Origin of the sequence: Paenibacillus phocaeensis (genome assembly GCF_900021165.1) — a bacterium.
Classification (GTDB): domain Bacteria; phylum Bacillota; class Bacilli; order Paenibacillales; family Paenibacillaceae; genus Fontibacillus; species Fontibacillus phocaensis.
Window position 1 is genome coordinate 1 of sequence record NZ_FCOQ01000031.1, and the last position, 115,343, is coordinate 115,343.

The 115,343-nt window shown below is 54.9% G+C and carries 114 protein-coding genes, 1 tRNA gene and 1 other RNA gene (1 of these 116 running past the window's edge); 40 read left to right on the top strand and 76 right to left on the bottom strand.

Annotation, left to right across the window (positions count from 1 at the left end; all coding sequences use genetic code 11):
* From BN3795_RS19520 to BN3795_RS19530, 3 genes are all read right to left on the bottom strand, one after another.
* A partial coding sequence (locus BN3795_RS19520; protein WP_269800222.1) for a tetratricopeptide repeat protein occupies positions 1-367 on the bottom strand: 367 nt, incomplete at its 3' end.
* A gap of 297 nt (positions 368-664) precedes the next feature.
* Positions 665-907 (bottom strand): ferredoxin, encoded by a 243-nt coding sequence (locus BN3795_RS19525; protein ID WP_068786375.1) that lies wholly within the window; start codon positions 905-907, stop codon positions 665-667.
* Positions 908-1,029: 122 nt separating this feature from the next.
* On the bottom strand, positions 1,030-2,367 hold the full coding sequence (locus tag BN3795_RS19530; RefSeq protein WP_408635054.1) for a DNA polymerase IV: 1,338 nt from the start codon (positions 2,365-2,367) through the stop codon (positions 1,030-1,032).
* Between the two features lie 176 nt (positions 2,368-2,543).
* Between BN3795_RS19530 and cimA the strand changes: the two genes are divergently transcribed.
* Positions 2,544-4,163 carry a citramalate synthase gene (gene cimA, locus BN3795_RS19535; protein WP_068786376.1) on the top strand — a complete coding sequence of 540 codons (1,620 nt, stop codon included), beginning with the start codon at positions 2,544-2,546 and terminating at the stop codon, positions 4,161-4,163.
* A gap of 60 nt (positions 4,164-4,223) precedes the next feature.
* Here the strand turns inward: cimA and BN3795_RS19540 are convergent, their stop codons facing one another.
* A complete protein-coding gene (locus tag BN3795_RS19540) occupies positions 4,224-4,802 on the bottom strand; it encodes a TlpA family protein disulfide reductase (RefSeq protein WP_068786377.1) in 579 nt (192 codons plus the stop codon).
* Positions 4,803-4,932: 130 nt separating this feature from the next.
* On the opposite strand from BN3795_RS19540, the gene BN3795_RS19545 reads away from it, so the two are divergent.
* Positions 4,933-5,403, top strand: coding sequence for a M67 family metallopeptidase (locus tag BN3795_RS19545; RefSeq protein WP_068786378.1), 471 nt, complete (start codon positions 4,933-4,935; stop codon positions 5,401-5,403).
* A gap of 17 nt (positions 5,404-5,420) precedes the next feature.
* On the opposite strand, the gene BN3795_RS19550 is transcribed toward BN3795_RS19545, so the two are convergent.
* The 3 genes from BN3795_RS19550 to BN3795_RS19560 are packed head-to-tail and all read right to left on the bottom strand — an operon-like array spanning position 5,421 to position 8,678.
* Entirely contained in the window at positions 5,421-6,158 is a 738-nt protein-coding gene (locus tag BN3795_RS19550; protein WP_068786379.1) for an exonuclease domain-containing protein, read from the bottom strand.
* Positions 6,155-7,246 carry a DUF294 nucleotidyltransferase-like domain-containing protein gene (locus BN3795_RS19555; protein WP_068786380.1) on the bottom strand — a complete coding sequence of 364 codons (1,092 nt, stop codon included), beginning with the start codon at positions 7,244-7,246 and terminating at the stop codon, positions 6,155-6,157. Before BN3795_RS19555 ends, BN3795_RS19550 begins: the two co-directional genes overlap by 4 nt.
* A 31-nt stretch (positions 7,247-7,277) precedes the next feature.
* Entirely contained in the window at positions 7,278-8,678 is a 1,401-nt protein-coding gene (locus BN3795_RS19560) for an ammonium transporter (protein WP_068786381.1), read from the bottom strand.
* Positions 8,679-8,953: 275 nt separating this feature from the next.
* Here BN3795_RS19560 and BN3795_RS19565 point away from each other — a divergent pair, with 275 nt between their 5' ends.
* Both BN3795_RS19565 and BN3795_RS19570 read left to right on the top strand, forming a co-directional pair.
* Positions 8,954-9,394 carry a MerR family transcriptional regulator gene (locus BN3795_RS19565; RefSeq protein WP_068786382.1) on the top strand — a complete coding sequence of 147 codons (441 nt, stop codon included), beginning with the start codon at positions 8,954-8,956 and terminating at the stop codon, positions 9,392-9,394.
* A gap of 63 nt (positions 9,395-9,457) precedes the next feature.
* On the top strand, positions 9,458-10,138 hold the full coding sequence (locus tag BN3795_RS19570; RefSeq protein WP_068786383.1) for a zinc metallopeptidase: 681 nt from the start codon (positions 9,458-9,460) through the stop codon (positions 10,136-10,138).
* Between the two features lie 107 nt (positions 10,139-10,245).
* On the opposite strand, the gene BN3795_RS19575 is transcribed toward BN3795_RS19570, so the two are convergent.
* Together BN3795_RS19575 and BN3795_RS19580 are read right to left on the bottom strand one after the other, a co-directional pair.
* Complete coding sequence (locus BN3795_RS19575; protein WP_068786384.1) at positions 10,246-11,157, bottom strand: LysR family transcriptional regulator; 912 nt, start codon at positions 11,155-11,157, stop codon at positions 10,246-10,248.
* A 100-nt stretch (positions 11,158-11,257) separates the two neighbouring features.
* Positions 11,258-11,872 carry a rhomboid family intramembrane serine protease gene (locus tag BN3795_RS19580; protein WP_068786385.1) on the bottom strand — a complete coding sequence of 205 codons (615 nt, stop codon included), beginning with the start codon at positions 11,870-11,872 and terminating at the stop codon, positions 11,258-11,260.
* Positions 11,873-11,978: 106 nt separating this feature from the next.
* On the opposite strand from BN3795_RS19580, the gene tpx reads away from it, so the two are divergent.
* A complete protein-coding gene (gene tpx / locus BN3795_RS19585) occupies positions 11,979-12,500 on the top strand; it encodes a thiol peroxidase (protein WP_068786386.1) in 522 nt (173 codons plus the stop codon).
* Positions 12,501-12,573: 73 nt separating this feature from the next.
* Here the strand turns inward: tpx and BN3795_RS19590 are convergent, their stop codons facing one another.
* From BN3795_RS19590 to BN3795_RS19600, 3 genes are all read right to left on the bottom strand, one after another.
* Positions 12,574-12,972 carry a DUF1499 domain-containing protein gene (locus BN3795_RS19590; protein ID WP_068786561.1) on the bottom strand — a complete coding sequence of 133 codons (399 nt, stop codon included), beginning with the start codon at positions 12,970-12,972 and terminating at the stop codon, positions 12,574-12,576.
* 177 nt (positions 12,973-13,149) lie between these two features.
* Positions 13,150-13,339: non-coding RNA, 6S RNA (gene ssrS, locus BN3795_RS19595), on the bottom strand.
* 72 nt (positions 13,340-13,411) lie between these two features.
* Positions 13,412-14,215 (bottom strand): YesL family protein, encoded by an 804-nt coding sequence (locus tag BN3795_RS19600; protein WP_068786387.1) that lies wholly within the window; start codon positions 14,213-14,215, stop codon positions 13,412-13,414.
* Between the two features lie 187 nt (positions 14,216-14,402).
* Here BN3795_RS19600 and BN3795_RS25160 point away from each other — a divergent pair, with 187 nt between their 5' ends.
* Positions 14,403-14,504, top strand: a complete 102-nt coding sequence (locus BN3795_RS25160) for a sporulation protein YjcZ (protein ID WP_082691542.1) — start codon at positions 14,403-14,405, stop codon at positions 14,502-14,504.
* A 73-nt stretch (positions 14,505-14,577) separates the two neighbouring features.
* On the opposite strand, the gene BN3795_RS19605 is transcribed toward BN3795_RS25160, so the two are convergent.
* Positions 14,578-16,149 (bottom strand): DEAD/DEAH box helicase, encoded by a 1,572-nt coding sequence (locus BN3795_RS19605; protein WP_068786388.1) that lies wholly within the window; start codon positions 16,147-16,149, stop codon positions 14,578-14,580.
* A gap of 279 nt (positions 16,150-16,428) precedes the next feature.
* Here BN3795_RS19605 and BN3795_RS19610 point away from each other — a divergent pair, with 279 nt between their 5' ends.
* The 4 genes from BN3795_RS19610 (at position 16,429) to BN3795_RS19625 (ending at position 20,478) form a co-directional block, all read left to right on the top strand.
* On the top strand, positions 16,429-17,256 hold the full coding sequence (locus BN3795_RS19610) for a YitT family protein (protein ID WP_068786562.1): 828 nt from the start codon (positions 16,429-16,431) through the stop codon (positions 17,254-17,256).
* 183 nt (positions 17,257-17,439) lie between these two features.
* The gene (locus BN3795_RS19615) at positions 17,440-17,634 is read left to right on the top strand and encodes a hypothetical protein (RefSeq protein ID WP_068786563.1); all 195 of its coding nucleotides are present in this window, start codon (positions 17,440-17,442) and stop codon (positions 17,632-17,634) included.
* Positions 17,635-17,821: 187 nt separating this feature from the next.
* Positions 17,822-19,009 (top strand): putative glycoside hydrolase, encoded by a 1,188-nt coding sequence (locus BN3795_RS19620; RefSeq protein ID WP_068786389.1) that lies wholly within the window; start codon positions 17,822-17,824, stop codon positions 19,007-19,009.
* A gap of 95 nt (positions 19,010-19,104) precedes the next feature.
* Positions 19,105-20,478 (top strand): MATE family efflux transporter, encoded by a 1,374-nt coding sequence (locus BN3795_RS19625; protein ID WP_068786390.1) that lies wholly within the window; start codon positions 19,105-19,107, stop codon positions 20,476-20,478.
* Between the two features lie 47 nt (positions 20,479-20,525).
* Here the strand turns inward: BN3795_RS19625 and BN3795_RS19630 are convergent, their stop codons facing one another.
* From BN3795_RS19630 to BN3795_RS19645, 4 genes are all read right to left on the bottom strand, one after another.
* The gene (locus BN3795_RS19630; RefSeq protein ID WP_068786391.1) at positions 20,526-20,741 is read right to left on the bottom strand and encodes a DUF3906 family protein; all 216 of its coding nucleotides are present in this window, start codon (positions 20,739-20,741) and stop codon (positions 20,526-20,528) included.
* Between the two features lie 395 nt (positions 20,742-21,136).
* On the bottom strand, positions 21,137-22,108 hold the full coding sequence (gene pfkA, locus BN3795_RS19635; protein WP_068786392.1) for a 6-phosphofructokinase: 972 nt from the start codon (positions 22,106-22,108) through the stop codon (positions 21,137-21,139).
* 49 nt (positions 22,109-22,157) lie between these two features.
* Positions 22,158-23,237, bottom strand: coding sequence for a tetraprenyl-beta-curcumene synthase family protein (locus BN3795_RS19640; RefSeq protein ID WP_068786393.1), 1,080 nt, complete (start codon positions 23,235-23,237; stop codon positions 22,158-22,160).
* 91 nt (positions 23,238-23,328) lie between these two features.
* Complete coding sequence (locus BN3795_RS19645) at positions 23,329-23,646, bottom strand: hypothetical protein (RefSeq protein WP_068786394.1); 318 nt, start codon at positions 23,644-23,646, stop codon at positions 23,329-23,331.
* Positions 23,647-23,798: 152 nt separating this feature from the next.
* Between BN3795_RS19645 and BN3795_RS19650 the strand changes: the two genes are divergently transcribed.
* Positions 23,799-24,980, top strand: coding sequence for an MFS transporter (locus BN3795_RS19650; protein WP_068786395.1), 1,182 nt, complete (start codon positions 23,799-23,801; stop codon positions 24,978-24,980).
* Positions 24,981-25,130: 150 nt separating this feature from the next.
* Positions 25,131-25,778, top strand: a complete 648-nt coding sequence (locus BN3795_RS19655; RefSeq protein ID WP_068786396.1) for a nitroreductase family protein — start codon at positions 25,131-25,133, stop codon at positions 25,776-25,778.
* A gap of 57 nt (positions 25,779-25,835) precedes the next feature.
* On the opposite strand, the gene BN3795_RS19660 is transcribed toward BN3795_RS19655, so the two are convergent.
* The 3 genes from BN3795_RS19660 to BN3795_RS19670 form a co-directional block, all read right to left on the bottom strand.
* Positions 25,836-26,171: a prenyltransferase/squalene oxidase repeat-containing protein gene (locus BN3795_RS19660; protein WP_068786397.1), complete on the bottom strand. Its 336-nt coding sequence runs from the start codon at positions 26,169-26,171 to the stop codon at positions 25,836-25,838.
* Between the two features lie 21 nt (positions 26,172-26,192).
* Positions 26,193-26,615 (bottom strand): VOC family protein, encoded by a 423-nt coding sequence (locus BN3795_RS19665; protein WP_068786398.1) that lies wholly within the window; start codon positions 26,613-26,615, stop codon positions 26,193-26,195.
* A gap of 128 nt (positions 26,616-26,743) precedes the next feature.
* Positions 26,744-26,941 (bottom strand): cold shock domain-containing protein, encoded by a 198-nt coding sequence (locus tag BN3795_RS19670; RefSeq protein WP_009222768.1) that lies wholly within the window; start codon positions 26,939-26,941, stop codon positions 26,744-26,746.
* Between the two features lie 239 nt (positions 26,942-27,180).
* On the opposite strand from BN3795_RS19670, the gene BN3795_RS19675 reads away from it, so the two are divergent.
* The 6 genes from BN3795_RS19675 (at position 27,181) to BN3795_RS19695 (ending at position 31,972) form a co-directional block, all read left to right on the top strand.
* Positions 27,181-27,414, top strand: a complete 234-nt coding sequence (locus BN3795_RS19675) for a hypothetical protein (RefSeq protein ID WP_068786399.1) — start codon at positions 27,181-27,183, stop codon at positions 27,412-27,414.
* A 42-nt stretch (positions 27,415-27,456) separates the two neighbouring features.
* On the top strand, positions 27,457-27,630 hold the full coding sequence (locus tag BN3795_RS25655) for a hypothetical protein (RefSeq protein WP_198524785.1): 174 nt from the start codon (positions 27,457-27,459) through the stop codon (positions 27,628-27,630).
* 251 nt (positions 27,631-27,881) lie between these two features.
* Positions 27,882-29,672: an oligoendopeptidase F gene (gene pepF, locus BN3795_RS19680; RefSeq protein WP_068786400.1), complete on the top strand. Its 1,791-nt coding sequence runs from the start codon at positions 27,882-27,884 to the stop codon at positions 29,670-29,672.
* Positions 29,673-29,758: 86 nt separating this feature from the next.
* Complete coding sequence (locus BN3795_RS19685; protein WP_068786401.1) at positions 29,759-30,133, top strand: LapA family protein; 375 nt, start codon at positions 29,759-29,761, stop codon at positions 30,131-30,133.
* Between the two features lie 41 nt (positions 30,134-30,174).
* Positions 30,175-31,212, top strand: a complete 1,038-nt coding sequence (locus BN3795_RS19690; protein ID WP_068786402.1) for a M42 family metallopeptidase — start codon at positions 30,175-30,177, stop codon at positions 31,210-31,212.
* Between the two features lie 22 nt (positions 31,213-31,234).
* Positions 31,235-31,972, top strand: a complete 738-nt coding sequence (locus BN3795_RS19695) for a hypothetical protein (protein WP_232729988.1) — start codon at positions 31,235-31,237, stop codon at positions 31,970-31,972.
* 372 nt (positions 31,973-32,344) lie between these two features.
* Here the strand turns inward: BN3795_RS19695 and BN3795_RS19700 are convergent, their stop codons facing one another.
* The 8 genes from BN3795_RS19700 to BN3795_RS19735 form a co-directional block, all read right to left on the bottom strand.
* Positions 32,345-33,712 carry a helix-turn-helix domain-containing protein gene (locus BN3795_RS19700; RefSeq protein WP_068786404.1) on the bottom strand — a complete coding sequence of 456 codons (1,368 nt, stop codon included), beginning with the start codon at positions 33,710-33,712 and terminating at the stop codon, positions 32,345-32,347.
* Between the two features lie 418 nt (positions 33,713-34,130).
* The gene (locus BN3795_RS19705) at positions 34,131-34,841 is read right to left on the bottom strand and encodes a hypothetical protein (protein ID WP_068786405.1); all 711 of its coding nucleotides are present in this window, start codon (positions 34,839-34,841) and stop codon (positions 34,131-34,133) included.
* A gap of 152 nt (positions 34,842-34,993) precedes the next feature.
* Complete coding sequence (erm, locus tag BN3795_RS19710) at positions 34,994-35,842, bottom strand: 23S ribosomal RNA methyltransferase Erm (protein ID WP_068786406.1); 849 nt, start codon at positions 35,840-35,842, stop codon at positions 34,994-34,996.
* 605 nt (positions 35,843-36,447) lie between these two features.
* Complete coding sequence (locus BN3795_RS19715) at positions 36,448-37,197, bottom strand: ABC transporter permease (protein ID WP_068786407.1); 750 nt, start codon at positions 37,195-37,197, stop codon at positions 36,448-36,450.
* Complete coding sequence (locus tag BN3795_RS19720; RefSeq protein ID WP_068786408.1) at positions 37,198-37,959, bottom strand: ABC transporter ATP-binding protein; 762 nt, start codon at positions 37,957-37,959, stop codon at positions 37,198-37,200.
* Between the two features lie 163 nt (positions 37,960-38,122).
* Positions 38,123-38,443, bottom strand: coding sequence for a PadR family transcriptional regulator (locus BN3795_RS19725; RefSeq protein ID WP_068786409.1), 321 nt, complete (start codon positions 38,441-38,443; stop codon positions 38,123-38,125).
* Between the two features lie 12 nt (positions 38,444-38,455).
* Complete coding sequence (locus BN3795_RS19730) at positions 38,456-38,806, bottom strand: DUF1048 domain-containing protein (RefSeq protein WP_068786410.1); 351 nt, start codon at positions 38,804-38,806, stop codon at positions 38,456-38,458.
* Between the two features lies 1 nt (position 38,807).
* Entirely contained in the window at positions 38,808-39,164 is a 357-nt protein-coding gene (locus tag BN3795_RS19735) for a DUF1048 domain-containing protein (protein ID WP_068786411.1), read from the bottom strand.
* A gap of 312 nt (positions 39,165-39,476) precedes the next feature.
* Here BN3795_RS19735 and BN3795_RS19740 point away from each other — a divergent pair, with 312 nt between their 5' ends.
* Both BN3795_RS19740 and BN3795_RS19745 read left to right on the top strand, forming a co-directional pair.
* Positions 39,477-39,977: a MarR family winged helix-turn-helix transcriptional regulator gene (locus BN3795_RS19740; protein ID WP_068786412.1), complete on the top strand. Its 501-nt coding sequence runs from the start codon at positions 39,477-39,479 to the stop codon at positions 39,975-39,977.
* A complete protein-coding gene (locus BN3795_RS19745) occupies positions 39,955-44,166 on the top strand; it encodes a 2-hydroxyacyl-CoA dehydratase (RefSeq protein ID WP_068786413.1) in 4,212 nt (1,403 codons plus the stop codon). The genes BN3795_RS19740 and BN3795_RS19745 overlap by 23 nt, the downstream gene beginning before the upstream one ends.
* A 59-nt stretch (positions 44,167-44,225) precedes the next feature.
* Here the strand turns inward: BN3795_RS19745 and BN3795_RS19750 are convergent, their stop codons facing one another.
* The 10 genes from BN3795_RS19750 to hemE all read right to left on the bottom strand — a co-directional run bounded on the left by BN3795_RS19750 (position 44,226) and on the right by hemE (position 55,615).
* On the bottom strand, positions 44,226-45,404 hold the full coding sequence (locus BN3795_RS19750; RefSeq protein ID WP_068786414.1) for a DUF4179 domain-containing protein: 1,179 nt from the start codon (positions 45,402-45,404) through the stop codon (positions 44,226-44,228).
* A complete protein-coding gene (locus BN3795_RS19755; RefSeq protein ID WP_068786415.1) occupies positions 45,370-45,963 on the bottom strand; it encodes an RNA polymerase sigma factor in 594 nt (197 codons plus the stop codon). Before BN3795_RS19755 ends, BN3795_RS19750 begins: the two co-directional genes overlap by 35 nt.
* Before the next feature lie 195 nt (positions 45,964-46,158).
* Positions 46,159-48,132: an ABC-F family ATP-binding cassette domain-containing protein gene (locus BN3795_RS19760; RefSeq protein WP_068786416.1), complete on the bottom strand. Its 1,974-nt coding sequence runs from the start codon at positions 48,130-48,132 to the stop codon at positions 46,159-46,161.
* Between the two features lie 15 nt (positions 48,133-48,147).
* The gene (locus BN3795_RS19765; RefSeq protein WP_068786417.1) at positions 48,148-48,981 is read right to left on the bottom strand and encodes a DUF92 domain-containing protein; all 834 of its coding nucleotides are present in this window, start codon (positions 48,979-48,981) and stop codon (positions 48,148-48,150) included.
* Between the two features lies 1 nt (position 48,982).
* On the bottom strand, positions 48,983-49,624 hold the full coding sequence (locus tag BN3795_RS19770; RefSeq protein WP_068786418.1) for a fumarylacetoacetate hydrolase family protein: 642 nt from the start codon (positions 49,622-49,624) through the stop codon (positions 48,983-48,985).
* 41 nt (positions 49,625-49,665) lie between these two features.
* Positions 49,666-50,406 carry a glycerophosphodiester phosphodiesterase gene (locus tag BN3795_RS19775; RefSeq protein ID WP_068786419.1) on the bottom strand — a complete coding sequence of 247 codons (741 nt, stop codon included), beginning with the start codon at positions 50,404-50,406 and terminating at the stop codon, positions 49,666-49,668.
* A gap of 39 nt (positions 50,407-50,445) precedes the next feature.
* The gene (locus tag BN3795_RS19780) at positions 50,446-51,870 is read right to left on the bottom strand and encodes a CapA family protein (protein ID WP_068786420.1); all 1,425 of its coding nucleotides are present in this window, start codon (positions 51,868-51,870) and stop codon (positions 50,446-50,448) included.
* 254 nt (positions 51,871-52,124) lie between these two features.
* Positions 52,125-53,549 carry a protoporphyrinogen oxidase gene (gene hemG / locus BN3795_RS19785; RefSeq protein ID WP_068786421.1) on the bottom strand — a complete coding sequence of 475 codons (1,425 nt, stop codon included), beginning with the start codon at positions 53,547-53,549 and terminating at the stop codon, positions 52,125-52,127.
* Between the two features lie 6 nt (positions 53,550-53,555).
* Positions 53,556-54,497, bottom strand: a complete 942-nt coding sequence (hemH, locus tag BN3795_RS19790) for a ferrochelatase (RefSeq protein ID WP_068786422.1) — start codon at positions 54,495-54,497, stop codon at positions 53,556-53,558.
* Positions 54,498-54,553: 56 nt separating this feature from the next.
* Complete coding sequence (gene hemE / locus BN3795_RS19795) at positions 54,554-55,615, bottom strand: uroporphyrinogen decarboxylase (RefSeq protein ID WP_068786423.1); 1,062 nt, start codon at positions 55,613-55,615, stop codon at positions 54,554-54,556.
* Between the two features lie 259 nt (positions 55,616-55,874).
* Here hemE and BN3795_RS19800 point away from each other — a divergent pair, with 259 nt between their 5' ends.
* Positions 55,875-57,092 carry an MFS transporter gene (locus BN3795_RS19800; RefSeq protein WP_068786424.1) on the top strand — a complete coding sequence of 406 codons (1,218 nt, stop codon included), beginning with the start codon at positions 55,875-55,877 and terminating at the stop codon, positions 57,090-57,092.
* Positions 57,093-57,197: 105 nt separating this feature from the next.
* On the opposite strand, the gene BN3795_RS19805 is transcribed toward BN3795_RS19800, so the two are convergent.
* Positions 57,198-57,962, bottom strand: a complete 765-nt coding sequence (locus BN3795_RS19805) for a class I SAM-dependent methyltransferase (protein ID WP_068786425.1) — start codon at positions 57,960-57,962, stop codon at positions 57,198-57,200.
* A gap of 130 nt (positions 57,963-58,092) precedes the next feature.
* Here BN3795_RS19805 and BN3795_RS19810 point away from each other — a divergent pair, with 130 nt between their 5' ends.
* Positions 58,093-58,983, top strand: a complete 891-nt coding sequence (locus BN3795_RS19810; protein WP_068786426.1) for a LysR family transcriptional regulator — start codon at positions 58,093-58,095, stop codon at positions 58,981-58,983.
* Between the two features lie 15 nt (positions 58,984-58,998).
* Here BN3795_RS19810 and BN3795_RS19815 read toward each other — a convergent pair whose 3' ends face one another.
* Positions 58,999-60,165: an alanyl-tRNA editing protein gene (locus BN3795_RS19815; RefSeq protein ID WP_068786427.1), complete on the bottom strand. Its 1,167-nt coding sequence runs from the start codon at positions 60,163-60,165 to the stop codon at positions 58,999-59,001.
* Between the two features lie 175 nt (positions 60,166-60,340).
* Here BN3795_RS19815 and BN3795_RS19820 point away from each other — a divergent pair, with 175 nt between their 5' ends.
* Both BN3795_RS19820 and shc read left to right on the top strand, forming a co-directional pair.
* Positions 60,341-60,964, top strand: a complete 624-nt coding sequence (locus tag BN3795_RS19820; protein ID WP_068786428.1) for a flavin reductase family protein — start codon at positions 60,341-60,343, stop codon at positions 60,962-60,964.
* A gap of 73 nt (positions 60,965-61,037) precedes the next feature.
* A complete protein-coding gene (shc, locus tag BN3795_RS19825; protein ID WP_068786429.1) occupies positions 61,038-62,966 on the top strand; it encodes a squalene--hopene cyclase in 1,929 nt (642 codons plus the stop codon).
* 59 nt (positions 62,967-63,025) lie between these two features.
* Here the strand turns inward: shc and BN3795_RS26095 are convergent, their stop codons facing one another.
* The gene (locus BN3795_RS26095) at positions 63,026-63,151 is read right to left on the bottom strand and encodes a hypothetical protein (RefSeq protein ID WP_269800223.1); all 126 of its coding nucleotides are present in this window, start codon (positions 63,149-63,151) and stop codon (positions 63,026-63,028) included.
* A 171-nt stretch (positions 63,152-63,322) separates the two neighbouring features.
* Here BN3795_RS26095 and BN3795_RS19830 point away from each other — a divergent pair, with 171 nt between their 5' ends.
* Positions 63,323-63,991 (top strand): DUF559 domain-containing protein, encoded by a 669-nt coding sequence (locus tag BN3795_RS19830; protein ID WP_068786564.1) that lies wholly within the window; start codon positions 63,323-63,325, stop codon positions 63,989-63,991.
* Between the two features lie 307 nt (positions 63,992-64,298).
* Here the strand turns inward: BN3795_RS19830 and BN3795_RS19835 are convergent, their stop codons facing one another.
* Entirely contained in the window at positions 64,299-64,520 is a 222-nt protein-coding gene (locus tag BN3795_RS19835) for a DUF2905 domain-containing protein (RefSeq protein WP_068786430.1), read from the bottom strand.
* Positions 64,521-64,699: 179 nt separating this feature from the next.
* On the opposite strand from BN3795_RS19835, the gene BN3795_RS19840 reads away from it, so the two are divergent.
* The 3 genes from BN3795_RS19840 (at position 64,700) to BN3795_RS19850 (ending at position 66,523) form a co-directional block, all read left to right on the top strand.
* Complete coding sequence (locus BN3795_RS19840) at positions 64,700-65,413, top strand: cupin domain-containing protein (RefSeq protein WP_068786431.1); 714 nt, start codon at positions 64,700-64,702, stop codon at positions 65,411-65,413.
* Positions 65,414-65,629: 216 nt separating this feature from the next.
* Complete coding sequence (locus BN3795_RS19845) at positions 65,630-66,067, top strand: LytTR family DNA-binding domain-containing protein (RefSeq protein ID WP_068786432.1); 438 nt, start codon at positions 65,630-65,632, stop codon at positions 66,065-66,067.
* Positions 66,068-66,079: 12 nt separating this feature from the next.
* Entirely contained in the window at positions 66,080-66,523 is a 444-nt protein-coding gene (locus tag BN3795_RS19850; protein WP_068786433.1) for a hypothetical protein, read from the top strand.
* A 63-nt stretch (positions 66,524-66,586) separates the two neighbouring features.
* Here BN3795_RS19850 and pfkB read toward each other — a convergent pair whose 3' ends face one another.
* From pfkB to BN3795_RS19865, 3 genes are all read right to left on the bottom strand, one after another.
* Positions 66,587-67,507 carry a 1-phosphofructokinase gene (gene pfkB, locus BN3795_RS19855; RefSeq protein ID WP_068786434.1) on the bottom strand — a complete coding sequence of 307 codons (921 nt, stop codon included), beginning with the start codon at positions 67,505-67,507 and terminating at the stop codon, positions 66,587-66,589.
* A gap of 4 nt (positions 67,508-67,511) precedes the next feature.
* Positions 67,512-68,261, bottom strand: coding sequence for a DeoR/GlpR family DNA-binding transcription regulator (locus BN3795_RS19860; protein ID WP_068786435.1), 750 nt, complete (start codon positions 68,259-68,261; stop codon positions 67,512-67,514).
* Between the two features lie 154 nt (positions 68,262-68,415).
* On the bottom strand, positions 68,416-69,012 hold the full coding sequence (locus BN3795_RS19865; protein ID WP_068786436.1) for a TetR/AcrR family transcriptional regulator: 597 nt from the start codon (positions 69,010-69,012) through the stop codon (positions 68,416-68,418).
* A 322-nt stretch (positions 69,013-69,334) separates the two neighbouring features.
* Here BN3795_RS19865 and BN3795_RS19870 point away from each other — a divergent pair, with 322 nt between their 5' ends.
* Complete coding sequence (locus BN3795_RS19870) at positions 69,335-70,216, top strand: ABC transporter ATP-binding protein (protein ID WP_068786437.1); 882 nt, start codon at positions 69,335-69,337, stop codon at positions 70,214-70,216.
* A gap of 22 nt (positions 70,217-70,238) precedes the next feature.
* Complete coding sequence (locus BN3795_RS19875) at positions 70,239-71,852, top strand: ABC transporter permease (RefSeq protein ID WP_068786438.1); 1,614 nt, start codon at positions 70,239-70,241, stop codon at positions 71,850-71,852.
* Positions 71,853-71,964: 112 nt separating this feature from the next.
* Here BN3795_RS19875 and BN3795_RS19880 read toward each other — a convergent pair whose 3' ends face one another.
* Both BN3795_RS19880 and BN3795_RS19885 read right to left on the bottom strand, forming a co-directional pair.
* Entirely contained in the window at positions 71,965-73,023 is a 1,059-nt protein-coding gene (locus BN3795_RS19880; RefSeq protein ID WP_068786439.1) for a lytic polysaccharide monooxygenase, read from the bottom strand.
* A gap of 158 nt (positions 73,024-73,181) precedes the next feature.
* On the bottom strand, positions 73,182-73,811 hold the full coding sequence (locus tag BN3795_RS19885) for an O-methyltransferase (protein WP_198524778.1): 630 nt from the start codon (positions 73,809-73,811) through the stop codon (positions 73,182-73,184).
* Positions 73,812-73,945: 134 nt separating this feature from the next.
* Here BN3795_RS19885 and BN3795_RS19890 point away from each other — a divergent pair, with 134 nt between their 5' ends.
* Together BN3795_RS19890 and BN3795_RS19895 are read left to right on the top strand one after the other, a co-directional pair.
* Positions 73,946-75,091: a THUMP domain-containing class I SAM-dependent RNA methyltransferase gene (locus BN3795_RS19890; protein ID WP_068786440.1), complete on the top strand. Its 1,146-nt coding sequence runs from the start codon at positions 73,946-73,948 to the stop codon at positions 75,089-75,091.
* Between the two features lie 60 nt (positions 75,092-75,151).
* Complete coding sequence (locus BN3795_RS19895; RefSeq protein ID WP_068786441.1) at positions 75,152-77,203, top strand: LTA synthase family protein; 2,052 nt, start codon at positions 75,152-75,154, stop codon at positions 77,201-77,203.
* A gap of 213 nt (positions 77,204-77,416) precedes the next feature.
* Here the strand turns inward: BN3795_RS19895 and BN3795_RS19900 are convergent, their stop codons facing one another.
* From BN3795_RS19900 to BN3795_RS19980, 17 genes are all read right to left on the bottom strand, one after another.
* Positions 77,417-78,835, bottom strand: coding sequence for a LacI family DNA-binding transcriptional regulator (locus BN3795_RS19900; protein ID WP_110945270.1), 1,419 nt, complete (start codon positions 78,833-78,835; stop codon positions 77,417-77,419).
* Positions 78,816-79,925, bottom strand: a complete 1,110-nt coding sequence (locus tag BN3795_RS19905) for a glycoside hydrolase family 172 protein (RefSeq protein ID WP_068786443.1) — start codon at positions 79,923-79,925, stop codon at positions 78,816-78,818. Before BN3795_RS19905 ends, BN3795_RS19900 begins: the two co-directional genes overlap by 20 nt.
* Positions 79,926-79,968: 43 nt before the next feature.
* A complete protein-coding gene (gene rbsK, locus BN3795_RS19910; protein WP_068786444.1) occupies positions 79,969-80,898 on the bottom strand; it encodes a ribokinase in 930 nt (309 codons plus the stop codon).
* Between the two features lie 13 nt (positions 80,899-80,911).
* Positions 80,912-81,523 carry a KpsF/GutQ family sugar-phosphate isomerase gene (locus BN3795_RS19915; RefSeq protein WP_068786445.1) on the bottom strand — a complete coding sequence of 204 codons (612 nt, stop codon included), beginning with the start codon at positions 81,521-81,523 and terminating at the stop codon, positions 80,912-80,914.
* Between the two features lie 309 nt (positions 81,524-81,832).
* Positions 81,833-82,645: a carbohydrate ABC transporter permease gene (locus tag BN3795_RS19920; RefSeq protein WP_198524779.1), complete on the bottom strand. Its 813-nt coding sequence runs from the start codon at positions 82,643-82,645 to the stop codon at positions 81,833-81,835.
* A gap of 14 nt (positions 82,646-82,659) precedes the next feature.
* Positions 82,660-83,547, bottom strand: a complete 888-nt coding sequence (locus BN3795_RS19925) for a carbohydrate ABC transporter permease (RefSeq protein ID WP_198524780.1) — start codon at positions 83,545-83,547, stop codon at positions 82,660-82,662.
* A gap of 91 nt (positions 83,548-83,638) precedes the next feature.
* Positions 83,639-84,955 carry an ABC transporter substrate-binding protein gene (locus BN3795_RS19930; protein ID WP_068786447.1) on the bottom strand — a complete coding sequence of 439 codons (1,317 nt, stop codon included), beginning with the start codon at positions 84,953-84,955 and terminating at the stop codon, positions 83,639-83,641.
* 89 nt (positions 84,956-85,044) lie between these two features.
* Positions 85,045-86,373 (bottom strand): ABC transporter substrate-binding protein, encoded by a 1,329-nt coding sequence (locus BN3795_RS19935; protein ID WP_068786448.1) that lies wholly within the window; start codon positions 86,371-86,373, stop codon positions 85,045-85,047.
* A complete protein-coding gene (locus BN3795_RS19940) occupies positions 86,363-87,949 on the bottom strand; it encodes a response regulator (RefSeq protein ID WP_068786449.1) in 1,587 nt (528 codons plus the stop codon). The genes BN3795_RS19935 and BN3795_RS19940 overlap by 11 nt, the downstream gene beginning before the upstream one ends.
* 56 nt (positions 87,950-88,005) lie before the next feature.
* Positions 88,006-89,778, bottom strand: coding sequence for a cache domain-containing sensor histidine kinase (locus tag BN3795_RS19945; protein ID WP_068786450.1), 1,773 nt, complete (start codon positions 89,776-89,778; stop codon positions 88,006-88,008).
* Between the two features lie 163 nt (positions 89,779-89,941).
* The gene (locus BN3795_RS19950) at positions 89,942-91,948 is read right to left on the bottom strand and encodes a hypothetical protein (protein ID WP_068786451.1); all 2,007 of its coding nucleotides are present in this window, start codon (positions 91,946-91,948) and stop codon (positions 89,942-89,944) included.
* 22 nt (positions 91,949-91,970) lie between these two features.
* Entirely contained in the window at positions 91,971-93,053 is a 1,083-nt protein-coding gene (locus BN3795_RS19955; protein WP_068786452.1) for a glycoside hydrolase family 172 protein, read from the bottom strand.
* Positions 93,054-93,726: 673 nt separating this feature from the next.
* Entirely contained in the window at positions 93,727-95,997 is a 2,271-nt protein-coding gene (locus BN3795_RS19960; RefSeq protein ID WP_068786453.1) for a DUF6259 domain-containing protein, read from the bottom strand.
* A 25-nt stretch (positions 95,998-96,022) separates the two neighbouring features.
* Positions 96,023-96,847, bottom strand: coding sequence for a carbohydrate ABC transporter permease (locus tag BN3795_RS19965; protein ID WP_068786454.1), 825 nt, complete (start codon positions 96,845-96,847; stop codon positions 96,023-96,025).
* A 29-nt stretch (positions 96,848-96,876) separates the two neighbouring features.
* Positions 96,877-97,770, bottom strand: coding sequence for a carbohydrate ABC transporter permease (locus BN3795_RS19970; RefSeq protein ID WP_068786455.1), 894 nt, complete (start codon positions 97,768-97,770; stop codon positions 96,877-96,879).
* Positions 97,771-97,772: 2 nt separating this feature from the next.
* Positions 97,773-99,197 (bottom strand): ABC transporter substrate-binding protein, encoded by a 1,425-nt coding sequence (locus BN3795_RS19975; RefSeq protein WP_068786456.1) that lies wholly within the window; start codon positions 99,195-99,197, stop codon positions 97,773-97,775.
* Positions 99,198-99,283: 86 nt separating this feature from the next.
* Positions 99,284-100,417, bottom strand: coding sequence for a DUF4185 domain-containing protein (locus tag BN3795_RS19980; protein ID WP_232729989.1), 1,134 nt, complete (start codon positions 100,415-100,417; stop codon positions 99,284-99,286).
* A 313-nt stretch (positions 100,418-100,730) separates the two neighbouring features.
* Between BN3795_RS19980 and BN3795_RS19990 the strand changes: the two genes are divergently transcribed.
* Positions 100,731-101,630, top strand: a complete 900-nt coding sequence (locus BN3795_RS19990) for an AraC family transcriptional regulator (protein ID WP_068786459.1) — start codon at positions 100,731-100,733, stop codon at positions 101,628-101,630.
* Between the two features lie 81 nt (positions 101,631-101,711).
* On the opposite strand, the gene BN3795_RS19995 is transcribed toward BN3795_RS19990, so the two are convergent.
* Complete coding sequence (locus tag BN3795_RS19995) at positions 101,712-102,677, bottom strand: acetylxylan esterase (RefSeq protein WP_068786460.1); 966 nt, start codon at positions 102,675-102,677, stop codon at positions 101,712-101,714.
* Between the two features lie 165 nt (positions 102,678-102,842).
* Between BN3795_RS19995 and BN3795_RS20000 the strand changes: the two genes are divergently transcribed.
* Together BN3795_RS20000 and BN3795_RS20005 are read left to right on the top strand one after the other, a co-directional pair.
* Entirely contained in the window at positions 102,843-103,175 is a 333-nt protein-coding gene (locus BN3795_RS20000) for a PadR family transcriptional regulator (protein ID WP_068786461.1), read from the top strand.
* On the top strand, positions 103,172-104,473 hold the full coding sequence (locus BN3795_RS20005; RefSeq protein WP_068786462.1) for an FtsW/RodA/SpoVE family cell cycle protein: 1,302 nt from the start codon (positions 103,172-103,174) through the stop codon (positions 104,471-104,473). The genes BN3795_RS20000 and BN3795_RS20005 overlap by 4 nt, the downstream gene beginning before the upstream one ends.
* Positions 104,474-104,788: 315 nt before the next feature.
* Here BN3795_RS20005 and BN3795_RS20010 read toward each other — a convergent pair whose 3' ends face one another.
* From BN3795_RS20010 to BN3795_RS20025, 4 genes are all read right to left on the bottom strand, one after another.
* Complete coding sequence (locus BN3795_RS20010) at positions 104,789-105,022, bottom strand: DUF1450 domain-containing protein (protein ID WP_068786463.1); 234 nt, start codon at positions 105,020-105,022, stop codon at positions 104,789-104,791.
* 31 nt (positions 105,023-105,053) lie between these two features.
* Complete coding sequence (locus BN3795_RS20015; RefSeq protein WP_068786464.1) at positions 105,054-105,356, bottom strand: heme biosynthesis protein HemY; 303 nt, start codon at positions 105,354-105,356, stop codon at positions 105,054-105,056.
* Between the two features lie 81 nt (positions 105,357-105,437).
* Positions 105,438-105,677, bottom strand: coding sequence for a hypothetical protein (locus tag BN3795_RS20020; RefSeq protein ID WP_068786465.1), 240 nt, complete (start codon positions 105,675-105,677; stop codon positions 105,438-105,440).
* 285 nt (positions 105,678-105,962) lie between these two features.
* Positions 105,963-106,586 carry a TraX family protein gene (locus BN3795_RS20025; RefSeq protein WP_068786466.1) on the bottom strand — a complete coding sequence of 208 codons (624 nt, stop codon included), beginning with the start codon at positions 106,584-106,586 and terminating at the stop codon, positions 105,963-105,965.
* Positions 106,587-106,706: 120 nt separating this feature from the next.
* On the opposite strand from BN3795_RS20025, the gene BN3795_RS20030 reads away from it, so the two are divergent.
* Entirely contained in the window at positions 106,707-107,618 is a 912-nt protein-coding gene (locus BN3795_RS20030) for a diacylglycerol/lipid kinase family protein (protein WP_068786467.1), read from the top strand.
* Between the two features lie 69 nt (positions 107,619-107,687).
* Here BN3795_RS20030 and racE read toward each other — a convergent pair whose 3' ends face one another.
* The 4 genes from racE to BN3795_RS20050 all read right to left on the bottom strand — a co-directional run bounded on the left by racE (position 107,688) and on the right by BN3795_RS20050 (position 109,979).
* On the bottom strand, positions 107,688-108,506 hold the full coding sequence (gene racE, locus BN3795_RS20035; protein ID WP_198524781.1) for a glutamate racemase: 819 nt from the start codon (positions 108,504-108,506) through the stop codon (positions 107,688-107,690).
* A gap of 182 nt (positions 108,507-108,688) precedes the next feature.
* Positions 108,689-109,126 carry a YtxH domain-containing protein gene (locus BN3795_RS20040; RefSeq protein ID WP_068786468.1) on the bottom strand — a complete coding sequence of 146 codons (438 nt, stop codon included), beginning with the start codon at positions 109,124-109,126 and terminating at the stop codon, positions 108,689-108,691.
* A 121-nt stretch (positions 109,127-109,247) separates the two neighbouring features.
* A complete protein-coding gene (locus BN3795_RS20045; RefSeq protein WP_068786469.1) occupies positions 109,248-109,667 on the bottom strand; it encodes a DUF86 domain-containing protein in 420 nt (139 codons plus the stop codon).
* 24 nt (positions 109,668-109,691) lie between these two features.
* Positions 109,692-109,979: a Dabb family protein gene (locus BN3795_RS20050; RefSeq protein WP_068786470.1), complete on the bottom strand. Its 288-nt coding sequence runs from the start codon at positions 109,977-109,979 to the stop codon at positions 109,692-109,694.
* A gap of 165 nt (positions 109,980-110,144) precedes the next feature.
* Between BN3795_RS20050 and BN3795_RS20055 the strand changes: the two genes are divergently transcribed.
* From BN3795_RS20055 to BN3795_RS20070, 4 genes are all read left to right on the top strand, one after another.
* Positions 110,145-110,453 (top strand): hypothetical protein, encoded by a 309-nt coding sequence (locus BN3795_RS20055; protein ID WP_068786471.1) that lies wholly within the window; start codon positions 110,145-110,147, stop codon positions 110,451-110,453.
* A gap of 123 nt (positions 110,454-110,576) precedes the next feature.
* Positions 110,577-110,649 (top strand) — tRNA-Ala (locus BN3795_RS20060).
* A gap of 139 nt (positions 110,650-110,788) precedes the next feature.
* Entirely contained in the window at positions 110,789-111,190 is a 402-nt protein-coding gene (locus tag BN3795_RS20065) for a helix-turn-helix transcriptional regulator (protein WP_068786472.1), read from the top strand.
* 2 nt (positions 111,191-111,192) lie between these two features.
* Complete coding sequence (locus BN3795_RS20070) at positions 111,193-112,308, top strand: RNA polymerase subunit sigma-24 (RefSeq protein WP_068786473.1); 1,116 nt, start codon at positions 111,193-111,195, stop codon at positions 112,306-112,308.
* 88 nt (positions 112,309-112,396) lie between these two features.
* Here BN3795_RS20070 and BN3795_RS20075 read toward each other — a convergent pair whose 3' ends face one another.
* From BN3795_RS20075 to BN3795_RS20085, 3 genes are all read right to left on the bottom strand, one after another.
* Complete coding sequence (locus tag BN3795_RS20075) at positions 112,397-113,305, bottom strand: VOC family protein (protein WP_408635055.1); 909 nt, start codon at positions 113,303-113,305, stop codon at positions 112,397-112,399.
* Positions 113,306-114,333: 1,028 nt separating this feature from the next.
* Entirely contained in the window at positions 114,334-115,008 is a 675-nt protein-coding gene (locus BN3795_RS20080; protein ID WP_068786475.1) for a transcriptional regulator, read from the bottom strand.
* Positions 115,009-115,255: 247 nt separating this feature from the next.
* Positions 115,256-115,343 carry the end of a TetR/AcrR family transcriptional regulator gene (locus BN3795_RS20085; RefSeq protein ID WP_068786476.1) on the bottom strand. The gene runs 491 nt beyond the window's last position, so only the last 88 of its 579 coding nucleotides appear in the window; the start codon falls outside the window, past its right edge; the stop codon is at positions 115,256-115,258.

Below are 115,343 nucleotides of genomic sequence, written 5' to 3' on the forward strand. Positions count from 1 at the left end.
CTCCGAGATCGGCGCCGGCCGAATCCGGCACCATCGCCGGTCGATCTCCCGGCGCATGGGCCGAAGGAATCCAGATCAGCAGCGCGATTAACAACGCCAGGCTGAGCTTGCGCAGGAACCGGCCTCGCTTCTCTCGCCGGTGCGTCTCCTTCATCAGCCCTTCTTTGTAGCCGGACAACACCTCTTCCGGAAGCGGGATTTTGCTGGATTCAAACGCTTCGTACACGTTGCCCGCCTGAATATAGCAATAATGCGCTTTCCCCGCTTGTCCGGCGGCTTCATATTCTTTGCCTAGCAAATACCAGGCCATTTTATTGTTTGGGTGGTTTTCCACGTATTTTTTAAGATAAGCCGAGTTCCCCATCATTTCCTCCATGCCAGAGTAGTCGCGAAATCACCAATATTTACTTATATCGGCAGAGCGAACGACGATGCTAACCCAATATTCGCCAATCCCGCATTTTTGCGACTTAGTACCTACCCAGCAGGCCCGGTAGCCCTCGCCCCCCCTCTTTGCAGAATAATCCCTTTCGATCAGGAGAGACCCGCTCTAGTTCCCCGGGAACTAGAATGTAGAGTATCCAATCCACCCGTACTCGCATAAAAAAGAGCGCCCCCCGCCATAACGGCGTTGGGGCGCTCCTTGAACCCATTATTCCAAGGTTTAGCCTTCTTTATTGAATGGCTCATCCGCAATTTTGATCGAATCCGTCGGGCAGCCGTCGCAAGCGTCCTGGAGATCGTCGTACAGATCTTCCGGAATCTCCGTAACCCCGCGATTGCCGTCTTCGCCGTAGATGACTTCGGCCAAACCCTCATCGTCATAATCGTAGATATCCGGTGCTGTCGCGCCGCAAGCGCCACAAGCGATGCAAGTGTCTTTCTCAACCCAAGTATATTTCGCCATCTCTTATCTGCCTCCTGAATAAACGGTACGAGTCCGGTGTTTTTATATCACCATGACCAATATAATATAAATAGTTTGCAATTTCAATGCGTTTTCCGTATTATTCCAATTCCAATACGTGATCATTCCTTGGCCGAACGAGGACCATCCGATTCATCGCTTCGGTTCTCACGAAGAAAATCGGTCTGCAGGGAAGTCCCGCGAATCCGATGATTCCGGATCAAAGCCGACGGATCGTCGGTAAGCATTCCTGCTGTCAGCACGGCATCTTCGCCGAACTTGTCCCTTAGCATATCCATCGTACGCGTTAACGACTCCTTCTTAGGCTGCTGTTCATAATCGAACAGATCCAGCTGCAGTGCGGATTCCTCCTTGGGAACCAAATTTTGCAGCGTGATGCCAAGGAGTCGAACCGGCTTGTCTTCGCTCCAATGGCGGCGGTACAGCTCGCAGGCCTCGCGGTAAATGTCCTCCGCTTGTTCGGTTACCGTATCGAGGCTTTGCGATCGGGTGATCGTCTTCATGTCCGGGGTGCGGATCGTAATCTGAATCGTCTGTGCCATCAGGTTTTGCCGCCGCAGCCGCCGAGCCACTTGATCCGCCACGTTCAACAGCACGCGTTGCACTTCCTCCATCCGGCTGATATCGCGCGGCAGCGTGGTGGTGTGGCCGATCGATTTGTTCTTCTCGCGTTCGTCGCTCACCGGTGAATCGTCCAGGCCGTTGGCTGCCCGCTTCATCCATGAACCGGACACCCCAAAGCGCTCGATCAGCTTCCGTTCATCGGCAGCCGCAAGCTGCCCGATGGTGTAGATGCGCATCGTCTTCAGCTTCTCCGCCGTCTTGCGGCCGATCCCAAATAAATCGCTGCACGGCTTATCCCATAGCAGCTTCGGCACGTCTCTGATGCGCAGTACGGTAACGCCGTTCGGCTTCTTCATATCCGATGCCATCTTGGCCAGCAGCTTATTGGGAGCGATCCCAATTGAACAAGGAAGCCCCAGCTCCTGGCGGATCCGCTGCTGGATTTCATGGGCAATCTCCAGCGGGGTGCCAAATTGCTTGGAACCGGTGATATCCAGGTAACATTCGTCGATGGAGACGGCCTGCAGGAGGGGGGTATATTCATAGGCGATGTCCATAAACGCTCGGGAATACTTGCGGTACAGGTGGAAATCCGGCTGAATGACGATAAGCTCGGGACATTTCTTCAGCCCCTGGCTGACGGTCATCCCGGTCGATACCCCCATTTTGCGCGCAGTATACGAGCAGGTGACGATCACCCCTTTGCGCAGCTCCACACTTCCGGCGACAGCCGTAGGGCGGTTCCGATATCGGTCGGGTTCTTCCGCCTCATGAACCGAACAATAGAAAGCGTTCATATCGACATGCAAAATGACTCTTCCCCGGGCAGGGTAATAATCAGCGGTATCTCTCACTTTCGTCCCCTCGTTTATCATACGTTACTCCTAACTTCAGCATACCCGTCTGCGGATAGCCGGTCAACCTGGACCGATGCCAATCTTAAAAAAGCGTGTTACATTTAAAATGTTGGTGTTATAATTATTAATTAAAAACTAAACATGCGGTGAGAGCTAACCACCCTCATACCTTGCCAAAGGGGGATACTTCGATCATGTCAAAGCCAATATCCATCTTCGACACAACCTTGCGCGACGGTACTCAAGGCGAGGGAATCAGCCTGTCGGCGGACGACAAGCTGAAGATCGCCAGAAAGCTGGACCAGCTTGGGGTCCATTATATTGAAGGTGGAATTCCGGGCAGCAATGGGAAAGATATCGAATTCTTCAAGCGGGTCAAGGAGCTGCAATTGCAGGCTAAGATCACCGCTTTTGGCAGCACGCGCCGCAAAGACAGCCTGGCTGAACATGACGCCAACCTCAACCGAATGGTGGAAGCCGGCGTTCAGGCCGCGACACTGGTCGGGAAATCGTGGGATTTCCATGTGCATACCGCCTTGCAGACCACCCTGGAAGAAAACCTCGCCATGATCTTCGATTCGATCGCTTATCTGAAGCGGCAGGGTCTTGAAGTTATTTTTGACGCGGAACATTTCTTTGACGGGTATAAGAACAACCCCGACTACGCGCTGTCCGTCATGCGCAAAGCAGGGGAGGCCGGCGCCGACTGGCTGGTCATGTGCGACACGAACGGCGGCACGATGCCGCATGAGGTATACGATATCGTCAGCGCATTGTCCGGAGCGATCCCCGGCGCGAAGCTGGGCATCCATACCCACAACGATTGTGAGCTGGCCGTTGCCAACTCGCTCAGCGCCGTACGTGCCGGAGCGACGCAGATCCAAGGCACCATGAACGGCTACGGCGAGCGCTGCGGCAATGCCAACCTCTGCTCGATCATCCCGAATCTGCAGTTGAAACTGGGGTACGAGGTACTCGAGGCTGATCGTCTGAAGCAGTTGACCATGACCGCCCGGTACATCAGCGAAATCGCCAACGTGCATATGCCGGTGAACCAACCGTACGTCGGGAACGCCGCGTTCGCCCATAAAGGAGGCATCCATGTCTCCGCGATTCTCCGCGACTCGCGGACGTACGAGCACATCGCTCCCGAGCTGGTCGGCAACCGTCAACGCGTGCTTGTGTCTGAGCTGGCCGGACAAAGCAACATCCTGTCCAAAGCGCAGGAGATGGGAATCGATTTCGATCCCGAGAACGAGAACACCAAGCAAGTCATCGCCAAAATCAAAGATTTGGAGCATCAGGGATATCAATTCGAAGGAGCGGACGCATCGCTCGAACTACTGCTGCGTCAAGCGAACGGCGATTTGAAGGAACTGTTTGTCTTCGAATCGTTTAAGATGCTGGTGGAGAAAACCGCGGACCGGCCCGTCGTCTCCGAAGCCTTCGTCAAGCTGAAGATTGACGGGGCAAGCGTCTACACCGCGGCCGAAGGCAACGGTCCGGTCAACGCGCTGGACAATGCGCTCCGCAAAGCCTTAATCACTTACTATCCGGGCTTGAAAGAGATGCATCTGTCCGATTATAAGGTGCGCGTACTCGACGATAAGGACGCCACCGCTTCGAAAGTGCGCGTGCTGATCGAATCTCAGAATTTCCATAACTCCTGGAACACCGTCGGCGTCTCCAGCAACGTCATCGAAGCGAGCTGGGAAGCGCTCGTCGACAGTATTCGTTACGCCCTGCTGGGGCAGACGAAGCGGGAGGACTACGAAGAGATCCCTTCCGCCGGATGGGGACTGGTCAACCACTAAACATCATACAGCACGAAAGGCCCGACACCCCGTGCTCATACGGGGGTCGGGCCTTTCTCGTTAAATCAAGTTCTTGATCTTGGCTTCCAGCTCCTCGGGGGGGATAACCCCTACGATGACCTCGCGGATAACCCCTTGTTCGTCAATCAGCACGTTCGTCGGAAAAGCAATCCCGTTAAATTTCCGGTAAAGCTCCTCCTTCTCGTCCAGAAGAACCGGGAAGGTGTAGCCATATTCCTTGACGAAGGCTTTGGCCTCGTCCAGCTTATCGTATAACGTGACATTGACGGCATAAATGTCCAGGGAATCCTTGTATTTCTCAGCCAACGCCTTCAGCTCGGGCGCCTCCTCCTTGCACGGGTCGCACCACGAAGCCCAGAAGTTCAGCAGCAGGACCTTATCCCGCTTGCCTCCTACCTCGTACGTCTTCCCGTCCAATCCCGGCAAAGAGAAAGCCGGCGCAGCCGTTCCCGGCTTCGGCGCTCCTTCTGCCGCCATCGCGCTCAGAGAAGGTTCTTTACCGCTCTCCTTGGAGCCGCTGTTGAAGCCCGCAAACCAACCCTCCTGGCCTCCCCGGTCCAGCAAGGCGATCGCTAGCAGCACCAACAACGCCGCTATGACCCATCGATTACGTTTCATTTTGTGTCCGTCCTTTGTATGCCGTTATCTATTAGATAGGTTTACCGTACATATTGTACCCTTTTTTAACGATTTGTTACAATGGATCGAGAAAAAGATCAAGCTGATTTACTGAACGGAGGCTCGCAAAATGGATCCGCTGTGGATCGTACCGCTGGACATTCAAGACGAAATACTGCTAGACGGGCAACGCCGATACCCGGAGGAAGCCTGCGGCCTGCTGTTCGGAACGTTCGACGGCCGCAGGGGAACAATCGAACGTTATTTATCCGTTTCGAATCACGCCGAGGCCCCGCAACACGCTTTTGAGCTGGATCCAGCCGTCTGGGTCCGGAGCTGCTTCGATCCGCAATTGCTCGGCGTCTATCATACCCATCCCGGCACGCCGCCGCTGCCTTCACCGGAGGATCTGCGCCAGTTGCCGAATTTTGCGGCCCGCGTTAAATTGTACCTGATTGGAGGGCGGCCGGCCCCGACAAAGAAGCCGCCCGGCAAACCGGACGGCTTGATACTTCAGGCTTATGGCATTGATGCGCAAGACGGCGGTTATGTTCTAAGGCCAATCAAGATTCGGGAGAGCCCGACGGCAGATGAACCCTAATCCATCCGGAAGGGAGGTTATGTCCTGCTTAAAAAAGTGTACAGGTCACCTAATGTCAAGACATTTTGCTCCTTCAGCTTCTCGATCAGCGCCGTCCATAAACGAGCCGTCATCTTGGAATCCTCAAGCGCATGATGACGCTGGGTTACCGGAATCCCGTACACCTCCAGCCATTCATCCAAGCCGCCGGAGATTCGCCGTTCCGGCTCCAGCTTCCGGGCGATCATCATCGTGTCAAGCACCCGGTGTCCGAGATGGGCTTTGGTTGTTTTCCATAACGCCACGTCCAGAAAGGCTTTATCATGTGCACTGCCGTGAGCCACGAGCACCCGGTCATCGACGAACGCCATGAACTCGCGCAGCGCCTCGAGCAAAGTTGGAGCCGACTGGGCCATCTCCGGAGTGATTCCGGTTAACTCGATGATCCGCTCGGGAATTTGGCACGCCGGTTTGGCGAGCGAGTAATACACTTCATCGCTGATCCGCTCCCCCTCCACCTTGACGGCTCCGAAGGACAGGATTTCATCCCCGTAATGGTAGTGAAATCCCGTTGTTTCCAAATCGAAGACCGCTGTTTTCAGTTCACTTAACGGAACGTGAAGCGTCTCCGGACGGCGCTGCCCTTTGGTTAATGAACGAACGAACGCGATTTGCTGCGCGCTGGGGGCGCCAAGCATCGAGGCGATCCTTGGCGACACTCCGCCGCCCTTAAAAGCATCCCAAAAACCACCATTCCCCTTCATCGGTTCTTTCATAACCATTTCCTTTCCGCATACCGGTGCTGCCTTTGGAGTGTGCGGTACATGACCTTGACCGTACTGAGCGATTCCCGCAGCTCGCGCCGGAGCTCCTTCTGCTTTAACATGTCTTGAGGCAAATAGTGGGTGCCTGTCAGCAAGCCGTCCTCGATCTCAGGCGGGACAAGAGATCGAAGCTTCACCGCCGTGTCGAACGCACGACTGCAAGATTCCAGCCACCGGGTCGGCACCGCCTCAAGCTGAACCAACTGGGATATTCGTTCCCAGGTAGACGAGGCTTCGATCCCGTATTGCAAAGCCAAATAACGCACGGCATTTACGATCGGGATGTAAAGCCCGTATTTGACATCGAAGTCCCCGGCATGTTCGCCGCTTTGCTCGGTGATGACTTGCCCCAAAATATTCAGCGCCGCCTTATGTCGGACCGTATTTCGCAGGATAGCCGTCACGACATCGCGATCGCTGCCCTGCTCCGCCTCCACGATCCTCTTCATCGTCCGGCGCAAGTCAGCTGTCAGCACCGCATCCCCGCAGATATGACGCATATCGGCGGCAATCATCATATACCTTACCTGCTCCCATGCCAGAACCTCCCGCCATTCCTGCAGTTGCCTCTCCCACGAAGCAAGATTGCCGCGCCACAACGGATTGGATACCATCACGCGGCCAGGACAAGGGGGATAGCCGACCTGTTCGAGAATCTCCGACAGCTTGTGACCAAAGCGTTCAAAGTAAGCTGCCAGCTGCTCTTCGTCGCCTTCTCCGTAAATCAAGCCGTTATCCTGATCGCTCCACAACGTGGGTTCCGCCCGGCCCGCACTCCCAAAAGCAATAAATGCATAATGCGAAGGAGGAGGGCCGAAGCCCTCCCGGATCAATTCTTCTTCGCAGCATCGACAAGCTTGGGTCATGACGGCATCATGCAGGTCCGAGACCTCGCGGTTCCACGTTTGGACCGGCATCGATGTCAGCTGGCTATACAAGCGATTCTGCTCATCGATTCTGGCCGCCCTCAGCAAACCGGGAGTTGCGGCAGACCGGATCGCGCTTAAGCTTGAGTTGTTCATGGCCGTGTCATGACTCATAACCCCAACTTCCTTTCCTCTATCCTAAAAGTTATTCGGCAGGGATGCCGGACGAAGTGGTTTTGTTCAGCAGGTTCATTTGCTCCGGATAACCGTAGGTGCCATGCTCGCTGATATCGAGACCCATGGTTTCTTCTTCTTCAGTAACGCGAAGGCCCATCGTCCATTTCATGATCCCCAGGATCAGGAAGGACAGCACCAGTACGAAGGCAAACGTTCCGATCACCCCGAGCACTTGAACGCCCAATTGCCCGAAGCCTCCGCCATAGAACAAGCCCGCTTTGCCTACACCCGTTGTTTCCGCCAGCTCAGGCGTTGCGAACAGACCCGTGGAGACCGCTCCCCACACCCCGGCGATCCCGTGTACGGAGAAAGCGTAGATCGGATCGTCCAATCCTGCACGTTCAAACCATCTTGCTGTAAAGAAGGTCAGGATACCAGCAACCGCCCCGATAACGACCGCTGCCCAAGCATCAACGAAAGCGCAGGAGCCCGTGATTGCTACCAGTGCAGCCAAAACGCCGTTCAGCATGCTCGGAATGTCCGATTTCCCCATGACCGCCCAGGAGATCAGCAGGGCAGCCACCGCGCCGGCAGCAGCAGCCAGGTTGGTCGTCATCAGGACATAGCCGAAGAATCCGTCGCCCAATGGAGTTAAAGCACTCCCCGGGTTGAAACCAAACCAGCCAATCCACAGGATAATGACCCCGAGTACGGTCAACACTTGGTTATGGCCGGGAATATTGTTGGGTTTGCCATCTTTATTGTATTTGCCAAGGCGCGGTTTAAGCAGAATGGTTGCCGCAAGCGCCGCTGTAGCACCGGTCAAGTGAACAACCGTCGATCCCGCGTAGTCTTGCATTCCCAGATTGCCAAGCCAGCCGCCGCCCCACACCCAGTGAGCTACGATCGGATAGATCAGCACGATAAAGATGGTACCGAAGATGATATATACGCTAAGCTTGGCGCGTTCCGCCATCCCGCCGCATGCGATTGCCAGCGATACGGCCGCAAACGCCATTTGGAACAGGAACATCAGATTTAAAGGTACGCCGATTTCAGAGAATACGCTAAAGGAACCAATATCTCCTTCGCCCCCAAACAGAAAGCCGGTTGTCCCCAGGAAGCTGTTGCCGTCACCGAAGGCGAAACCGAAGCCAATCAGCCACCAAGCAAGAACGGATATTCCTAAAGTAAGGACCGTCTTGCCGGCGACATGCCCCGCATTCTTCATTCGAACCGTACCTGCTTCCAGCAAAGCGAAGCCAGCTTGCATAAAGAACACCAGCATAGCTGCGACGAATACGAACAGCGAATTCAGGCCCAGCTCCAGCACTGGAGCCGTCACCTCTCCCTCCGCGGCAAATGCCGAAACCGGAAAAGCAAATGATGCGAGAAAAATGAGTACACCGTAAAGCCACTTCTTCTTCATCTTTAACACTCCCCTAATGTTAAGTTTCCTTACACAAAATGAATTGTTAAAGTGATTATAAGACGAAAGAAGCAGATATGACAATAGTTTTTTTCAAAAAAAGCGATATCCCGCATTTAATCTATCATAATATGTTAGGTTTATTTGTAGTGTCTTTATAGTTACTGATAAAAATAAAGCATAACGTTTGACTGTATGCTTGTTGTTAAGTATCATGAGGATAAATAGAATAGATATAGAAGCAATTTTTTGGATCTCTCGGAAGAGGTGATGGAATTGGAGTAAATAAACTATACCGGATCGGAGAATTGGCCAAAGCAGCCGATGTCAGCGAGCGAACGATTGATTATTACACGAAGCTCGGATTGATCTCTCCGGAGAAGCGCACCCAGACCAACTATCGTTTATACAGTGCTGAAACCTTGACCAGGCTGGAACGTATTAATCAAATGAAACAGGAGAAATATACGTTGGAAGAGATTCGCGAGAAGCTGGACCAATGGAATCGCGTGACCCCCGAAGAACAAGTCACGGTGAAGCTGAGTTCGTTGGAGCTTCACATGCAGCAGCTGGAACGCGAGGTCAAAGAGTTGGAGCCGCTTATTTCCAGCTTGCAGCCCAACCAGGCCAAACGCGCTTTCGCCAATTTATTGCCGCAAAGTCTGGCCTGCATGGAAGCGATCCGGCTGTTAATGAACCACGGACCTTTTTCCTAACCTATATTTCTACTCAACCTCTGTTTGCATCCTTGACAACTAATTCATTTGGAGGAATGATTCATGTATTCAGACGTGATGCTCATCCCGATTCTGTTGGCATTCGGGCTCTCCCTGTGGGCGCAGTTTCGGGTCAAAGGTACTTTTAACAAATGGGCGAAGGTGTCGAACCTTTACGGCTTAACCGGACATGACGCCGCCAGACGCATGCTGGATGCCAACGGCCTCTATGATGTTCCGATCGAGCCGGTACGCGGTGCCCTGACAGACCACTATGACCCGATTCACCGTGTGGTCCGTCTGTCCGAGCCGGTGTACTACGAGAGTTCGATATCCGCCGTTGCGGTTGCCTGTCACGAAGTCGGACACGCAATTCAGCACAAGCAGAAGTACCCGATGCTGGTGCTTCGCCATCGGATGTTCCCGCTGGTGAACTTCGCATCCGGCGTCGCCCCCTTCTTGCTGTTAGCCGGCTTTCTCTTTGGCGCGCTGAACTTGATCGGACTCGGGATTATCTTCTTCTCCGCCGCCGTCTTGTTCCAGATCGTCACGCTGCCGGTCGAATTTAACGCCAGCAGCCGAGCCCGCAAGGTGATGCTTGAACAGGGCTTTATCTCCCCGAATGAGTCGCGCGGGGTTGGCAAAGTATTAAACGCTGCCGCTTTAACTTACGTGGCCGCTGCTTTGATCTCGATTCTGGAGCTGCTTCGCTACATTTTGATCTTCACCAGCAACCGCGATTAATCAGCAGATCAGACAAAAGGCTGCACGATCCCGAGCCCATTGGCTCGGATGCGTGCAGCCTTATTTTTTCGTTCTTCATTTCAGGAAACGTTTACATAACTAATCAATCACTGACTCGGCGGCGTATCGATCTGAAGCCCAAAGTATTCCAGCAGGAAGACGCGGAACGACTGCGCTACAAGCGGCAGCTTCTCGTCCGCCCGGTGGATCAGCCCAATCGTGCGCGTGACCTTCGGCTCGGAGATGCGCACGCGAATCGGCTGGAGCGTGAAGCTCTGAAACAGCGCCATCTCCGGCAGCAGGCTTACGCCCATTCCGGCCGCAACCAGCCCCCGGATCGTATCGGTCTCTTCGCCCTCGAAAGCGATTTTTGGCGTGAATCCCGCTTCCAGACAGGCATGCCAAACAATCGGCCGAAGCGAATACCCCTTGCTGAACAAGATGAATTTCTCATCTTTGAGCTGGCTGAGCTTGATGCTTTGCTCGCCTGCCAAAGGATGACCCGGCGGAAGGATCGCCACGAGGTCCTCGGTCAACACCACATTCCCGGTCACCTGATCATGATTTTCCGGAAACGGAGAGATAAAAGCCAAGTCCACTTCGCCGGACACGACATCACGGATTAATGTTGGATAAGTCCCTTGTCTGAAACGAAACTTCACGTTAGGATATAGCTTGCGGAATTCCGCCACCACGCTGGGAATCATATGGATGCCCAGACTGTTCGGGAAACCCAGACGGATTTCCCCCTGCTCCGGATCAAGAAATTCGTGCACCTCGCTCACAGCCCGGTCGAGATCCTTCAGAATCATCTCCACCCGGCTGCAGAACAGCTGCCCCACTGCAGTAAGATGGAGATTCCTGCCCTTCTGCATAAACAAATTAACGCCAAGCTCCTGCTCGAGTTGGTGAATTTGCCGGCTTACCGCCGATTGGGCGACGTGCAGCTCCTCGGCAGCCTGAGTCACGTGCTCTTTCCTCGCCACTTTTACAAAATATTGCAGTTGTCTTAATTCCACGAATCTGATCGCTCCATTTCGCATGTGCTCCGAACATTGAACCTTAAATCCAAGTAGCTAGAATAGTCTAAATTTAATGTACCATTTACACTCCTTTGGTTCAACGCCGTTTTAACAACCGGATGATCAATCCGTAGATAAAGAACCCGCCGACGAGCCCACCAAGATGAGCCGCTAGGTTGATTTGCGGTACCAATACCGAATAGATCACCCCGATAATTAGAAGGCTGTACAGCGTCTTACGCGAACTTTCATCCATCAGCTGCCGCTGCAGCAGGGCAATGTAAAGAAATGCGCCATAGACGCCATAGACGGCTCCTGACGCCCCAACGGCGATATAGGCTTCCGTACCAACCGGGTGAAGCCCCATGCTGATCAGATTCCCGACAAGCCCGCTGCTCAGATAGAGCAATCCGTACCGCCACCAGCCCAGCAGCCGCTCCAGAGGCGGGGCGAACACCAGAATGGCGAAGGAATTCGAGAACAGATGGTCGAACCCCCGGTGGAGGAACATGGAGGAGAGCAATCGCCAGTGCTCGCCGGCTAACTGCGGGTGATTGTTCAGCGCCCCAAACTTGAGCAGCGTATAGGGATTAGTTGAACCTCCATTCACCGCCAGCACGATAAACATGATGATATTGGCGGCCAGGAGCAAACACGTCACGGGATAATACCGCAGGTAACTTCTCCAGTTTTCGTATCTTATGAAAATCATCGGAACCCTCCTTGCGTTTGTTTTTCCTAATGTTGGACATTTTCTTTTCAAAACGATTATAATTAAATTTGATTGAATAAATCCATCTGTCTAGGAGGAAATGAACATGGCCCAAGAACGCGCAAATGTAGCTACTTTTAAAGGCAACCCGATCACATTGATCGGTCCGGAACTCAAAGTCGGCGATACCGCTCCGGATTTCCGCTTGAATAAAAACCTGCTGGAAGAAGCAACTCTGCAGGACTATGCCGGCAAAATCAAGCTGATCAGCGTGGTCCCTTCGCTCGATACGGGCGTCTGCGACGCGCAAACGCGCCGCTTTAATCAGGAAGCCGCAGGTCTTGGAGAAGACGTAGTCGTGCTGACCGTCAGTGCGGACCTTCCTTTTGCGCAAGCCCGCTGGTGCGGCGCCGCCGGCGTCGACCGGGTAATTACCTTGTCGGATTATAAAGACAATTCCTTTGGCCAAGCCTACGGCGTCCTTATCAAAGAGTTCGCGCTCGACATGCGTGCCGTGTTTGTCCTGGATAAGGACAACAAGATTCAATACGTGGAAGTCTTGAAGGAAATGACCGAGCATCCGGATTACGAAAAACCGGTGGCCGCTGTTAAAGCGCTGCTCTCTTAATTCCAGAGCCCAAAACGAAAAGCGAGTAGGAGAGGATTCTCCTGCTCGCTTTTTTTGCATTGCCCAACGGATTTTACGAGTTCGAAGATACCTTATGCGCCGCCAGCTTCTTGTCCAGTACGGCAAAGAGCTGGAGAATATTGCGGTAATTCGCCCCCAGGTCGCCCATGGATCCGCGGGTCGCCGAGTAAATATCGATGGCGCTTCGCACCGGACCGGTGGAGACGATCGAAACGGTGATATCCATCACGCGCCCCAGGCTGGTCCGTTTCTCCAACGTAATCTCGCCAACAGAGGGTACTTCGTGAAGTACTTTATAACCGGGGATTTTCTTCAGGGTCGAGGAGACTTCCTCCCAGCATTTCTCTTTGGACAATGAATAATACCTTGTTTTGAGTTCCGGCACCTTCGCGCGGTCGCTGGTTCCTTCCTGACTGCGAAAAATGCCGGTAAGCGTTCTCTTGAATGACAACTGTGCTTCCTCCTTCACGATCCTGGCCCCCCTTTACATGGGGATGCGTCTTCTTTCTTCTAGTTTAACATTCTTGGCAGACAAACAAAAGCGAGCATGCGCATTTCGGCGCAAACAAAAAAGCACCTTGTCCCTTTCCGCTAAGAAAAGAGTACAAGGTGCCGTTCACATGCGAATCATAGACCCGCCTATGCCGTCCGATTACATTATCTCGAACCTGCACCCGCAGGTGGGTGACCGCAGCGACGAGTTTGAAGTCCCCTCATCCGATGGATAGGGCCTTTCAGCGGCGGCGCAATATAGGTCTCCCGAGATAACCGTCATTGGTTCAAAATAACTGAAACCGAAACGCACATCGCAGGACGTAAGCCTATTATACGGCTTCATTAAGCAAATGTAAACTCACCGAACAAGGAAGATGCTGGGAAATGCTTGGCGTTTAATCCTTCTCTTTCTCTTCGCTTGTGGGCAGATCAAGAGCCATATCCTCGTCGTCCTGCGCGTTGCTGCTGGTCTGCGTATCATCAGCCTGGCGCATCCGCTCGACCTTCTCCTGGATCTTGTTATAAGCGATGTAGAAGTTGTAGAAGGCGACGAAAGCCGTCAAGCTGCCGAATCCGAAGAAGATCAACCAGCCGAAGCGCAAGGTCAGGAAGCCAAGCACGCCTGCGCAAATCAGCGTGGACAAGGTCCGGAATGGCCGAAGAATGGTAAACAGGATGGCGTTCTTAATCAACTGAATCGCACCCAAATGGTAATGCGCTACCAGTGAAAAGAAATTGAACAACGACAGGAACAGGATCAGCAGGAAGAACAGCATCACCATGCCGATCATCTGCAAATTGTTCATTTGATTCATGTACACTTCGTAATCCACATACATAATCGCGAACAAGAGCGTATAGAAAATACCGCCGATCATGCTTTGCTTGTAGTTTTCCTTGTACCCTTTGAAGTACACTTTAATTATGCTCAGGTCACTTTCCCCCATCACCCATTTCCGGGTCACCGAAAATAAAGCGGCCGTTGCCGGGAATAGTGTAAACGGTGCCAAAATGCCCATAACCCAAATCGTAAGCGTCTCCGGCTGAGGAGTTGGTGTCTGCAGCAGCAGCAGCAGCTTCATCGCCAGCACGATCATAAACGGCGATGAGCACAACAACCACAACAGATTGCTGCCGGCAATTCGCATAATCCATTCGGTAATTTTATAGAATCCACCCATTAACCCTTTGTATTCCAAGTAAAGTTCCCCTCTCAAGCATTGTATAGTGCAATCGCTTTGCCTATCTTAACTATACATGATTCGTCCAGCTCGTTCCAGCGCCTAATTTGCACCGCCATAGGTAAGCGTCTAATCTCCGCGGGCCCTTGTGCCATAGAATATACCGTAACTTCAAAACATCAACATCATCAAAGGAGGTTATCACATGTCCGGTGTAGGATATGGCGGAGGTTTCTGGACTTCCACGGGTACGATTCTGGTATTGTTCATTCTGCTCGTGATCGTGAGCCGTACGATCCTTCTGTAATCAGCCCAAAAAACGAAGAAGACGGAGAGGCCTCCGTCTTCTTTTGGTTGCGTATGTTTATGACAATCCCGGCTTAATTGTCGAACGAGGGGTTGTCATTGTATTTGGAGGGTCTGCGTTCCCCGCCGCTCGAGCTGGTACGCGGCTTGCGGTCGGAAGAACGATAGGAATCGCGTCCGCCGTCGCGGTTATATCCGCCGCCTTTGCTGTAGCCCCCGCGGCCGCCTTGGGAATCGCGGCGGTAACCTCCGCCGCCGCTGCGGTTGCCGTAACCCGACGGCTTCCGGCCGCTGGAACGGATGTCCGGATTGCGGCGTTTCACGCGGATCGGTTCTTCCGGCGTCAACTCGACGTTGGTCTTCTCGTTCTTGTCGCCCGTGATCAACTTGAATGCAGCCGCCAGCAGGTTCACCGAATCGTATTGCTCCAGCAACTGGATGGCGATGCCTTTGTTTTCGTTCAGCTCGCCGTTCTCCACCAGCTCGATCAAACGTTCCGCAATGATGCGCTGTTTGCCTTCGATCGCTTCGGCAATGCTTGGCAGCGGCTTGCGGGAAATTTTGTGGCGCGTAATCCGCTCGATAAAGCGCAGATGATCGATCTCGCGCGGGGTGACGAAGGACCAGGCCGCCCCTTCTTTCCCGGCACGGCCGGTACGGCCGATCCGGTGCACATAACTCTCCGGATCCTGCGGCAGGTCGAAGTTCACGACGTGGGTCACTCCGGAGACGTCCAGACCGCGGGCCGCCACATCGGTGGCAACCAGCACATCGATGCTGCCGTCGCGGAACTTGCGCATCACGTTGTCGCGTTGATTCTGCGACAAGTCCCCATGCAGGCCGTCAGCGGAGTAGCCTTGCTTCTGCAGAGCTTCCGACAATTCGTCGACACGGCGCTTCGTCCGGCCGAACACGATCGCCAGCTCCGGCGACTCCATATCCAGCAAACGGGTCAAAGCGTCGAATTTCTGACGTTCATGAACTTCAATATAGGCTTGATCGATAAGCGGCGCGCTAACCTGCTTGGGAATCACGGAGACATGCTCGGGATTTTTCAGGAATTGCTGCGCCAACTTCTGGATATTGGCCGGCATCGTTGCGGAGAACAGCATCGTTTGGCGCTCTTCGGGAACCAGCTTCAGGATCGATTGAATATCGTCCATGAAGCCCATGTCGAGCATTTCATCAGCTTCGTCCAGGACGACGGTCTGCACATCGTCAAGCTTGATCGTTTTCCGGTTAATGTGGTCAAGCAAACGGCCCGGTGTGCCGATAATAATCTGGGGCTTCTTCTTCAAAGCGCGAATTTGGCGTACGATGTCTTGTCCGCCGTAGATGGGAAGAGAACGCGTGCCTTTAAAGCGCGAGAGCTTGCCGATTTCTTCTGCGACCTGAATGGCCAGCTCGCGGGTTGGCGTCATAATCAACGCAACGATACGGTCTTCTTCTTTGGGGATCTTGTTGATGAGCGGCAGACCGAAAGCTGCGGTCTTCCCCGTCCCTGTCTGGGCTTGTCCGATCATGTCACGCCCGGTCATCGCGATCGGAATCGATTTGGCCTGTATCGGCGTTGCTTCTTCAAATCCGAGTTCCGTAATAGCTTGCAATACTTTAGGCTCTAGGCCGAAATCTGCAAAAGTGTTCAATGTATCATACTCCTTCTATATAGTGGACATTCCACCGGCTTAACGGTATTCTTAAGTAGCGTTTAGTCCGGTTTCGACCCTGCTTAAAACCGGACCTCAGACTCTCGATTCAAACGTTTATAGGCTGTCCAATCTGCCTGTAAATTTTGCATAGGTCTAGCTTGAAAACTGGAAATGAGTACCTACTCAAGAATATCTCAAACATTATAGCACAAAACTTAAATGGAATACCAGCAAGCAGGTTGGGATACTTCCTATATTTTCGTGAGGTGAAAGATGGTGTTGAAGGAAATCAGGAATGCGGTTGTGATTCTGCTCGGGGCATCTATGATCGCCGCGGGTTTCAATCTGTTCCTCGTACCGCTTCATTTGCTCAGCGGCGGCGTATCCGGCTTGGCGATGTTAACCGCCTACTTCTCCCCGCTCAGCATAAGCACAATGTATCTGGCCTACAATGTTCCGCTGTTGATCGCCGGATTATTTCTGCTTGGCAGGCGGTTTATCGGTCTAAGCATCCTGTCGGTTGCCGCCACGACCTGGTTCATCGCCCTGATTCCGACGCCGGACAAGCTGTTGTCGTCGGATACGCTGCTCGCCGCGGTGTTTGGCGGCGTGCTGGTCGGCATCGGCAGCGGCATCTCATTCCGCGTTGGCGGTTCGTCCGGTGGCTTCGACATCATCGGCTCGATCGTGACCCGCTTCCGCGACTTCCCGGTAGGAAACGTCATCGTTGGTCTTAACGGCATTGTCATACTGGCGATGGGCTATCTCGAAGGGAATTGGGACCTGGCTTTAGCTTCGATGGTCTCCATCTATATTTCCGGCAAGGTCGTCGATCTGATCCATATCAGCCATATCAAGGTGACGTTGTTCATCATCACCGACAAAACCGAGGCGATGCTCGAGCGGTTGTTGTCGCTGCCTCGCGGGGTGACGCTGATGAAAACCGAAGGCGCCTTCTCCCATAAAGAAAAAGATATGCTGATGACCGTCACAACCCGCTACGAGCTTGCAGAACTGCGGGAAATCATTAAGCAAACGGATCCCACCGCCTTCGTAAATATCGTGGAAACGGTCGGAGTCATGGGCTCGTTCCGCCGTCGTTAAGCGTTTCTTGAAAGGAGCGGCCGTTTTCAAACGGTCGCTTCTTTGTTATAATAATCACAGCGGTTCCTTTGTCACTTCAAAGGGTTCAGCTTTTACCCCGTATTTCACAGGCTTTTTGCTTTTCCGATTTAGGATTGATTCCGCGGCGAATAATTCTGAAAGGAAAGGGTGATGGATGTGGAAATGGAAATGGAAACGGTAAAACTGGAACAGATCGTCAAGAAGTGGTTCCCGGATATGCTACCTTTTCTGAACCAAAGGGAACTGAATTCGACGATTCTCCTCCGGGATGGCTTGACCATCTTGGAACCGCAGGACGCGCTGGAGATTATTCAATTCAGCATCTGCGAGCATCAAAACCCGGCGTTTCTTCATTAAATATGTAACGCTTACAGCAGGACAAAGTCGTTTCTTTTGCCCCGGCAGAGGAAACGACTTTTTTGCGTTTTTTCGCCTATGAAACTATGAAAACCTGAAACATTTTTCCAATTGTGACATTCCTGTTCCTTCTGAAAGCCCTTCTTCCGATATAATGTGTAGTGAGTGCAAACAAGGGAGAGATATCATGAACATCATCTGGACACTACTACTTCTGGCCTTGAGTACAGGCAGCGGAGCAGCGCCTCAGGAGCAAGTCGCGGGGAACGAGCCGGCGAGCCCCATGATGGCATCTGTAGCCCGCACCGTTTCGGCGAATCTAGCGGAAGGACGCCTGGACAATCCTATCAAACCTTCGGAACTGAAAGGAAATCCGCAGATCGATGCCCCCCTCGTCAAAGGGATTTATGTTACGGCTTATAGCGCCGGGGGATCACGGATGAACCAATTGGTCGATCTCGTGGATCAGACCGAGCTGAACTCGATGGTGATCGACATCAAGGATGATCTGGGCTATATCACGTACAAGACGGATAATCCCGAGCTGATCAAATGGGGGAAACCGCAGCCGTTTATCCGCGATATCGACGCTTTGATGGCCCGATTGCAGAAGCATGATATTTACCCGATCGCCCGGATCGTGGTGTTTAAGGATACGATTCTGGCCAAGAAGCATCCGGAACTCTCCTTCCGACACAAGGATGGATCGGTGTGGAGCAACGGCAAAGGGGACAGCTTCGTCAATCCGTACAGCAAGGAAGTATGGGAGTATAATATCGCCATCGCCAAGGAAGCGGCCAAACTCGGCTTCAAGGAAATTCAATTCGACTACGTTCGGTTCCCCGAGGGTTTTGAGAAACGGGCGGACAGTCTAACTTATACGAAAAATGAGATGAGCCGCGTCGACGCCGTCTCCTCCTTCGTCAAGTACGCCAAGGAGGAACTGGAACCGTTAGGCATCCGGGTCTCCGTAGATATCTTCGGGTACGCGGCATCAGTGCCTGCGGCGGAAGGGATCGGCCAGGACTTCGTGAAGATCTCCGACAACGTGGACGTCATTTGTCCGATGATTTATCCGAGCCACTATACGACCGGCTGGTTTAACGCCAAGGATCCTGACAAAGCCCCTTACCAGACGATTAAAGGCGCGGTGCAGGATACGCAAACGAAGCTCGCCGAACTGGGCGATACGCAGCCGATCATTCGGCCCTGGATTCAGGACTTTACCGCCAGCTGGCTGGGCAGCGGCCATTATATCAAATACGGCAAACATGAAGTGGAAGAACAAATCCGTGCGCTGAAGGAAATGAACGTGGATGAGTTTCTGTTGTGGAATGCCTCCAACCGTTATACTTCCGGCGTTGCTTATGAATAATAAAGCTGCAAAGCCATCAAACCCGGGCCCTCCTGCCCGGGTTTGGTTTGGCTTTGTACTTAAGTACCTTCTGAGGATCGGAGTAATGTTGCCTTATGAATCAAACCTATACGTTAAAGCAAAAATACGCTCAATTTCTGCATATCTTGATCCCGATCCTGGTCACCCAGGTGACGATGTCGCTGATGACCTTCTTCGATACGATGATGTCCGGCCATGCCAGTCCGGCTGACCTGGCGGGCACAGCCATCGGTTCCAGCCTGTGGATTCCGGTACAGACCGGGCTCAGCGGCATTCTGATGGGCATCACGCCCATCGTTTCGCAGCTGGTTGGCGCCGGCGAGAAGAACAAAGTCGGCTATCATGTGATCCAGGCTTTGTGGTTGTCGGCGGCTGTGGGCCTGGTTGTGCTGCTCGCCGGAGGATTCTCGGTCTCTCCGCTGCTGAACACGATGAACCTGGAACCCAAGGTCCATCATGTAGCCTTCTATTTCCTGGCCGCGATTTCTACGGGAATCCTCCCGTTGTTCGGCTATATCGTATTGCGCTCGTTTATCGATGCGCTGGGTCAAACCCGGATCTCGATGTTGATTACACTGATCTCTCTCCCTTTAAACGTGGGAGCCGGGTACTTGCTGATCTTTGGACATGGCGGCTTCCCTCGTCTTGGCGGCATCGGCTCCGGGATCGCTACGGCCTTTACGTACTGGTGCATCTTTCTTATCGCCTTGTGGATCGTACACCGGCAAGAGCCTTTCGCCTCCTACGGCGTGTTCCGCAAGCTGCACCGCATCTCGCTTGCCAAATGGCGCGAGCTGATGAATCTGGGCGTGCCGATCGGCTTTGCCATCTTCTTCGAAACGGCCGTCTTCGCCGCCGTGACGCTATTGATGAGCCGGTTCGACACGGTGACGATCGCCGCCCATCAGGCGGCGAACAACTTCGCCTCGACGCTGTACATGATCCCGCTCAGCATCTGCCTGGCGCTGACGATTCTCGTCGGCTTCGAGACCGGCGCCGTCCGGCTGAAGGACGCGCGGCAATACGCCGCCCTTGGCGTCGGAACCGCCGCAGCGTTGTCGTTAGCCACCGCCGTCCTGTTGATGCTGTTCCGTCAAGGCGTCGCACAGCTCTATTCGAGCGAACCTGAGGTCGTTGCGCTGATCAAGCATTTCCTGGTATACGCGATCTTCTTCCAGATTTCGGACGCGATCGCAACGCCCACCCAAGGCGTCTTGCGCGGTTATAAAGACGTCAGCCCCGGCTTCTGGATCTCCCTGCTGGCCTATTGGATCATCGGGCTGCCGCTTGGCTTCGTCCTGGCCAACTATACCCCGCAGGGGCCATATGGCTATTGGGTTGGCCTCATTACCGGACTGGCGGTAGCTGCAGTCTTGCTGCTGTATCGCCTGGTCGTGATCCAGAGAAGGTTCCGCAACCGCCAGGTTCGTCCGGCGGATGCTCCATAAACGTAGAGAAGCCCGTGACCGCTGATAAAGGTCTCGGGCTTCTTCACTTAGCGCTGTACGTTGCCGGTTGATACTACGTACCCGGCCCCGGGCGCCATCCGTTTCTTCTCCACGAGGGTCAGCTCCGTAACCACAGGTGCGGGTAATACCTGCTGCTGTAAGTGACCTTCAGCCGCACGAAACGCCTGTTCTTCCCCTTCGGCGGCGATGAGAATGACGAACGAACCGGCGGAAGTCTCCGCCTCCAATCGATACAGATACATACGCGCCTTCCCCCCTTCATCCGCTATGCGTTCGATTGTAACAGATGCGGGAGAGTTCGCCTAGCCTGTGCCGGGCGTACTCTATCGTGCCTGCCTTGCAGGCCTATGTACTAAATATTGCACAATGTGCAACATTTCCGTTGATAAATGCCTTGAAATATGAAGATTGTTGCCTTTAATGCAGCAATTTCGAATGAATTGGGCTTCCAGTGGGAAAATTGTTGTACTTTTTGCATCATTTTGAGCATTACCGCTCAGAACAACTCGATCATGTTGCCTGAAATGCAACATTTCCCCCTACGAGATCTGCATTCAGACAGTATAAACAACCTACACAACGCAAAAAGCCGAGCCGGGATCAACTCCCCGACTCGGCCTGCTTGTCAAAATACAGATTATTGTGACAACCGCGACGCCAACTCGTACAGCTCCATGTTAAACGGCTTCTTCGTGTTGACAACCTTCTCGATGTCGGTCAGAATCATCTCGCCGCCGATCATGCCGCAGGCTTTGTTCGATTCGCCGGCGATCAGGCTGCGCACGGCGAAATCGCCGAGGCGGCTGGCCAGGTTGCGGTCGAACGGCGTTGGCGATCCGCCGCGTTGGATATGGCCGAGCACGGTAGCGCGCGGCTCTACGGAAGGCTGGCGCTGCTTGATCGCTTGGACGACGTCCTCGCCGCTGCCGACGCCTTCGGCAACGATGACGATGCTGTGGCGTTTGCCTTTCTCGAAGTTCTGCTTCATGCGGTCCGCCACTTCGTTCAGATCAAACGGGACCTCCGGTACGAGGATCGTTTCCGCGCCAGCAGCCAATCCGGCATGCAGCGCGATATCGCCGCAATGACGGCCCATGACCTCTACAACCGAAGCCCGTTCATGAGAGGACATCGTGTCACGCAGCTTGTTGACCGCATCCACCACGATGCTGACCGCCGTATCGAAACCGATGGTGTAATCCGTAAAGGAGATATCATTGTCGATCGTTCCCGGCAGACCCATCGTTTTGATGCCCAGCTTGCTCAGCTTCTCGGCCCCTTGATAGGAACCGTCGCCGCCGATGACGACCAGGCCGTCGATGCCGTGCTCGCGCAGAATCTCCGCGCCCCGTTGCTGGCCTTCCGGCGTTTTGAATTCCAGACAGCGTGCGGATTGAAGAATCGTGCCCCCGCGCTGAATGATATCGCCCACACTGCGGATATCCATTTGGAAAATGTCATTATTAAGCAGCCCTTGATAGCCGCGTTGAATCCCGAACACTTCCAGGCCGTAGAACAACCCGCTCCGTACAACGGCGCGAACGGCCGCGTTCATGCCCTGGGAGTCTCCTCCGCTGGTAAGCACTGCGATTTTTTTAACTGCTGACATGATAATTCCTCCTAATTCGGTTATAAATAAGTGAGCACTGCCCCAATTGTTAAAGATGCTTGCGAATCCACAGGCTGTTAGCGAAGAAGAACAACCGCATCAGCGGGCTCCGGCGCATCAACCGTTTCGATACCTCGCGGATCTCGTCCTGCTGGCTGACCTTCGGGTCGGATAAATACAAGGCCAGCAAGCCTTCAATGATCATCCTATGAAACGAGGAAGCCGGCAGCTTCCGGATATCCTGCCGCGCTCCCTCGACGATCAACGTGATTCGGCCCAACATCGTTTCCTTGTTTTCGTAGTAACTGCAAAAGTTCAAATCCCCGCCAATCTCATCTTCCGCTTGATCGATCAGGTAATCCAACATAATATGTAGGCCGCAGACATGCGGAAAATAAGCATCGTGGATCGTCTTTGCGCTTCGCTCGTCCAACCCGGCGTGGCTTGCTGCCAGGAACAGCATAAATACCCCAAGGGTCGAACCTGTCGCCGCCGCGAACTCGTTCCATCTTAAATGCGGGGCGCGATACTCATGGTTCGCCCACCAGCTTAGCAGCTTCGCTTCGCGCTCTTGCGGATCAATATGCTTGTACACCTGCAGGTCCGTATAAAGTCCTACGAGATCGACGATGTACGGCATCGCCGCCGAATATCCGCGCAGCTCGGCGATGTGCGTCCGGCACGTCCCGACCAACCGGTGCAGATAACCGCCGTCGTCCTGCTCCTCACGCAAAGCGTAGTAGTTCTGCAGCTCTGCGTCAGGATTCACCGCATCAAGCATGCTCTGGTGCAGGAGCCGGAAATCCTGCGGGTCTTTGGAAGTGCTGCGGTCACACAAATTGTCCAAATAATCGCTGATCGTCTGGAATGCAACGATAAGAGGAATCAATACATGGCGCATCGGCAAGTTAGCGGCCGCATAGACGGCACCGCCCTGGCAATGGAACTCTTTCGTGGCGATGCTGGCCAGTGCCTGCCGCCTAAGCTCGGGATCGGGAATCGCTGCAGCATCTTCTCTCCAGCGATCCAATTCCTGACGGACATCCGGCAGAATAAATTTATAAACCCGACTCATCAGCCGGAGCGGCTCCTTCGGGAATTGGTTTCGGCTTTGCTCAAGTTCAATCAATGGCCTGCCTCCACTGTGTTGTTAAATACGGCCTATCTGAAAACCATTCTATATTATAATATGATCCAACTTTTAGCACAAATAAACAAAATCACAGATGCCTTTTGACCGAGGGCTCCTCCTGGGTCGTGCGGTACCAGATATGCAGGTCGTTGATCTGGCTGGCCAACTCGGCGATCTCGCCATTGAGGCGGCAACTCCGCTCGAAGTCGGTCTCCTCATTCATTTCCCCCAGCTTGTGTTCGATCGATCGTTCCAGCACCATGACCTTACTCGGAATGCGGCCGCGGACCTCCTCCCAGTAGGCGATCATCGCCAGCCGCTCCTCCAGCTCGTATTCATCGAACGGACGCTCCAGCAGCGGCACGTGGATGTCCAGCCGCTCATCGTATACAAAGCACTCCTTCATCGGGATCGCCTCCTTTAGATCAGTATAATGGATTTTGGTAAATGGAAGGTGAATTTTATTGCCGCCCCGGCCTGTGATTTCTGATATACTTGCTAACATACGGACTTTATTGCAAATCACGATTTAACTGCAGAAACGGAGCATCGAATCCCATGAATCGGAAAACCACGGCCCGCTCAGATATCGGATGGCTGCGTGCCTTTACCTTTACAATATACGGAACAAGTGTCCTTGTTTCCTCCTATTTCCCGTTATTTTATGCCCAGCTTGGATTTTCGACCAGCCAAATCGGCCTGCTGTACGCCCTCGGACCTATGATCTCGCTCGTCTCCAATTTGCTGTGGAGTCTGGCCAGCGACCGCTACCATACGATCAAGAAGATTCTTCTCCTCTTGCTGGTCGGGCAAATTGCATTGACTTTTCTATTATCCGCCTCGACCTCGTTCTCCATCATCATGGCGGTCATTACGGTGTTTTACTTCTTCTTCTATCCGGTCTTTCCGCTGTCCGACACAATCGTCATCTCGACGGCCAAGCAGCACGGGATCCATTTTATCTCGATCCGCCTGTTCGGCTCGTTCGGATTTGCCTTCTTTGCCCTGCTCATCGGTTATGTGCTGACCCGGGTTGGCTCCTCCAATACGATGTGGGTCTCGATCGCCATCGCCGGACTCGCGCTGGTGTTCATTCTGTTCGTGAAGGACCAACCCACATCCGTGGCCAAAATGGACCTGTCAGGCATTTGGGCGATCCTGCGGCAGAAAGAGCTGCTCTGGTTCTTCGGCTGCGTCTTCTGTCTCGCGATCGGCATGCGGATGAACGAAGCGTTCATCTCCATCAGCTTGAAGGAGCTTGGCGCGAGCGAAAATCTGATCGGCTGGGCGATGCTCGCCTCGTCGTTGTCGGAGATCCCCGTATTTATCTACCTCAGCTTCCATGGGGAAAAATTTAAGGAGCTGCCGCTCCTGCTCCTGGCCAGCCTGCTGTTCGCCATCCGCTTCCTGCTGATGGGACTGACCGGATCGGCTTACGGGATCCTCGCCATCCAGGCCATGCACGGCGTGACGTTCGGCATTTTCTATGTCACGGCCATCCGCATGCTCACCCGGTTGATTCCCGATGAATTCCGGGCGACCGGCATGGCCTTGTACACCATCGTCTGGTCCAGCTTGGCCGGGCTGCTCAGCGGCACCTTCGGCGGCGTCATGTTCGAAGAACTGGGCCGGCATCCATTCTACCTGACGGCGATGAGCGCTGCATTGATCGCGTTTATCGGATTTGCCAGCCGTTATTTTCAGAAGGGGCCCGGAGAGAACACCCCAGCGAAATTCTAACATAAAGCCTAATAGTATCGAGGCGAAGGGCCCTAACGGCGCTTCGCCTCTTGCGTCTTCTCCCCTGTTCAAAGGACAGGTCTTCCTATATAATAGTTATTATCAGATGATAGTACCTGGTATTAAATATGAAGAAGCAGGTGAACACGCATGGATTTCGCTTTGTTCCGAGATATTCTGAAGACGCGCCGCAGCATCCGGGAATTTACCGAAGAGACCGTCAGCCTCACCGATATTGAGGATCTCATCGACTGCGCCCGTTATGCGCCCAGCGACACGAATTCGCAAACCTGGGAATTCATCGTCGTCATGAACGCCGATAAAATTAAACAGATTGAGGATTTCACCTGGGAGAGCCTGCATGAAACGGCGGCGCGTGCGGCGGAGCAAGGGCTGGAACGGGAAGCCAAATTGCTGGTAAAATCTTTTGGTCCTTATGCGACCGCTTTTTCCGGCGCGCCGGCGTTAATTGTATGCTTGTCCACCCCGTATACGTCCAAGTTCCGCGAAAGAATCTTTGACCCGATTGCCTTCGTAGCTCCCGAGGTCTGGGAAGAGGAAGGGATGAAGAGCAGCTGTCTGGCTGCCCAGAACCTGATGCTCGCCGCGCATGCCAAGGGCCTTGCCACTTGCCCGATGACCGGGCCGGTGCTGCTGGCTGAAGAGAAGCTGCGCGAATTTCTCGACATTCCCGCCGACCGCGGGGTGAACATGGTGATCGCGCTGGGTCATCCGGCAATTTCGCCGAAGCCGGTGCCCCGGAAGGAAATCGCCGATATTTTACGGATCGTTGATTAACAAGCCAAAGAGGCTCTTTTCAGCAACGTGGCGAAAAGAGCTTCTTTTATCTCGAATCTAGGTCAGACGGCCGTAAGCCTTTAGCGTCTTCAAGTTCTCCACGGTCAACCAGCCGCGCCACTCCTGTTCTCCGGCCGGGCTTACCGCCGGAAACGTGAGCGCCCAGCCGCCGTCTTCCTGCTGCGTGCTCAGCAACCAATCCAAATGCTTCTCGAGGTCTTGCTCCGAGACAAGCTTGGCCGCAAAACTGTCCGGCGTTGGTGCATAGTCCAACACCTTGTGAACGTATCCTTGCGCCAGCGGATCGGTCTCGATCCCGTTCGGGCCCGTCAACCACTCCTCCAGTCTGGATAGATGCGGGGTTGCCCGTTCCAATGCGTCCCGCTCTTTCATGCTCCTCATCCCCTTCTCCATTTAGGCTTCGAATATCCAATCCGGATTCCAGACAACCTCCCATAAGTGACCGTCGGGATCTTGAAAATACCCCGAGTACCCGCCCCAAAACGTATCGTGGGGCGGAACGACGATCTTAGCTCCCGCCGCCTTGGCCTGCTCCATCACCTGGTCCACTTCCGATTTCGTGGCCACATTATGCCCCAGCGTAAACTCCGTCGAACTTGGAGCATCGAGCGTCAGGCCGGTGTCATGTGCGATATCTTCCCGCTTCCACAGCGCCAGCTTGAGTCCCGACTGCAAATCGAAAAAGGCGACGGCCCCGTGCTCGAACTCTTGGCCAACGATCCCGTCCGTCGCCCAGCCGAGGCCATCCCGGTAAAATCGAAGCGCTCTCTCCAAATCCTCCACACCGATCGTTAATACCGTCACTCTGGGTTGCATTCCTATACCCCCTCCTGAATTCGTCATTCAAATGTATACAAAAAAACACAGCCCTATAAAGAGCTGTGCCTTTCATTATCGCGCTTGGAACCAAACTTTATAAGTGATCCGTATAAACGGAAGTGATCTTATAATTTGATTACGTTAGCAGCTTGAGGACCACGGTTGCCGTCAGTGATTTCGAACTCAACAGCTTGGCCTTCTTCTAGAGTCTTGAAACCTTCGCCTTGAATTGCGGAGAAGTGTACGAATACGTCTTCGCCACCTTCAACTTGGATGAAGCCATAGCCTTTTTCTGCGTTAAACCATTTAACTGTACCTTTCAAATGAACAACCTCCTAAAAATAATCGTCATCATTGACGAATACCCATATTATACTCTATGCCCACCGACAATGCAACGTGTCAGTTCGCCCAATCCTTCGCGGGTCGAAACCCGTGTTGGAACGTACGGTTTCATTTGCTTTCCTCGGGGGCGTGAGTTATCATTTTACATAAAATATTACCATATTTCCGCGGGTTTCATACCTGCAAGCGTAAAGCCAAAGATTGGAGAACGTCAGCGATGATCAAAAAACACGAAATATACAAAAAAGACAAATGGAATATGATGACGGTAGAGGTTCAGGGAAAATACATCGTTCTCCGTGAAATTTCCGATCAATGGGGCGAGGAGTCGCATACGTTCCTCAGCCGCCCTGCGATGATGGATTGGGTGAAGCGCCGGTTCCCCAAAGAGGAGTACGCCGGCAACGAGGCGGAGTGGGAGGAGATCATGAACGCCTTCAAGCAGGTTTAACCTGCCGTCTGAACTATTTTTGTACGAAACGGAGTAATGATTATGATGGACAGTTCCAACCTCCTGATCTTCATCATTTGCGCCTTTGCGCTTGGCCTCGTGGTCATCCTGAACAAGGATCGGCTGCAGCCTCGCCTTAGGCGCGGTCTGGCCCTGGTCTCCGTTCTGTTAATTGCGGTGGCGTTTGGGCTGATGATTTACAGCTTCCTAGCTTAACCAAGCCTATATTTCCCACAGCAGGCGGCCATACTAGAAAAATGCCCAGAGCCCTTCGGTCCCCCAGGTTCCGTTAGGGCTTTGGGCTCCCGATATCATTAAAGGGAGGTTTTTTTGGTATGCGACGCAAGCGCACCCCACGTGCGATCCCCCTGCTGCTGACCGGCTGCCTGTTGACTGCCGCTTTCCCGGGCAGCGACGCGACAGGCCAGTCTGCATCATCATCTTACCCAACCCAAAGGAGGATTCCGATGAGCACTGTAGTGAAACGTTCCGAGGTACCGCAGGAGAATACATGGAAATTGCAGGATTTGTTCCCCGACCAGGCCGCTTGGGACAAATCGTATAATGAACTTAAGGCATTGAAGGATAAAGCAGCCGAATTCGAAGGCAAACTCACCAATGCGGAGAGCATCAAAGCTGTATTCGAGCTGGAAGATGAACTCTCTTTGCAAATCGAGCGGCTTTACGTTTACGCCCATCTCAATCACGATGAGGATACAACCAACCCTACATATCAGGCCCTGGTGCAAAAAGCCAAAAAATTAAGCGTTGAAGTCAGCGAGGCCTTGTCTTTCATTACTCCGGAAATTCTGGCTCTGCCGGAACAGGAACTGGATAAGCTGATCCAGGATCCCGCGCTAGCGGATTACAAGTTCACTTTGCAGGAGATCAAACGCGAGAAAGCGCATGTCCTGAGCAAAACCGAAGAGGCCCTGCTCGCCCAGGTTGGCAATTTGTCGCAAGCACCGCAGCAAATTTTCGGGATGATCAACAACGCGGATATGAAATTCCCGAAAATCAAGGACGAAAACGGAAACGAAGTCGATCTGACCCACGGCAGCTACATCCAGTTCCTGGAGAACCCCAACCGTGAAGTCCGCGAGCGGGCATTCAAAGCCGTCTACGAAACCTACCGAAAGCAGAAAAATACCATCGCCTCCACGCTGAGCGCCAACGTCAACAAGAACATGTTCTACTCGCGGGTACGCAAATACCCTTCCGTGCTGGAAATGTCCCTGTATGGCGACAACATTCCGAAGGAAGTGTATACGAACCTGATTGACGCCGTGCATGAAAGCCTGCCGCTCCTGCAGCGTTACATGAAGCTGCGCAAGAAGCTGCTGGGCGTCGACGAGCTCCATATGTACGATCTGTTCGCCCCGCTCGTAGAGGAATACAAGTGGGATATCAACTATGACGAAGCCAAGAAGATGGTCGAAGAAGGGCTGCAGCCGCTGGGCGAGGATTATCTGAAGGTTCTCCGTGAAGGCTTCGAGAACCGCTGGATCGACGTGTACGAGAACGAAGGCAAACGTACCGGGGCTTACAGCTGGGGCGCTTACGGCACCCATCCTTACGTGTTGCTGAACCACAAGGACAATCTGAACAGCATGTTCACGCTCGCTCATGAGATGGGCCACGCGCTGCATTCGTATTTTTCGGACGAAGCCTTGAAATATCGGGACGCTCAATACACCATTTTCCTGGCCGAAGTCGCCTCGACGACTAATGAAGCGCTGTTGATGGATTACCTGCTCAAGAAATCGACCGATCCGAAGCAGAAGCTGTACCTGTTGACTTACTATGCCGATCAGTTCCGGACGACGTTGTTCCGTCAAACGATGTTCGCCGAATTCGAGAAGCTCATCCATGAGCGCGCCGAAGCCGGGGAATCGCTGACACCGCAGGAGCTGTCTGAGATTTACTACGACCTAAACGTGAAATATCACGGCAAAGACATGGTCGTTGACCAGGATATCGAAATGGAATGGGCGCGGATTCCTCACTTCTATACGAGCTTCTACGTGTACAAATACGCAACCGGATTTTCCGCGGCGACAAGCTTCTCGAAGCAAATTCTCGAAGAAGGCAAGCCGGCGGTCGATCGCTACCTCGGCTTCCTGAAGAGCGGCGGCAGCGACTATTCGATCAATATCCTGAAGAAAGCCGGGGTCGACATGTCCTCGCCGCAGCCGATTCGCGAAGCGATGAGCGTGTTCGAGAACGTGATCGAGCAAATGGAACAATTGACGAAATAACGAACCTAAAGCCAAAGGCTGCCATAAAATCCCTTGCCCCAAGCGGACAAGGGATTTTATACTGTCCTAGAAGGAGGTGTACCCTCATGAAAATTCAATGGTCCCTAATTTTAGCTCTGATCTTCGCGTTGATTACCGCCGTGTTTGCCGTGATCAATGTCGATCCGGTTCAGGTCAATCTGCTGTTTGGCTCAGTCAGTCTCCCGCTGATCTTGCTGATTCTCGGCAGTACGCTGCTTGGCGGCATCATCGTCGGGTCGTTTGGCATTTACCGCGGCTATCGGCTGCAGCGCGAAGTCAAAGGCCTGCATGCCAAGCTTGTACATATCCAGGAAGCGACCGGCTATATTTTCCCGGAGCCGGAGAAGACGGAACGCGGCAAGAAGAAGAAAACCGACGAAACCGACACGCAAACCGATAATGGAGCCGATCCGGCAGAGGAACATCCCATTCAGCCGTAATCGAATCGGAAGCACATCCCCAAACCCCAAGGAGGTTTCCCATGAATATTCAACCGAATGAGAACTATATGTTAAATTTACTGAAAACGCTGCTGGATACGCCAAGCCCCAGCGGCTTTACGCGCGGTGTAATGACGCTGATCGGACGCGAAGCCGAAGCGCTGGGCGTGCCTTGCAGCTTCAATGAAAAAGGCGGCGCCCTCCTGACCCTGCCCGGCCGCGATTCGTCGCGGCGCATCGCGCTGAGCGCCCATGTCGACACGCTGGGGGCGATGGTGCGCGCTGTCCGCCCCAACGGAACGCTGGCAATCACCTCCGTTGGCGGGTTTATGATGCACAGTATTGAGAACGAATACTGCCAGATTCACACCCGCAGCGGCCGGGTATACACCGGCACGATCCTGTCGACACACCCTTCCGTTCACGTGTACAGCGATGCGCGCGAATTCAAGCGTGAAGAGAAGAACATGGAAGTACGGATCGACGAGCTCGTGGAAAATAAAGAAGACGTGCTGAAGCTGGGAATCGCCGTCGGCGACTTCATTTCGTTCGATGCCCGCGCCGTCGTGACGCCAAGCGGATACATCAAGTCTCGCCATCTGGACGACAAGGCCAGCGTGGCCGCCTTGTTCGGGCTTCTCGAATCAAGCCGTCGCGAAGGCTGGACGCCGCGGCATGACCTTGTGTTCCTCATCTCCAACTATGAAGAAGTCGGACACGGCGCTTCGTGGATTCCGGACGGCGTCAACGAAATGATCGCCGTCGATATGGGCGCCATGGGCGACGACTTGAGCTGCAAAGAGACCGACGTCTCGATTTGCGCCAAGGACTCCACCGGCCCGTACGATTATGACATGACCAGCCGGTTGATCGAATTGGCCCGAGGCCTTGGCATTCCGCATGCGGTCGATATCTATCCGCACTACGGCTCCGATGCCTCAGCCGCGCTGCACGGCGGCCACAACATTCGCGCCGCGCTGATCGGTCCGGGCGTACACGCCTCGCACGCCATGGAACGGACCCATAAGCAGGCGGTCATCAATACGACTCGCCTGTTGGCCGCCTATGTTGCCGATTAATTGGCGGCGCTGGGGGATTGCCGTGGCTTCGGCTGTGGCGATCTTTCTTGGCATCCTGCTGATGATCGGCTGGGGCAGCCGCTACCTGCTCCCGCACAACTATGATTATTACGAGCTCACCGCGAGGAACGACGTCAAGCTGTATGCCTTGGTCGTCGATCCAGAGCGGATCGAGCTGCGAGCGGCGGACCGGCCATTGGGGCGTTACCGCGTGTACGGCATGAACGGCGGCTTCTTCTACAACGACGCCGTATTGTCGATCGCGGTGAGCAACGACCAGCCGGTTCAAGGCACGGCTGGCACTTACGGCTCCGGCTGGTTCAACGCCAAATACGCCCGCGGCACGCTCGTATGGGACGGCGCTGCGGGCGGCTTCTCGGTGCAGGTGGTTTCTGCGGCAGACGAGCTCGCCGTCACGGATCGCTCCCGCTACTTCGCCCAAGGTGGCGTCAGCATGAAGCTGCAGGATGACGCCGGTTGGCGCGCGGCGGCGGTGGAAGCCGAGCACCTGCCGAATCCCGACGAGAACCGGCTCCGCTCCGGTCTCGCCTATGACGCGGACGGCCGGCTGTGGTTGATCGTCACGCCCACGCGCTGCACGGCGGAGGCGTTCCGCGCCGCCGTCCAGGCGACGCTCGCCGGCGGCCAACTCGTCGACGGCATCTTCCTCGACGGCGACGGCTCGGCGCAACTGAACGCCGCCGAAACCAAGCTGAACGGCGATTCCCGCGATTTGCGGCAGGTTATTGTGATCAGATAAACGAACAGACGCCTGATGCTGATGCTAATGCTAATGTGCCTTGGCCTTGAACTCCCTGATGTCTCTCTCATGCCGCCCTTTGCACGATTATCCCTTTCATTCAGGGAAGAAGGCATGGGCCGTGAATGAGGCGGGCTCCTCTCCAGTTCTCGGCGATCTGATCAAAGGGGATAATCGTGATAAGCTCCCGCCAACGGGTGTCTGACATCTTTAAAAAACGCCTATTCGTTTAAATTTAACGAATAGGCGTTTGATTATCTTAGGATACACCATGTTGATCGAACGTGGTAATGGGGTTGTGATTAACAGAACCCACGCTAGGAGAAACAAATACAAGGGATAGAAAAACGGCTAAGGCGGTGATCATCATCTTCATACTTCCCGAGACACCTCGCTAATGATATTTTTGTATTTCAAGATAATTTCCTCTGAAGCTTTATTTCTATGTTGTTCAAATAAAACCATAAACTTAATGATGTTAGCATTCTTATTAATTATAACGGAATTTTCCAATCCGCGCATCAAATAATTGAATCCAGTTAGACTATCACCTTTATGAATATAGTAATAAGTTAGACTGTAGAGAAGTTTGTTGTAAGTATCGGTGTATACAATGCCTATACTTATATTATCATCCCTTTGAGAGTGTTCGTACTCCTCTAATTTAGTATGAAATTCTTGAAGGATGTGATCAACATCAAAATGATACCGATTAGCGGCGTACATAATGTTAGATAGCCCCGTTATCATCTCATCCGGATTATCTAGAATATACGCCACGTATTCAGATAATACCTCAGTTTCTCCACTCATAATTTTATTAGCATATAGATTAGCACGTGACCATATTTGAAATTGATCTACCCAATACTTCGTATCCAAATCCGTTTCTCGTACCCAACATAAGTCAGCGTATTGATAAGTGTATTCCATCGACTTTGCATAATCTCCTCTGCCGTCATATACTGCTGCGCACAACAGTTTGGCATAGGCAATATATAAAAAAATGGGCCTGCTAAGCCCTTGCTGAATTTTCTGAAATACTTCTTCTGATCGTCTTTCCCTGAAATAAATAATACTCGCCTTGTGCTCCATCTCCTTAGCCAACACCTCAAGCCGATCCCACTCACGAAGTGAGCGGTACAAGTTAGCCAAATCCTTGAGCGCATCCAACTGCAGGACCTCATCCAATCGATCCACAAAAGGTTCGAATTGGTGTGCGATTTTGAGGTTACGGGCCTGATCTGATCCGATCCGGATCTTAAACAGCCGATACTGACACATCGCCAACCGTTCGGAATATTGCCTCGTTTCGCTCAACGCCACATTTTCATAGAGAATCGCTGCGGCCTCGTATAGTTCCTTCTCAAATAACTCCTCGGCCAACTCAAATAAAGACGTAGCGTGCGCTAAATTATCCAGCAACAGGCAGACCGTTCTTCGTATGCAATCCAGCTTGTCCAATTCGGCGCATTTCCGCAGGAAAGGAGCTACCCTTCTCCAGTTGGGGTTTCTTTCCTGAAGGTAATCTTGAATATATCGCTCATAAAAATGCCCTCTGGGTACGCCCATGACCTCCGAAATCCGGTCCAGATGATCGATGGTTAAGGCTCGGTTGCCGTTCAATATATAGCTCAACGTTCCCGCGTTAATATTTAACCTCATCGAGAATTGGGTCAAATTCAATTCATTCTCTTGGATAAAAGAATGTACTTCCTCCAGGATCGTAGAGGTACTCATCGGATCATCACCACACATTCTCATGATAATTACGTCTGGAATTATATGTATGAAATTAATATATCTTCTTTTTATACTGCGGTCAATTACCATTCTAAAGACGTCAGGAATAAAAGAAGCCCTTGCTTTCCACCATTATGAGTGAATGCAAGGGCTATTCCTATAGTTTGACTTAACTGTTCGTTTGGTCCAACTTGTTTAAGAAATAACAAACTGCATATGAAATTATGCCAATTCCTAATAGCAGGAATACACATTTTAGAATGAAAACTGTTACTAAATAGTCACCTACGTAAGGTGAGTTGTAAAGACTATTTGCAACATAATTAGGAATATTCAAGATAATTACACCTGTAATAATCCGAATTAGACATATTAAAAGTTTTATATTCATGCCCCCCCTTCAGAGTACAAATATTTATCGATTATCTATATACCCCGTTTTATATACATATCCGAAGTGATTGTCTTGACTTTCGATTGACAGATTCAGAGTAGCATATTTGTCGATTCCAACTGAGCCACCGAAGGTTGTTTTGGTCGTTCCATTATTATAGAAATCGCCATTTATAACCCAGTATATTCGTTTATTACTTTCAACCTTAGCTTGAAGTTTTCCGCTAAATTGTTTGGACTCATAATTATAGGATCTGATCAAATTAAGATCCTCGATTCCTATGAAGTCCCTATATATTCCTTGACATTTAGCATAAATATCAATTTGCGGATACCATTCGGTATCGCCGACTTCAAATTGTTCATAAAAATGTACATAGAAAATATGATCATCAGCCATTAAAGAGGGTTCATTTTTGCTTAAATTTCTTCTAACATTTTCTATAGATTCATTTCTATTTATAGCTATCTTCTGAATCATTTCATCGTATGTCAATTCTTCAGCCCATAATCCGTCCCCTAAATAAACAGGTCCATCGCTCTCAAATATCTTATCAAAATCGCCTTTTTGCAGCTCGATTTCCCCATATTCCGTATAATTGGAAACGTTATGCGCAATTTTCTCAGCAGCAGTTGCAAATTCATCACTACCCTTTGCAGATACGCCCACTACACTACTAGATAGTAGAATTGAAACTAGACTTAGTGAAAAAAATAACTTAAATACCCTCACAAGAACACCTCCATAATTTGGTTTTAATTCTAATTTAATGTATCATACTAAAAAGATATTGTATATAGGAAATCCGACTATTTTACCATATTTTCACACTTTCTCGTGATTTCGTCTCTTAACAGTAGCCCTTGTGCCAATTAACAAAAACCTCATTTTCTTGCTCGCGGCCAGCGATGCCGGGGGACATAGCGTACCAAGGCATGATGAACCTTCCCCCACTGCTCTGGGGTCAAAGCGCCTATCGCCGTCAGTGCGCCATCGATAGCTAAGTCCCTCCGTAATATCTTCAATTGCGGTTTGGTGAAAAAGGCGCTGAATACGGCGTCAAACGATACGTACGGAGATTTTAGCGCGTATTCCGCAAGTCCGAGGAAAACGCCCCGCTCAGGATAGGGCACCAGAGGCTCCCGCTTCCGGTCGATCCGCACCAGTGCCGAATCAACACTTGGCGGCGGAGCGAAATTCATCCGGGGTATGAGCTTGATGAATTTGAAATCAAACCACATTTTCCATGCCAATACGTACGCGTCTTTAACTTGTGTACCCGTAAACCGCCTCGCCGCTCCCTTTTCCATGATCAGAAGGGCTCGATGCAAACCCGTTGCCGGCTGGCTCAAGAGCTGTTTGAGAATCGGGGTCGTGATCGAGAACGGGATATTGGACACGACGAGAAAAGCCTCCTTCGGCAAGCGGAGCTTCAGGATATCCTGACGGACCACCTTTACATTCGCCAGTTGTTCGGTTTTCTGTTTCAACTTTTCGACGAATCCCGGATCATACTCGATAGCCAGTACTTTTGCGGCTTTTTGGCTCAGCGCCACCGTCAGTGCTCCCTGACCGGCTCCCAGCTCCAGCACCGTTTCGCCGTCCGAAATCTCGGCCCTCTCTACGATCTCCAGAATAAGTTTCTTGTTATGCAGCAAATGCTGCCCCAAATGATTAGGCGGCTCCCCCTGTTTAAATCCGGGGCGATTGGACTTTTTATATTTTCGAGTCATGGGCTCTCATCCCTTTGCAAAATTTTTATGAAGTTAACGCCTGCGGATGAGAGCAAAGGGAGCCTGATCGAACGGCAAAAAATCCCTTCCCCAATAGGGAAGCAGATCATTCAGGCATGCAAAAGGAAGGCGAATGCCTCACCTTCCCTTCGAACCGTTACAGATCGTTATCACGAAAAAAGGCAGACTGAACCCGTTGCTCCGCATCGCTGGCAGAGCGTTTGAACGTCATTTAATTGTTCAATGTAGGGCGGTTCAGTCTGCCGTTTATCACACGTAATGCTCCTTCCCGAAATGGACTTTGGGCAACAAAAAAAACACAGGCATTTCGCTGCCTGTGCAATCGCAATCGGATGCGGAAAAGCAAGCTCCCCCTCTGATCCGGCGGGGAAAGCTCGCTATTCCAGCGCATTTCAAAATGACGGGTTACCGTATGGGCAGACCTATCCCGATTGCTCTGCTACAGGCAGAGGCTAAGAAAACCTTAAATGCTCGTTTTCCTTATCGGGAACAATCAATCACACGTAACCCTCCGTTCTTTTTAGAATTAGGAAAAGAATAGCATGGGCGAACCGAAATAGCAATACCTTCTGCCTGATGGAGGCTTACCCTAACTTGCTTTTAAATACTCGGCTGGCGAAGAAGTAAGCGAGGATCATAATGCCGATGCACCAGGCCAGCGCGACCCAGATCTCGTTGCCCACCGTACCTTCATAGAGCAGGGCCCGAATCGCATTCACGATGGAAGTCACGGGCTGGTTCTCGGCGAACGCACGGACAATTTTAGGCATGGTTTCGGTAGGGACGAAGGCCGAACTGATAAACGGCAGGAAGATCAACGGGTACGAGAAGGCCGTTGCCCCTTCCATTGTCTTTGCTGTCAGGCCGGGAATGACCGCCAGCCAGGTCAGCGCCAGCGTAAACAACCCGAGGATCCCGGCTACCGCGAGCCATTCCAGGATACCGGCGCTTGAACGAAAGCCCATCAAAAGCGCGACGAGGAAAACCACCACGACCGTGAGCGCGTTGGAAACAAGCGAGGTCAATACATGAGCCCATAATACCGACGAGCGCTTGATCGGCATGGTGATGAAACGCGCCATCAACCCGCTCTTGATATCCCCAAACAGCCGGAAGGCCGTGTAAGAGATGCCGGATGCAATCGCCATCAGCAGGATTCCCGGCAATAAATAATTGACGTAATTGTTCGTACCTGACTCTATGGCGCCGCCAAAGACGTAAACAAATAACAGCATCATCGCTATCGGCGTAATCGCTACCGTGATAATCGTGTCCGGGCTGCGCAGGATATTGCGCATTAAACGTCCTAATAATACCCCCGTTTTGCTTTTCATTTACTTCTCCTCCTTCTGGCCGATGATCGCGAGGAAAATTTCCTCTAAGGTCGGCTGCTTCTCGATATATTCCACTTTCGCCGGCGGGAACATCTCTTTCAGTTGGGCAAGGGTGCCGGTCGTGATGATCTTTCCGCCATGCAGAATGGCGATCCGGTCCGCCAGTTGTTCGGCTTCCTCCAGGTACTGCGTCGTCAGCAAGATGGTCGTGCCGCTGCCGGCGAGCTCCTTGACGGTATTCCACACTTCAATCCGCGCTTCGGGATCAAGTCCCGTCGTCGGTTCGTCGAGAAAAATCACTGCCGGACTCCCGATCAAGCTCATGGCGATGTCCAGCCGGCGTTTCATCCCGCCGGAATATTGATCCGCCCGGCGGTTCGCTGCATCGGTCAGACTGAATCTGGCAAGCAGATGATCGGCAACTTGCGCCGGCTTCGGAACTCCGCGCAGCTTGGCGATCATCATCAGGTTTTCCCTCCCTGTATGCATGCCGTCTATAGCTGCAAACTGCCCGGTTAGGCTGATGCTCTGACGAACATGATCCGGCTGACGCTGAACGTCAAAGCCGCAGACCCTTGCTTCACCGCCTTCGGGCTTCATCAGCGTCGAGAGGATGTTGACCGTCGTCGTCTTGCCCGCTCCATTGGAGCCCAGCAGCGCGAAAATTTCGCCGCGCCGCACCTCAAAATCCACCCCCTTTAAGACCTCCTTGTCTTTAAAGGATTTTTTCAACCCTTTTACGGAAATCGCTGCATGACTCATCTTTGGTTTCCTCCTCTAATCGACTATTTAGTATGACTGGTAACCTGTACCACTCACTACTAGGCGAAAATAAAACTGAACAGCGAAGGTGGACATTCACATTCGTAACCAGCCGTTCAGTCGGGATCGTCTGCGGTAGGATAGGATTCAGGTTCCTATTTCCTTAATTGGACTTCAAAGCGTTAATTTTTGACGATAGGAAATCCCACTTATCCCAAAACGAAGCGAGTTCTTGACGGCCAGCCTCATTCAGGGTGTAAAACTTGCGGGGCGGGCCCATATCCGACGGTTTCTTTTCGATATTGACCAGGTTTTTCTTCTCTAATCGCACGAGGATGGTATAGACCGTCCCTTCCACCACTTCGGTAAACCCCAGGTCGTTCAAGCGGCGGGTAATCTCGTAACCATAGGTTTCCTGACGGCTGATGATTTCCAGCACGCAGCCTTCCAGCGAACCCTTCAGCATTTCAGTTAAATTATCCATCATCTGCACCCTTTACTTCATTTTGTCGGTCGCCTTTTTCATGGCCTTGTTCATTGCTTCGTTAACGGAGTCGTTATAGAGATCGGTGAACGTTTTAGAGTCTTTGATGAGCTCGTCGCAGAAAGCCGCAACGTCGCGTCCCGTCACCTCCAGAACTCCTTTCCCCAGGCTCGCTCCCTCCTCAAACAGATCCGCAATCCCCGAGAGCAAGCCGATCCCATTACTGAGTTCAACAGGGCCGACTTTAAACAGATATTTCTGTATCTCGTTATAAACGATTTGATAATCCTGCGGGAGTGCTTTAACACGTGCGACATGGGCCCGCCATTCTTTTTTGCCTTGAAGCATTTCTTGAATATTCATGTTATCCCTCCAGCTTCCCTAATTTTTTGGCGACATTCTTGTTGAGCTGCTCGCGCCACTTGTCACGAAGCGACTTGGCCCCTTCTTCACCGGCCAGCGCTGAACAGAAACCTTGGATATCGTCTCCCAACACCTCTTGCACGCGCTGACCGTCCGCCGCCGTTTCTTCAAGCCAGCTCAGCGTACCGTCCAGGATGGGCATGAGGTTGCGACCGGTGAAGTCGGAGTGCTGCCAAAGATTCGTTTTAATTTCCTCCCATGCCGCTTGGTAATCCGCCGGCAGCTTTTGAGCCCGCGCTTCAAAACCTTTTAATTCTCTCGTCATGTCATTGCCTGTGATTTTGTCCCAGAAATTCATCGCCCTTCTCCTTTACCTTGATCATTTTCCAAGCTATTCTGTCTGACTAATATTCTGTATAACTTAGTACCTGGGGAAAAAGGAACCGAATAGCGGGTGAAAGCTCTTGCTTTCGCTATTCAGTATCGCTGATTACAAGTACATTGTATCACCGAGTAGTATGGGTGTCAATCGGTTCTCTAAAGAAATTTTGTTACCGGATTTTCTTGTCTTTATTACATTTCTTATATTCCTGCGCTCCCGCCCGGTGATATGGTTTGAGTATAAAGTTTTATCGTAAAACTTTATTCGGATGGGGAGGCAGACAAGACGATGAAGGACCCTCAAGAAATGTGCGACGGAATCTGCGAGACCACGCTCGACATTGCTCATAACATGGGCCGGTTGTTTTTTAACGACGGGGAGCAGATTTTGCCCAGCAAGTTTTTTATTCTACTGGCAGTTTACCGGAACGGGAAATCGACGGTGACGCAAATTGCCGAACAAGTTGGCTTATCCTCCAGCGCCAATACGATCGCCATCAACAAAATGGTCAAGGACGGGCTGCTTGACCGGGTTCGGGACCGTGAGGACAAACGCATCTGCTGGATCGATTTGACGGCAAAGGGACGAGCGGTGCTCGAAGCCATGATCGCCAAGCGCAACCAAGTCTTTCAAGCGATTCTCGGCGATTTTTCCGAGGAGCAGCTGCAGGTGTTCCTGCAGTCGCTGCAGACGATCCGCGACAAGTTTGTCGCGAAGAGCACGGCTTTCGATACAACGTTCATGGCAACGGGGACGGAGGAACATCATGCGGCTGCAGATCGGACTTGATATCGGCTCTACCACGGCCAAAATCGTTGCGCTCCACGAAGGGGTTATCGTGCACCGTGCGTACATCCGCCATTATTCGGATATCCGCACGGCCGTGGCGGCGCTGTGGCGGGAGGGCATGGACCGGGTCCCCGGCGCGGAGGCCGGCCTATGCATCAGCGGTTCGTCCGGGCTGAAGCTCGCCGAGCTGGCCGGTATTCCGTTTCTGCAGGAGGTTGTCGCCTGCACGAAAGCGATCCAGCGGCTGGCGCCGGAGACGGACACCGCGATCGAGCTTGGCGGTGAGGATGCCAAGATCATTTATTTGCGCGGCGGCATCGAACAGCGGATGAACAACGCCTGCGCCGGAGGAACCGGTGCGTTTATCGATCAGATGGCCGCGCTGCTGGAGACGGATCCGGCGGGACTGGATGAATGGGCCGCCCGCTACGAGACGATCTATCCGATCGCTTCCCGCTGCGGAGTGTTCGCCAAGACGGATGTGCAGCCGCTGCTGAACGAAGGGGCACGCCGCGAGGATATCGCCGCCTCCATCTTCCAGAGCATCGTGACGCAGACGATCAGCGGTCTGGCCTGCGGCCGGCCGATTCGCGGCAAGGTGGCTTTTCTTGGCGGGCCGCTCACGTTCCTGCCACAATTGCGGGAGCGCTTCATTGCCACGCTCCAGCTCGCGCCGGACGATGTCGTGTTCCCGGACGATGCCCAGTATTTCGTGGCGATCGGCGCCGGCTTGCAAGGCGCGGCCGGGCCTTCGCTTCCGCTCGGCGACTGGCTGAACCGGATGGAGACCGCCGAATGGACAGCCGCGCCCGATGGCGAACATCGGCTCGCCCCCCTGTTCGCAGACGAGCGGGAATACGACGCCTTCCAAAAGCGGCACGCTGCGGCAACCGCAGCCCGGGCGGACCTGGCGGGGTACAGCGGGCCCTGCTTCCTCGGCATCGATGCCGGGTCGACCACGACCAAGCTGGTGCTGACCGGTTCCGAGGATCAACTCTTGCATACCTTTTATCGCGGCAATAAAGGGAGCCCGCTCGCTTCCCTCGCGGAAGCGCTGCAGGAAATGTACGCCCGGCTGCCGGAAGGCTGTTATATCGCGCGCGCCTGCGTCACGGGGTACGGCGAAGGCTTGACGAAAGCGGCGTTCCGCATCGATGCCGGCGAAGTGGAGACGGTCGCCCACTATAAAGCGGCTGCTCGCTTCATGCCGGACGTCGACTTCATTCTCGATATCGGCGGCCAGGATATGAAATGCATCAAAATCCGCGGCGGCGCGATCGATAGCTTGCTGTTGAACGAAGCCTGTTCGGCGGGCTGCGGCTCTTTTCTCGAGAGCTTTGCCGGGGCGCTGGGGCTGGGCATCGCCGAGTTTGCGGACGCGGCGGTGAAGTCCGTCCATCCGGTCGATCTGGGCTCGCGCTGCACGGTGTTCATGAACTCCAAGGTCAAGCAGGTGCAGAAGGAAGGCGCTTCTCTGCCCGATCTTTCGGCCGGTCTCGCTTATTCCGTCGTGAAGAACGCGCTGCAGAAAGTGATCAAAGTCCGCAATCCCGAAGAGCTCGGGCGGCGCATCGTTGTACAGGGCGGTACCTTCTACAACGACGCCGTGCTGCGCGCCTTCGAGCTGCTGACCGGCCGGGAGGTCGTTCGTCCCGACATCGCCGGCATCATGGGCGCCTATGGCTGCGCGCTGCTGGCCCGCGAGCAATATGACGGAGTCGGCCGCAGCAGCCTGCTGCCTTGCGAGGAGCTGCACTCGTTCACCTATGAGGTGTCGCATGCCCGCTGCTCCTTATGCAGCAACAACTGTGCGATGACGATCAGCCGGTTTCCCGACAAGAGCTTCCACGTCAGCGGCAACCGCTGCGAACGCGGCGCGACGCAGAAGAAGACGAAGGCCGGCCTTCCCAATCTTGTCGAATACAAATACGAGCGGATGTTTGACTACGCGCCGCTCCCCCCGGAGCAGGCGGTCCGGGGGACGGTGGGCTTGCCGCGGGTGTTGAATCTATTCGAAAACTATCCGTTTTGGCATACGTTTTTTACCCGGCTGGGGTACAGGGTTGTGCTGTCGCCCAAGTCCTCGAAGAAGCTGTACGAAACCGGCATGGAGACGATTCCGTCGGAGTCCGTCTGTTATCCCGCCAAGCTGGTGCACGGCCACATCGAAAGCCTCATTCGCAGCAAGGTCGACTTCATCTTCTATCCTGCTGTTGTGTATGAGAAGAAGGAGGACGCTTCAGCCGACAACCATTTCAACTGTCCGGTCGTCGCCTCGTATCCCGAGGTCATCCGTACCAATATGGACCGGTTGAAGGAGCAAGGCATCCCGCTAGTGAGTCCATTCCTGAACATCGATCATGTGCCGGCTTTGAAAAAGACGCTGCAAGCCACGTTCGCACACCTTCCGGCGGAAGAGCTGGACGCGGCGGTCGATGCGGGGTTGCTGGAGGCCGATCGGGCTCGCAGCGATATCCGCGCTCAGGGCGAAGCGACGCTGAAGGGGCTGGAGGAGACCGGGGCCCAAGGCATCGTCCTCTGCGGCCATCCCTACCACAGCGATCCCGAGATCAATCACGGCATCGCCGACCTGATTGCGGGGATGGGGCTGGCGGTGTTGACGGAGGATGCGGTGTGCCACCTTGGCGCCGTCAAGCATCCCCTGCCCGTCGTCAATCAGTGGACGTATCACGGGCGAATGTACCGCGCGGCTTATTTCGTCAGCGGCCGGGACGACCTGGAGCTGGTGCAGCTGACCTCGTTCGGCTGCGGCATCGACGCGATCACCGCGGATACGATTCAGGAAATTCTGGAGCGCCACCAGAAGACTTTTACCTTAATTAAAGTGGATGAGATCAGCAACCTGGGGGCGGCGCGCATCCGGCTGCGCTCGCTGCTGGCGGCGATGAAAGAGCGGAAACAGGCGCAGGTTACCGCCCGGGCGGCGTCCGCACCGGCTTCGCCGGCCGCTTTTACCAAGGAGATGAAAAGCGGGTATACGATTCTTGCCCCGCAGCTCTCGCCGATTCACTTCGAATTGTTTGAGACGGTGTTCCGCGGGGCCGGCTATCGCCTGAAAGTGCTGGAGAAAGCCAACGCGCAAACCACGGATGAGGGCTTGAAATTCGTCAACAACGACGCCTGCTATCCGGCGATCGTGACGATCGGGCAAATCATGGCGGCCCTGCGGGGCGGAGACTACGATCCGAGCCGGACGGCGGTGATTCTGACCCAAACCGGCGGCGGCTGCCGGGCGACGAACTATATCGCTTTGCTGCGCAAGGCGCTGAAAGAAGCGGGGATGGAGCAAATTCCGGTCATTTCGCTAAATGCGACGGGCATTGAGAGTCAGCCGGGCTTCAAGTTGAATATGAAGCTGATTAACCGGCTGATCGCGGCGGCCTGCTACGGCGATCTGCTAATGCGGCTCCTGTACCGCTTCCGGCCGTATGAGCGAAATACCGGCGATACCCAGCTGCTGTTCCGCAAATGGATGACGTTGTGCAAGCATTCCCTGCGGGAGTTTTCGTTCCATGAATACAAATATAATATCCGGGAAATGGTCGCGGAATTCGAAGCCCTGCCGCAAACGGGAGCCTCCAAACCGCGGGTCGGCATCGTCGGCGAAATTCTGATCAAATTCCATCCCGATGCCAATAACCGGATCGTGGAGGTGATCGAAGCCGAGGGCGGTGAAGCGGTCGTGCCTGACTTCCTCGATTTCATGTTCTACTGCTTATACAATCCGATTTATAAGGCGGATCACTTGGGCAAGAGCAAAATGTTAGGCCTCGTGAACCCGATGGTCATCCGCTATATCGAGATGTACCGCAAGCCGATGAAGCAAGCGCTGGAGGCGAGCCGCGATTTAACTCCGCCGGAGAGTATCTACAAGCTGGCGGAAAAAGCCGGACGCCTGGTATCGGTCGGCAATCAAATGGGGGAAGGCTGGTTCCTCACGGCGGAGATGATGGAGCTGCTCGATCACGGCGTGAACAACATCGTTTGCATTCAGCCGTTTGCCTGCCTGCCGAACCACATCACCGGACGCGGCATGATCAAAGGGCTGAAGGAGATGTATCCGGACGCCAATATCGCGGCCATCGACTATGATGCCGGCGCCAGCGAAGTGAACCAGATCAACCGTATCAAGCTGATGATGTCGGTAGCCAGCGGCGTGTTGTGCTAAAACAAAGTGAGCCCCCTATTCCGGAGGGCTCACTTTGTTTTCATAATCGTCAATCAGGATTACTTTTCCAGCGGGATCGTGGTCTCCAGCTCTTTGATGTAGGTCTTGTCTCCAAGGCTGCCGTTGCTGGCGCCGACAGCGCTCCAGTTCTTCTTATTGACGGTCAGCGTGTACGGCTTGATCGTAATCGATTTCGGCGTTTCTTGGAATGGCGAGTAGAGTTCGTCAATATGGTATTCGGTATCGGGCTCCCGGTTGAAGAATCCCTTCCGGCGTTGATCCAGCACATTCCCCCGGTCATCCACGATATCGTAATACATCATACTGGCGATATAATCGCCGGTTTGTTCCGGTGATCTCGGCACCTTGCCGACGCTGTCGATAACCAGCCGGGTGGTCACAGGCGTGATAACCACCTCTTTCACGGTATAGCTGAACTCTTCATAGGTTTGGGTCGCATTAGGCTTGAGCAGGAGCGCATTGTCCTCTGTTTTCACCGGAACCTTGAATTCAAATGCTTCATCAACCCCCGTCACTTCGGCGCGGATGGTCAGCTCAAATTCATTTCCCCAAACCGGTTTACTAAACTGCAGCTCCGCGATGTACGCATTCTCCCGCTTGGGAAAATCTCCAAAGACAGCCGTATGAATGTACTCATTACTCATCTTTTTGCCGTCAACAAGTAAAGTCGTCCCTCCAGCTTCAGCCCCTTTAATATAACCTTTTGGAATTTGATCCTCTGGCTTTTCACTTTCGCTAAGAGGAGCAACCGTCCCCGGAAGATCCACGCCTTCCCGGTCCAGAATAAAGGACAATCTCGTTCCGTCATACAACAGGTCGCTGAGTTTCAACGTGATGCCGTCATGCGTTACGCTCATGTTGGGATCTTTGACCAACCCTAAATCCATAGCGGCCTTGACCGCCTCTTCGCTGGTCCCCTCAAAAAGTGTGCTGAACATCGGAATCTGTTTCAAAGCATCCGCCATCGCCGGGGATACGAACCCCGAGCCGACGATGCCGCCTCCGAGGATCGCAGCGGCGGAAGCCGCGATAGCCGTCCGTTTCAGGATATTGCCGGTTCCTTTCCGTGTATAGGTGCGCGTTCTGCTCATGGTCGTTCCTCCGATTTTCTCCATAATTTCGCCGCTCATGCTGGGCTTCTGCGGCGCCGAATAGCGAATCATCCGCTCGATCGCTTCCATGTCAGCGGATTCCCGTCGATCTTGCCATTTCTCCATGGGCCGACCCTCCTTCTTTCTTGGCTTTTGCCAGCAATTTTTTGCGAATCCGTTCGTACCTCTTGCGCAGGGTGGGCGGTTTGATTCCCATCACCTCGCCGATCTCTTCGAAGCTGTACTGTTCCACCGATTTCAGCAGCAATATATGGCGTTCCTCCGCTGTAAGACAGGCCAGGAGCTCGTCTATCTCCGATTCGTAGGGAGAGATGGCCGACGCCGGCTGCTGCTCCTTGCAACGGTCGATCAATTTCAACCAGCGGCCCTGCTTCTGCTTCATATTGATCAAGTGATGATAAGCTACCTTATACAACCAAGAGGAAAACGAAACTTGTCTCGTATACTGATGAAGATTCATGTAGGCTTTGATGAAAATCTCCTGAACCGCATCCTTCGTCTCCTCATGATCATGCAAAATATAGTAGCAGTACGTATACATCTGACGCTCAAACTCGAGGATAATCGGCGAATAGGCCTCTTTGTCTCCGGCTTTGACGCGTTCGACGAGCGATTCGATGCGCTTGTGTTTGTCTTTTGCTTCCCCGGGGATAACTGGCTGCAAAAGCTCACCTCCTTTGCCGTTTGCTTATATAACAATCCCAAGCCTTCGTTTTGTGACAGTTCCCGCATTTTCCGTTCCCTGATTGAAGTAATCAACGCCAAAAAGCCCTTCGCGGGCGAAGAGCTTAGTGGATGAATTGAGGTGAATTGAGATGACTTGGAGAGATCTCCGATCAATGTCGACGCTTCCGCAGGCTTACGAATTCCGCTGGGCTTCGATCTTCTCCGCCAGCTCGTTCAGATACGTCCAGCGCTCCATCAGCCGCTCCAGTTCGGCTTCGGCTTCCTGCTGTTGCTGCATCAGCTCCTGCAGGCGAACCGCGTCGCTCGCGGCGGATTCCATTTCCCCGGAAATAGTCGCCAGGCGCTGCTCGGCAGCTTCGATAGTGGCGTCGATCGTTTCGTACTCCCGCTGCTCGTTATAGCTGAACTTCAGCTTCTCGGCGCGGCCGGGGGCGCGGCTGCCAGACGCGGCTTGCGATCCGGCGCCGCCCCGGTCCGAGCGGTCGGCACCAGACTTGCGTGAGCCGGAGACCGCTTGTCCCGCCGCGTCCACTTTCCCGCCGCTGCTCAACCTCTGCGTCCGCTCCTCATAATCGCTATAATCGCCGACATGCACCGCCACCACGCCGCCGCCCTCAAACGCCATGATCTTGTCGATGGTCCGGTCGAGGAAATAGCGGTCATGGGAAACAACGAACACCGCACCCGGGAACTCGTCCAAATACGCCTCCAGTACGGTTAGCGTCTGGATATCGAGATCGTTGGTCGGTTCGTCCAGCAACAGCACGTTGGGCGCGCCCATCAGGACGCGCAGCAGGTAGAGCCGCCGCTTCTCGCCCCCCGACAGCTTGCCGATCGGCGTCCATTGCATGTCCGGCGGGAACAGGAAACGCTCCAGCATTTGCGCCGCGGTAATCCGCGTGCCGTCCGCCGTCGTTACCACTTCCGCCACTTCCTTGATATATTCGATCGCCCGCTGCTGGCTGTCCATTTCCTGATGCTCCTGGGTAAAATACCCCAGCTTCACCGTCTGCCCCACCACGATCTCGCCGGCATCCGGCTCGATCCGACCGGCGATCATGTTCAGCAGCGTCGACTTGCCGCTGCCGTTGGGCCCTACGATGCCAACGCGATCGCCCGGCACCGCCGTGTACGTCAGCTCCCCGATCAGCAGCCGGCCTTCTATCGACTTGCGAAGCCCGTCGATCTCCAGGATTTTGCGGCCCAGCCGAGTGGAAGCGACCGAAATTTCGAGCGAGTCGCTCTTATATTCCGTCTTCGCCGCCTGCAGTTGCTCGAACCGTTCGATGCGCGCCTTCTGCTTGGTCGAGCGCGCCTTGGCGCCGCGGCGAATCCAGGCCAGTTCGTTGCGCAGCAGATTTTGCCGCTTCTGCTCGGAGGCGGCTTCGCGTTCCTCGCGTTCACTCTTCAGCTCCAGGAAGCGGCTGTAATTCGCTTCATAACGGAACAGCCGTCCGTGATCCAGCTCCAGCATAACGTTGCAGACGCGATCCAGGAAATAACGATCATGCGTAATGAGCAGCAGCGCGCCGCGCCGTTTCTGCAAATACGCCTCGAGCCAGGCGACCGTATCGTTGTCGATGTGGTTGGTGGGCTCGTCCATGATCAGCAGCTCCGAAGGGAGGATTAGAGCGGAAGCGAGCGCTACGCGCTTGCGCTGCCCCCCGGACAAGCTGCCCATGCGCTGAGCGAAGTCGGGGATGCCGAGTTTGGACAGGACGCTCTTGGCTTCGCTGACCAAGGTCCACGTTTGCAGCCGATCCATCTCCTGCGAGAGCCGCGACAACTCCGCCTGCCTTGCGACATCCCCCGGCTCCCGTTCCAGAGCTTCCTCCGCCTCCATGTAGGCGGACACAACCTGAAGCTCAGGTCCGCCGCCCTGGAACACGCCCCGCAGGACGGTGAGGTCGGGGGCATATTCGGGATTTTGCGCCAGGAACGTCACGCGGACATCCCGATTGATCGCGACCTTGCCGGAATCGGCTTGAGTAAGGCCGGCGATCACCTTCAGGAACGTGGATTTCCCCGTTCCGTTGACGCCGATCACGCCGATTTTATCGTTTTCGTCCATGCCGAAGGAAGCGTCCTGAAACAGCACTTTCTCTCCATAGGTTTTCGTCAGTTGTTCCACCGTCAGTATGTTCATTCGTTAACCCCTACTTTATCCTAACATCCCGAATCCCCATGCCAGCAAACCGGCTGCCAGGGAACTGAGTAAATTCACCCTATCGTTGTCCATCCAGCGGTACCCCCGCAAATGCGCGGTACGCTGGCCGCAATGCTCCGCTACCTCAACCTCTTTGCCGCATACGGTGCAGCGCTGCATGTCCTGAATGGTCGCGCCCAGCCAGGAATCGGCGAAGGCTCCGGCCAAACCGGAAATTCCGGCGATGAGCCCCCATTTCACCAGCGCAAGCAGCGCGGACCCCGCCTCGGAATAAGCATCGTCCCCCGTCCACATCCGCAGCAGCCAGGCAGCCCCGCCGATGCACACCGCGCCGGCCAGCGCCGCACTGCTTCCCAGCAGCGTCACCCCGCCTGACGTACCCGGGGGCACCCGGCGGCCGTTCAGGATTGAACGCGGCTCACGTTGGCTCAGGCCGCCCCACTCCGTCGCCCAGGTGTCTGCGGTGACTGCAGCCATCGTTCCAACGAAGAAATACGCCCACGCCGGGTCAGGCCAGAACAGATTACCAAGGCAAGCCAACATGCCGAGACCGCCGTTGGCCAGCACCTGCCCCGCATCCCGGCGGCCGCTCTTGGCATACGACTTCTCCAGCTCCGCCTTGCGTTCGCCGCGAAAATGCGAGAAGACCGACGAGCTGATGAAGAACAGCAGCAGGATCCCGAACCAGAACAAATTGCCGGCTCCGTAATACACCGTCCCCATGACGAATGCGGCAGCCGCGCCGGAGAGGGATAAGGATTTCTTCCTGTAAGCCGCTCCAGACACGATTAGGGCGCAAAGCGCCCCAACGATCCAATCGAGATTCATTTCATTTTGCCTCTGGGCCGGAAGCGACTGTGCAACTGCCCAGCACTTGGGAGCCGTAAGACAATTCCAGCTTGTCCCCTTGAACAACCGGGCCAACCCCTTCCGGCGTTCCGGTAAAGATCAAATCCCCTTCCCCCAGTCCATAACGCCCGGCGATATATTCCACGATTTGCTGCAGCGAAAAAATCATCCGGCTGATGTTCCCGCGTTGCACCACTTCCCCGTTCTTGCGAAGCACGAAGTCTTCATTGGCCGTTTCCGCCGCACCGGGGAAAGCGAGATAAGGCGTGATCGGCGCCGATTGCAGGAAGCCCTTGGCCGGCGTCCACGGGTTGCCCTTGTCTCTGACGATGTTCTGCACGTCGCGCAGCGTGAAATCGATCCCGAACGCGATCACGTCCACCAGTTCGTCGACCGTCATCCCCGGCTTGTAATCGCGGGCGATACGCAGCACCAGCTCGGCTTCATAATGCACCGATCCGCGGTCGGCCGGAAGAGCAAGGCCCCGACCGTCCATCGAGGTTACCGCATGCGACGGTTTCAGGAAAATCATCGGCTCGGTCGGCACCTCGTTGCCGAGTTCCTCGGCGTGCGCCCGGTAATTCCGGCCAACGCAGTAGACATTAGCGATCATTTTGTTCATCGTTATCTGTTCCTCCAGCGGATTGTGGTTTCACAATCGATTTATTTGAATTTCCCGTGTTCCATCGCTTGACGCCATATATCCGGCCGATTCGTGCAGAGCAGAACGTCGGGATGCAGCGCCGCAACCTTGCGCAGCGACCTTGCATCATCCATCGTCCAGGCCATCACCTCGATCCCGTGCTTGAACGCTTTCTCAGCCAGCTCTGCGGTTAAGGCGCGATAATGAATCGATAAGAACGAGCACTTCAGAAGCTTGAGCCGCAGCAGCAAATCCTTCGGCTGCCGGTCGATAATCAACCCTGTGCGGATGCCGCGATCCATTTCCTTGATCTTCGCCAGAATCCGCGGTTCGAACGAAGTCAACACGACTTCGTGCTCCATATGGCGGCGCTTCACGGCCGAGATCACCTTCTCTTCCAGGCCCGGGTACATCTCGCCTTCCGTCTTGATCTCCAGATTGGCGCGCAGCCGCCCGGCGATCGCGTCCAGAAATTCATCCAGGCTCGGCAGACGTTCGCCGCTGTACGCCTTGGATTTCCAACTGCCAGCATCCAGCGCCTGCAGCTCCGCCCAGGTCCGATCCTTCACCGGCCCTCGTCCGTTTGTCGTGCGGTTTAGCGTAAAGTCATGAATCAACAAAGGCACGCCGTCCTTTGAACATTGTACATCAACTTCGATCCAGGTGACATCCTCCTGCTGCATGGCGAGCTGGACCGCGGCCATCGTATTCTCCGGTGCGATCCCGGAGAAGCCGCGATGGGCGACGCATGGATTACGCAATTTCCCGCCTCCTTCTCTGCTCGGAAACGATTCTTTCACTTACGCTCGATGATTCGCCAATTGAGACACTGCCGACTCTTCATGCCTCCCGGTCTTGGAGGTCGTCACTTCTCCCGCTTCGGAGATTCGAACCCCCGGCGAGTAGCCTTCGATCTCCTTCAGCAGTTGGCTCCCTTCCTCGGCAGTCATCGGTACAGGCTGACCCAGCTCGGTTCGATACGGGATCAGCTTGAGCGTGCAATCTCCGCTGCGCGTGCAGGAAGCGGCAAACACCGCCGTTTCCCACGTCTTCGGGTCTTTGGATTTCGTGAAAATAAAGTTGCCCGTGCTGTAAGCGATCCATTTGCCCTTGTATTGCTCCAGCCCTTGCATCACATGCGGATGGCCGCCGATGACCAGGTCAGCCCCCGCATCGATGAAGGCGTGGGCCAGCTCCTGCTGATGATCTTCCAGCTTCGTCGTACGCTCCTTGCCCCAATGGGCGATCACGAGCACGAGATCGGCATTGTTCCGCGCGGCTTGAATTGCCTTCAGCGCCGGCTCCGGCACATACGCCGATGCCACCCCCGGTTTGTTCGATCCGGCGACCCATCCCGGCTCCGGCACGACCCGGCTGAAGCCCAACAAGGCGATCTTGATCCCTTTGCGATCGAAATACACAGGAGCATAAGCTTCTTTGCTGTTCTTGCCGGCGCCGACATACATCACATGATGCTGCCGCAGCGCCTTCATCGTATCCTGAAGGCCGGATACGCCCTGATCCAGCACATGGTTGTTCGCCAAATTCACCGCATCTACGCCGGCCTTGGCCATCGGTCCGATCGCCTTGGGCGGCGACTTGAACACAAAGGTCTTATCCTGTGCCGGCTCCCCGCCGGTCGTCACCGGGGTCTCCAAATTCAGTACGGTTAAATCGTCGTGCTGGAACAATCCCCGAACGTACTCGAACGGAAGGTCGTATCCCGCCTTCTCTAACCGCTGCTCCACTTTGCCGGAGAAAATCGTGTCCCCCGCAAAATGAATCAGCAGCCTCTCCTCATCGCTATTATCCTCAACGCCTGAATCCGAGCCGGACGGCGGTTCGGTTATCCCGACTTCGCCTTCGTCCGCAGAAGCCCCGTCAACTCCCTCGGTAGAGTTCTCCCCTGAATCCACGCGATCCTGGCCGTCCTCCTTCTCCGTTTCCGTTGTCGCGGCCCCGCCGTCCTTCGGCTGGGCGTCCGGGGACTGCCCCGTTTGTGCGCCTTCGCCTTCGTCAGGTCGGGTTTCCCCCGTAACGGCCTGGGGCGGCTCCGTCCCCGCTTCCGGACCGGCCCGGCTGATTCGTTCCTCCATATAAAAGTAAGCTCCCAGCACGAAGATTAAAGTGATGAGAGTCAAGTTAAGCAGGAGCCATATCCGGGTTTGACGCCGCCTTTTTTCCTGCTGTTTCTTTTTGTTTTTTTCCGACCTTGGTGGATACATAACGGACTCCTTTTTAGTTGAAATGAAGCTAGGAACGATAGCAGCGGAGCGTAATTGGAAGCTCCGTGAGCGGGCGGAAGGCCCGGCGGAATCCCAGATTCGAAGCCGAATCCGCCGCTCTGTATACGCTTCGTGATCGTAAGCTGACCGTTTGATTTTATTATATCAGGTATCCGTAAATAAATAGAACCCCTCGCCTATTTTGCGGGCAAGGGGTCAGGAAGTCCTAGTCTATGGCATTTGCGGAAGGGCCATTAAGCCTGGCTTACCTTCAATTTACCGGCCATCTGCTCCGCCAGCTCCTTCGCCTGTTTGATACAGTCGGGCAGGCCAACGCCATAGAAGGCTGCTCCGGTCGCGTATACACCGGGGAGCGATTCCTCTAAATCGCGGTTCAGCTTCGCAACCTGCTGCAGATGTCCAACCGGGTATTGCGGCATCGATTTCGGCAGGCGGGTAATCTCCGTGAACAACGGGCGAGCCGTGATGTTCATGAGCCGCTTCAAGTCGGCAAGCACGAGCTCCGTCAGCTCCTCCTCGGGCAGGAACGGCTTCTCTTCGTCACCGGAGCGGCCGACATAGCAGCGCAGCAGCATTTTGTCGTCGGGGCTCGTATGCAGCCACTTGATGCCGGTCCACGTGCAAGCGGTGATGTTCAGGCCCTCCTTGCGCGGCACCAGGAAGCCTGAGCCGTCGAACAGGCCGGTGACGTCTTTGCGGTCAAAGGCCATGACGACGTTCGCGACGGACACGTAGTTGATCGCATCCAGTGCAGCGACATCGACATGCGGCCGCAGCAGATCGGCGGCGGCGAATGCCGGCACCGTGACGATCACGTCATCCGCCGGGAGAACCTCGCCCGTGGCGAGTGCGACCTCGTACGCTTCCGGTCCCGTACGGCGGAGTTCCGCCACCTCGGAGTCCAGGCGGCAGTCGATCTCGCGCAGCGACGATACCAAGCCGTTCACCAGCGTCTTCAAGCCTTTGCGGAACGTCATGAACGCGCTCCGTTTCGTGCCTGTGTGCGTCTCGACCGGTTTCTTGCCGGTCATCATGCCTTTGATCAAGCTGCCGTATGCCCGTTCGACCTCGCCAAACTGCGGGAAGGTCGACTGCAGGCTCAGCTTGTAGGTGTCGCCCGCGTAGATGCCGGCGAGCAGCGGCTCGGTTACGTTCTCCAGCACTTCAGCGCCCAGCCGGCGCTCGATAAACATGCCAAGCGACTCATCCTCCTGGCTTTGCCGCGGCGGCATCACGAGGTCCAGCATCGCCCGGGCTTTCCCGCTCCAGGAGACAAGTCCGCTGCGCAGGAACGGTCCGAGTTCGGTCGGAATGCCCAGCACCAGCCCTGACGGCATCGGATGCAGTTTGCCGCCGCTGACGATATACGTCTTCTTGGCGTCCGGATTCATCGATACGAGCTCGCCTTCCAGCCCCAGCTCCTTCGCTAAGTCAATCATCGCCGTCTTGCGGGCCAGGAAAGAATCCGGACCTTTCTCGATGACGAAGTTGTCCTTCTCCAGCGTTTCAATTTTGCCGCCCAGGGTGCTGCCTTTTTCCAGCAGCGTAATTTGCGGGGTCAAGCCTTGCTCCGAATAGAACTTGCGAACGTAAAAGGCCGTAGACAGCCCGGTCAGTCCCCCGCCGATAATGACAACCTTACGCGAAGAATCACGCATGTCCTCTCATCTCTTTTCCCAAGATTTGATAATGACGTCGCTGAGCGCTTCCATATACAGCGGTTCCGTATTCAGCGATTCGATCCGCTCCAGGCGCATATCCAGCTCTTTGGCGATCGTTTTGGCTTCGATATCCAAGTCATACAGCACTTCCAAATGATCCGATACGAAGCCGACCGGAGCGACCAGGACATCTTCCACCTGCTCCTCGCTTAAGTCCTTCAGCGTATCCAGAATATCCGGCCCAAGCCATGGATCCGCGGTACGACCTGCGCTTTGCCAGGTGAACTGCCAGTTGGTCACACCGGCTTTATCTGCCACGGCCCGGGACGTCTCCAGCAACTGATCCCGGTACGGGTCGCCCATTTGCAGGATTTTCTCCGGCAAGCTGTGGGCGCTGAACAGCACCCGCACCTGATCGCGCAGAGCCCCCGCCTCCTTGAATTGATCCAGCTTGGCGGAGACCCGCGCGGCAAACGCCTCGATCAGCTTCGGATGCAAATGATAGCTCTCCACGAATCGCATCGCGACGCCCAGTTCCTGCGCTTTGGCTTCCGCCCGCTTGATGTATCCGCCGATGCTCATGACGGAATAATGTGGTGCAAGCACGATGCCCACCGCTTCGCGGATCCCGTCCGCCGCCATTTGCGCTACGCCGTCCTCAATATAAGGCTCGGCATGCTTCAGTCCTTGATAACAAACGAACTCTGTGTCTGTGTCCGCAGACATGCGGTTCAGCGTTTCCTGCAATGCGGCAACTTGCTTGTCCGTATTGGCGCGCAGCGGGAATACGCCGCCGACGATCGCCTCATATCGGGCGACCAGCTCCTGGAGCTGCTCCGCGGTTGGTGGATGACCCCGCCGGATATGCGTATAATACGCTTCGACCTGGTCCAGACTTTGCGGCGTGCCGTAAGACATCACCAATACTCCGATCTTCGATTTCACGATTCCAGTTCACCTCTAGTCGAGAATTGAGTTGCTCTCATATATGGGATATAGCATTACGCTCGCAGCGACGGTTGATGCAGGATCGCTTCAGCGGAATATTCATGCACGAATTCCGTCAGTTCGCGCAGCTTCTCAAGGGAAGCCTCGGGGAACAAGCCATGTCCCAGGTTAAACACAAACCCGGGGGCCGTTAAGCCATCGTCGATAATTTCCTTGGCCTGCTGTTTAATAACCTCCATCGGCGCAGTCAAGAGATAGGGATCCAAGTTCCCCTGCATCGCGAACTTTCCGCCTGTCCGGCGCCGCCCTTCCGCAATCGATACGCGCCAGTCGAGCCCGACGGCGTCGGCGGCGAGGCCGGTCAATGTCGGCAGCAGCTCCCCGGAGCTGACGCCGGGAAAATAAATTTTCGGTACATCCAAATCCCGAAGTTCGGCAAAAATACGGGTGACCGTCGGGAGTACATACCGTTCGAAATCCTTCGGAGCAAGCGCGCCTACCCAGCTGTCGAACAGCTGGAATGCCTTGCCGCCGCTCTCGACATGAGCGCGCAAATAAGCGATGACCATGTCACCCAGCTTGTCCATCAGCTTGAACCAGGCCTCCGGCTCGCTGTACATCATCGTTTTGGTGCGGATATAGCTCTTGGACGGCTGCCCTTCGATCAGGTAACTGGCAATCGTAAACGGTGCACCGGCAAAGGTGATGAGCGGAACGTCCAGCTCCTTGTCCAAAATTGCAATCGTCTCCAAAATATGCGATAGATCCTTGTGGACATCAATGGGCTTCAGCCGTTCAATGTCCGCCAGCGTACGGATCGGCTGTTCGATGACCGGCCCGATATTCTTCACGATATCGAACTTCACGCCCAGCGAAGCAACCGGATTCATGATGTCGGAATATAAAATAGCCGCATCCACACCAAGCTTGCGGACGGGCATCATGGTGATTTCCGCCGCCAGCTCCGGCTGCCGGCAAATCTCCAATAAGCTGTATTTTTCTTTGATTTTTCGATAATCGGGATCATACCTGCCCGCCTGGCGCATGTACCAGACCGGGAGGCGATCCACCTCCTGCTTTCGCAGGGCCCGGATCAAACGATCGTTGTAAACCAAGCCGCACGCCTCCAATACTTGTAGAAACCATTTTAAGAATCAATCATTGCTACACTATAAACATTCTAATTTACATTATGCCCTACTTAAAAGTAAGTAACAACTGTCACAACGGTAAAACGAATGGCGAACCTATGACAATCGAATGAAGATGCTATGAAGAATGCCCTTGTTTTCCTGCCTCCGAGCGATAATACTAGTATAACTTTGTTTCATCAGAAGCATCCTAGAGACCCTGCGAAAGGAAGTGAAAGCACAATTGAACACCTGGAAGGTTAACCTTATTGTGCTTTGGTTCGGACAGTTTCTGGTTAACGCCGGGATGACGATGATCACGCCGTTTCTGTCGCTGTATCTGGCACGGGATCTGCATGTACAGGGAGAGCAAGCCATCGGACTCTGGGCGGGGATGATCTTTGCCGCGAATTTCGCCACTTCGTTCATCTTCCAGCCGATCTGGGGGAAGCTGGCCGACAAATACGGACGCAAAATCATGCTGCTGCGCTCCGGCTTTGGCATGGCTATCGTCATTACGCTGATGGGCTTCGCCACCCAGCCCTGGCACTTGCTTGGCTTGCGGCTGCTGAACGGAACCATCTCCGGCTTTAACCCGGCTTCCGTGGCGCTGATCTCGGGAACAGCGCCGAAGGAGCGTATGGGCTTTGCGATGGGCACGATCCAGTCCGGCAACGTGGCCGGCACGATCCTGGGGCCTTTGATCGGCGGACTGATGGCGGAGTGGATCGGGTTCCGGCCGATCTTTTACATCACCGGGGTGCTGCTGTTTATCGCTTCCCTGCTGGCCCTCCTGTTCGTGCGCGAGAAGTTTGACCGTGAGGAGGCGCTGCATACGCCCCAGCCTTCCGTGCTGCAGGGGTTCCTGGAGCTGAACAAAACGCCGCAGTTGACCGCCCTGTTCGCCGTGACGTTCCTCTTGCAGTTCGCGATGCTGAGCCCGATGTCGCTGCTGCCTTTATACGTCGAGAAGCTGCACGGCCAGACCGCTGACGTAGCGTTCTGGGCCGGTTTTGTCAGCGCCGTAACCGGCATCTCCAACATGATCACCTCGCCGATTCTCGGCAAGGTCAGCGATAAGCTCGGAGCGCATCGCATCCTGACGTTTTGCCTCGTCGGGGCCGCAGCTACGCTGATCCCGCAGGCATTCGTGCATACGGTGTGGCAGTTGATCGCCATCCGCTTCCTGATGGGCGTGTTCATGGGCGGGCTGCTGCCAAGCGTCAATGCGCTGATCCGCTATTACACGCCGGACGGCATGGAGAGCCGGGCGTTTGGCTTCAACAGCAGCACGCTGGCCCTCGGCAACATGATGGGCTCGCTGATCGGCGGTTTTCTCGCCGGGTATATCGGCGTCGAGGGGCTGTTCGTGATCTCCGGCATTCTGCTGCTGATCAATACGCTCTGGGTGCGCCTGAAGCTGTACGCAAGGCCAAAGCCGCGGATGACGGCCCCGAGGTGATTTGAGCGTTTGCGTTTACCTCAAAAATAGCAAGCAACCACAAAAGAGCCGGGAAATCTCCCGGCTCTTGCTGCTTTGGTCTTGGTAAACAGCATAAATTTCTCTTCATCGCCGGCTTACAATCAGCCGGAGCGCCCCCGTCAGCATAGGCAGCGTCCGGTAGTGTCCGTATTTGCGATCCCATTCGCCGGATTTCAAGGCCTCGGCCAACCTAATCACGAGACTCTCCTCCGCTCCTTCCGCCAGGAATTGCCATGCCGATTGAGCTTGGCGCACTTCCGGCACCAGAAAGGCCTCCGGACGGCCGTAAAAGGCTTCCTGGAATCCGTCGATGCAATCGAGCGGAACCCGCACCGGGACAATATGGCCGGAACCTCCCAACACTTCAAGTACCTCAGCCGGTTTCGGGTAACGCCGATATTCCGCCTCAAGGAGTTCCGGGAAATATTCCGCATTCCAGAATGAGCCCAGCGCATCCGGATCAAAGGTCATAACAACGACGTTGTCCCGTGTCACTCTTCGCAGTTCTTGCAGCCCTTTGCGTAAATCGGACCAGTGGTGAACGGTCACCATCGCCATTCCCGCATCAAATGCCCCATCGTCAAAAGGGAGCGCTTCAGCCCGGGCGTTCACGGCCGGCACCGCCCCCCGGACCAACCTCTGTCCCCGCATAACCGCAGAGGGCTCGACTGCGACGACATACCGATCTTTCGGCTCATAGGAACCGGTGCCCGAACCGACGTTAATGATCGTTTTTGCCTGGCCTAAGGCTTCAAGCACTTGCCGCTCGATCCGAGGATCCGTCCGCCGGTATCCCGCGTAATTCATCCCGTGCTTATCGAAATCATAGAAGGGGTTCCCGATCTTCATTCCTGCCTCAGCTCCTTAACGTGGTATTTTTCCTGCTGAGGTCATTGTAGTTGAAATTAATCCATAAATATAATATATCTTTATGTATAAATCATAGATTATGATTATGAATCAAGGAGGATGCCGCGCCATGAATTTACACGCCTTGCGGCTGTTCCATGTGATTGCCCAGACCGGCAGCGTCACGCGCGCTTCGGAGCTGCTGAGCATCAGTCAGCCGGCTATCTCCGCTCAGATCAAAAAGCTGGAACGCGAGTTGGATCTCCCTCTGTTCAGAGCGCAGGGACGCGGCATCGCCTTAAGCGACGGCGGAGAGAAACTGTTTACGTACAGCAAGCGGTTGTTTGCCGTTGAGCAGCAGATCGAGCGATTTATAGAGGACTACAAAGCCGGGGAGCTGGGCCATATCCGGATGGCCGCTACTTATTTGCCCGCTCATTTTCTGATCCCGACTTGGATCGCCAAATTCAAAACGCACTATGAACATACGGAAATGACCATTACCACCACAAATTCAGCGGATGCCTTGAACCAACTGCTGAATCTGGAGGTCGATTTGGCCGTCTACGGCGGGTTGCCGGAAGCGTACCCCGATTCGATCCAAGCGGAGGAATTGTTCCGGGACGAACTCTGGTTCGTCGTCTCCCCTCGGCACCGGTATGCAGGTCAGCGCATCAGCTTGCATGACATGGTCAAGGAGCCGTTCGTTATGAGGGAGATCGGCAGCTCCACCCGGGAGAGATTCATGGCGTTATGCCGGACCTTCAATGCACCGGCGCCGCGAATTGCCCTGCAATTCAACGGATTAAACGAAACGATCCAAGCGGTCATCGCCGGATACGGCGCCAGCTTTGTATCGGCGCTGGTGGTGAGGGACGATGTGGAGCGGGGTCAATTGAGCCGGGTATTCGTGGAGCACGTCGACCTGATCAACTCAATCTCGGTTTGTACGCGAAAAAATGAACCGCTGTCTCCAGCGGCCCATCGTTTTGTCGAGTTGATTCGAGAAAATCCGTACTGACGGCGGTCATTCTGCCTAGGACCACGCTTGCTTGGCGAATTCATAGAAGTCCAGCGCCTCCTCCCAGGAGCCGAAGCCGGCCTGCGCCAGCTTGTCGCTGCCACCGCCTTTGCCATTATATGCGGCCAGGTGTTCTTTGAAGAAATCCCCGCAGGAAACAGGGTGACCGCCGCTATGGGCCAACACCACCTTATGCTCGGCTTCCGTCGCTAACAGCACCGCCGCCTCGCATTGAGCGGCGAGCTTCTGCGCAAGGCTTTGCAGTTCCTTCAACGGCTTGTCCGCAAAGATGTGGGCGATCCGGCCGCCTTCTTGCTTGTCCAGCAGCTGGCCTGCCGTGACCTCGTCCAGGGCTTCTTTTAAAGTACTCAACTCGGTCTGCAACTGCTTCTGCTCCATCTCCCATTTATCCAGACGCTCCAGAATGCCGTCCCGGCTTGTTTTTAACCGGGAAGTCACCGCCCCAAGCGCTTGTTGCTGCTCCCGGAACTCGTTCAGAGCCCGGTAACCGCATTTGAAATAAATCCGCACGTTTCCTTTCTGCTTCTCGGTCTTCAGCAGCTTAATCAGGCCGATCGCGCCGGTCGCCGAGACATGCGTCCCGCCGCAACCGTTGTACTCCACGCCTTCCGTTTCGACGATGCGGACGCGGTCCACCGCCTTCGGCGGCTTGACCAGCGGCAGGCGGGCCGCCGCCTCCCGGGTGACGAAATAACCGGAGATTTTATGATTCATATAAATATGCCGGTTGGCTTCATCTTCGATGGCGGCAAGCTGCTCCGTTGACAGCTCCGTTTGCTCCACATCGATCGTGCAATACTCCTCGCCGAGATGGAAGCTCAGCGTCTTCGCCCCGTGTTTGAGGCATACCGCCGAGAGCAGATGCTGTCCGCTATGCTGCTGCATATGGTCAAACCGGCGGTCCCAATCGAGCTCGCAGGCGACCTCGCTGGCCTCCGGGAAGCGCTCCAGCTTATGCAGCACCTCCTCCCCTTCGCTGATTACGTCCAGCACGGGAATGCTGTCAATCCATCCCGTATCGTTCGGCTGTCCTCCCCCATGCGGGTAAAAGGCGCTTGCCTCCAGCACAACGTAAACGCCGTCTTCCCGTTCCAACTTGTCCTTGATTCGCGTCGTCCAGCGGGTTAAATAAGCATCCTCAAAATAGAGTCTTGTCGTCATCGCAAGCCGGTTCCCCTCTCTACGTTACTATCGTCTACTATACCGGAAATCCGCCCTATTTTGCACCATTTCGCGATCTTGCGGTCTCATCCCCAAACCGGTCACAAGCTGCGGTTCCTATGCTAAACTTGGAGAACCATTTCCGAGAATAAACGTAAGGAGTCGTGACAAAGCCATGCATACCACCATCCAACCGAACATCCTTTACTTCGGCACCTCCGTCGTACTGATCAGCACCCGCAACGAAAACGGAACGGCCAACTTGGCCCCGATGTCCTCCGCCTGGTGGCTGAACCAATCCTGCATGCTGGGCATGAGCGCCAAATCCCAAACGGTATACAATCTGCAACGCGAGCGCGAGTGCGTCTTAAACCTTCCCTCCACCGACCTTATTCCCGCAATCGAAAGGTTAACGCTGCTCACCGGCCGAAATCCGGTGCCGAAGTCGAAGGCATCGCGCGGCTACCGGTTCGAAGCCGACAAGTTTGGCGTCGCGGGCTTAACCCCGGAGACATCGCAGCTCGTGCGGGCGCCGCGGGTCCGGGAATGCCCCGTTCAATTGGAGGCGGAGGTCGTACGCATCCATCCGTTCGAAGAACCGAGCTCGCTCGTCGCCATTGAAGCGAAGATCACCCGGGTCCATGTCGACGAGCGGCTGCTCATGAACGGACATCCGAACTATATCGACCCCGCCAAATGGAAGCCGATGATCATGAATTTCTGCGAATATTTCGGTTTAGGGACGCAGTTGTCCTCATCAAGATTAGCTCCGGTTTTCGGCCCGAAGGCGAAAGAATAGTCCGGTACCGCCGATCATGCGCTCCTCCCGGCCCTCATATAATAGGGTGACGGTAACAAGGGGGGGAGCAAGGATGGAGCAGGATATCGCCGACATTCGGAGGGAAATTCACCGATTGTCCGAGGAACTGATTCAGCGGCAGGAAGCGGACGGCACCTGGCGGTTTTGCTTTGAGAACGGCATTACGCTGGATGCGTGCACGATTATCCTGTTTCGCACGTTAAATGCGGACCGGGAGGAGCTGATCCGGGAGCTGCACGACCGCATCCTGGCCGCCCAGCAGCCGGAAGGCTGCTGGCGTTGGTACCGCGACGACGGGGAAGGTCATCTATCCGCTACGGTTGAGGCGTATTACGCCCTGCTGTTCTCCGGGTACAGCCGGCCGGAGGACGAAGCGCTGCAAAGGGCGAAGCGGTACATTCTGGAACGGGGCGGCGTCGGACAGGCGAACAGCCTGCTTACAAAGGCGATCCTGGCAGCCACCGGGCAGAGGGCATGGCCCTCGTCCTTGTCGCTGATTCCGATCGAAATCCTGCTGCTACCTGAGTCGTTTCCGCTGAACTTTTATGATTTCTCCGGATATTCGCGGGTTCATCTTGTTCCGCTGCTGATCCTGGCGGAGCGGAATTTTCGCGCCAGGTCGGTGCGGACGCCTGATTTAAGCGAGTTGTTCCTGGATGCGCGAGACCCGGAAGAAGAGGCGTTATCGATGTCCCGGGAAAGCCGGGAACTGCTGGAACAGTTCCAGTCGGCGCTGAGCCATTTGGTCGGTACGCCGCGGCGCATTCGGCAAGCCGCGATCCATAGGGCCGAGCAATATTTGCTGGACCGGATCGAAAGCGACGGATCGCTGTACACCTATGCCAGTTGCACGGTGCTGATGGTCTTCGCTTTGCTGGCGCTTGGATATGAACCGCAGCATCCGGTCATCCAGCGCGCCGTCGAGGGTTTGGCTCACATGAAGTTTACGGTGGACGGCAGCGGCAACGGCGAAAGCAGGTATACCACGATCCAGAACTCGCCTTCTACGGTCTGGGATACCGCGCTAATCTCCTATGCCTTGCAGGAGGCGGGGATCCCGCCTTCCCATGCGGCTGTTCACCGGGCCGCCGCTTACCTGCGGGACCGCCAGCACCGCCGGGCCGGCGATTGGCAGTTGCATAACCCAGGGATTCCTCCCGGGGGCTGGGGCTTCTCGGAGACAAATACGTTCGTCCCCGACGTCGACGACACCACGGCGGCCCTGCGGGCTCTCTACCTGTTGCACACCGAGGACTCCGCGACCCTTGACGCCTGGAACCGCGGGCTGAACTGGATCTGGTCGATGCAAAACAACGACGGCGGCTGGCCGGCTTTTGAAAAAAACACCGATAAAGCCATGCTCACCTGGCTGGCTATTGAAGGGGCCAAATCCGCAGCCACCGATCCTTCAGAAGCGGACCTGACCGGTCGGACACTGGAGTATTTGGGGAACTTCGCCAAGCTAAGCGTACGTCACGATTGGGTTGCGCGCGGGGCAGACTGGCTGCTAAACCACCAGCAGGAGGACGGGTCCTGGTACGGGCGGTGGGGAATCTGCTACATTTACGGTACCTGGGCGGCATTAACGGGATTCCTTGCGGTTGGCATGCCCGCCGACCACCCTTCCATCGCCAAGGGCGCCAACTGGCTGCTCGACATTCAAAATGACGACGGCGGCTGGGGAGAATCCTGCCGCAGCGATCAAGCGAAGCGGTATGTGCCGCTCCGCGCCAGCACGCCCTCACAGACGGCGTGGGCGTTGGATGCACTGATCGCGGTGCACGACCGGCCGACGCCCGAACTCGAACGCGGCGCCGCCCGTTTGATCGAACTGCTGCACGAGGACGGCTGGACGGCCGCTTATCCGAGCGGAGCCGGGCTGCCGGGATATTTTTACGTCCACTATCACAGCTACCGATATATCTGGCCGCTTCTGGCGCTCTCGCATTATGCGAAAAAATACGGGGACGAATCGCCTTAACGGCCCGATCTCTTCCTTGTGCGTATCGATATGAATGATGCCCGCAAACCTCGCCATAATCATCCCGCTGTCGATATTTGCGCGCGCCAGAACCCTTGAATCATCCGCAAAGGCGATTCGTCCAAGTCGGCGGACTTCATCAGGTTTCTCTTGAGCTTCACGTTTTCCTCCATAAAAATCTCCATGAATAGCTTCTCTTTCGATGCATTTGTGATATTTTCCACTTTTCCCTTTTGTCAATCATTTCCTAGCGATGTATAATGAAACTTAAGACGAAGAACGTCCCGATCCGATTTGTGGAGCCGGGGCGTTTTTATTTATTTATCGGGAGGGATGGATCGATCATGGATTCAGAGATGGCATTCGAACAAGCGCACACCGCATTTATACAGGAGCATCTTGAGGCTAGGACGGGAGAGCGTAAAGGGCGGCTGGAGCGCGGGCACCGGGAGGCGGAGAAGCTGTTTTGCCGCAAGGTTTGGTGGGAGGTACAAGGGAATTTTCAGCACTTGCACCCGGAATACGAGGTGGTGGACTGGCGGGGATTATCTTATTTCTGCGATTTTGTTTGGTTGGCCGGGCCAGTGAGGCTGGTGATTGAAATCAAAGGTTTCGGCCCGCATGTCAAGGACATGGATCGGCAGAAATATTGCAACGAGCTTAACCGCGAGACGTTTCTGACCGCGATGGGGTTTCAAGTGATCTGCTTCGCTTACGATGATGTCGCCAATCGACCGGAATTGTGCGTGACTTTGCTGCGTATGGTGCTGAATCGATATCTGCCGATTTCGATCCCGGCGGAGCCAATTTCTCTGATGGAAAGAGAGATTTTACGGTTAGCCTGCCATCTTGCACGTCCCCTTCGCCCGATCGACATCAAATCTCATTTCCAAGTGAACCACCGGACGGCTGTACAGGCTCTGCAATCCATGCTGGCAAAAGGCTTGTTGAAGCCTGTCTTCGGTTCTGCGGGAAAACGTGCCGTTAGGTATGAGCTGCAGAAAGATGCGCTACATCAACTTTAACTTCATAGTATAACCCGGCTTCTGCAGGGTCATAGGATGAATGAATAAGTGCAATCGTGCATCTAAATCGGAGATATTTTTTGAAAAAGGCCGAATAGTTGCTATCATGCATTTATTTTTCTAAATTCGCCTCATTTTCCGGTTTCGCATCAAAATTAACTGCATCATTGCAACTAATTCGATAATAGAGGCCAATTTCTCAAAATTAACTGCACCTCAGTCGTTATTTGTTCGCGGCTTCCGCAACCAGGGAATCGGGCGCCAGCCGTTCAGCCGACGCCCCGTTCCCCCGGCAGACCCGCCGCAGTTATTTCATAAACCAGCGGATCACGCCCAGGATCAATGAGAATACCACGCTGATCACGATGCAGGTCACGATGGGGAAGTAAAACCGGAAGTTTCCGCGCTCAACTGCAATATCCCCCGGCAGCCTCCCTAACTGAACAAATCTCCCCAGCAACATCCAAACCAGGCCGATTAGGATGAGAACGGCACCGGCCATGATCAGCATTTTCGGAACATTGCCCATCGATGGTCTACTCCTTCAATTCGGTTTTTTGATTCCATGATACCTACCGCCCGGGACAAACGCAAACGAAGACGATCCTCCGTTAACCTCCCCCAGAAACGCACATATAACCCCCAGCTTCAACATAGATATCCAGTAGAAGTGATAGCGCCTATACGTAGGAAAGGCAGGGAATAACCATGGCGGTTTCTTACATGGATTTCACATCGCCGAACGCGCAATTCTCGTTCGACGTCAACCGGAACACAACGGTAAGAAAGGATCAACGCAACTTCATCAACGAATTGTCCATTCACCAGCTCAACACGCTGGGGAATATGTCGTTGCTGGATACTTACCTGGACAAAGGCAATGTGATCGAAATGCATATTCATCAAAATGCCTCCGAGCTGGTGTATTGCATTTCGGGGGAAGTCGTCGTGTCCATGATCAATCCGTTCACCAAGGAACTGCGGCATTACGCCAATCGGCCCGGCCAAGTGACCAGCGTACCGCAGGGCTGGTGGCATTACGACACCGCAACGATGGACGGGACGCATTTCCTGGCGATATTCGACGCGCCGATTCCGGAGATCATCCCCGCTTCCGACATGCTGCGGCTGACGCCGCCTGAGGCTTTTGCGCATCAGTACTGTCTGGATGCCGAGAAGGTAAGGGAAGCGTTCGCGCCTCTGACCCAAACGGTGATCATTGGCCCGCCGCGAGGGTGTCATCAAGAGAATCAACAAGCCCCCTACCCTAATACGTCGCAGCAGGCTTATTCCCCGCACTCCAGTCATCCGCCCTATAACCAAGGCTACGGGCTGCGGCCATACCAGCAAAGCGACGGCAATCCCCGACGGCCCCAAGTCATCGGGAACGGTTGGGCACATCTGTACCACGACGGTCCGTAAATTTCTGATCCGCAGCAAGAGCCGCATAAGAACGGTAACCCTTAAGTTGCCGTCCTTATGCGGCTCTTTTTTATATATAGCAGGCCTCTGAATACAACTTACCGCCTGAAAACAACAGCTTGCTTCACATCTATTGCTTACGAACCTTTGCAAAAATATACTTGAGTTGGAAAGCAGGGCTGCCCTTAAAAAAGAAACCCGAAGGAAGGAACGCGGATGAAAATTACGATCGAATCTGTTCCCGCCGGAAGTGAGCCGGAGATCGTGATTCGCTGGAATGAGCCCGACGAAACGCTGCTGCAGCTGATTTATTCATTGAAATCCCATCCCAAGAAACTAATCGGAACACATGAACTGCAAACCCACATCATCAACCCGAAAGATGTTTTTTATTTCGAATCGGTAGATAACCGAGTGTTCATCTATTGCCGGGACCAGGTTTATGAATCCAGGCTCAGGCTTTACGAAATCGAAGCGGAGTATGAAAGCTTGGATTTCTTCCGGGCTTCCAAATCCATCATTCTGAACCTGGCGAAAATCAAGTCGGTCAGTCCCGTTCTCCATGGGCGGTTCGAAGCCTTGCTCCAGAACGGGGAAAAAGTGTTGATTTCGCGGCAGTACGTTCCCGTACTCCGCCGAAAATTAGGATTATAAGGAGGGGTTCAAATGAAAATCGGCCGGTATTTATCCCATTTGATCAAGGATTGGATGATCGCCAGCGGGGGCCTGACCGTCATGACGGCCATCTATTTATCCGTGAGCACCACGGAGCGCATTTCAGCCACATGGCTGTGGCAAATTGTCATTGCGGCCGCCGCGTTTACTTTTTACAAGTACGCCCTGGTTAATAAATACGAACCCGAGCTGAGCCCAAAAGTCCAGATCATCAGCTTCGCGCTCTGCTACGCGCTTGCTGCAGTCATGCTCCTGCTGTGGTTATGGTTGGCAAGTCCCAATCCGATGATCGATACCGAACTCTTGTGGATCCTCATCGCGGTGATTCTGGTGGTGAAAGGAATGGCCTATGCCATGATGTTCATCGACGGTCATAAAGAGGCCCGCCAGTTGAATCAGAAGCTAAGCGAGTACCGAGAGGGCCGGGGCGAATAACGCCCTCGGCCCACCCGGCAAATAGGTTCAAACAGCGCTTACCCTGCTTTTTTTCGATCTAAGCTAACCTATCTTCGCAACGACCACCTGCGACCGCAGGTGCTCAATCAGCGCCCGCTCGGCCAGATCATCGGAGAAGGCGGTTGCACTGCCCGACGCGACGCCGAGGCAGAACGCCTCCAGGAGATCTCCGCCCAGCGCAAGAGCTCCCGTGAAACCGGCGATCATCGAATCGCCGGCGCCCACGGAGTTGCGTACCTGGCCTGGCGGCACGTTGGCATGGTAAACCTCGTCGCCGCGGATCAGCAAAGCGCCTTCCCCGGCCATCGATATCAATACGTGCTTCGCCCCTTCTTCAAGCAGGCGTCGGCCGTACGTGATCAATTGTTCGCGCGTATCGATCACGACGCCAAACAGCTCGGCCAATTCATGATGATTCGGCTTGACGAGCATGGGCCGATAGGCCAGCGCCCGGCGGAGCGGTTCGCCCGTAGTGTCGATGACAAACTCGGCCCCTTGCTTCCGGCACTGCGCAATCAGCCGTTCATAGAAATCGCCGGGAAGCGAGGGGGGCAGGCTCCCGGCCAAAATGACCAGATCGCCTTCCCTCAGACCGGACAGTTTCTCCACCAACGCATTGGCTTCTTCCTCGCGGATGGCCGGCCCCCCGCCGTTAATCTCCGTCTCCTCGCCATGCTTGAGCTTAATGTTGATTCGGGTATCCCCGCCTCCGATGCGTACGAAGTCGGCGTCAATGGCTTCCCCCCGCAAGTAGCTCTCAATAAAATCGCCGGTGAACCCGCCAAGAAACCCCATTGCGGTCGTGTCTGCTCCAAGCCGCTTCAGGACGCGGGAGACGTTAATCCCCTTCCCTCCGGGCAGCTTCAGGTCCCGGTTCATGCGATTCAATCCGCCGAGCTCCAGGCCGTCTACTTCCACGATATAGTCGATGGATGGATTCAAGGTAATCGTATAAATCCTCATGTCGTTATCCTCCGATAAGGTTAGTCAAATCTGCGATCGGCTTGCGCCAGCGTTCCGGAACTTGCTCCGTAATGAGCGCCGCCTGCTCCAGTTCCAACATCTTGGCGAAAGCGACGAGCCCGATTTTGCTGGAATCGGCAAGCACATAGGTTCGCAAGGACAGCTCACTCGCGCGGCGCTTCAGCGCGGCTTCCTCCGGATCTGGCGTCGTATACCCCGCATCGGGGTGAATCCCGTTCGCCCCGAGAAAACACCGGTCAAAGCGGAAGTGGCCCAGGTTCGCCAGGGCCAGGCTGCCGACCAATGCTTTCGTGCGTGGTTTGGCCAGCCCGCCGAGCAGATAACCGGGAATTTCAACCTCCAGCAGCGCATCCAACTGCGGCAAGCCGTTCGTCACGACGGTGATTTCTTTCCCTTTCAGATAAGGGATCATCGCCAAAGTCGTCGTTCCGGCATCCAGATAGATCGCCTCTCCGTTGCGCACCACAGCGGATGCCGTCTCGGCAATCTTTTGCTTCTGCGAGACGTTTACGGTGGATTTCTCCGCCATTCCCGGCTCCAGCCCTCCGGACATGACCGGTAAAGCCGCGCCGCCATGGACTCTCCGAAGCAGCCCTCGCTCTTCCAAATCCGCCAAATCGCGCCTCACGGTGGACTCAGACGCTTCAAGCAACACGCACAGCTCTTGCAGCTTGACAGTGCCCTCCTCCTGCAGTCGCCGCAGAATCCGGCGGTATCTTTCCTCGGTTAACATCTTTCCCCTCCCAACTAAAAACATCGTACCATAACCCGAAAAAATATCAATCAAAAACTATCAAATTCAATCAAAATCAATCAAAGAGATCATTCCGCTTCTTGCCGCAAAATAAAAACTCCGTTCGATTAGAACAGAGTCGTGTTCGTCTATTCTATTTACTCGGCGCAATCCCTTTAATCAGCAATTCCGTCCATTGGGCGGTATAAGGAAGAACCTTCGAGTAAATGTGGGGACTGGATATTCCTTCAATGAGCGCTTGGAAATAAATCAGAAGAAACTCATCCGAATATTTCAGATCCACTTTGCCTTCCTTACGGCCGCGATGGAACAAATCCATCATCATGCTGTAACTTTCCTTGACGTATTCCTGCATGATCAGCGATAAGCCGTCATCGTCCTTTTCTGTAAAGTAATCCATTAATTCCAAATAAAATCGTTTGTTGATTTTATCCAAATACTTGATTTTATTCTGACTCACGGCAATGATCGTTTCTTCAAATGGTTTGTGTTCAGCCATGATGGCTCGCGCCGAGTCCCCCATTTGGGTTACAAAATACCTGAAAACTTCATGAATCAGGTGTTCCTTGCTTCCAAAATACTTAAAAATCGTCGTCTTACCGACTTTCGAGTGTTTGGCAATCTCATCCATCGTGATATTTTCCAAGCCGGTCTCGGAGTTCATCAAGTCAAAAGTTGCTTGCAAAACTTGTTTTTTCTTCTCCCGCGTCCTCTTCTCAAAACCATTCATTTCTCATTCCCGCTTTCTATCTTTGTCGACTTCTATCCAATTATGGAGTATTGGGTTCACAACTCTGCTATCTATAAATTATAGATTGATAGTTATGAATGATCAAACAATGCATAGTTCATAATTTAAGATTTTTAAATTGACTATGCCGATAAAAAGGATTATAACTGAATCTGTAAATGAACTTTGGTTTAAAACTTGGCGATTAACTCTATATTTATGAACTATTATATTATATTAAGTTCATAATTATCCGAGTAAAGCTTTGCTTTTAAACTGGAAAGCACGTTACTAAAACTGGTTAAGAAGGGGTTTTAGTGCTATGACGGAAATGGTAAAAGTTCAAGGTTTGCAGAAAAAGTTCGGTAAATTCAAAGCTTTGCATGACGTGTCGTTCACGGTAAACGCCGGAGAAGTCGTCGGCTTTATCGGGCCAAACGGTGCGGGGAAATCAACGACGATTCGCACGTTGCTCGGAATCATCCGCCGGGACGCCGGGGAGGCGCGAATCTTCGGCAAGGATGTATGGAAGGACAGCCTCGAGATTCATAAACGCATTTCTTATGTTCCGGGGGACGTGGCGCTTTGGGGCAGCTTAACCGGCGGCGAAATCATCGATTTATTTATGAAACTGCACGGCGGAGGAGACAAAAAGAAGCGGGATCATTTGATTAAACGTTTTGAATTGGATCCCAAGAAGAAAGCAAAGGGCTATTCCAAAGGAAACCGGCAAAAGGTCGGCTTGATTGCGGCTTTGTCCGTGGACTCCGATTTGTATATTTTCGACGAGCCGACTTCCGGTCTCGATCCGTTAATGGAAGCGGTCTTCCAAGAGGAAGTCGAACAAATCAAACAGGCGGGGAAAGCGATTTTGTTGTCCTCGCATATTTTGAGCGAAGTGGAACGTCTGGCCGACAAGGTGGTCATTATTCGGCAAGGCAAGGTGGTTGAAACCGGAACCTTGGACGAATTGCGCCACCTCACCCGTTCCACGGTCACAATGGCAACCGAAGGCGATGTGGCCCGGATGGCTTCCGTTAACGGGGTCCATGATTTCAAGCAAACCGGGAATCAGGCGACTTTCTCCGCGGATAACGCTTATATCAATGATATTTTGACCGAAGCGGCAAAATTGGGCGTCAAGAAGTTTGAATCGGTGCCGCCTACGCTAGAAGACTTATTCATGCGTCATTACGAAGTCTGAGAGCGGAAAGGAGGAAACGATCATGCAAGAGAAATTTGCGCGTTGGGACATCTTGTTTGTTCAATATCTGAAACGGGACTGGAAAAAAATCTTGTTTTGGATCTCAGGCTTGAGCTTGTTTTCGGCCGGATTTGTTCCGGCATTTGAAGAAATCGGCAAGGGGCAAGGTTTACAGGGAATGTACGAGACCATGCAAAATCCGGCGATGATCTCCATGGTTGGCCCGACGCCGGTCGAATCTGCGGCGGATTATACTTTAGGCGCGATGTATGCCCACGAAATGTTGTTATTCTGCGGGTTGTTTGCGATGATCGCCGCCGCTTTGCACGTGGTAAGCCATACTCGCAAAGAAGAGGATCTTGGGCTTACGGAACTTGTCCGTTCCTTTCGAGTAGGTCGGCAAGCCAACTCGCTTGCGGTGATTGCTGAAGTCGTCATCATCAATATTATCCTGGCCCTCGTCATTGGCGGAATCATGACCGGCTTTGGCGTTGAGGCGATTTCGGCCAAAGGTTCCTTTTTGTTTGGCGCATCCATCGGAATGGCCGGGGTCTTGGGGGCCGGGATCGCCTTAGTGATGGCTCAAGTTATGCCGACCTCATCCGCCGCAACGGGGGCATCGCTCGGGATGGTGGGCTTGCTGTACATTTTTCGCGCCGGTACGGATGTGTCGAACCCCGACTTCTCCATGATCAACCCGATGGGTTGGACTTATCTGACCTACCCGTTTACGGAAAACAATGGACTCCCCCTCGTTGGAGCGGTGGTCTTCAGCGTCGTTATCGCGATCATCGCGGTTGCCCTTGAAGGCGGACGGGATATGGGAGCCGGTTATTTGCCCGAACGAGAAGGCCGGGAGTCGGCGCAGAAATCCCTGCTGTCCGTCCCCGGTTTGTTTGTGAAGCTCAACAAAGGCGTAATGATCAGTTGGATGATTGCCTTTGTCCTCATGGGAGCAGCCTATGGGTCGATTTACGGAGATATGCAGACGTTCCTGGAGAGCAATGAAATCCTAAGTCAAATGTTTGCGGTCACCGGCGTTTCCATCGAAGAAGCCTTCACCGGAACCATTATGATGGTGATGATCGGAATGGTTTCCATTTTGCCGATCGCTATCGTCAACAAACTGTTCACGGAAGAAACGCGGCTGCATTTAAGCCAGCTTTATGCGACCAAAGTGACGCGGGCTCAGTTCTATTGGACGTGTGTCATTTTGGCTATCCTTGCGGGAGTAGTCGGCATTTTGCTGGCTTCAGCCGGACTGGGCGGGACAGCCGTTTCTGCATTAGGCGACGGTTCTCCCATGACCATGGGAGATTTTCTAGCCGCAGGCTATAACTCGCTGCCCTCCATGTTGTTCTTTACCGGGCTTGCCGCGTTGGCTTTGGGCTGGGCACCAAGGTTAGGCAAAGCGGTTTATGCTTATCTTGGCTACTCCTTTGCATTAAATTACTTTGGCGGCATTCTGGATTTGCCGGAATGGTTCTCGAAAACCGCTATCCAAAGCTGGATCCCGCGGATGCCGGTCGATCCGTTTGACGCAGCAACCTTCCTTACGATCACGGCGATCAGCATTGCTTTGATGGCAGTAGGCTATATCGGATATCGCAATAGGGATCGGGTTGAAGGGGCGTAAACCGTCAACGGATTTCCAAAGCGCGCTAAATGGAGAGGGAGTGACTCCACCCCGTCCCTGCGAAAAAAATCCCCCGGCTTCAATGAGCCGAGGGATTTTGGCTTTGATTCCGCTATTTCAGCAGCCACAAAGCCGGCACGTTGGGCGGCTCCCAGCCGGGCAGAGAGGTATGGGCTTGCCGGCATTCGTAGATCGCCCCGCCATAACTGACTAATGCCCCTACCGCGTATGCGGTATTGGGTGCCCAAGGCTGCACCGCAGGCGCTGAGTCGGTCGTGACCTGCACCGCATTGCTGGCCGCCGATTCGTTGCCGGCGGCGTCAACAGCGCGCACGGTGAACGTATACGAAGTACCGGCGTGAAGTCCCGTCACCGTAAAGTCGGTCTGCGTCCCGGGCACGGTGGCGGATAAGGCCGATCCGCTATAAATACGGTAGCCGGTGACGCCGACGTTATCGCTGGAGGCGTTCCAGCCAAGTGTGACCGAAGTGGAAGCAACTGCGGCAGCAGACAATCCGGTTGGGGCTGTCGGGGCGGTTGTATCCCCCGAATTGCCGCCACCAAAGTTCACATCAATCACATTGTAGAAGGCATTGGCGGTGTCGGCGACCTCCCAAACGGCTAGGATGACGTGGTACCCCGTCCGGGCCGGAACATTGCAGGTATTCGAATACGTATACGGAGGCCGCACTCCGCCATAACTCACCGAGCAAAACGGAGTCAAATCAAAGGAATTACGCGTTAAAGCGGCATTAGGGTCCCACCCCGGTTTCGTGATGTAATATTTCCAGCTCGACGTAGCGTGCGGAGCGGTGAAATTCCAGGTGAAGGTGTTCGTTCCGGCCGAGATGTTCACTTTGGTCCAACGGGTGGCCGACTGTTCGTCAAGCTCGGGAAAGGCCCCGTTCGCGCTGGCGATCTTCCCGTCCGCCGGGCCGGCATTGGGGAAGCCCTTCGGCGCTTCCAAGCTCTGGGGCTCGTACATAATCACGCCGCAGTCCGTATTCTGGCCGTTTTTGCACAAAATAGCCCGGCTTGCCGGCCCGTCCACCCAACCGTGCGCCGAGGCCTGTTCCGAGAACAGGATCATTCCGATTGCAGCAAGCACCATGATCAATAAAGAAGTAAGCGCCTTCAATACTTTGGATTGAGCTAGCCTTGTTGAAATCATGCTTGTCCCTCCTTTGGATTTGAAAATTAGGGCTTTGTAGCATTAATAGAGAAAGATGTTAGATATGGGTGAATATTACTCTTATCCAAATTATAACACAAAACCCGCCATTGCAGCGGGTTTTTGTCCGTCCTCCATCGTTTTCATAGCTCGCTCGGCTATTTCACCATCGCCAGCGCCAGTCCGTCATAGGCCGGCAGCAGCGTGCTGATCAACCGCTCGTCTCGGGCGATCATCTCGTTAAATCGGCGCATCGCCTGCACCGACGGCCCGTTCTTCTCCCCGTTCAGCGTCCGGCCGCGCAGCAGGATATTGTCCCCGGCAATCAGCGCCCCCGGTCTCGCCAGCTGGATGGCATATTCGAGATAATTGGGGTAATTCTCCTTGTCCGCATCGATGAAAAAGAAATCAAACCGCTCCCCCTGTTGCTTGAGGGTTTGCAGACTGTTGAGCGCGGGTCCGACCCTATATTCCGCGACCTGCCCGAATCCGGCCTCGCGCAAGTTGGTCCGCGCCAGCTCGGCGTTCTCCTCCTTCAGCTCCAGCGATACGAGCCGCCCGTCCGCAGGCAAGCCCCGCGCCAGGCAGATGCCACTGTATCCGCCCAACGCGCCGATTTCCAGCACGGCTTGGGCTCCGGCCAGCTTGACCAGCAGCGTCAGCAGCCGGCCGTATCCCGGCGCGATCGACACGTCGCGCATCCCGCTGTCCGCGATCGATCGGGTCACCCGCTCCAGCACCTCGTCCTTGACATATAGTTCATCACCGTATTGTTCCGGCGTCATCATTATGATCTTCCTTTCATCCGTTCCTTCCATAATAAGAACCGTTTGTAACTTCTAGCGCATTGGCCTATACTGAATTGTATGGTTTTTCCGTTATTCTCACAAGTCTATGCGAAGCTGGAGTGATTGACGTAGTTATGGCTGGACCTTTGCAATTGATCGCAACCGCCCCGATGGGCCTCGAGGCCGTGGTGGCGCGCGAATTGAAGGAATTGGGTTATGAAGACACGGTCGTGGAGAACGGGCGGGTCCATTTTACCGGAGATCTGATCGACATCTGCCGGTGCAACTTGTGGCTCCGAACCTCGGACCGAGTGCTCATCAAGATGGGCGAGTTCACCGCGGTCACCTTCGACGAGTTGTTCGAAGGCACCAAGGCGCTGCCTTGGCAGGATTACATCCCGGCTGACGGGGAATTTCCGGTGGAGGGCCGCTCCCACAAATCGCAGCTCAGCAGCGTACCGGCTTGTCAGGGGATCGTCAAGAAAGCGATCGTCGACAAATTGAAGCAGTCGTATCATACCGAGTGGTTCGAGGAAACCGGGCCGCGTTATGTGATCGAAGTCAACCTGTTGAACGACAAGGCGTTGTTGACGCTGGACACGACCGGTCCGGCGCTGCATAAGCGCGGCTACCGCAAACATGCGACGGAAGCGCCGCTGAAGGAAACGATGGCGGCGGCGATGATCCTGCTGAGCCGCTGGAACCAGAACCCGGCGCGGCCGTTCTACGACCCGTGCTGCGGCTCGGGGACGCTGCCGATCGAGGCGGCGATGATCGGCTGGAACATCGCGCCGGGCCTGCGGCGCACGTTCAACGCCGAGCGCTGGCCGGTCGTGCCGCAGGAGCTGTGGCAGCAGGCGCGCGACGAGGCGATCGACGCGGTGCGCGATGACGTGCCGCTCCATATCGCCGGCAGCGACATCGACCCGGAGGCGATCGAGATCGCCAAGGCCGCGGCCAAAAGCGCCGGGCTGGCGAACGAAATCCAGTTCGCCTGCATGCCTGCCGTCAAGATCCAGCCGCAGGGCGATTACGGCGTCATGATCACGAACCCGCCCTACGGGGAGCGGATCGGCGAAGAGAAGGAAGTGCGCAAGCTGATCGCCCAGCTCGGGCGAGTGATGGCCGGGCTGCCGACATGGTCCTTCTTCGCGCTCACGCCGACCAAGCAGTTCGAGCACGACTTCCAGCGCAAAGCGGACAAGCGCCGCAAGCTGTTCAACGGGCGCATCGAATGCCAATATTTGCAGTACCTCGGGCCCCTTCCTCCGCGCCATTAGCCGTGGGGGGAGGGTTCTCCCTTTTATTTACACTCGCAAGGAAAGGACTGACGATCCGTCATGCTCTGGTTGACGCCAAATCGCGGCTTTCGCGGCCGCCCTTTCGTCTATCTGTTATTTGTTGCCGCCATCTTCATGAAGCTTGTCATTCTGCATAGCAACCTGCACGCCCGCTATATCGATATGAACCTGTTGGACGATCTGATCGCCATCGGCTCCGTCATGCTGGTCTCGTTCTGGACGTTATGGCTGCCTCCGCGCGGAAGAGGGATCGCCTTAGGCGTACTGAACGTACTGCTCACGGCGTTGATCTTCGCCGATTTGGTCTATTACCGGTATTTCGGCGACTTTCTCACGGTGCCCGTGCTGCTGCAAGCCGGACAAGTCGGGGAGCTCGGCGGCAGCATCCGCGAGCTGATCCGCCCCGCCGATCTGTGGCTGATCGTCGATTGGGCCGCCTGGGCTGCGGTGAAATGGGGGCTACGTGTGACGCGCAAGGGCCGCCGCCGCCGGGGGCGGCTTCATCACAGCCCCTTCGGCAGCCGGTCTCTTGCCTACTCCGGCATGGGGAGCGGTTCCTTCTCCCCCGTTACCTTCGGTTCGGGAAGCCGGAGAACCCGCCGACGCCGGTTCGGGCGCCTATTCAGCGGAATCGGCGTCTTTCTCCTCGGCTTTGCCTTAACGATGGGGCCGATCCGCCACTATACCCAAACCTGGGCGATCGGGCTGTTCGAAAACAACTGGTGGAACGTCTCCTTATACAACGTCACCGGCCTGCTCGGCTTCCATTATTATGACGCCAGCCGCTACCTCCAGGAGCATCTCGGAGGCGGCCAGAAGGTCAGCGTCGGGGAACAGGACGAAATCCGCCAATGGTTTGACGCGGCCCAGCAGCGCCGCCATGCGGACAATGACCTGTTTGGGGCGTACGCCGGGAGCAATGTGATCGTGATACAGGCCGAGGCGTTCATGAATTTCATGATCGGCAAACAAATCGGCGGCCAGGAGATCACCCCGAATTTCAACAAGCTGATGGACGAATGCCTCTACTTCGCGAACTTCTACCATCAAACGGGGCAGGGGCGAACCTCGGACGCCGATTTCGCCTCGAACGGTTCGCTGCATCCCCTGCCGACGGGATCGGTTGCGGTCCGTTACCCGAACCATACGTTCGACACGCTGCCGCAGATCCTGAAGACACAGGCCGGTTATACCGCCGAAGCTTTTCACGCTTACGAAGGCAGCTTCTGGAATCGCAACAATATGTACAAGGCGATGGGTTACGACCGGTTTTACAGCAAAAAAGACTTCCAGTTGGACGAGCCCCTGGGCTGGTCGCTGGGCGACAAATCCTTTTTCCGGCAATCCTTAGAGTTCATGACCCAAGAAAAACAACCCTTTTATTCGTTTATGATTACCTTAACCAGCCATCATCCGTATTCGTTGCCGGCTGCCGTGCAGGAGCTGGACACCGGCGAATTTAAGGGGACGATTTTCGGCGATTATTTGCAGGCTGTGCATTACGTGGACGCCGCGCTGGGGGAGTTCGTGGAGAGCTTGAAGCGGGAAGGCTTGTGGGATCATACCATTTTGGCGTTTTACGGGGACCATGACAATTCCATTACCGACAAAACGTATTATGAACGGTTCCTCGGCAAACCGCTGAGCGATCTCGACATGCACCAGATCCTGAATCAGGTGCCGCTGCTCATTCACCTGCCGGACGGCGGACATGCCGGCGTCACCGAGGAGCCTGCCGGCCAGCTTGATCTGGCCCCGTCGCTGCTGCATCTGCTGGGCATTTCCTCGCAGCCTTATTATATGATGGGCCAGAATCTGTTCGCCGCCGCCGGGACCGACCATGCTGCGGATCGTCTAGTCGTATTGCGTTCCGGCGCTTTTACGGACGGCAAGCAATATTACATTCCGTCCGCCGACAGCTTGTTTGAGAACGGAAGCTGCTACGATTTGGCCAGCCGCGAGCCCGGCGAGGTCGAACCGTGCCGTGCGCCATACGAGGAAGCGAAGAAGCGCCTGCGGATTTCGGACAAGGTAATTATGTCGAATTGGATCGCGGACTTCCGTAAGGAGGCTCAAGGGGCGGGGCGATGAGAAGCGCGATGGGGATATGAATAGAGGTAATTTTAGGCGTTATTTCGCCCAAATATGGATCGCGCATCGAAATAGCGCCCTTTTAAGGCGTTAAGATCGGGGAATGGCGGCAAAATCGCCGTTTGAAGCGAAAATTCCGTTAAATAAGGCCCAAATAGTCCGCTATTCCCGGCTAGTTTTGTAATTTGGCCGAAATAGCGGACTTTTTTACCGTTATCTTAAGTTAGTTTCTCGCATCCCGAAGCCAGCCGGCTTTACGCTCGATTCGCGAACGACCAGCTCGGGCAGCAGTTTGACGTTTTCGATGGTCTGATGATTCCCGTTCATACGGTGAACCAGCATTTGCGCCGCCGTCCGTCCGATTTCCCCCGCCCGGAGCGAAACCGATGTTAATTGGGGAGAAGTGCGGGACGAGAGGCTCAAATTATCCATCCCGGCGAGCAGCAAGTCTTCGGGGACGCGAATCCGCTTCTCTTCACAGGCGCGCAGGAAGCCGTAGGCCATCAGGTCATTGGCGCAGGCAACGGCCTCCGGTAGCGGGTGGCTGCCGTCCAGCAAGGATAGACCGGCCAAATAACCGCCTTGCTCCGTATAGTCGCTTTCCCGAATCCAATCGGCGCACAGCGGTAGACCCGCCTCCTGGAGTCCCTCGCGGTAGCCTTCGTAGCGTTCCCGGCCGGTCTGCTCCTGCAAACGGCCGCCTATGTACCCGATGCGGCGGATGCCCTGACTTGCAAAGTGGCGCACCACCTCTTTGATCCCCAACTGCGTGTCGACCCAGACGTAATGGAAACGGTCTTTGCCAACGGGCGAAACGTATTGGTTCGTCAGCACAACCGGTGCATGCAGGCGGTTCAGCAAAGCGATATTTNGGAGTCCCTCGCGGTAGCCTTCGTAGCGTTCCCGGCCGGTCTGCTCCTGCAAACGGCCGCCTATGTACCCGATGCGGCGGATGCCCTGACTTGCAAAGTGGCGCACCACCTCTTTGATCCCCAACTGCGTGTCGACCCAGACGTAATGGAAACGGTCTTTGCCAACGGGCGAAACGTATTGGTTCGTCAGCACAACCGGTGCATGCAGGCGGTTCAGCAAAGCGATATTTTCCTCGCAAAAATCGAAGGAAACCATGATCATGCCGTCGGCGTATTTTTCCCGCAGCAGTTGGATCGCCCGTTTCTCTTCGTCCAGCCGGTTTTTCGTGTCCATCAGGATCAGCAGGTAGCCGTACGGGTCCAGCACGTCGTTGATGCCCTGAATCATATCGAAATAAAAAGGATTGCATAAATCCGGAACCGTGAACAATACTTTGTTCGATACCCGCGTTTTCAGCATTTTGGCCGATTGGTCGGGGGCATAATCCAATTCTTCCGCCGCCTGCATGATCCGTTTCCGGGTTTCTTCCTTGCAGTATCCGCGACCGGACAGGGCGCGTGAGACGGTTGACGGGGAGAGGCCCAGTTTGTCCGCGATATCGTAAATTGTCGCCAAATGATCATCCCATTCTATGAAATCGCTATCATCATCTATCCATATTTTAGAATAGAACCCCCTTCGAATCAATCGACGGGTGATGAACAACGCAAGCGGCCATCCCGACGGATGGCCGCTCTGCTTACGGATTGGGGTGCGCAAATTGCTGCCGGTTCGATTCCTCGTCGAACGGCAGGATGTCCGGCAGCGGCAAGCGTTCCTTGACCTTCGGCAAAGGCGCGAACGGCAGATGCGGCTCGGACTGATACCAATAGGCCGTGGACGAGAGATCGTCGCTGCGGTGGTTGTTGTGCCCGTGCTCGATCGTCACTTTGATGCTTTCGTCGAACATGACCGGGTCTTGGATATGGTAGCGGTACACGGAGATTTTCCCGCTCCAGTTGGGTCCACCGCCAAGGATGATGCCGTGGTACGGCGTGCAGACTTCCTGCTGCGGGCACCAGGCCGTATTGAAGTAATCCTCGGTTCCCGTTCCGTGCAGAGAAGGCGGCCACGGCTCGCCGTCGATAAAGATCATGTCGTCGCCTTCGCCGTACCAGTTCCACTCCCGCGTCTCCCGCAGGTTGTGGATGTTCAAATTGCAGCCGACATAATGGCCTTTGCCTTGCGCTTCCAGGAGGACGTAGTTGCCGTCCCCGGTCGTATTTTTCCCGCCGAATTCAAAAAATGCGTTATCGACGTCCTTGTCGGGAATCCCTTCCGTCGGGCATTCGCGGTTCCACTTGGCATGGAAGCGCAGTTCATCCGCTGGCAAGCTTTCGTACTGTTCGTAATCGACGTAAAAATAAAACTTGATCGTCTGTTCCGCTTCGCTTTCCACGGTGATCCGCGCTCCGGAAGCGAATGGCATCGGAAAATAGCTGACGAACGCCTTCCCATCCTCCGGGCTCATCATCAGGCAAGCGGAGGTGTAGTTTCTCGTGATCCCGTGGCCAAGCCCGAAAAAATCGCCGATCGGCGCTTCCACGCTGGGTTCGGTTTCGCCGTCCCAATACATGCGCAGCACGATTTTGCGCGGTAGGAACGCTTCCTCCGTCGGAGCGTCGGTCGCCATCGTCATCCATATATGCTTGATGCAACCCGCTCCGGGGATCCGGCAAATCTCGGTGTTGTCCCCCGGTTTGATGCTGAAGTAATCCTTGTTGCCTCCCGAACGGTCGTAACTGGACGCCCGTTTGCTTTTGCCTTGGCGACTGCGGGAGAGGCTTGACAAATTTTGCACGATCTCCATGGTGTGATCCCTGCCTTTTTCGTGATTCGTCGGCCGCGTTGGCCTACATTGGTTGCTTTGTTCTGCTTTGAAGAAAAGCCTCCACTTCTTCGCGCCGGGGCAGCGAAGGAATCGCCCCCCGCCGGGTGACGGTCAAAGCGCCGACCGCGTTGGCATACCGCACGGCTTCCGGGACCGAAGCGCCGCGCAGGAGCTCGACGGCCAGAGCGCCGTTGAACGAGTCGCCAGCCGCTACCGTATCGATCGGCTTCACCGGAAAACCTTCCACGCTCGTAAAGCCGTCGCGGCCGGCGATCAACGCGCCTTTTTCCGCCAGCGTCACGATGACGTAGCTTACTCCGCGATCCAGCAGCATCCGCGCGCCCTGCCGGACGTTTTCGGGCGAATCTGCGGGAACGCCCGTCAGCAGAGCCAACTCGCTTTCGTTTGGCGTCAAATAGGTCACCTTGCGCAGCAGCTCGTCGCTCAGCGCCCGCGCCGGGGCCGGGTTCAAGATGCAAGGCACGCCGTATTTACGAGCCAGCTCCGCGGCCTGCTCGATGACGGAGAGATCCATTTCCAGCTGCATCACGAGCATTTGCGCGTTTCGGATGAGCGGTTCCAGCTCCCGGGTTTCCTCTGGCGTAAATCGGAGATTAGCCCCGGGGACGACGATGATGCGGTTTTGTCCGCTTTCGTCCAGCACGATCGAACCGACGCCGGTCGGCGCATGCGCATCGGTCAGAATATGGCCGACATCGATCCCCTCCTGCTCCAGCACCGCTCTCATCTCTTGGCCGAACGGATCGTTGCCGAGCTTGCCCGCCATCGCCACCGAAGCGCCGAGCCGGGCGGCCGCTACCGCCTGATTGGCTCCCTTGCCCCCGGGGAACCGGTCGAAGCTGTTGCCGATAATCGTTTCCCCGCCTTCCGGAGCCCGGTTGGCCCCGATGACAAGATCCATCATGAAGCTGCCGATCACCATAATGCCCATGGCTGCGTCCTCCTCACGAATGTACGTCCGAACCGGCGTTTTTCCGGGACAGCTGGTCGCCCAGGCTGCCACCGGGGTGAAACAGGTGGAAGCTCTCCTGGGTGAAGCCCTTCACTTTGCATAACGTAACGACCAAAGCGTCGCCGACGGCCAGTTGCAAGAGCGCGCTCGTGGTCGGCGCCAGCCCGAGATGATCGGCTTCCCGCTCGTAGTTGTAGGACAATACGGCGTGACAGCGGCGTCCCAGCGTGGAATCTTGGTTTTTGGTAATGGCGATGCAAGGCGAGCCGATTTTTTCGATTATGCCCAGCACGTTCAGCACCTCGGCCGTTTCGCCGCTATTGGACAGCAGGATCACCACGTCTTTCTTCTCGATCATGCCGCTGTCGCCGTGCACCGCTTCGGCGGAGTGAACGAAAAACGCCGGCGTCCCCGTACTGGATAAGGAGGCCGCGATTTTTTTGCCGATGTGGCCCGATTTGCCGATGCCCGTGACGACGACCTTGCCCGTGCAATTTTTCAGCATTTCGACGGCCTTCACATATTCTTCGTTGACGTTTTGGCTGGTCAGATACAGCGCATGGGCTTCGTTCTCCAGCGCCTCCCGCACCCATTGGTCAATCATAATATCTTACTCCTTTCGTCTAACCGAATCGAAATCGAAATCCAATGCAAAAGCCTATCCCCGTTGTCCGGAGCTTTGCAGGATTATCCCGTTCATTCAGGCCCTAAAGCCGCAAAAACACAACTCCGAGAACGAGAGAGCGGGGCGGATTACCTCATTCTCGCGATCCTTCGTTCCCTCGCTCCTTCTTCCCTCACTTCGCACCGTGCTCCCTTAACCAAAGGGATAATCATGCAAAGGAGGTTGTGGAGATAACATGCAACGATCCATTCTAATCAAGGTTCAAAAATCCGGGTTTTCAGCACCGACTCACTTGATGCCGGTCATTTTGATGCCTTCGACGAGGTAGCGCTGCGCCACAAAGAACAACAGCAGCGTCGGCAACGCGGCGATGACCGCGGCGGCCAGCACTACGTTCCACGGCGTGTAATACCCGCCGCCGACGAGGTTCGCAAGCTGCTGCTGCACCACCCACAGCGATTCGCGCTGCGTGATGATCAGCGGCCACAAATACGCGTTCCAGTTGGCGACGAAGAACCCGATCGTCAGCGGAATAATAATCGAACGCGACAGCGGCAGCGCGATCCGGAAGAACGTGCCGGCCACCGACAAGCCTTCGATATAAGCCGCTTCCTCCAGTTCTTTCGGGAAATCGCGGTAAAACTGCCGGAACAGGAATATCCCGTAGGCATTAAAAATCGACGGTATGATCAGTCCGGCATAAGAGTCCAGCATGCCGAAGCTTTTCGCAATCAGGTACAGCGGGATCGTAATCACCGCAAACGGCACCATCAGCGTGCTTAACATCCAGGCGAAAATGTACTTTCGACCGGGAAACTGCAAGCGGGCTAAAGCGTATCCCGACATCGCGTGAAACAGCATGGCGACGACAGTGACGGTGATGCTGACGATCAGCGAGTTGCCGATCGAACGCAACAAATGCGTCGTTTGGATCGCTTCGGTAAAATTGCTCCAAGCCAGTTCCATGGGAACCCACGTCACGTCGAGCACATTCTCCTCCGACCGCAAGGAGCTGATCACGAGCAGGTAAATCGGGAACACCATCACCAGCCCCAACAGGACGGCGAGCAAATTCTGCGGCATTCGCTTCCATGTTCTCACTTGGGGTCACCTCCTTAGTCTTTGGCGGAAAACAGCTTCATTTGGACGAGGGACAGACAGAAGATAAGCAGGAACAGGACGAATGCCAGCGCCGACGAGTATCCCATGTTCAATAGCTGGAAGCCTTGCTTGAAAATATAGACGACGCTCACCTCCGTACTATTCGCCGGCCCGCCTTTGGTCATGACCATGATTTGGTCGAAAACCTGGAACGAGCCGATCGTCGTCACGACGAGGATAAACGTATTGGTTTCTTTGAGCAGCGGAAACGTAATGCTCCGGAATATCTGCCAGCGAGAAGCCCCGTCGATCGTGGCGGCTTCGTAATAATCCTTGGGGATTTCCTTGATCGCCGACAGGAAAATAATCATGTTATAGCCGACGTTGATCCACAGCAGCACCGCGACGATACTGTACAGCGCCTGGGAGGTCGAGCCGAGAAATTGCTGCGGCTGGCCGCCGAAGAACGACAGGATCTCGTTGACGATCCCGTTGCGGGGATCGAGCATGTACATGCCGATGATCGCCGAGATAACCGACGTGATCGCAAACGGAATCAGGAACATCGTCCGCACGGGGGAGACGATTCTTCCTTTCAACGCGTTCAGCATCACCGCCGAACCAAGCGAAAGGCAAAACAGCAGCGGAACGTAGACGACGGTAAACTGCAGCGTCTTGCCGACGGAATGCCACCAGTCCGCATCTTTTGACAAGCTGACGTAATTATCAAAGCCGATGAACTTCATCGGATTCAACGCGTCCCAATCATGCAAGCTGACATAGAACGCGTAAACGATCGGTAAAAAAACGAAGATGAACAAGCCCAGCAGATCGGGCAACAAAAAACAGTAGGCCGTGATTCGTTCCTGCCATAATCTTGTACGCCATTTGCGCGGAATCACTTCAACCCCTCCTCCAAAGAAGATTCGGGGGAGGCGGGTAACCTGTAAGCAACGCCCGCCCATCCCCCAATCCGACTTATGCCTTGTTTCTTTACTTCATTGCTTCATTGATTTTGGCGTCGGCGTCTTTGGCGGCTTCCGCCCCTGTTTTGTTGCCGAACATGACTTGCGTCATCGCATCGCCGATCGCTTCGACGACGTCCGGGTTATACACCGGCTCCGGAATGGCCGATTCGTAAATTTCGTTCGTGAACACTTGGCGCAAGCCTTCGTTGTAAATTTCTTTGCCGGCTTCCACCACCGATTGGCGGGCAGGGTAAGCGAACTTCGTTTCCGTCGCCCATTTCAGCGGACGGGAGGTGTCGGCGTCAGCAAAGGCCCACATCACGAACTTGGCGGCTTCCTCCAGGTTTTTGCTCTTGGCGTTCACGGCGAATTTCCAGCCTCCGGCCGTCGTTACCGCTTGGCCTCCGTCCGGAATCGGCAGCGGGGCGAGCTTGATCGGAACGTCGCCGTAGACCTCCTCGATCCGGCTGACCGCCCAGGTTCCGGAAATTTGCATGGCCGCCGTCTTTTTGCCCAGATTATCGATCTCCCAAGGGCCGTACTGCAGCTTGGAAGGCGACAGCTTCTCCCGGAAGAACGTGCCCCAGAAATCGAGCGCTTTCGCCGTCTCCGGCGAATTGAACGCCGACGTCTTGCCGTCGTCCGCCAGCACCTTGCCGCCGGCTTGCCACAGGAACGGATAGAAGTTGAAGTTGAAGTAAGCGCCTTTGTCCGGCGGAAGCACGAGACCGGCCACTTTATCCGTCGTCAGCTTGCGGGCGGCTTCCAGCAGCTCATCCCACGTTTTCGGCACTTCTACGCCGGCTTGCTTCAGCATGTCTTCGTTGTAGTAAAGGCCCAGAAGCTCCATCTCGTAAGGCAAAGCCAAAATTTTGCCGTCCACCGTCACCGCATCCAACGCGGAAGGAAGGAAGTCTTCTTTGACCCCTTCCGGGAAATACGGCGACAAATCGGCCAGATACCCGGAGTTGGAGAATTTCATGAAGTCACCGGGGCTGATCATGTAAATGTCAGGACCATTTCCGCCGGAAAAAGCGATCGGCAGTTTCGTCGAGGTGTAATCGGCTTGGTTGTAGGTGGAGTAGACGATTTCCACGTTCGATTGCGAAGCGTTGTACGTTTTGACGAGATCTTCGAAATATTTCTGCTCGGCTTCGGTGTGCATATCCCAGAACTGCAGCTTGACCTTCTCCTTCGTCCCTCCGCCGTTTGCGGCCGGGGCTCCGTCCGAACCGGCGTTATTCGCCTGATTGTTCGAACCGTTCGCGCCGCAGCCGGCCAGGAGAAGGAGCAAAAGCGCCATCAGAGCGGGCAAAACGATCTTCCAACGAGTCTTCTTCATCTCTTATGAATCCCCTTTCATTTGTGGTCGACTTCAGTATAGTCGCCGGGGATTCATGCTCGTAACGGGAAATAATTTCGGAGGGTGGATTATTTTTCGCTGTCCGTCAGGTAGTCGGTAATTTGCCGATAGGTGCTGGCGGCAAGCTCATCGGGCAGCGCTCCGCCGTACAATAAACGCTGGAGCGAATCGGTGAAAATACCGCTGATTTCCGCCGGATACTGCGGCTCCTGCCGCTCCGTACCGTAGATCTGCTCCGTGAACACCCGGCGAAGTCCTTTTTGGTACAATTCGCCGCCCGCTTCCATGACCGATTTGCGCGGGGAGTAGGCAAACTTCACCTCGCTGACCCACTTCAACGGGAGTTCCGGCTCGCCGGCAAACGCCCACATCACGAATTTCTTGGCTTCGTCCGCGTGTTTGCTGAAATGGTTCACGCCGATCTTCCATCCTCCGGCGATCGTGACCGGCTGTCCGCCGTCAGGCACAGGAAGCGGAACGACACCGATCGGTTTGTCAGCGTAAATCGTCTCCAGCATGCGGATATTCCAGGTGCCGCTGACCTGCATCGCCGTTTCGCCGCTGGCCAGGATGCCGATATCCGTCGTCGGGCGGGACGGGTGCATATTCAGCAGCCCCCGATCCGTCATGTCGCGGAAAAAGCGGAACATCGTGTCGGCGCCGGGAGCGTCCAAGCCCGAGGCCCGCCCGTCTTCAGACACCAAATCCGCCCCGGTCTGCCACAAAAAAGGGAGCCAGGCGAAATTTTGATACACGCTTTGGAACGTCTCCATCGTCAGCCCGCTGACGCCCGGCGCTTTCAGCGCTTGGGCCGCCGCTTCCAATTCCGTCCAAGTCGCCGGCGGCCGAATCCCCTTCTCGCGAAACATCGCTTCGTTGTAATATAAGCCGAGCAGTTCCGTTTCGAACGGCACCGCGTAAATCTGCCCGCCCAGCGTCACCGATTCCAGCGCCGCCTCGTTGAAATCCCGCCGGATCTCCGGCGTGAACTCCCCGGTGAGCGGCTCCAAAATCCCCGCATTCTCGAACCGCCGGATCGTTCCCGGGGATACGAAAAACACGTCCGGCCCATGTCCCGAAGCAAACGAAGCCAGCAGCTTGCTGTCGGTAAAGTAGTCGTCGCTTGAGATAAAATCGACCTGGATTTCCACGTTCGGATGCTCCCGCGTATATTGCTCGCCCAACCACTTCCAGAACTCGAACTCCTGGCCCGTGTGAAAGCTCAGCAGATGCAGGACGATCCGGTCCGGGTCGGCTTGCGTGACTTCCGGATGATCCAGCAAAATATTAAGGTCGCCGCGTTCCGCCGCAGGCTGAGGCGACGGCCGGCAAGCGGCGAGCAGCAGCGTTACGGCCATGACCGGCAGCAGCCAACGCCAAATCGCCTTACTTCTCATCGTCCTCGTCCTTCCGGTAGAAAAATTGCCGATACTCCCCCGGCGTCACGCCCTCCGTTTTTTTGAACAGCCGCGAGAAGTATTTCACGTCTTGATACCCCACCATCTCCGAAATGTGGTACAGTTTCAAATCCGGGTCCATCATCAGATTTTTCGCCTTATCCATCCGGAACTGGGTCAAATACTCGATAAATGACATCCCCATCTCCTGCTTGAAAAAAGAACTGAAATAACTGCTGCTCATCCCCGCCTTGCCGGCCACGTCGTTCAGCGAAATATCCTGCATGTAGTGGCGATGGATAAAGCCGACCGCCGTTTCCAGCGTACGGTTGTGCTTCTGCTGCTTTTTCCATTCCGCCTTGTCGATCGCCGCCGCCGTCAGCTCATCGACGAACCGGATGAACTCGTCGGCGGAGAAATTCACCTGAAACCATTCGTAAGGCTTGAGCTCATCCTGGAAGACCAGGGCGGTGATTTTCTGCTCGTGCACATAGCGAACAACGGAGGATAGCAATTGCAGACAATACCCATGGAATACCGGGTAAACGACGTTTTGCTCCAACACCGTGCCGACGAAGCGGCGCAGCGTTTCCCGCGCCCGGGGGCCGTCTCCTTCGCGAAGCGCCAGCACGAGCGCTTCGTCCAGGTCACTCGGATAGCCGAGCGCGTTCCCGTTCCCTTCCGTGTTCGCCAATTCCCCATGCTCATGCACGAGACCGCTCCCGCAGATCCAGCGGTTCAGCAGCGCTTCGCGGGCTTCGGCAAAGGCGCGCGGCAGCTCGGCGAAATCGCCCGCGCGGCCGCTGATTCCCACCGAAATGGAGATCCGCACCCAACGGCGGACCTCATAAATCATCGATTCATAAACGTCCCTCGGACAAGGCCCGTCAAGCAGCAGGAAATAGATTTGCGACGCGCTCGCAAACAAGAACCGGCTGCCCAAATCCTCCCGATTCTGCAAAATTTCGTACGCGATGTTCCGCACGGCGAACACCACCAACTGACGGTCTCCCCATTGGTCCTCGGTCACCAGCTCGTCGAAGTCCTCGATATCGATCGCGATGACGTGATAATCCCGGACGGCTTCGGGAAGTTGTCCGCGCAGCCGGTCGAGATGGTCGGCGGAGTCTTCGATGCCAAGCAACCAATCCTTCCACAGCTTGGCGTAATGGAAATCGGCGGAGATCGCCGGAACGCCTGCGGCCGGCTTGCCGATTTCTTGCTTCAAGCGGCCGAGCAGATCGCGAACCTCATCCGGTTTCAACGGCTTGAGCAAATAATCGAACGCCCCGAACCGGATGGCGGTTTTAGCGTATTCGAAATAGCCGTACCCGGACAAAATAACGACTTGAACCGGATACTCGCGCAGCGCGTTCAGCAAATCCAATCCGTTCATGTTCGGCATGCGAATATCCGTGATCACGAGGTCGGGCATATCCTTGCGCACCAGCTCCAGCGCTTCGTTGCCGTTTTTGGCTTGGCCCACGACCGTCCATTCGGCGTCCAGGGCAGGAATTAGCTTGGTGAGTCCGCTGCGGACCTTCGGCTCATCGTCGACGATCAATGCTTTATACATGTCATAGCCTCCTAGGTTTGATTGATCCGGGCTTCGCCTTATCAAGCGTCGCCTCTTCAAGCGATTGCCGGAATGACGATCGTAATCGTCGTTCCTTCCCCGTAAACGGAATTCACCTGCACGCCGAACTCCGGCCCGTATTCCAGCTTCAGGCGGTCGTTCAGGTTATACATCCCGATGCCGTGCACCAACCGGTCGCGAATCATCTGCAGCTTCTCCTCGGGAATCCCGCTTCCGTTATCCCGGATGCGGATCACGAGCACCCGACCGTCCTCTTGCAGTCCCATCGACACGTCGATACGCCCGCCCGATTCCATCTCTTCCATCCCGTGCAAAATCGAGTTCTCCAAGTAGGGCTGCAGCAACAGGCGCGGCACTTTATAGCCGTAAATGGACGGGTCGACGTCGAACCCGATTTCGAACCGCTCCTCGAACCGCATCTCTTGCAAATAGGCGTAATTCCTCGCCCATTTCAGTTCCTCTTCGATCGTGACGAGCGGAGCGCCCGGCCGGATCGCGTAACGCATAATGTCGCTCAGCGACGTGATCATGCCGCTGATCTCCGGCTGCTCCTTCTCGATCGCGATCCAGTTCATCGCATCTAGCGTATTGTAGACGAAGTGAGGGTTGATCTGCGCTTGCAGCGCTTTGATCTCGGCTTCTTTTTCCTGCTCGGAGATGACCTTCACTTCATGGATCAAGTCGTTGATTCGGCTGCTCATGCTGTTGAAAGAGCTTTGCAGCAACCCGATTTCGTCCTCCGATTGCGCCTGCAGGCGGTATTCAAAATTGTCCTTCTGAATCCGTTTCATCGCCACCGCCATCTGGCGGATCGGTTTGGTGATGTAATGCGTCGTCAGCCAGGCCAGCAGCACGAACAACAAGGCGAAGACGCATAACGTTACGATAAAAAACCGCTTCAGCGAACCCGATGCCTGCAAGGCGTCGGACTGCGGCATTAGCGAGAAGTAATACCAGCCGTTGTAATCGGAGCGCTCCATGCCGATGCGGTAAGGCTTCCCGTTCAAGTCCATCCGGGACAACGCGTCTCCGCTTGCGATCATCTCCTTGAAAAAGGGCTGATCCGCCAGCTTGAGCCGATACGCCTCGTCGTTGCCGTGCCACACGAGGTTCCCGTCGCCGTCCGCGATCATAATGACGCCCTGCGGGCTGACGCTGACGCCTTTCACGATGCGATCCAGCGCGGAGATTTTGACGTTCATCATCAGCACGCCGATATTTTGCAAGGAATCCGTCACGTCTTTCACCAGCATGCCTGCCGGGATGTAGTAGGTCGAATAGTTGAAATAATTGTTCGCGGGCATTTCGTACGTCGGCAGCCACGTAATCTGTCCCGCCCTCGCCTCGATCGCCCTTGTCCATTCGGGATGCCGCTCCAGGATCGGCCGGAACACGCCGGAACCTTTGATGTCGGCAAAATACATCGCCCCGTTCCTGGCGAGCAGGTAAATCGAGTCGATGTCCTCCTTGCCGCGCAGCGAATCGCGCAAAAACCGGTTGACCGTATCCTCGGCGTTGGCCTGGGCCCCCTTCGCATTTCGACCGTCCATCCGGCTAAGCTGCTCGATCAGCGGGCCGTTGTCGTAAATCGTGAGCATGCGGTTTTCAATCTCCGACAGCAGCTGGTCGACGTTGCTGCGAACCAGATGAAGCGACTGCAGCGCTTCGCGGTCGGCCCGCTCGGCAGCGAAATTGCTGGAGCTCCGGTAGAAGATAAACCCGGCAAACACAAGCGGCGTCAAAATAAACAACACGAGCATCAACATCAGCTTGTTCCGGAGTTTGGCGTTTTTGAGCCTAGTCCACATCAGGGCGTTTCTCCTCCAGTCATTAAGCGCTTACAATGTTGGGATTCCAAATTGTGGAATCGATTGCAGATCTCTAACCAAAGTATACGGCCCCGCTGCCGTTTCGGCAAAAGAAATCGGATTCATTCCTGAAATTCCCGGTTCCGGCCGCCCCGACCCAGCCTCAAATGTCCAATTCCGGATGATGCGCTTTGATCCGCAAGTAGCTTTCCGCCGCGGCTCCGTTGCCCCAATCGAAAATCGTAAACTCTCCCATCCCTAACCCCTGTTCGTTCACCTCCCCTCCATGCCCGTAGTTTTCCATCATAAAACCGTAATCCCGTTCCCCGAAAAAAGGAAAAGCCTCCTCCCATTGCGCTTTCGTCTTCGGATTCTCCGGGCAGTACATCATGACGAAGGAGGCTTTGAGGGCGGCCAGCCCGCGCTCGAGATATTCCGCCCTTCCGAGTTCGCGGCCGTACTCCAGAATCAATTCGGCGAACAGGCTTTGCCGGGAATCATTCCACTCGCCGTCGGCGTTCATGACTCCGAATCCTCCCAAAACATCAATATACAGATAGGGAGGCTGCCAGGAGGCTTGCGTCATCAGCATTTCGTCCAGACATCGTTCTCCCTGCCGCAAATACGAAATCTCGCCCGTCTGTCTGTAACACGCCAGGAACGCCTCGGCGGCCCAAAACATCGAGAAATTGCATTGCTTATACATCTTGTTGCGCGCATATTTTCGGCCGACATGATCTTTGCCACCAAACCCCGAGCAGGACCAGTACGTCTCGAAATCCTCCCAGCGGCCCTCGGGCAGCACTCCAGCCGCGACCGCCTCCGCCGCCCGCAGCGCGGCTTGAATATAGCGGGCCTGGCCGGTCAGTTCACCGAGCCGGAGCAAAAACGTAACGGACACCGCCGTCTCCGGCGAATCCCGCAGCGCCTCAAGCGGCTCCAGGGTATGCCAATCCAGCCAAGCCGGGAAAAAGCCCCGCGCATCCTGAAGCGCGATCAACGCGTCCCCGTAACGAACGGCATAGGCCAACAACCGCGAATCCCGCTCCAGCTCTTCGTACCACCGAAGCATCCATAACGCCGTCCAGCTCATATCGGCAATATGATAAGGTGCTTCCTTGATCCGGCGATCCGGCAGCGGGTTGCGGTCGGAATTTCCCCAGTACGCGGTATCCCATCCTTTGGAGCGATGAATGAGCGCGTCCCCGATTCGGACTTGCTCCATTTCCGTGGCGATGACCGACGGAAAAAAGCCGCTGCGCTGCGGCGCTGACAACGCCAGCTCCTTCATCAACCTCGCCCGCCGGAGCAGGTCCGGATCATCCTGTTGCCGACCGTATCGAAATACGCCCGCTGCCGAGCGAAGCGAGCTGAACCACGCCTGATTCCAAATGGAGCGGGTCTCCCGCTCGCTGGCCGGCCCGGGATAATTCGGGCTTTGCGTAACGTTGACGATGAACGCCGGCGCCCCTACCTTTATCCCGTTCAGCTCAAATTCCTGCCACACCTGCCGTTCCCAATGCTTGAACGCCCAGCGGTACGCATAACGCACGAACGGCGCCAGCGGCGCGGTTAAGGGCGCACCGGTCCGGTAAAGCGGCGCTCCCCACCGTTCCCAAAGGAAGCGCAGGACCGCACGCCACGGGTTGGCCAGTGCCTCCGGCGCGTCGCTGACCATCAGGTAAAAGCCGACTTTCACGCGGCCTGCGGCGTAGCTTGCTCCGGGCTTTTTTTCGTAAAGCACATGTTCCTTTACCCGGCTATCGCCCATGCCCAGCACAAGCTCGTTCCGGGAAGCGTCATTATCCATATACCAGCGGACCTGGCTCCCCTCCCCCAGCAGATCGAGGTCGGGGATCAGCGCCAGCATCCGCCGGTCATCCCGGACGATCAACGCCGGGGAGCGGAAGCTGTGCTGGTCGATCACATGGCGGTCGGTCGGGGTCAAATGAGGCGCCCAATGGAAAGAGGGGGCAAAGGCCGGTACGACCTTCACCCTCCAATCATCCTGCCGGACCGGACGATCCAGGCGAAATGTCAGCCTAAATTGATACACGCCGGGTTCCGGCTCGCTGCCATGCACCTCCGGCTCCATGCCTCCAAGGAAATCGTACGCGATCGATGCGGCGAATGCCGACAGGTTCGGGCCGGGCGAAATGCTGCCTAGCATGTTATCCTCTCCTTTAGCTCGCTTAAATGACTTCCAGTCCGTCGTTATCCGGCAGCTTCGGGTAAGCCGCATGCGGCTCCGATTGATACCAATAGCTGACGGAGGCGATATCGTCCTGCAGCGGCAAATACCGACCGCCGGACCGCCAGCCCAGCGCCTGGATCGTGACGCGCAGATCGCTTTCGAAGCGGATCGGGTCCATCACATGCCAGCGGTACATGCCGAAACGCTGCTGGCTCCGGTACAAGCCGTCCGGCTTGATGATCTGATGGAGACCTAAGTACGCCGTGGAAAAGGAGGCGTATTCCCCTTTCGGCTGCTCGAAGTTCCACGCTCCGCCGAAATAGTCTTCCGTACCCGTGCCGCAAATGGTCGGATAATCCTGATCCCCGTCCATGTAGAACTTGATCTCTCCTTCGCCCCACCAGCCGTTGTTGTTCACCTGCCAGGCCAGATAAGTGCCCACGTAGTGGCCTTTGCCGCGGACGCCGTCCAACAGCACGTGCACGTCCTTGTAGCGAACCGGGTTGCTTCTTCTCCATTGGGCATGGAAATAAGCGGCATCGTCCGGGACCTCGGTCAAGGTGTAGTCGATTTGATAATACAAGACGACCGGCGACCCCATCCGGTTTTCGACCGTGATTTTGGCTTTTTGGCGAAACGGCATCACCCAATAGCTGTTCATCCCCCCGGCCGGATTGACCGCCACCGGCAGCGAGTTGACGTTGCTGCGCTCGCACCAGCCGTTGCAGAAGAAATCACCCAGCGGCGTTTCCACACTCGGTTCGCTCTCCCCGTCCCAGTACATCCGCAAAATCAGATGCCGCCAGCTGTCCGGAAAGCAGGTCAGCCAGATATGCTGAATCGCTCCCGGCCCGTCGATGTCCGCCACCGTCAAAGTCTGCCCCGGCGCGATGTTCACCGATGGCGATACCTTCCAGCCCTGGCCGAGGTCGCGGGCGCACTCCGCCCCCGTGCCTTCGGTGGCCATGCCGCCTTGGCCTTTGGCGCCGGTAAAGTTCTCCGCGCTGATCGAACGCGTCTTCGCCGGCGACATCCGGTACAAATTGCCTAATCCTAGATCCAGTCCGTTAAATGGGTTCATGGTCATCTCTCTCCCTGATAAATAGTGTTCATTCGAAAAATAGCGGAACATTATGGTCCTATTTTTCAATGAATCGTACAGAATGCAGTGATCTCCCAAATATAGCGCCATAAACTTCCGCTATAGGCTCACTCGCGTAAGTTTTTCTACCGGCGATCTTAAGCAGCTATCCCAACTTTTTACTTGCCGCACTCCACTAGCAAGCTAACGGAAGCCAGAGGCGCTATTCACTGCCTTGGGGGCAGCTTCCGATTCTAACGGAACTAGGAGACCTTATTTCGGCCAAAAGCGGCTAATGGGGCACCGTAAGGGTCCAATAAGGTCTCTGGATTCCGTTACAGCGGGAAATTGCCGGGAAATACGAACATAAGGTCACTACGTTCCGTTACATTCGTTGCGACCGCCGCGATCCGTTGCGATGCGATGCGATCCGATCCGATTCGATGTGATGTGATGTGATCTGACCCGTTGCGATTCGATGCGATGTGATCCGACCCGTTGCGTTGCGATGTGATCCGTTGCGATGCGATCCGATGCGATTCGATGTGATCCGTTGCGATGCGATCCGATCTAATCAGCTACGACCGTTACAATCCGTTGCATCTGTTACGATCCGATCTGTTACGATCCGATCTGTTACGTTCCGTCGCGCCGCGAATCTCCTGGCCGCATATTACTCTTCACGCGTAGGCTTCACGGGATGCAGCATCGCTTCCAGCAACACGATGCTACGCGGGGGAATCGTCAGTTTGAGCTCCCGGGCATCCGCATGGACGGTTTCGGGCTTCCGCCGCTCCAGGCCCGGCGAATACATGTGGCAGCGCAGCTCCATGACCGGTCCGGCCACGGGAAGATCGTCCGGGCACAACGCCACTTCCCGAACCTCCTCGCCCACGTTGGCGAAAAATAACCCGACGCTTTCGTCGCGATATTTCCATGCCGCATGCACGATCCTTTCCACGCTTAGGCTCCCCGCATCGTTATACTCCAGGGAACCGATCCCGTGGTTGTAGTGGAACCAGTCCAGCGTCACCCGACCGGCATCGAGGGAAAGCGGCGGCAGCATTTCGCCGTAAGCGAGATACTTGTTGCCCGCACCGGTTCGCAACGCGGCAAACAGACTCAGATAATCCGCCCGTTCCTCCGCAAAAGCGTACCCCCGCGGCTCGAACGCGGCGTAATGCTCGTCGCTCCCGTTCTCCACGCCGTCCAACGCTTCCATCGGGCTGTATTCATAATTGAGTTCATACAGCCCGCCCCACAAATACGTTCGCGCCACCGTGAAATAAAACAGGTCGCCGATTTCCGCCGTCAGCTTGCCCCACCCGTCCAGCCTGACGGGACCGTACTCGTGGTACACGTAAGCAAACAGCGGCACCAGCTCCGCGTCCCCCGTCTTCAGCAGGTCCCGGAACGGGTAACCCTCCAACGGGGCGGCCGGTTGACCGCCGGCGCGGGCCTGGTAGAAATCGAGCACGTCCAGAAACGTTTCGTTCATCATTTCCGTGCCCATCGGCACGTATCGTCCCGCCGCCTGCTCCATCGCCGCTTTCGTCTCGGCGTAATTGAGCCGATACGCATCGGTGATCGCTTTGCCCCCGCCGACCGGATGGCCGTGGCTTGCGTCGTGACATGTCTTCAGGATGTTGTTCGCCGAAATGTCGTAATAAATCGCGTCCACGTCCGCTTCCCGTTGCAGCGTTTCGTCCCGGCGCTGGTGCAGCTCCCGGGTAAAGGGGGCTGCCGGACAGAGGAACGGGAACCGGTAAGCGTCGATGCTCTTTTTGTCCTCCGGGAACCGTTGAGCGGCCGTTTTGGCCCGTTCCCCGTCCGCCCCGGCGAAATTGAACAGATAGTCGAATTCGAATGGAGCAAACCGGTCGCCTTGCTCGCGGATGCAAGCGATGTTGTCCGGGTTGAAGCGGGTCGGGAACCAGTCGTCATAGCCGCCGGGCACACCCCGGCCGAACGTTTGCGGCGCTTTGCTCCAATCTGGACCGAGGATATGGAACAGCGGCGTCCCGATCCGCTCACGGTACTTGCGCAGCCACTTCGTCCGGTCGTAACCGGCGTTGACGCCAAACGTGGCCGCGCCAGCCTCCTCGTGCAACCAGCGGAATAGCTCCGCGTCGCTGCGGTCGCGCCGTTCGGCCAAAGTTCCTTTGGCGCACCACGGCTGCTGAACGGCCCAAGCCTTATAGAGGCCGGCCGCCTCAGGCCAGCCCTGCCCGCGAAGCAGTTGCACCTCCATCACGTAAGGAACCTCGATGCCCTTTCCGGGACCGATGTCCTCGCAGGCATGAATGAAGGACGCTTCCAGCCGGCCGCCTTCGTTTTTGTAGAAGTTGAGCCACTTGGCGTAACCGTCCGGATCCAGCGCCGCAAAATACAAACCGCCGCGCCCCTTGCCGTAATAGGCGAAGAACTGCATCGCCGCGCCGGAGAAGCTCTCCGGATAAGGCATGTAACGGAAGCCCATTCCGTCAGGCCGGAAATGCTTCAGCGGATTTCGGACCTGAAATCCCGTGGCAAAGCTATGGACGACAAAGTCGTCCTCGCCTCCGTCCGTGATCGCCCCGAGACCCGATAGGATTGGATACTCCAAGCTGAGGACGGGCGGTCCGTCCTCAGCGTTGTCCACCCCGCAGCGAAATTCCAGTTGATCCGCATCTTCCCGCAACCGGAGCGTCCCGGCAACCACCGGCCCTGCCTGGCTATGCCAGCGGAGCCGGCACTCCAGGAACCCCTCGCCCTGCCGTACCTCGTAAGCAAATTCGCGGAACCCGCCCGAAGTACCGTCTTCCGTCTCCAGCCGAAAGACGTCCCCTCCGGTGCCGCTTGGTTCGATGTATTCCCGTCCGTTCAGTTTATCGCGCAGGGAAACGATCGCACCGTTCTCCTCGCTAAGTCCCACGTACAGCCGGGAATTTTCCAATTCGATCACGCAGAACTTCCTCCTTTCGCCGCCGTTACTTCAACCCGGAGATTTTGATGCCGCGAATAATGTATTTCTGGAAGATCAGGAAGAGCACGATGGTCGGCACGGCCGCCAGGCTCGATCCGGCCATCAGCATTCCCATCTCCGTGCCGCGCTCCGAACGGAACGTGGCCAGATACTGCATGATTTGAAACAGGTTGACGTTCGTAATCGTCATCGTCGGCCAAACGAAGGCGTTCCAGTAGCCCAGGTACGAGCCGATGCCGACGATGACGAAAACCGGATACGACATCGGCAGAAAGATATGCGTAAAAATTTTGAAGCGTCCCGCTCCGTCGATCAAAGCCGCTTCCTCCAGCGCCAGCGGAATATTGAGGTAGAACTGTCTGATGAAAAACATGTGTCCGGCGGAAGCGACGCCCGGCAACACGAGTACGGCCAGCGTATCCAGCATCTGCAGCTTGGTTACGACGATAAACGAAGTCACCAGGATCGCCATGCCGGGAATGAACATCGTCATGATGACGTACACCCACAGCACCCGCTTGAAGCGGAATTCCAGACGGGCGAACACATAAGCGGCGGAGGCGTTGATCGCCAGGCTTAACACGGCAAACAACACCGCCCCGCCAAACGTTAGGATCATCGATTTGAGAAACATATTGTCCTGCAGGATAGAGATGTAATTTTCGACCAGCCACCGCTCCGGGAAAAACCGGAACGGCGTGGACAGCACCTCCGTTTTGGCCTTGAATCCGGCGATCGCCATCCACAGCAAAGGAAACAATGCGATGCAGGCGACCAGGATCCCGGCGGCATACAGGACGATTTTGCCGAACCGTTGATTGTTACTCATCGTCTCTTCGTCCTCCATCCGGGTTATTTTTAACCGTCCACCGCTTTATCCGAATTCAGCACTTTGAAAATGATCGCGGAGATACTGCCCAGCACGAGGAACAGCAGCAGCGCCGAAGCGATGGAGTGGCCCACCAGCACGTCGTTCCGGAAATGGTTGAAAATGTACAGGTTCGGCGTTTGCGTCTCGTTGAGCGGACCACCGCCGGTCATGACGAGCGGCAGCTCGAACTGCTGGACGGCCCCGGTGAAGCCGGTGATCAGCAGATACAAAATCACGTTTTTCAGAAGAGGCAGCGTAATCCGCAGCATTTTCGTCAGACCGCCGGCCCCTTCCAGCTCGGCCGCTTCGTAGTAGCTCTCCGGGATGTCAAGCAATCCGGCCAGCATGATCAGCGTCGTAATCCCGAAGCCGAGCCATACGACCGGCACCGCGATGCTCGCAAGCGCCGTTCGAACGTCGGCGATCCAAGCTATTTTTTCCAGTCCGACCAACCCGAACAGATAATTGGCCAGACCGGCGTCGTAATCGTAAATAAATGCAAAGACGATCGATGCGATGATGCCGGAGATGATCGTCGGAATGTAGATCGACGTTTTCACGAACCCGGACCCGCGTCTTCCCATGCCTTTGATCACGTGGGCGAAGAGGAAGGCCAGCACCAATTGGACCGGAACGACCATCAGCGAGAAGCGGAGGCCGATCAGGATCGACTTCGTAAACAACGGGTCGGTTAATACGTTCGTGAAATTGCGGAACCCGACGTAAACCGAATCCTGGTAAAAGCTCCAATCGTAGAAGCTGACCCGGATGGCATACACAAACGGAATGATCACGAACACGGTGAGCAGCGCCAGAATCGGCAGCAGCATGGCATATGCCACTTTGTTGTCATAACGAGGCTTGGAACGGGAACGATGCATCTTTACTCACCGCCGTTAGCTCTCGGGTTCGTCCCTGCCAGCTTCTGCTTCTCGATGAAATTGTTGATCTCTTTCTCCGCAGTCGCCAGCGCCTTATCGACGTCCTCGCCCTTCATGGCCTTTTCGATCGCGGTCGCGAAGAACATGCTGATGTCCCAAGGATATACCGGCTCCGCTTCGGAATAAGGCACAATCTTCTCGGAGATCAGCTTGCGCCACTCGTCGTTTTTCGCGTCGGGATCCTGATTCATCGCTTCGTCCACCGATTTGCGCGGCGAGAACTTGGAGAATTGGCTCGTTTTGAAGAAGTCGATCATGATGTTCGGATCCCCGGCCAGCAGCCAGCCGATATATTCCGCAGCCGCTTCGGGATGCTTGGATTTACCGTCGACGACCAGCGTCCAGCCGCCCAGGGTGGCGGTCGTTTTCGTCAGGTCTCCGTCGATCGAAGGCATCGGGGCAACGCCGATTTTATCCAGCATGTTTTTGTATTCGTTGCGGAACAAGCCGATCGACCACGATCCGCTGATCTGCATCGCGGTCTTCCCTTGCCCGAACGGCGCCGCGTCGGCGTAACCGGCCAATTGCTGCTTCGGCATGATCCCTTCCTGGTACAGCGTCTTGTAGAAGTTCAGCAGCTCCTTGTAACCGTCGTCCATGACATCCGCTTTGGACCAGTCGTCCGTGATCGGCAGATGCCCGGCTGCATTATATTGCAGGCCCCAACTCGACCAGCCGAGGTCCGGTGCCGTTTGGGCGATCGATACGCCGTACACGCCGTTTTGGGTCAGCCTCTTGCCGTAATCGATTAACTCGGCCCACGTCACCGGCGGTTTGGCGGGATCCAGCCCGGCGGCCTCGAACAGATCCTTCCGGTAATACAGCACCGCCGAAGGTTCCACCAGCTTCGGATACGCGTAATACTTGCCGTCCACCGTGACGAAACCTTTGATATTGTCGTACAGGTCGTCAAACAAGCTGGGGTCCAGATAATCGTTCAGCGGCAAAATCTGGCTTTGCTTCGCCGACGGCGCGAGGTTGCTGTAGTTCATCGTCATCACGTCGGGCGCCTTGCCGGCCGCCTGCGCCGCTTTCAGCTTTTGCGCCCAGGCGTCACCCGGCACGATCGTCAGCTTGACTTCGATATCGTCATGCGTCTTGTTGAATTCGTCCGTCCATTTCTTGAACCAGGCATCGGTCGTCTCCTCGAACTTATTGGCCCAAAACTCGAGCTTGACCTTCTCTTTTGGAGCTGCGTTACCGCCGGCTGTCGGTTCCTCGGCGGCGTTTCCGCCTGCCGTTTCCGCATTTCCGCCCGAAGCGGCATTCCCGCCGTTCCCCGCGCCCCCGCAGCCGGTAACGAGCAGGGCTACGATCAGCAGCGATCCCAATGTCCATGACCATCCTTTCAAACGACGCTGTTTCATTCGGTTAACCTCCCTTTTTTATTCGGCAAAACTTCTATTTAAACGCCTTACGGCGCTTAAACCTGTAAGAACCGAGCCCACAGGGCTCAATCGCCGGGGCCGATTTCCTCCAGCGCGGCTTTGAACCAGAACACGTTATACGGATCCCACAGCGATAAGGCAAAATAGAGCGTCCGCCCGTTGTCCGCAAGATACCGGTCATTCATGAAAGGCGCGTACAACCCCGGAAAATCGGCTGCCGGAACCAAATCGAGCGCGTCGCCCCAAGGTCCCCAGGGGGTTAGGCCTTCCCGGAGGACGACACCCTGGCCTTCCTTCAAATACGTCATCAGCCACCGCTCCAACCCCGGATTCCAGATCACCGACAGTTCCCCGACAGTGTCGTCCACCACGAGCTTGGCTTGGTCCAGCTCCTTGCTCCATCTCGGTTGTCCCCGCTCGTCTTCACCCGCAAAATATTCGTAGCTGCCAAAGTCCTCGATCCTTTGTTCCTTGACCCGCATCAGCTTGATGCCGCCGAAACGGCCGGACGGGATCGTCCAGAAATAGATTTCCGCCTCCTCGCCGTCCCCGATTTTGAACGGACTCACTTGGATAAACCCGCTGTCTCCCGGCCACTGGAGCCCATCCACGACCGACCAATGCTCCCCGCCGTCCTCCGATTTTGCCACTCCGGAGTAATTAACGTCCCACTCTCCCGGATCCCCCCAATGCTGGACCGACATAAAGTAAAGGTACATGGCTCCGTTTGCGGCCAAACCGTGCGTAGGGATCACGGTCATTTCGTCGTAATCGAGCTTCTTCGACGGGATCAGTTCTTTGGCCAACCCGACCTCATCCGTAATCATCCCGTCAAACGTAATCCCGTCGGACGGATCGGAATCCGAGCTGTAAGCCATGACGTTGGATCGCCAAAAGCTGCCGCCCCCTCCCGTCATCCCTTCCGGCCTTTCACCGAACGTGTCCCCGAAGACGAAGTAGGTTTGGTCTCCCATCGTGAACATTGAACCTAAGTCGGTTCCGTAGACGGCATACCGATCCGTACGGTTAAGCGAATCCTTGCCGGTCAATTGGGCAACTTGCTGCAGATCGGCGGTGCTTTTCAAAATAAACGTCTCCCCCGCGGGAGCGATCGTTTGCGGGAGCCTGGAAGAATCCCTGTCGCAGGAAGCGGTCAACAGGAGCAGCGCGGAAAGCAACATCAATGGCAAGCTGCGCATCGGTGATTCTCCCCTTCTTGGCATCCTCTCAGGGCAAAGCTGCCGATAAGATGACTCTTCCTCATATCTGCAATCGATTGCAGATTCCGTATAAGCAAGCTCCTTCGCCCGGTCCCAATCGTCGGCTTTGCTTCCGCCACGTTAAGCCCCCCTTTCGGTTCGGTGTTAACCGTGATATGATTGTAAGCGATTACATATTTGAATTTTACATGATCCTCCTGCCTGGTTCTATGTTGGGATTTGTGATTTTTTATCCATTCTTGCTATTGTGGCTGGGGGATTTGCTTCCAATCTTGCTATACAGGAGGAACGGATGAATAATCAGCCTATGACGCTTCAGAATTTAATTCATCGCCTGTCGCCCAACGTTCGGAGAGCCTGGAATCACCGGGTCGACGAGATGAGGCTGACGCCTCGCATCATTTTTGACTACGAGCTGCTGTATATGGAAAAAGGGGAACTCACCCTCCGCGTGGAGAACGAAACGTTCGTTGCGGAGCCCGGGGATATTTTGCTGTTCAAACCGGGATTGGAGCACGAATTCATGGAATCGCGGGGGGAGTGCTGGATGCCGCACATTCATTTTGACGTGCTGTATTACGAGGACTTCGAACAGGTACCGATCAATTTCAAAAATCGCAGCGAATGCACTGAAGAAGAACTGGCCTGGCTCCGGCCCGACATTCTGGGGACGGTCTTCGGCTTTCCCAACGTACTGCGCATCGGCAACCATGCCGAGGTGCACAAAACGCTGATGCAGATCATCCATGCCTACGAGCGGCGCGACGCCGACTACCCGCTGATGCAGAAATCGCTGGTGCTGCGCATCCTTTATTTGCTGCAAAAAGGGCTGAAAGCAAACGACAATGTGCATCTCGTCATGCATCAGCGCGCGATGGAGCGGGCGGTCACCTATATTATGGAGCATTACAACGAAACGGTTCCGCTGGAGACGTTATCCAAGATCGCTTGCCTCAGCGTGTTCCATTTCTCCCGTATTTTCAAGCAGACGTTCGACCTGACGCCCCATCAGTTCCAAATCCGCTACCGGATCGAGAAATCGAAGGAACTGATGATGTTTAACCGCTTGTCTTTGTCTACAATCGCCGAAAAGGTCGGTTACAGCAACGTCTACTCCTTCAGCAAAGCGTTCAAGCAAGCCGAGGGCATGTCCCCTCGCCAGTTTCTGCGCACTTACTCCAAGACAACTTAAACGGGCCAGGGGCAGCCCGGAAGATCGTAGTGCCGGCCCGCCCGAGACGGAAGGGGGAAAACGAAACCTCCCACGCCCCCCTCAAGGCCGCAAATGCTCGTGCAAAAAAGCGTACGCCTTCAACCGATGCTCGTCGGGCCCTTCCTCATGCCCCATAAACGGGTAAAGCAGCAGTTCCTTGCCACCTGCGGGATTGCGGTTGTACGCCGCAGCGATCGTCTCCGGCCAGCAGATCAAATCCTTGAAGCCCGCCGAATACAGCACGGGGATATTGATCTTTTCAGCCAAATTCAGATTGTCAAAATAACTCAGCGTCATAAGCACCTGCTCCAACGTTCCCGGGTTGCGATTGACGAATTCGGCGATTTCCGAGACGGAGCCGGTTGAATTCATCAAAGCGAATTCCAGATGGCACAGGTTCGGGACATTGGCGACCGCCGCGCGCGGGACCTCGCTTAACGCCGCCATCTGCAAAGCCAATCCTCCGCCCTGGCTTGTTCCGTACACCCCGATCCGCTCTGCGTCGATCTCGGGTTGAGCGCTCACCCACTGCAACGCCTTCCAAGCGTCGATCGTCATCGCCAGGCCGTAGAACTTCTCCGGCTCCAGTAAACCTTGCGTCATCCATCCTTTGACGATGCCCCGGTCAGAGGCCAGGCGATTCCCCGTTTCTCCCGATTGCCCGCGCGTGTCCACCGCAAAAACGGCGTACCCCATCTGCAGCCAAACCGCATAATTTTCCGGAATTCCCCGATGACATTGGTATCCTTGGTAAACCACCAGGCAAGGAAGTTTGCGGTCTCGCCCTTCCCCGCCGCTCGGAACCAAAAACCAGCCGTACAGCGGCGTCTCGTCGTAACCTTCAAACCTTACGCGGTGTGCGGCAACCCCTTGCATCAACGTATCCGCGGACTCCCGGCGGTCATGCAGCGGCTTGGCCGCAAACCGCTCCAGCGTCCGGCTCCAAAACTCGCCGAAGTCCTCTCTGGCCGTTCGCTCAGCCCGGTACCGCGCTACCTCCGCCACCCGTTCCTGAATCGCTCCCATGATTCGACTCCTCCGTTCATGTATTCGATAACCGAAAATGGAAAGACTGCATTTATTTTATCAAAGAAAACGTCAGCGGGGGAAACTTCTCGCCATATACCTAGATTTGCTATGCATAAAAATTCTATGTATAATACGGGTATGATTATGGAAGGTGGTGCCAACTTGAAAGTAAATAAAGAGCTGCTCAAAGGGAGCACCGGCATGCTGATCCTCACCCTTCTGAACGAGCGGGAACTGTACGGTTACCAACTCATCAAAGAGCTTGAACTTATGTCAGAAGGCGTGTTCGATTTGAAGGAGGGGACGCTCTATCCGATTCTTCACGCGATGGAGACGGAACACTGGCTTGAGTCCTATTGGGAGGAAGCCGAGGGACGGAAGCGCAAGTACTATCGGATCACGGACAGCGGCAAACGCCAGCTTCAAGAGAAAAAGCAGGAATGGCGACTATACGCCGGAGCCGTGAATCGTGTACTCGGGGAGGGACCGGCATGATGCGTCCATTGCATCCGTTGCTGCAGGAGTACGTCAACCGGGTATGCGGACAAGTGAAAGCTCGTGAGTTGTGCCAAGAGATCAAAGAGGAACTATCCGGCCACTTGGACGAGCTATGGGAGTCCATGCGGGCCGAAGGGCTGGACGAAGATACGGCTGCGCAGCGGGCGATTGCCCGGATGGGCGACTCGGAATCGGTTGCGCAGGGATTAAACCGGGTGCACAAACCGCGCATCCCATGGGCCCTGCTATGCACCCTTGCGCTGCTGCTGACGATAGCGCTGATTGCCGTATATGCCGTGCAGCTTAGCTATAATGCCGGAAACGGATTTTTGTCCGACGCCGATTTGTTCGTTAGACAAACGATTTTTATGGGGCTTGGATTGGCGGTTCTATTCGCGCTTAGCCGGATCCATTACCGGAAATTGTCCGGCTATTCCTCGCTGATCTACGGACTGTCGGTGATGCTTATCCTGGCCGCGCACTTGGGGAGTCAGCAGATTAACGGAGCGCGCGGTTATATCCTAGGCGGGATCAACCTCACGGCGCTATGTCCGTATCTCTTCACCGTTGCTGCGGCAGGATATTTTTCCCGGAGAGTTGAAGCACACCGGAACACTTTGTGGATGAGCTTTGTGTTCGGCATCCTCCCCTTGCTGTTGTTCGCGTCGATTCCGTCCTTTGCAAACCTGATATTCTATGCCGTCACCTTCTCCCTCATGCTGTGCTTTTCAAGGCAGGGCTGGCGTTGGGTTACGGCGTACCTTTCCCTCGTTACAGCGGCCTTCTTGCTGCCGATACTGCTAAGCGATGGCGGCCAGAACCGGCTGTTCGGATTTATTCTCCGAAATCGGGATCCGGAGGGGGCAGGCTATATCTATTTACAAATCGAGAAGGCCGTCCGTTCGGCCGGATGGCAGGGACACGGCTTCGGCTTGCCGATGCAAGAGCTGCCTGCCATTCATTCGGAAAGCCTGTTTACTTACCTGATCTACACGCTGGGTTGGACATTCGGCCTTATCGTTTTAGCAGGTGTCCTGCTGTTCATTTACCAGTTGGCTAAGGCGGCCATGACAGTAAGAGAAAATTACGGAAAAATGCTCATTGCCGGCCTCGGTTCTCTATTCGCTGTTCAATTCGCCTGGAGCGTCGGGATGTCGCTCGGGATCTTGCCTGTCTCGAAGGTACAGTTTCCCTTGATCGGATACGGAGGAAGCGGTCTGCTGGCCCAAATGGCGGCCATCGGACTGATTTATAGCGTGTATCGGCGGAAGGATATGGTACGAGTGGGGGGATAACGTACCCACGGATGCTACTTCCCACGAAATGCAAATGTGCAGGTGACTAGACTAATTCTACCTGATACTGACCAATCAAATGTATAAATACATCTCTTAAGGGCTTCTCGATAAAAAAAGGGGATAAGAGTCGGAAATGAACTGCACTTTTACAGGTGAGGTGTCCGTCTCGGGGAAATTCGACGAAAATCGCATGCACTTTGGCATTTGGTGGCTGCTACTCTAATTAACCGCCGGGGCATAAAGCCCCGGCGGTAATCGTTAAGCCGACATCATCAATCGGCCCGGATTTCAGAGGCTCATAAGCCCGTTGTTTTATGATTTCGGTTTCTTCACAAACGGTGCAGCCTTGGCCAGCACCTCTTCTTCCGTTGGTGCGCTGACGTATCTGCCGTTGATATATACGAATGCTCTTTTGCCGCACGGACCGCAATAAGATTTGCAGCCGACTTTGATCTCGGCGTCCGGCGCGAGCTTTTGCAACTTCGGTACAAACGTCTTCATGCGGATATGATTGCATTTATCGCAAATCCGAATATCGTTAGCCATGCCAGGTCCCTTCTTTATCGTTAGCTAAAGCTTAGTGATCCCCGTGATTGCCTTTGGATGGGTTGGTAATGACGAATCCTTCCTCCGGAAAATACAAATAATCGATCTTCAAGCCGTCGAGCAATGGGTCGGTGCCCTCCACGATCACATCGATGTCCTTGTCCGTTTTGACGATTTGGTCGCCTTCGGCGGGCTTGGCCAAATCCAGGCCATAGTGGGCGTGATCGCCGTGAGAATGCGTAATGAATACCTTCAGCGCCATTCCCTGGTTCTCTTCCTTGCCCAATTCTTTTTGTATCACTTTCGCCGCATTGCGGGTAATTTTGACGTTCATATGATCTCTCCTATCTCAAAAAATGGCTTCCTAACATTCCTATTGTAAAGAAACGCCGCCCAACAAGCAAGGCCGAGGCATTTAAACTCCCGGAAATTTCCGTTCCGTCCGGGTCACGAACCCGTTCATCAGCAGCATCGTCACCGCCATGTCATCAATCGGAATCCAGGGGAGTACATCCGGTAGAACCCAATAGAGTAACGCCGGAACAACTAACAACAGCTTGTCGGTGAACGGGACTTGGCCGGAAGTCAACAGCGGAAGAGTCCGGCGAAAAATATGGGACCAGCGACGAAGCGACCACCAGCTTTTCCATTTCATCTCCATTCCTCCCTGCCTGCCCTTGGGCCATAAATTTGCTATCCCGGTTAGGATACCCTATTTTAGCATGTTTCATGGCGCAAAAAAACGCCTGACGGCGTACCTTGGATGTCCCTCATGCTGCCCTTTGCACGATTATCCCTTTCATTCAGTGGGGGTTGGCATTACGGAGCAAGGCGAATTCCTTTCCAGGAATCGGCTCTGATCAAAGGGGATAATCGTGCAAAGCGTCCGGGCAAAAGATCCGGGACACCCTGATTCTGCCGTTACAGCCGTTACAAGCCGTTACAGCAGGTACACCAGCAGCGCCAACACGGCCAAATGCGCCGGATAGAAGGCCCTCCATACCCAGCGCGGAAGCCGCCAAGCTTCGAGCTGTCGCCACAGCCCGGGGCCGTAAGCAATCACGATCGTCGGCACAATGCTGGCCAATTGGATCACCCAGCCGTAAGCGAACAGATAAACGAGATTTAATACCAGGTGCATCGCCACCGCTTTTCCTTGGCCGGCATATTTGAAGATCAGCACCAGCAGCAACCCGTAAGCTCCGTAGTCGAACGGGAGCACTTCCATGATCACACAACAGCTTGCGATAATGACCGCGGACAGCGGACCCGGTTTGACCGAATCCAGCATACGAAGCACCAAAGAAGAGACCAGCAAGGTCGCCACAACGTTTAATCCGTTCGTATCGAAAGCCAGCTGATAAGGGATTTGCGATAGGGCCGCAATCAGAAACAACCGAAATGCGTATTTTCGGTAATTGGAGGTATGCACATGCCCCTGAACCAGTGCGTAGGCATAGAGCGGGAAGGCAATCCGCCCGATCACCCGCCACAGTACTTCTCCGGGAAAAAACAGCAGCCCGACATGGTCGATCAGCATGGTAATCATGGCGATCAATTGCACGGCCTTCACTCCTTTCGTCCATCTCCGAGGTTCGTAAAATTTTGATTTTCAAATATTGCAATATTCAGTAGACTGAAATTACGCCGCTACGGCGCTGCCAACATAGATAGGGGAGTCATCATGTATTTGTTTATTGTAAATCCGAATGCGGGGAACGGCGAAGGCCGCCGAACCTGGAACAAAATCAGCAAACAGCTACGCCGGCGCGGCATCCCATACGAGCATGCCCTCACGGACAGCAAGGAGCAAGCGCATACATTTCTTCAGGAGCGCTTATCCAGCCAGCAGGCCTGGAAGGCGGTAGGTGTTGTTGGCGGCGATGGCACGATCCACAGCCTCCTGCCTGCGCTGCGCCACTCCGGGGTGCCGCTGGCCGTATTCTCAGCCGGGTCGGGCAATGACACCGCTCGCGGCTTCGGCCTCCCGCGTCGTCCGCTTGCCGCGCTGGACGTGATGCTGCACGGCCGTCCGGAATCGGCCGATTTGATCGCCGTCTCAGGTCGCAGCACGCTGACCGCATTGGCTGTCGGATTCGACGCCGAAGTTGCCCGGAACGTCAACCGCAGCCGCTATAAGAAAATATGCAATGCCTTGGGTCTTGGCAGGCTGGCTTATATCATCGGCATCTTCCACACCCTGCTCAGCTATAGGCCCGGTCCATTAAACGTTGATTGCGACGGGATCGCCTACCGATTCGAATCCGCCTGGCTGACGGCCATCAACAATGTCGACAGCTATGGCGGCGGACTGTCCATCTGCCCGGGCGCAAGGCCAGGGGACGGCGTGCTTGATCTTTGCGTCGTCCACGATTGCTCGAAGCTGAAGCTGCTGCTATTATTTCCAACCGTATTGTTTGGGGCTCATACGAAGTTTTCGTTCGTCACGATGCTGAGGGGCCGAAATATAACGGTCTCCAGTCCGATCCCCCGCCTCGCCTTGGGTGACGGGGAAGAAGTTGCCGCCACGCCGCTGAATGCTTCGGCGGATCCCGGTGCCATCCAAATCCTGCGCCCCGCAGAGGAAACCCCGTAAAGCCGTCAGGCCGTGGTCAAAAAAACCTTTGGTCGGGAGCAACCCGCCAAAGGTTTTTTTATATCTTCCCTACCCTGCCGGGCTAGACACCTGCCAAACGATCGGCGTGAGCTCGATTTGTTCTCCCAGCCATTGGCGGGCGATCTTGCGGAACATCTCCGCATCCCCGCTGCAGAAGAACTGATGCACCGGGAGGCGGCTTCCGCGAGCCAGACAACCGCGCTGGTGCAGTACCGTGCTGATCTCCCTCGCAGTTTCGTCCGCAGAACTGATCAGCTTCACCTTGGAGCCCATCACTTGCTGAATCGGGTCTTTCAGGAAGGGATAATGAGTACAACCTAGAATCAGGCAGTCGATCGGATGCTGCTTCATCCCCCGCAGCGACTGCTGCACGACGTGCAGCGCTTCCTTCGTTTCATACAACCCTTGTTCGACCAGGGGGACGAACTCGGGACAAGCCTCGCTGACGATTTCGGTTTGCGGATTGAGCTCCCGTAACGCCGCGGTATAAGCTCCGCTTCGGATCGTTCCCACCGTTCCGATCACCCCGATCTTCCCCGTTTTCGTGGCGCTGATCGCCGCTCTTGCACCGGGGTGGATCACGCCGATCACGGGGACATCGACCTTCGCTTTAATGAAATCGAGCGCAGCTGCCGTCGCCGTATTACAAGCGATCACAATCATTTTGGGTTGAAATTGAATCAAATAATCGACGATTTGCTCGGTAAACAAGCGGACTTCTTCGGGCGATCTTGGACCGTAGGGAGCTCGGGCTGTATCTCCGAAGTAAATGATTTTCTCTCTGGGAAGCTGCCTCATCACTTCCTTGCAGACAGTAAGGCCTCCCACTCCCGAGTCTAGTATAGCGATAGCTTGCTGCACGAACATACCGCATCCTTCATGTTTAGTTTAAATTCCCTCTCGTTACTTTATGACTCCGGTCTGCAAAGGGTACCTAAATCTTAACCTAATTTGCGGTGCAAGAAAACCCGCAATGTTCGATTAAACGGGAAAAAGACCCGTCTAGGGTCTTTTTCGGGCTATCGCTGGGGGTAACAAATAACTGAGCGTTATTTGTTCTCTTCGCTCTCGGCCGTTGCTGCTGCCTCCGAAGCTGCAACTTCCAGTTCGCCGTCTTCTGTTGCTTCTTCCCCTGTCACAACGCTAAGAACAACCGTCTCTTCTTCGATCACAGGCTGCTCTTCATCCGAAAATTCAGACACTTGAGCAACCTCTTCCACTACAGTGACGTCCTTCGCGGATCGGAGGTTTTGGATTTCGCTGATCAGGCCTCCAGCGGCTTCCTTCACTCTGCCCACAATCACGGTGCTTTGCTCCGATACTTTGCCGGCAACTTCCTGCGTTTTCTCGCCAACCTGGCGTGCGCCGTCGGCAATATCCTTCCGAAGCTCTTTCCCGGCTTTAGGGGCAAATAACAGCGCCGTTACCGCACCTGCAACCGTACCGATGGCAGCACCCCATAACCAACCCTTGTTCCCTTTGCTCACGACTCATCTCTCCTTTTCGGCATCTCTCCGCGAATGCCCATATCGATAATGCATTATAAGCAGTAATGGTCTGTCCGGTCACACCTGGTAGGAATTATTTTTGGGCTTGTCCGTCCGAAAATCAAACGCCTTCCTGATCTAAGTACTTTAGTACGTTTGCGGAAAATTCCTGCAAAGCCTCAGGCAGCTGCTCTCTCAGCGCCGCAACCTCCTGCCGCTCCCACGCAAAATAATCCTGCACCAGCGGTTTCCGCAGGCGAACGAGCGCAATCAACGTGGCATGCAGCGAAGCATCCACCACTTTCTCATCAAGCAGGATGTCCACGATATCCTCATAACTGCTCGCGTCGCGCATAATGAAGCCGTCGATCAAATAGCTGCCCACATCCGTTACGATTTCAATGGCGAGATGCAGTGCCCGTTCTTCGGCGTACCGCCCCAATAAAGGCGATGCGGACTGTACGGATTCGCGGAACGCCTGCAGCAATTCCGGCACCAGCTCCAGCCGGCGTTCGATCTGTTCCCGGTTCACATAATACACGGGGTTCTCCTCCTTCAGTCCAACCTAGAATTCGAAATCGACAGCAACCTGGCTTTCACGAACTTCGTTCATATGCGCAATGACTTTCTTGTGTTCCGGGTGAACCTGGTATCCTTCCAAATCTGCAAGCGAATCAAAGGTTGCAATCAGCGCAATGTCATAGGATCGAGGGGAACGAATCACATCCGTGCCCACCTCCAGGCTTCTCAGTTGCTCCACTTTGCCCTGAAGACCGCGCAGCACCTCAACCGTACGTCCAATACTCTCCGGAGACGCATCTTTTAATTTGAACAAGACGATATGTTTGATCATAAGCAATCCCTCTCCTTAAGCAACGATTCAGTAACTGATTTCAGCATAACATAAAGGGTACTCGCCGGAAAGTAAGCCCCACCCGAACTCTATCAATCTAGCTTCATATGATATATTGTCTCTTTTGCTAGAGACAAGACTCAGGTTGAAGGGAGGTGAATCCTAGTGACCCTCCTGCACTTACTGCTACACGAACCGCTGCGAAGGCGAATTCGCTTGCTGCAGGCCGAGCTTGAGCTGCTGACCAGCCGGGTGGAGCATCTGGAAGAAGCGCTCGATGCCGCCTCCTTCCCGGATTCCGCTACCCGGCAGCGGATCGCAGCCTCGATTGGCCGCCGTATCACGGTCGAGACATCCGGCTCCGCTCTGTACGGGACGCTGATGGCCGTACAGAGCGATGCCCTCGAATTGATGGATGAATCGGGTCGGCAGGTTATCGTTCCGACCTCAAGAATCACAGCGGTAACCCTTTAAGCAGCGGATGCAGTTGCCTCTTACCGGCAACCCCGGTTGCCGGTAAATGAGGAAAATGATTTTTTTCGAGAGAAGGATATTGACAGCTTGGTCGCATTTTAATAAAATGAAATAGTCGCTCACGGGGCCTTAGCTCAGCTGGGAGAGCGCATCGCTGGCAGCGATGAGGTCAGGGGTTCGATCCCCCTAGGCTCCATTGATGAGGAAAGAGGTTGATCCTTACGGATCAGCCTCTTTTTCGTTTATTTGAACCCGAGCAAATATCCTCAAAAACATCGAGAAAAAATGAACGTACATGCTATGCTTAGCTTAACCGAAGCATAGGCGGTGATCCGTTGGATCGTTATCTTTTGATTGGGTCGGTAGTCGTGTTTGTCGAGAATCGGCTGCAAAGCCATCTGAGTTATGCCGAACTTGAGCAAGCGACGGGGTTCTCGCTGGCACACATTCGAGATGTGTTCGCCAAACATACGGGAAAATCGCTGTCGCGGTATATCCTGGGAAGAAGAATCGCAAATGCAGCCTTTGAACTGATCCACAGCCAGACGGGTATCCTTGAAATTGCTTTGAAATACGGATTTTCCAACCACGATACCTTTACGAGAGCGTTCAAGCGCATCACGGGCTTGACTCCGCAGGAGTTCCGGAAGCGGCGATGTCCGGTGGGCCGAATTAAACTTTGCGCAGGCGTCTATGGAATCGGGATTCTAAATCAGAAGGACGGGAAGGACGATTAGCAATGGATAAAAAATCAGAGGGATCTGCGAGTAAAAACGGGACGATACTGTACGGCGTTCCGCGAGTCGAATTCGGAGCTGCGGGCATCACTCCATTTCCGATGTGCCTTAAGGCAAGCGCGAACTATCTGGGACAGGAGGTTAGTTACGATTCTATTCTGGCCGGGTGTGGCGCCGCATTTCGGCTGACTTGGGATACGACCGCGTGGAACGGCGGGAATGTGGACGTTATTTTTACCTTTGATGATGCCGTGAAGGTTTATCAATTGGGCGTTGAAATGCTGGGACGGGAGTTTAAGCTATTGGGCAGGACATCCAAACTAACGGTGAGCGACCCGGCTAAATTTGCGGGCGTTCGGATGAATGGAGATAAGGCGGACTTCCAAGCTTTCATTAAGTCTGAAATCGACAAAGGGATGCCCTGCATTGCCCTCGGTGTTGTAGGACCGCCTGAAGCCTGTATTCTCACGGGATATCGTGAAAACGGAGAAGTTTTGCTGGGATGGAATTTCTTTCAGGACAGTCCCGAGTTTGCAGCAGACCTTCAGTTTGATGAGTCGGGATATTTCATCAGCCGTCATTGGTGGGAGAATGCGGATACCGTGGCGGTGATCTCGCTCGGCCATAAGACCGGAAATCCGATTACGGATAAAGAGATCGTTGCAAACGCGATCGAAGTGATGGAAGGCCGGTTATGCGGCAATTATGCGAAGGGGCTACTGGCTTACGATGCCTGGAAAAAGGCGGTGACCGATCCGGCTCAATTCCCCGATAACGCCATACTGCCTATTCTAGCCGAACGGTTGATGTGTCAAGGGGACGCGATGGATTGTCTGGCTGAAGGAAGGCATAACGCCGCTTTGTTTATGAGAAGTTTGGCGGAAAGAAATCCGGAAGTGAAGACCCTGTGCAAATCTGCGGAAGAGCAGTTTTTAAAAGTGGAAGCTTGCGTATGGCAAATGGCGCAGGCTCTTGGCGGATACGAGCGGAATGAACCGCAGATGCGCAATTTTGCCAAAAAAGAAGTGCGCGAAAAAATAAGCCGCTTCATTGATGAAGCGAAGGAAGCGGACGGCAAAGCATGGGGAGCTTTGAACAAGCTGTATCTCGCCATGTAAAGCGGCAGTGAAATCAGCGCAGCGATCCCCCCAAGGCTCATAAAATGCAAGGAAGCTTCACTCGGCTTGAGCGAAGCTTCCTTTTTCGTTATTCCCCATCAAAGGCTTGTTGTAATTCCGCAAGGTTAAACTTCTTCATCCGCAAAAACGCCTGCGTGACGCGGTCCCGCTGTTCCGGCGTTCCCCGGCTCATCATTTCGTCCAGCCGGGCCGGCGCAATTTGCCAAGAGACACCGTATTTATCCTTGAGCCAGCCGCATTGCTCGGCTTCCGGGACGGCGGACAGCTTGTCCCAATAATGATCGATCTCCTCTTGCGTCTCACAGTTGACCAGGAAGGAGATCGCCTCGTTGAAGTTGAACTCGTGCGCATGCGCGCTGTCCATGAGCGCAAACCAGGTGTTCTCCAATCTAAAATCGGCGAACATCACCGTTCCTTCTTGGTCCGGCTCTTGGCCGGGTCCATATTGGACAAGGGTGCCCGGTTTGGCGTTGCGGAAAATCGAGAGATAGAACTCGCGCGCTTCTTCCGCCTTGCCGCAATTGTCGCCCACGAAGAGCAGACTGGGAACAATCGCGGGCCGCGGCTCCCCGTCCGGGTTCGTCAACATCAGTTGCCAAGTGACGCCGTACTTGTCCCGGATCCAGCCGAACCGTTCGCTGAAAGGGTACCGATCCAGCGGCATTAGCGCGATGCCGCCATCGGACAATTGGTGCCATGTCGCGTCGAGCAATTCCCTCGCGTTCTTATCGCGGGATGGGTCAAAGTTCACGATAAACGAGATGGAGGGATTGAACTGGAACAGCGGCCCTGCCGAAATCGCCATGAATGGAAATCCCCACACGGTGAACGATACGAGCTCGGAATCGCCAGAGGGCGTATCGTGTAAGGTCGTCGCGTTCGCGATCTTGGAATCCGGAAATACGGAGCAATAGAACTCCGCAGCTTCTCGTGCCTCTTTGTCGAACCACAGGTGCGCGATAATGGGTTGGCTCATCATTTTCCTCCTTTGCGAGAACCTTTACAGGAATCTCGTTCATCTGCTTTATTTTAGCACAGCTGATTGATATGACGAAATTAGCTCTTGATTTGCGGAGGACCTGACGACATGGGGAGTTTGCAACCGCCTGCGACTCAATAATTTGTGACCTAGCACCCCGCCTAACTGCGACTTACAACCTGGCGCACCCCGTCTGCGAGTTAGCGACACCACTGACCGAGCAACTTTCAACTCAGCTCCATATGACCTAACGCCCCGCCTAACTGCGACTATGTAACTTGTGACCTTTGCAACCCGCAGCCTACGACTCGGCGCCACGCGATCCAGCAACCTGCCTGCAACTCAGCACAGCACCATGTGACTTAACAACCGCCTACCTGCAACTTAGTAACTTGCGACCTAGCAACCCACAGCCACGATTCGGCGCCACGCGACCCAGCAACCTGCCTGCGACTCAGCACCATGTGACCTAATAACCGCCTACCTGCAACTTTGCACCATATGACCTAACAACCCGCCAACCTGCAACTTTGTAACTTGCGACCTTCGCAACCCATCCGCCAAACCGCTAACGCTTGCCACAAACCTTATATGCTCCAAAAATGGCACTTTGCAATTCTAACGCTTACCACGAAGCTTATTTCCTTGTTTTGCTGCTAAATTACTCGATTTTTCCGCTAATAGAGTGTCTCATCGTCGTTAGAATTTTTTTTGCCATGATTTTGCCCAATTAGCGTTGCTCACAAGCGTTAGAGGTGCCACCCAGTGGACGGCACCCTAAGGTGGCACCCGGAGGCGGCACTCAGTGGTGGACTCAGAGGTGGCACCGAGAGGTTTGCACTCAGAGGTTTGCACTCAGTGGTGACACCTGGAGACTGCCCCCCGGGGCGGCACTCAGTGGCGGCACTAAGAGGTGGCACTCAGTGGTGACACCCGGAGATTCACCCATAGTTGGTACTCAGGAGGCGGCCCTCGAGTTTGTCCCCAGGGGTGCCACCCAGAGGTCGTGCCAGCCCCCTTGCCGCCTAACCGGCACTCACGCCCTTCCGGTCGGTAGCGGGGAGCCGGAATGTGCGATACCGTTGCTTGCCGTCGGCGACCTCCAGCATCTTTCGGGTATGCATCGCATGTAGAATGGCTCGTGTGTGTTGATTGGATAACGCGAGATGCTCTGCAAGTTCAGTTGGAGTAAAGGGCCGCATCAAACGGCGGGCAAAGCGCAGGATCTCCGCCTCTGCCCAACTCAGACCGGAAGGCACGGCACTGGACAGAAACTTGCCGACGAAAGATAAGACCAGTTGCTTGCAGACCCCCGGGTCTTCCCGGATGGATAAATACGCGATTGGCAGAAATAACCAATCGTCCAGTGCCAGCAGGGCCTGCTTCATGCACAAATCCTTAAACCGCCCGGCTTCGATATCGCGGGCATGGCTCCGGTAATCTTGGATCTCTATACACCCCTTCACATGACCCGGCAGATAGGCCAAATCGAGATAACGGTACCCATTATTAAAGTCACGGACCTCAAATTCAGGATAAAGATGATCCAGATTTCCAACAGCAGGATACCAAATGAACCGCAAAAAATCCGTTGTACCGCGACTCAATCCCTTGCGCAAAAACTCCCGCCTTCTTGGATTCCCCTCCTCGCCGATCTGCCGTTCTAGCCATTTCAAATAAACGTCATCGAACTCGCCCATGAATGTCCCTCCCTCTTGGAATCCACAAAAAAACCGCCTCAATGCGCCCTTGCATCCCAGAGCAAGTCGCATCCAAGCGGTATGTGCTTCACACCTAAAATCGATAGATTATGGAAAAAATGTATCATGAATCGGCGTGGTTTACAAGCGGTCCGTACCCGGGTACTGCCACGGATACTTTCTCAGAACTTTTCCCGACACCTTCACGGATACCTTCTAAGACACTTTCCCGGATACTTCCCCGGGTTCATCTCGCCGCGAGTCCCTCCAATACCCGCTTCACCAGGTTTTCCACGTAATTCTCATCCAGCTCGTCACTAAGGATCAGAAGCCTG

Coding starts and splice junctions, on each gene's coding strand:
- BN3795_RS20030 (WP_068786467.1), top strand. CDS start 106,707: ATGTATTTGTTTATTGTAAATCCGAATGCGGGGAACGGCGAAGGCCGC.
- BN3795_RS19845 (WP_068786432.1), top strand. CDS start 65,630: ATGAAAATTACGATCGAATCTGTTCCCGCCGGAAGTGAGCCGGAGATC.
- BN3795_RS19685 (WP_068786401.1), top strand. CDS start 29,759: ATGAAAATTCAATGGTCCCTAATTTTAGCTCTGATCTTCGCGTTGATT.
- BN3795_RS19995 (WP_068786460.1), bottom strand. CDS start 102,677: ATGGGAGCGATTCAGGAACGGGTGGCGGAGGTAGCGCGGTACCGGGCT.
- BN3795_RS19810 (WP_068786426.1), top strand. CDS start 58,093: ATGAATTTACACGCCTTGCGGCTGTTCCATGTGATTGCCCAGACCGGC.
- BN3795_RS19700 (WP_068786404.1), bottom strand. CDS start 33,712: ATGAGTACCTCTACGATCCTGGAGGAAGTACATTCTTTTATCCAAGAG.
- BN3795_RS19840 (WP_068786431.1), top strand. CDS start 64,700: ATGGCGGTTTCTTACATGGATTTCACATCGCCGAACGCGCAATTCTCG.
- BN3795_RS20080 (WP_068786475.1), bottom strand. CDS start 115,008: ATGGGCGAGTTCGATGACGTTTATTTGAAATGGCTAGAACGGCAGATC.
- BN3795_RS19530 (WP_408635054.1), bottom strand. CDS start 2,367: ATGATAAACGAGGGGACGAAAGTGAGAGATACCGCTGATTATTACCCT.
- BN3795_RS19550 (WP_068786379.1), bottom strand. CDS start 6,158: ATGAAAGAACCGATGAAGGGGAATGGTGGTTTTTGGGATGCTTTTAAG.
- BN3795_RS19940 (WP_068786449.1), bottom strand. CDS start 87,949: ATGTATAAAGCATTGATCGTCGACGATGAGCCGAAGGTCCGCAGCGGA.
- hemG (WP_068786421.1), bottom strand. CDS start 53,549: ATGCGTGATTCTTCGCGTAAGGTTGTCATTATCGGCGGGGGACTGACC.
- BN3795_RS19735 (WP_068786411.1), bottom strand. CDS start 39,164: ATGAATTTCTGGGACAAAATCACAGGCAATGACATGACGAGAGAATTA.
- BN3795_RS19645 (WP_068786394.1), bottom strand. CDS start 23,646: ATGAAGGAGTGCTTTGTATACGATGAGCGGCTGGACATCCACGTGCCG.
- BN3795_RS19935 (WP_068786448.1), bottom strand. CDS start 86,373: ATGAGAAGTAAGGCGATTTGGCGTTGGCTGCTGCCGGTCATGGCCGTA.
- BN3795_RS25655 (WP_198524785.1), top strand. CDS start 27,457: ATGATGGACAGTTCCAACCTCCTGATCTTCATCATTTGCGCCTTTGCG.
- erm (WP_068786406.1), bottom strand. CDS start 35,842: ATGACTCGAAAATATAAAAAGTCCAATCGCCCCGGATTTAAACAGGGG.
- BN3795_RS19555 (WP_068786380.1), bottom strand. CDS start 7,246: ATGAGTCATGACACGGCCATGAACAACTCAAGCTTAAGCGCGATCCGG.
- BN3795_RS19675 (WP_068786399.1), top strand. CDS start 27,181: ATGATCAAAAAACACGAAATATACAAAAAAGACAAATGGAATATGATG.
- shc (WP_068786429.1), top strand. CDS start 61,038: ATGGAGCAGGATATCGCCGACATTCGGAGGGAAATTCACCGATTGTCC.
- BN3795_RS19650 (WP_068786395.1), top strand. CDS start 23,799: ATGAATCGGAAAACCACGGCCCGCTCAGATATCGGATGGCTGCGTGCC.
- BN3795_RS19850 (WP_068786433.1), top strand. CDS start 66,080: ATGAAAATCGGCCGGTATTTATCCCATTTGATCAAGGATTGGATGATC.
- rbsK (WP_068786444.1), bottom strand. CDS start 80,898: ATGGGCATTATGGTGATCGGCAGCTTCATGATGGATCTTGTCATCGGG.
- BN3795_RS19860 (WP_068786435.1), bottom strand. CDS start 68,261: ATGTTAACCGAGGAAAGATACCGCCGGATTCTGCGGCGACTGCAGGAG.
- BN3795_RS20020 (WP_068786465.1), bottom strand. CDS start 105,677: ATGAAATGGAAAAGCTGGTGGTCGCTTCGTCGCTGGTCCCATATTTTT.
- BN3795_RS19730 (WP_068786410.1), bottom strand. CDS start 38,806: ATGAATATTCAAGAAATGCTTCAAGGCAAAAAAGAATGGCGGGCCCAT.
- BN3795_RS19715 (WP_068786407.1), bottom strand. CDS start 37,197: ATGAAAAGCAAAACGGGGGTATTATTAGGACGTTTAATGCGCAATATC.
- BN3795_RS19895 (WP_068786441.1), top strand. CDS start 75,152: ATGCTCTGGTTGACGCCAAATCGCGGCTTTCGCGGCCGCCCTTTCGTC.
- BN3795_RS20010 (WP_068786463.1), bottom strand. CDS start 105,022: ATGGCTAACGATATTCGGATTTGCGATAAATGCAATCATATCCGCATG.
- BN3795_RS19525 (WP_068786375.1), bottom strand. CDS start 907: ATGGCGAAATATACTTGGGTTGAGAAAGACACTTGCATCGCTTGTGGC.
- BN3795_RS19890 (WP_068786440.1), top strand. CDS start 73,946: ATGGCTGGACCTTTGCAATTGATCGCAACCGCCCCGATGGGCCTCGAG.
- BN3795_RS19690 (WP_068786402.1), top strand. CDS start 30,175: ATGAATATTCAACCGAATGAGAACTATATGTTAAATTTACTGAAAACG.
- BN3795_RS19965 (WP_068786454.1), bottom strand. CDS start 96,847: ATGAGTAACAATCAACGGTTCGGCAAAATCGTCCTGTATGCCGCCGGG.
- BN3795_RS19780 (WP_068786420.1), bottom strand. CDS start 51,870: ATGTATCCACCAAGGTCGGAAAAAAACAAAAAGAAACAGCAGGAAAAA.
- BN3795_RS20075 (WP_408635055.1), bottom strand. CDS start 113,305: ATGAGCCAACCCATTATCGCGCACCTGTGGTTCGACAAAGAGGCACGA.
- pfkB (WP_068786434.1), bottom strand. CDS start 67,507: ATGAGGATTTATACGATTACCTTGAATCCATCCATCGACTATATCGTG.
- BN3795_RS19725 (WP_068786409.1), bottom strand. CDS start 38,443: ATGGATAATTTAACTGAAATGCTGAAGGGTTCGCTGGAAGGCTGCGTG.
- BN3795_RS19820 (WP_068786428.1), top strand. CDS start 60,341: ATGCATACCACCATCCAACCGAACATCCTTTACTTCGGCACCTCCGTC.
- BN3795_RS20070 (WP_068786473.1), top strand. CDS start 111,193: ATGGATAAAAAATCAGAGGGATCTGCGAGTAAAAACGGGACGATACTG.
- BN3795_RS19720 (WP_068786408.1), bottom strand. CDS start 37,959: ATGAGTCATGCAGCGATTTCCGTAAAAGGGTTGAAAAAATCCTTTAAA.
- cimA (WP_068786376.1), top strand. CDS start 2,544: ATGTCAAAGCCAATATCCATCTTCGACACAACCTTGCGCGACGGTACT.
- BN3795_RS19915 (WP_068786445.1), bottom strand. CDS start 81,523: ATGATTGACCAATGGGTGCGGGAGGCGCTGGAGAACGAAGCCCATGCG.
- BN3795_RS19560 (WP_068786381.1), bottom strand. CDS start 8,678: ATGAAGAAGAAGTGGCTTTACGGTGTACTCATTTTTCTCGCATCATTT.
- BN3795_RS19870 (WP_068786437.1), top strand. CDS start 69,335: ATGACGGAAATGGTAAAAGTTCAAGGTTTGCAGAAAAAGTTCGGTAAA.
- BN3795_RS20015 (WP_068786464.1), bottom strand. CDS start 105,356: ATGAACGTCAAAATTACCCGCAATGCGGCGAAAGTGATACAAAAAGAA.
- BN3795_RS19665 (WP_068786398.1), bottom strand. CDS start 26,615: ATGCAACCCAGAGTGACGGTATTAACGATCGGTGTGGAGGATTTGGAG.
- BN3795_RS19655 (WP_068786396.1), top strand. CDS start 25,131: ATGGATTTCGCTTTGTTCCGAGATATTCTGAAGACGCGCCGCAGCATC.
- BN3795_RS19980 (WP_232729989.1), bottom strand. CDS start 100,417: ATGCGCAGCTTGCCATTGATGTTGCTTTCCGCGCTGCTCCTGTTGACC.
- BN3795_RS19865 (WP_068786436.1), bottom strand. CDS start 69,012: ATGAATGGTTTTGAGAAGAGGACGCGGGAGAAGAAAAAACAAGTTTTG.
- BN3795_RS19885 (WP_198524778.1), bottom strand. CDS start 73,811: ATGATGACGCCGGAACAATACGGTGATGAACTATATGTCAAGGACGAG.
- BN3795_RS19950 (WP_068786451.1), bottom strand. CDS start 91,948: ATGCTAGGCAGCATTTCGCCCGGCCCGAACCTGTCGGCATTCGCCGCA.
- BN3795_RS19615 (WP_068786563.1), top strand. CDS start 17,440: ATGGAAATGGAAACGGTAAAACTGGAACAGATCGTCAAGAAGTGGTTC.
- BN3795_RS19905 (WP_068786443.1), bottom strand. CDS start 79,925: ATGGAGATCGTGCAAAATTTGTCAAGCCTCTCCCGCAGTCGCCAAGGC.
- BN3795_RS19660 (WP_068786397.1), bottom strand. CDS start 26,171: ATGAAAGAGCGGGACGCATTGGAACGGGCAACCCCGCATCTATCCAGA.
- BN3795_RS19570 (WP_068786383.1), top strand. CDS start 9,458: ATGTATTCAGACGTGATGCTCATCCCGATTCTGTTGGCATTCGGGCTC.
- BN3795_RS19805 (WP_068786425.1), bottom strand. CDS start 57,962: ATGAAGATCGGGAACCCCTTCTATGATTTCGATAAGCACGGGATGAAT.
- BN3795_RS19540 (WP_068786377.1), bottom strand. CDS start 4,802: ATGAAACGTAATCGATGGGTCATAGCGGCGTTGTTGGTGCTGCTAGCG.
- BN3795_RS19760 (WP_068786416.1), bottom strand. CDS start 48,132: ATGAACATACTGACGGTGGAACAACTGACGAAAACCTATGGAGAGAAA.
- BN3795_RS20005 (WP_068786462.1), top strand. CDS start 103,172: ATGATGCGTCCATTGCATCCGTTGCTGCAGGAGTACGTCAACCGGGTA.
- BN3795_RS19770 (WP_068786418.1), bottom strand. CDS start 49,624: ATGAACAAAATGATCGCTAATGTCTACTGCGTTGGCCGGAATTACCGG.
- BN3795_RS19745 (WP_068786413.1), top strand. CDS start 39,955: ATGCGGCTGCAGATCGGACTTGATATCGGCTCTACCACGGCCAAAATC.
- BN3795_RS19990 (WP_068786459.1), top strand. CDS start 100,731: ATGAATAATCAGCCTATGACGCTTCAGAATTTAATTCATCGCCTGTCG.
- BN3795_RS19630 (WP_068786391.1), bottom strand. CDS start 20,741: ATGTATCTGTATCGATTGGAGGCGGAGACTTCCGCCGGTTCGTTCGTC.
- BN3795_RS19945 (WP_068786450.1), bottom strand. CDS start 89,778: ATGTGGACTAGGCTCAAAAACGCCAAACTCCGGAACAAGCTGATGTTG.
- BN3795_RS19765 (WP_068786417.1), bottom strand. CDS start 48,981: ATGAATCTCGATTGGATCGTTGGGGCGCTTTGCGCCCTAATCGTGTCT.
- BN3795_RS19815 (WP_068786427.1), bottom strand. CDS start 60,165: ATGACGACAAGACTCTATTTTGAGGATGCTTATTTAACCCGCTGGACG.
- BN3795_RS19750 (WP_068786414.1), bottom strand. CDS start 45,404: ATGGAGAAATGGCAAGATCGACGGGAATCCGCTGACATGGAAGCGATC.
- BN3795_RS19930 (WP_068786447.1), bottom strand. CDS start 84,955: ATGAAGAAGACTCGTTGGAAGATCGTTTTGCCCGCTCTGATGGCGCTT.
- pepF (WP_068786400.1), top strand. CDS start 27,882: ATGAGCACTGTAGTGAAACGTTCCGAGGTACCGCAGGAGAATACATGG.
- BN3795_RS19625 (WP_068786390.1), top strand. CDS start 19,105: ATGAATCAAACCTATACGTTAAAGCAAAAATACGCTCAATTTCTGCAT.
- BN3795_RS19880 (WP_068786439.1), bottom strand. CDS start 73,023: ATGATTTCAACAAGGCTAGCTCAATCCAAAGTATTGAAGGCGCTTACT.
- racE (WP_198524781.1), bottom strand. CDS start 108,506: ATGTTCGTGCAGCAAGCTATCGCTATACTAGACTCGGGAGTGGGAGGC.
- BN3795_RS19835 (WP_068786430.1), bottom strand. CDS start 64,520: ATGGGCAATGTTCCGAAAATGCTGATCATGGCCGGTGCCGTTCTCATC.
- BN3795_RS25160 (WP_082691542.1), top strand. CDS start 14,403: ATGTCCGGTGTAGGATATGGCGGAGGTTTCTGGACTTCCACGGGTACG.
- pfkA (WP_068786392.1), bottom strand. CDS start 22,108: ATGTCAGCAGTTAAAAAAATCGCAGTGCTTACCAGCGGAGGAGACTCC.
- BN3795_RS19620 (WP_068786389.1), top strand. CDS start 17,822: ATGAACATCATCTGGACACTACTACTTCTGGCCTTGAGTACAGGCAGC.
- BN3795_RS19975 (WP_068786456.1), bottom strand. CDS start 99,197: ATGAAACAGCGTCGTTTGAAAGGATGGTCATGGACATTGGGATCGCTG.
- BN3795_RS19740 (WP_068786412.1), top strand. CDS start 39,477: ATGAAGGACCCTCAAGAAATGTGCGACGGAATCTGCGAGACCACGCTC.
- BN3795_RS19580 (WP_068786385.1), bottom strand. CDS start 11,872: ATGATTTTCATAAGATACGAAAACTGGAGAAGTTACCTGCGGTATTAT.
- BN3795_RS26095 (WP_269800223.1), bottom strand. CDS start 63,151: ATGGAGATTTTTATGGAGGAAAACGTGAAGCTCAAGAGAAACCTGATG.
- BN3795_RS19830 (WP_068786564.1), top strand. CDS start 63,323: ATGGCATTCGAACAAGCGCACACCGCATTTATACAGGAGCATCTTGAG.
- BN3795_RS20050 (WP_068786470.1), bottom strand. CDS start 109,979: ATGATCAAACATATCGTCTTGTTCAAATTAAAAGATGCGTCTCCGGAG.
- BN3795_RS19955 (WP_068786452.1), bottom strand. CDS start 93,053: ATGAACCCATTTAACGGACTGGATCTAGGATTAGGCAATTTGTACCGG.
- BN3795_RS19545 (WP_068786378.1), top strand. CDS start 4,933: ATGGATCCGCTGTGGATCGTACCGCTGGACATTCAAGACGAAATACTG.
- tpx (WP_068786386.1), top strand. CDS start 11,979: ATGGCCCAAGAACGCGCAAATGTAGCTACTTTTAAAGGCAACCCGATC.
- BN3795_RS19970 (WP_068786455.1), bottom strand. CDS start 97,770: ATGCATCGTTCCCGTTCCAAGCCTCGTTATGACAACAAAGTGGCATAT.
- BN3795_RS19875 (WP_068786438.1), top strand. CDS start 70,239: ATGCAAGAGAAATTTGCGCGTTGGGACATCTTGTTTGTTCAATATCTG.